At 72.8% G+C, this 115,343-nt stretch carries 96 protein-coding genes, 1 tRNA gene and 3 pseudogenes (2 of these 100 cut by a window edge); 36 read left to right on the plus strand and 64 right to left on the minus strand.

What is annotated here, in order from left to right; genetic code table 11:
• From ACTWM8_RS24870 to ACTWM8_RS24905, 8 genes and pseudogenes are all read right to left on the minus strand, one after another.
• Positions 1-1,461, minus strand: partial view of a sugar transferase gene (locus ACTWM8_RS24870; RefSeq protein WP_446211119.1) — the 5' portion only. It extends 24 nt beyond the left edge of the window; the window shows 1,461 of its 1,485 coding nt (coding positions 1-1,461); it begins with the start codon at positions 1,459-1,461; its stop codon lies off the left edge, out of view.
• 214 nt (positions 1,462-1,675) lie between these two features.
• On the minus strand, positions 1,676-3,415 hold the full coding sequence (locus ACTWM8_RS24875) for a substrate-binding domain-containing protein (protein WP_446211120.1): 1,740 nt from the start codon (positions 3,413-3,415) through the stop codon (positions 1,676-1,678).
• Between the two features lie 164 nt (positions 3,416-3,579).
• Positions 3,580-4,611 carry a lactonase family protein gene (locus ACTWM8_RS24880; protein WP_446211121.1) on the minus strand — a complete coding sequence of 344 codons (1,032 nt, stop codon included), beginning with the start codon at positions 4,609-4,611 and terminating at the stop codon, positions 3,580-3,582.
• A gap of 143 nt (positions 4,612-4,754) precedes the next feature.
• Entirely contained in the window at positions 4,755-5,357 is a 603-nt protein-coding gene (locus tag ACTWM8_RS24885; RefSeq protein WP_446211122.1) for a GTP-binding protein, read from the minus strand.
• A complete protein-coding gene (locus tag ACTWM8_RS24890; RefSeq protein WP_154942320.1) occupies positions 5,338-5,724 on the minus strand; it encodes a DUF742 domain-containing protein in 387 nt (128 codons plus the stop codon). The genes ACTWM8_RS24885 and ACTWM8_RS24890 overlap by 20 nt, the downstream gene beginning before the upstream one ends.
• Positions 5,714-6,136, minus strand: coding sequence for a roadblock/LC7 domain-containing protein (locus ACTWM8_RS24895; RefSeq protein ID WP_154942319.1), 423 nt, complete (start codon positions 6,134-6,136; stop codon positions 5,714-5,716). The genes ACTWM8_RS24890 and ACTWM8_RS24895 overlap by 11 nt, the downstream gene beginning before the upstream one ends.
• Entirely contained in the window at positions 6,136-8,484 is a 2,349-nt protein-coding gene (locus ACTWM8_RS24900; protein WP_446211123.1) for a sensor histidine kinase, read from the minus strand. The genes ACTWM8_RS24895 and ACTWM8_RS24900 overlap by 1 nt, the downstream gene beginning before the upstream one ends.
• Positions 8,485-8,602: 118 nt before the next feature.
• A pseudogene (locus ACTWM8_RS24905) lies at positions 8,603-8,833 on the minus strand (catalase); the annotation flags it as partial.
• A gap of 238 nt (positions 8,834-9,071) precedes the next feature.
• On the opposite strand from ACTWM8_RS24905, the gene ACTWM8_RS24910 reads away from it, so the two are divergent.
• From ACTWM8_RS24910 to ACTWM8_RS24920, 3 genes are all read left to right on the plus strand, one after another.
• The gene (locus tag ACTWM8_RS24910) at positions 9,072-9,665 is read left to right on the plus strand and encodes a hypothetical protein (protein ID WP_446211124.1); all 594 of its coding nucleotides are present in this window, start codon (positions 9,072-9,074) and stop codon (positions 9,663-9,665) included.
• A 10-nt stretch (positions 9,666-9,675) separates the two neighbouring features.
• A complete protein-coding gene (locus ACTWM8_RS24915; protein WP_446211125.1) occupies positions 9,676-10,656 on the plus strand; it encodes a hypothetical protein in 981 nt (326 codons plus the stop codon).
• Positions 10,657-10,794: 138 nt separating this feature from the next.
• Complete coding sequence (locus tag ACTWM8_RS24920) at positions 10,795-11,181, plus strand: hypothetical protein (protein WP_446211126.1); 387 nt, start codon at positions 10,795-10,797, stop codon at positions 11,179-11,181.
• A 152-nt stretch (positions 11,182-11,333) separates the two neighbouring features.
• Here the strand turns inward: ACTWM8_RS24920 and ACTWM8_RS24925 are convergent, their stop codons facing one another.
• On the minus strand, positions 11,334-13,112 hold the full coding sequence (locus tag ACTWM8_RS24925) for a glycoside hydrolase family 6 protein (RefSeq protein WP_446211127.1): 1,779 nt from the start codon (positions 13,110-13,112) through the stop codon (positions 11,334-11,336).
• 537 nt (positions 13,113-13,649) lie between these two features.
• Between ACTWM8_RS24925 and ACTWM8_RS24930 the strand changes: the two genes are divergently transcribed.
• Both ACTWM8_RS24930 and ACTWM8_RS24935 read left to right on the plus strand, forming a co-directional pair.
• Positions 13,650-14,534 carry a hypothetical protein gene (locus ACTWM8_RS24930; protein ID WP_446211128.1) on the plus strand — a complete coding sequence of 295 codons (885 nt, stop codon included), beginning with the start codon at positions 13,650-13,652 and terminating at the stop codon, positions 14,532-14,534.
• Positions 14,521-15,231 carry a class F sortase gene (locus ACTWM8_RS24935; protein WP_446211129.1) on the plus strand — a complete coding sequence of 237 codons (711 nt, stop codon included), beginning with the start codon at positions 14,521-14,523 and terminating at the stop codon, positions 15,229-15,231. Before ACTWM8_RS24930 ends, ACTWM8_RS24935 begins: the two co-directional genes overlap by 14 nt.
• Positions 15,232-15,287: 56 nt before the next feature.
• On the opposite strand, the gene ACTWM8_RS24940 is transcribed toward ACTWM8_RS24935, so the two are convergent.
• Entirely contained in the window at positions 15,288-20,336 is a 5,049-nt protein-coding gene (locus ACTWM8_RS24940; protein ID WP_446211130.1) for an NAD-glutamate dehydrogenase, read from the minus strand.
• 287 nt (positions 20,337-20,623) lie between these two features.
• Here ACTWM8_RS24940 and ACTWM8_RS24945 point away from each other — a divergent pair, with 287 nt between their 5' ends.
• On the plus strand, positions 20,624-22,582 hold the full coding sequence (locus ACTWM8_RS24945; protein ID WP_446211131.1) for a penicillin-binding transpeptidase domain-containing protein: 1,959 nt from the start codon (positions 20,624-20,626) through the stop codon (positions 22,580-22,582).
• 198 nt (positions 22,583-22,780) lie between these two features.
• On the opposite strand, the pseudogene ACTWM8_RS24950 reads toward ACTWM8_RS24945, so the two are convergent.
• The 7 genes and pseudogenes from ACTWM8_RS24950 to ACTWM8_RS24980 form a co-directional block, all read right to left on the minus strand.
• A pseudogene (locus ACTWM8_RS24950) lies at positions 22,781-23,929 on the minus strand (arginase family protein); the annotation flags it as partial.
• A gap of 66 nt (positions 23,930-23,995) precedes the next feature.
• Positions 23,996-24,922 (minus strand): tetratricopeptide repeat protein, encoded by a 927-nt coding sequence (locus ACTWM8_RS24955; RefSeq protein WP_446211132.1) that lies wholly within the window; start codon positions 24,920-24,922, stop codon positions 23,996-23,998.
• A 202-nt stretch (positions 24,923-25,124) separates the two neighbouring features.
• Positions 25,125-26,813: an acyl-CoA mutase large subunit family protein gene (locus ACTWM8_RS24960; RefSeq protein ID WP_446211133.1), complete on the minus strand. Its 1,689-nt coding sequence runs from the start codon at positions 26,811-26,813 to the stop codon at positions 25,125-25,127.
• A 95-nt stretch (positions 26,814-26,908) separates the two neighbouring features.
• Positions 26,909-27,310, minus strand: a complete 402-nt coding sequence (locus ACTWM8_RS24965; protein WP_179801570.1) for an Asp23/Gls24 family envelope stress response protein — start codon at positions 27,308-27,310, stop codon at positions 26,909-26,911.
• A gap of 84 nt (positions 27,311-27,394) precedes the next feature.
• On the minus strand, positions 27,395-27,763 hold the full coding sequence (locus tag ACTWM8_RS24970; protein WP_446211134.1) for a hypothetical protein: 369 nt from the start codon (positions 27,761-27,763) through the stop codon (positions 27,395-27,397).
• Between the two features lie 254 nt (positions 27,764-28,017).
• Positions 28,018-29,022, minus strand: a complete 1,005-nt coding sequence (gene meaB / locus ACTWM8_RS24975) for a methylmalonyl Co-A mutase-associated GTPase MeaB (RefSeq protein ID WP_446211135.1) — start codon at positions 29,020-29,022, stop codon at positions 28,018-28,020.
• Positions 29,023-29,077: 55 nt separating this feature from the next.
• On the minus strand, positions 29,078-30,277 hold the full coding sequence (locus ACTWM8_RS24980) for an acetyl-CoA C-acetyltransferase (RefSeq protein WP_446211136.1): 1,200 nt from the start codon (positions 30,275-30,277) through the stop codon (positions 29,078-29,080).
• Between the two features lie 63 nt (positions 30,278-30,340).
• On the opposite strand from ACTWM8_RS24980, the gene mce reads away from it, so the two are divergent.
• The 5 genes from mce (at position 30,341) to ACTWM8_RS25005 (ending at position 38,301) form a co-directional block, all read left to right on the plus strand.
• The gene (gene mce / locus ACTWM8_RS24985) at positions 30,341-30,817 is read left to right on the plus strand and encodes a methylmalonyl-CoA epimerase (protein WP_154942305.1); all 477 of its coding nucleotides are present in this window, start codon (positions 30,341-30,343) and stop codon (positions 30,815-30,817) included.
• A gap of 356 nt (positions 30,818-31,173) precedes the next feature.
• A complete protein-coding gene (gene ccrA, locus ACTWM8_RS24990) occupies positions 31,174-32,529 on the plus strand; it encodes a crotonyl-CoA carboxylase/reductase (RefSeq protein ID WP_446214663.1) in 1,356 nt (451 codons plus the stop codon).
• 278 nt (positions 32,530-32,807) lie between these two features.
• Entirely contained in the window at positions 32,808-34,073 is a 1,266-nt protein-coding gene (locus ACTWM8_RS24995) for a cell division protein DivIVA (RefSeq protein ID WP_377607805.1), read from the plus strand.
• A 178-nt stretch (positions 34,074-34,251) separates the two neighbouring features.
• A complete protein-coding gene (locus ACTWM8_RS25000; protein WP_446211137.1) occupies positions 34,252-36,378 on the plus strand; it encodes a hypothetical protein in 2,127 nt (708 codons plus the stop codon).
• An 861-nt stretch (positions 36,379-37,239) separates the two neighbouring features.
• Positions 37,240-38,301 (plus strand): AI-2E family transporter, encoded by a 1,062-nt coding sequence (locus ACTWM8_RS25005; protein WP_446214664.1) that lies wholly within the window; start codon positions 37,240-37,242, stop codon positions 38,299-38,301.
• A 3-nt stretch (positions 38,302-38,304) separates the two neighbouring features.
• On the opposite strand, the gene ACTWM8_RS25010 is transcribed toward ACTWM8_RS25005, so the two are convergent.
• From ACTWM8_RS25010 to ACTWM8_RS25040, 7 genes are all read right to left on the minus strand, one after another.
• Positions 38,305-39,105, minus strand: coding sequence for an alpha/beta hydrolase (locus ACTWM8_RS25010; protein ID WP_446211138.1), 801 nt, complete (start codon positions 39,103-39,105; stop codon positions 38,305-38,307).
• Between the two features lie 66 nt (positions 39,106-39,171).
• Complete coding sequence (locus tag ACTWM8_RS25015) at positions 39,172-39,498, minus strand: hypothetical protein (protein WP_446211139.1); 327 nt, start codon at positions 39,496-39,498, stop codon at positions 39,172-39,174.
• Between the two features lie 53 nt (positions 39,499-39,551).
• A complete protein-coding gene (locus tag ACTWM8_RS25020) occupies positions 39,552-40,538 on the minus strand; it encodes a hypothetical protein (RefSeq protein WP_446211140.1) in 987 nt (328 codons plus the stop codon).
• Between the two features lie 53 nt (positions 40,539-40,591).
• Complete coding sequence (locus ACTWM8_RS25025; protein ID WP_446211141.1) at positions 40,592-41,086, minus strand: SigE family RNA polymerase sigma factor; 495 nt, start codon at positions 41,084-41,086, stop codon at positions 40,592-40,594.
• Between the two features lie 41 nt (positions 41,087-41,127).
• Positions 41,128-42,918, minus strand: coding sequence for a 3-hydroxyacyl-CoA dehydrogenase family protein (locus tag ACTWM8_RS25030; RefSeq protein WP_446211142.1), 1,791 nt, complete (start codon positions 42,916-42,918; stop codon positions 41,128-41,130).
• A gap of 121 nt (positions 42,919-43,039) precedes the next feature.
• Complete coding sequence (locus tag ACTWM8_RS25035; protein WP_446211143.1) at positions 43,040-44,104, minus strand: alpha/beta fold hydrolase; 1,065 nt, start codon at positions 44,102-44,104, stop codon at positions 43,040-43,042.
• A 122-nt stretch (positions 44,105-44,226) separates the two neighbouring features.
• Positions 44,227-44,712: an FHA domain-containing protein gene (locus ACTWM8_RS25040; RefSeq protein WP_446211144.1), complete on the minus strand. Its 486-nt coding sequence runs from the start codon at positions 44,710-44,712 to the stop codon at positions 44,227-44,229.
• Between the two features lie 239 nt (positions 44,713-44,951).
• On the opposite strand from ACTWM8_RS25040, the gene ACTWM8_RS25045 reads away from it, so the two are divergent.
• The gene (locus ACTWM8_RS25045) at positions 44,952-46,451 is read left to right on the plus strand and encodes an aldehyde dehydrogenase family protein (RefSeq protein ID WP_446211145.1); all 1,500 of its coding nucleotides are present in this window, start codon (positions 44,952-44,954) and stop codon (positions 46,449-46,451) included.
• Between the two features lie 12 nt (positions 46,452-46,463).
• Here ACTWM8_RS25045 and nucS read toward each other — a convergent pair whose 3' ends face one another.
• A complete protein-coding gene (gene nucS, locus ACTWM8_RS25050; protein WP_446211146.1) occupies positions 46,464-47,123 on the minus strand; it encodes an endonuclease NucS in 660 nt (219 codons plus the stop codon).
• A 71-nt stretch (positions 47,124-47,194) separates the two neighbouring features.
• On the opposite strand from nucS, the gene ACTWM8_RS25055 reads away from it, so the two are divergent.
• On the plus strand, positions 47,195-47,812 hold the full coding sequence (locus tag ACTWM8_RS25055; protein ID WP_446214665.1) for a DUF4126 domain-containing protein: 618 nt from the start codon (positions 47,195-47,197) through the stop codon (positions 47,810-47,812).
• 196 nt (positions 47,813-48,008) lie between these two features.
• On the opposite strand, the gene ACTWM8_RS25060 is transcribed toward ACTWM8_RS25055, so the two are convergent.
• Positions 48,009-48,605 (minus strand): hypothetical protein, encoded by a 597-nt coding sequence (locus tag ACTWM8_RS25060; protein ID WP_446211147.1) that lies wholly within the window; start codon positions 48,603-48,605, stop codon positions 48,009-48,011.
• A gap of 664 nt (positions 48,606-49,269) precedes the next feature.
• A complete protein-coding gene (locus ACTWM8_RS25065) occupies positions 49,270-50,034 on the minus strand; it encodes an SDR family oxidoreductase (protein WP_446211148.1) in 765 nt (254 codons plus the stop codon).
• A 99-nt stretch (positions 50,035-50,133) separates the two neighbouring features.
• Between ACTWM8_RS25065 and ACTWM8_RS25070 the strand changes: the two genes are divergently transcribed.
• The 4 genes from ACTWM8_RS25070 to ACTWM8_RS25085 all read left to right on the plus strand — a co-directional run bounded on the left by ACTWM8_RS25070 (position 50,134) and on the right by ACTWM8_RS25085 (position 52,921).
• A complete protein-coding gene (locus ACTWM8_RS25070) occupies positions 50,134-50,988 on the plus strand; it encodes a helix-turn-helix transcriptional regulator (RefSeq protein WP_446211149.1) in 855 nt (284 codons plus the stop codon).
• A 136-nt stretch (positions 50,989-51,124) separates the two neighbouring features.
• Complete coding sequence (locus ACTWM8_RS25075; protein ID WP_446211150.1) at positions 51,125-52,048, plus strand: polysaccharide deacetylase family protein; 924 nt, start codon at positions 51,125-51,127, stop codon at positions 52,046-52,048.
• A 47-nt stretch (positions 52,049-52,095) separates the two neighbouring features.
• Positions 52,096-52,545: an Rv0361 family membrane protein gene (locus tag ACTWM8_RS25080; RefSeq protein WP_446211151.1), complete on the plus strand. Its 450-nt coding sequence runs from the start codon at positions 52,096-52,098 to the stop codon at positions 52,543-52,545.
• Between the two features lie 73 nt (positions 52,546-52,618).
• Positions 52,619-52,921, plus strand: a complete 303-nt coding sequence (locus ACTWM8_RS25085; RefSeq protein ID WP_357914764.1) for a DUF1540 domain-containing protein — start codon at positions 52,619-52,621, stop codon at positions 52,919-52,921.
• Between the two features lie 40 nt (positions 52,922-52,961).
• Here the strand turns inward: ACTWM8_RS25085 and ACTWM8_RS25090 are convergent, their stop codons facing one another.
• On the minus strand, positions 52,962-54,971 hold the full coding sequence (locus ACTWM8_RS25090) for a protein meaA (protein ID WP_446211152.1): 2,010 nt from the start codon (positions 54,969-54,971) through the stop codon (positions 52,962-52,964).
• Positions 54,972-55,122: 151 nt separating this feature from the next.
• Here ACTWM8_RS25090 and ACTWM8_RS25095 point away from each other — a divergent pair, with 151 nt between their 5' ends.
• Together ACTWM8_RS25095 and ACTWM8_RS25100 are read left to right on the plus strand one after the other, a co-directional pair.
• Entirely contained in the window at positions 55,123-55,971 is an 849-nt protein-coding gene (locus ACTWM8_RS25095; RefSeq protein WP_446211153.1) for an ABC transporter ATP-binding protein, read from the plus strand.
• Entirely contained in the window at positions 55,968-56,813 is an 846-nt protein-coding gene (locus tag ACTWM8_RS25100; RefSeq protein WP_357611539.1) for an ABC transporter permease, read from the plus strand. The genes ACTWM8_RS25095 and ACTWM8_RS25100 overlap by 4 nt, the downstream gene beginning before the upstream one ends.
• 54 nt (positions 56,814-56,867) lie before the next feature.
• Here the strand turns inward: ACTWM8_RS25100 and ACTWM8_RS25105 are convergent, their stop codons facing one another.
• Positions 56,868-57,716: a 3-hydroxyacyl-CoA dehydrogenase family protein gene (locus tag ACTWM8_RS25105; protein ID WP_446211154.1), complete on the minus strand. Its 849-nt coding sequence runs from the start codon at positions 57,714-57,716 to the stop codon at positions 56,868-56,870.
• Positions 57,717-57,809: 93 nt separating this feature from the next.
• Positions 57,810-59,252, minus strand: coding sequence for a UDP-N-acetylglucosamine 1-carboxyvinyltransferase (murA, locus tag ACTWM8_RS25110; RefSeq protein WP_446211155.1), 1,443 nt, complete (start codon positions 59,250-59,252; stop codon positions 57,810-57,812).
• Between murA and ACTWM8_RS25115 the strand changes: the two genes are divergently transcribed.
• Positions 59,251-59,823: a cob(I)yrinic acid a,c-diamide adenosyltransferase gene (locus ACTWM8_RS25115; protein ID WP_088960578.1), complete on the plus strand. Its 573-nt coding sequence runs from the start codon at positions 59,251-59,253 to the stop codon at positions 59,821-59,823. The two genes, murA and ACTWM8_RS25115, sit on opposite strands and share 2 nt — an antisense overlap.
• Positions 59,820-60,224 (plus strand): VOC family protein, encoded by a 405-nt coding sequence (locus ACTWM8_RS25120; RefSeq protein ID WP_446214666.1) that lies wholly within the window; start codon positions 59,820-59,822, stop codon positions 60,222-60,224. The genes ACTWM8_RS25115 and ACTWM8_RS25120 overlap by 4 nt, the downstream gene beginning before the upstream one ends.
• Before the next feature lie 63 nt (positions 60,225-60,287).
• Here ACTWM8_RS25120 and ACTWM8_RS25125 read toward each other — a convergent pair whose 3' ends face one another.
• The 13 genes from ACTWM8_RS25125 to ACTWM8_RS25185 all read right to left on the minus strand — a co-directional run bounded on the left by ACTWM8_RS25125 (position 60,288) and on the right by ACTWM8_RS25185 (position 71,318).
• A complete protein-coding gene (locus ACTWM8_RS25125) occupies positions 60,288-60,743 on the minus strand; it encodes a DUF2550 domain-containing protein (protein ID WP_280836003.1) in 456 nt (151 codons plus the stop codon).
• Between the two features lie 12 nt (positions 60,744-60,755).
• On the minus strand, positions 60,756-61,034 hold the full coding sequence (locus tag ACTWM8_RS25130) for a F0F1 ATP synthase subunit epsilon (protein WP_446211156.1): 279 nt from the start codon (positions 61,032-61,034) through the stop codon (positions 60,756-60,758).
• A gap of 147 nt (positions 61,035-61,181) precedes the next feature.
• On the minus strand, positions 61,182-62,282 hold the full coding sequence (locus tag ACTWM8_RS25135; RefSeq protein ID WP_446214667.1) for an LCP family protein: 1,101 nt from the start codon (positions 62,280-62,282) through the stop codon (positions 61,182-61,184).
• 259 nt (positions 62,283-62,541) lie between these two features.
• Positions 62,542-63,981 carry a F0F1 ATP synthase subunit beta gene (gene atpD, locus ACTWM8_RS25140; RefSeq protein WP_446211157.1) on the minus strand — a complete coding sequence of 480 codons (1,440 nt, stop codon included), beginning with the start codon at positions 63,979-63,981 and terminating at the stop codon, positions 62,542-62,544.
• A complete protein-coding gene (locus ACTWM8_RS25145; protein WP_446211158.1) occupies positions 63,981-64,910 on the minus strand; it encodes a F0F1 ATP synthase subunit gamma in 930 nt (309 codons plus the stop codon). The genes atpD and ACTWM8_RS25145 overlap by 1 nt, the downstream gene beginning before the upstream one ends.
• Before the next feature lie 3 nt (positions 64,911-64,913).
• Positions 64,914-66,566 (minus strand): F0F1 ATP synthase subunit alpha, encoded by a 1,653-nt coding sequence (gene atpA / locus ACTWM8_RS25150; RefSeq protein ID WP_446211159.1) that lies wholly within the window; start codon positions 66,564-66,566, stop codon positions 64,914-64,916.
• An 85-nt stretch (positions 66,567-66,651) separates the two neighbouring features.
• Positions 66,652-67,473 carry a F0F1 ATP synthase subunit delta gene (locus ACTWM8_RS25155; protein WP_446211160.1) on the minus strand — a complete coding sequence of 274 codons (822 nt, stop codon included), beginning with the start codon at positions 67,471-67,473 and terminating at the stop codon, positions 66,652-66,654.
• On the minus strand, positions 67,473-68,015 hold the full coding sequence (locus ACTWM8_RS25160; protein ID WP_446211161.1) for a F0F1 ATP synthase subunit B: 543 nt from the start codon (positions 68,013-68,015) through the stop codon (positions 67,473-67,475). Before ACTWM8_RS25160 ends, ACTWM8_RS25155 begins: the two co-directional genes overlap by 1 nt.
• Positions 68,016-68,045: 30 nt before the next feature.
• Complete coding sequence (locus ACTWM8_RS25165) at positions 68,046-68,279, minus strand: ATP synthase F0 subunit C (RefSeq protein ID WP_334490889.1); 234 nt, start codon at positions 68,277-68,279, stop codon at positions 68,046-68,048.
• A gap of 67 nt (positions 68,280-68,346) precedes the next feature.
• On the minus strand, positions 68,347-69,144 hold the full coding sequence (atpB, locus tag ACTWM8_RS25170; RefSeq protein ID WP_446211162.1) for a F0F1 ATP synthase subunit A: 798 nt from the start codon (positions 69,142-69,144) through the stop codon (positions 68,347-68,349).
• An 11-nt stretch (positions 69,145-69,155) separates the two neighbouring features.
• On the minus strand, positions 69,156-69,392 hold the full coding sequence (locus ACTWM8_RS25175) for an AtpZ/AtpI family protein (protein ID WP_302746006.1): 237 nt from the start codon (positions 69,390-69,392) through the stop codon (positions 69,156-69,158).
• Between the two features lie 212 nt (positions 69,393-69,604).
• Complete coding sequence (locus tag ACTWM8_RS25180; RefSeq protein ID WP_446211163.1) at positions 69,605-70,036, minus strand: hypothetical protein; 432 nt, start codon at positions 70,034-70,036, stop codon at positions 69,605-69,607.
• Positions 70,029-71,318, minus strand: a complete 1,290-nt coding sequence (locus ACTWM8_RS25185; protein WP_446211164.1) for a serine hydroxymethyltransferase — start codon at positions 71,316-71,318, stop codon at positions 70,029-70,031. The genes ACTWM8_RS25180 and ACTWM8_RS25185 overlap by 8 nt, the downstream gene beginning before the upstream one ends.
• Before the next feature lie 35 nt (positions 71,319-71,353).
• Here ACTWM8_RS25185 and ACTWM8_RS25190 point away from each other — a divergent pair, with 35 nt between their 5' ends.
• Complete coding sequence (locus ACTWM8_RS25190) at positions 71,354-72,820, plus strand: SDR family oxidoreductase (RefSeq protein WP_446211165.1); 1,467 nt, start codon at positions 71,354-71,356, stop codon at positions 72,818-72,820.
• A 16-nt stretch (positions 72,821-72,836) separates the two neighbouring features.
• Here ACTWM8_RS25190 and ACTWM8_RS25195 read toward each other — a convergent pair whose 3' ends face one another.
• The 4 genes from ACTWM8_RS25195 to prmC form a co-directional block, all read right to left on the minus strand.
• The gene (locus tag ACTWM8_RS25195) at positions 72,837-74,954 is read right to left on the minus strand and encodes a transglycosylase domain-containing protein (protein WP_446211166.1); all 2,118 of its coding nucleotides are present in this window, start codon (positions 74,952-74,954) and stop codon (positions 72,837-72,839) included.
• 150 nt (positions 74,955-75,104) lie between these two features.
• Positions 75,105-75,716 carry an arsenate reductase/protein-tyrosine-phosphatase family protein gene (locus ACTWM8_RS25200; protein ID WP_446211167.1) on the minus strand — a complete coding sequence of 204 codons (612 nt, stop codon included), beginning with the start codon at positions 75,714-75,716 and terminating at the stop codon, positions 75,105-75,107.
• Positions 75,717-76,361, minus strand: a complete 645-nt coding sequence (locus tag ACTWM8_RS25205) for an L-threonylcarbamoyladenylate synthase (protein WP_446214668.1) — start codon at positions 76,359-76,361, stop codon at positions 75,717-75,719.
• Complete coding sequence (prmC, locus tag ACTWM8_RS25210) at positions 76,361-77,248, minus strand: peptide chain release factor N(5)-glutamine methyltransferase (protein WP_446211168.1); 888 nt, start codon at positions 77,246-77,248, stop codon at positions 76,361-76,363. Before prmC ends, ACTWM8_RS25205 begins: the two co-directional genes overlap by 1 nt.
• 134 nt (positions 77,249-77,382) lie before the next feature.
• Here prmC and ACTWM8_RS25215 point away from each other — a divergent pair, with 134 nt between their 5' ends.
• Positions 77,383-78,933 carry a diguanylate cyclase domain-containing protein gene (locus tag ACTWM8_RS25215; protein ID WP_446211169.1) on the plus strand — a complete coding sequence of 517 codons (1,551 nt, stop codon included), beginning with the start codon at positions 77,383-77,385 and terminating at the stop codon, positions 78,931-78,933.
• A gap of 134 nt (positions 78,934-79,067) precedes the next feature.
• Here the strand turns inward: ACTWM8_RS25215 and prfA are convergent, their stop codons facing one another.
• On the minus strand, positions 79,068-80,156 hold the full coding sequence (prfA, locus tag ACTWM8_RS25220) for a peptide chain release factor 1 (RefSeq protein ID WP_446211170.1): 1,089 nt from the start codon (positions 80,154-80,156) through the stop codon (positions 79,068-79,070).
• 100 nt (positions 80,157-80,256) lie between these two features.
• Positions 80,257-80,481, minus strand: coding sequence for a 50S ribosomal protein L31 (rpmE, locus tag ACTWM8_RS25225; protein WP_446211171.1), 225 nt, complete (start codon positions 80,479-80,481; stop codon positions 80,257-80,259).
• Positions 80,482-80,755: 274 nt separating this feature from the next.
• Here rpmE and ACTWM8_RS25230 point away from each other — a divergent pair, with 274 nt between their 5' ends.
• A complete protein-coding gene (locus tag ACTWM8_RS25230; RefSeq protein WP_446211172.1) occupies positions 80,756-81,652 on the plus strand; it encodes a phosphatase domain-containing protein in 897 nt (298 codons plus the stop codon).
• A gap of 275 nt (positions 81,653-81,927) precedes the next feature.
• Here the strand turns inward: ACTWM8_RS25230 and ACTWM8_RS25235 are convergent, their stop codons facing one another.
• The 3 genes from ACTWM8_RS25235 to thrB all read right to left on the minus strand — a co-directional run bounded on the left by ACTWM8_RS25235 (position 81,928) and on the right by thrB (position 88,779).
• Entirely contained in the window at positions 81,928-85,380 is a 3,453-nt protein-coding gene (locus tag ACTWM8_RS25235) for a phosphodiester glycosidase family protein (protein WP_446211173.1), read from the minus strand.
• A 144-nt stretch (positions 85,381-85,524) separates the two neighbouring features.
• Positions 85,525-87,537, minus strand: coding sequence for a transcription termination factor Rho (rho, locus tag ACTWM8_RS25240; RefSeq protein WP_446211174.1), 2,013 nt, complete (start codon positions 87,535-87,537; stop codon positions 85,525-85,527).
• A gap of 297 nt (positions 87,538-87,834) precedes the next feature.
• Entirely contained in the window at positions 87,835-88,779 is a 945-nt protein-coding gene (gene thrB / locus ACTWM8_RS25245) for a homoserine kinase (RefSeq protein WP_446211175.1), read from the minus strand.
• Positions 88,780-88,885: 106 nt separating this feature from the next.
• On the opposite strand from thrB, the gene ACTWM8_RS25250 reads away from it, so the two are divergent.
• Entirely contained in the window at positions 88,886-89,377 is a 492-nt protein-coding gene (locus tag ACTWM8_RS25250; protein WP_446211176.1) for a hypothetical protein, read from the plus strand.
• 22 nt (positions 89,378-89,399) lie between these two features.
• Here the strand turns inward: ACTWM8_RS25250 and ACTWM8_RS25255 are convergent, their stop codons facing one another.
• From ACTWM8_RS25255 to argS, 7 genes are all read right to left on the minus strand, one after another.
• On the minus strand, positions 89,400-90,644 hold the full coding sequence (locus ACTWM8_RS25255) for an MFS transporter (protein ID WP_446211177.1): 1,245 nt from the start codon (positions 90,642-90,644) through the stop codon (positions 89,400-89,402).
• A gap of 23 nt (positions 90,645-90,667) precedes the next feature.
• Positions 90,668-91,480, minus strand: coding sequence for a polysaccharide deacetylase family protein (locus ACTWM8_RS25260; RefSeq protein WP_446211178.1), 813 nt, complete (start codon positions 91,478-91,480; stop codon positions 90,668-90,670).
• 169 nt (positions 91,481-91,649) lie between these two features.
• Positions 91,650-94,922 (minus strand): efflux RND transporter permease subunit, encoded by a 3,273-nt coding sequence (locus tag ACTWM8_RS25265; protein ID WP_446214669.1) that lies wholly within the window; start codon positions 94,920-94,922, stop codon positions 91,650-91,652.
• A gap of 197 nt (positions 94,923-95,119) precedes the next feature.
• Positions 95,120-96,169, minus strand: a complete 1,050-nt coding sequence (gene thrC, locus ACTWM8_RS25270) for a threonine synthase (protein ID WP_446211179.1) — start codon at positions 96,167-96,169, stop codon at positions 95,120-95,122.
• A gap of 106 nt (positions 96,170-96,275) precedes the next feature.
• Entirely contained in the window at positions 96,276-97,589 is a 1,314-nt protein-coding gene (locus ACTWM8_RS25275) for a homoserine dehydrogenase (protein ID WP_172894566.1), read from the minus strand.
• A gap of 8 nt (positions 97,590-97,597) precedes the next feature.
• Positions 97,598-98,983, minus strand: a complete 1,386-nt coding sequence (lysA, locus tag ACTWM8_RS25280) for a diaminopimelate decarboxylase (protein WP_446211180.1) — start codon at positions 98,981-98,983, stop codon at positions 97,598-97,600.
• A 6-nt stretch (positions 98,984-98,989) separates the two neighbouring features.
• Positions 98,990-100,654 carry an arginine--tRNA ligase gene (gene argS, locus ACTWM8_RS25285; RefSeq protein ID WP_446211181.1) on the minus strand — a complete coding sequence of 555 codons (1,665 nt, stop codon included), beginning with the start codon at positions 100,652-100,654 and terminating at the stop codon, positions 98,990-98,992.
• Positions 100,655-100,751: 97 nt separating this feature from the next.
• On the opposite strand from argS, the gene ACTWM8_RS25290 reads away from it, so the two are divergent.
• From ACTWM8_RS25290 to ACTWM8_RS25325, 8 genes are all read left to right on the plus strand, one after another.
• Positions 100,752-101,552: a DUF3105 domain-containing protein gene (locus ACTWM8_RS25290; protein WP_446211182.1), complete on the plus strand. Its 801-nt coding sequence runs from the start codon at positions 100,752-100,754 to the stop codon at positions 101,550-101,552.
• Between the two features lie 9 nt (positions 101,553-101,561).
• The gene (locus ACTWM8_RS25295; protein ID WP_446211183.1) at positions 101,562-102,230 is read left to right on the plus strand and encodes a DUF305 domain-containing protein; all 669 of its coding nucleotides are present in this window, start codon (positions 101,562-101,564) and stop codon (positions 102,228-102,230) included.
• A gap of 191 nt (positions 102,231-102,421) precedes the next feature.
• The gene (locus tag ACTWM8_RS25300; protein ID WP_446214670.1) at positions 102,422-103,117 is read left to right on the plus strand and encodes a winged helix-turn-helix domain-containing protein; all 696 of its coding nucleotides are present in this window, start codon (positions 102,422-102,424) and stop codon (positions 103,115-103,117) included.
• Positions 103,118-103,282: 165 nt separating this feature from the next.
• Positions 103,283-103,354: transfer RNA gene (locus ACTWM8_RS25305), tRNA-Arg, on the plus strand.
• A gap of 379 nt (positions 103,355-103,733) precedes the next feature.
• Positions 103,734-105,281, plus strand: a complete 1,548-nt coding sequence (gene mmsA, locus ACTWM8_RS25310) for a multiple monosaccharide ABC transporter ATP-binding protein (RefSeq protein WP_446211184.1) — start codon at positions 103,734-103,736, stop codon at positions 105,279-105,281.
• A complete protein-coding gene (gene mmsB, locus ACTWM8_RS25315; RefSeq protein WP_446211185.1) occupies positions 105,278-106,576 on the plus strand; it encodes a multiple monosaccharide ABC transporter permease in 1,299 nt (432 codons plus the stop codon). The genes mmsA and mmsB overlap by 4 nt, the downstream gene beginning before the upstream one ends.
• A gap of 49 nt (positions 106,577-106,625) precedes the next feature.
• A complete protein-coding gene (locus tag ACTWM8_RS25320; protein WP_446211186.1) occupies positions 106,626-107,726 on the plus strand; it encodes a substrate-binding domain-containing protein in 1,101 nt (366 codons plus the stop codon).
• A 117-nt stretch (positions 107,727-107,843) separates the two neighbouring features.
• Positions 107,844-109,070, plus strand: coding sequence for an ROK family protein (locus ACTWM8_RS25325; protein WP_446214671.1), 1,227 nt, complete (start codon positions 107,844-107,846; stop codon positions 109,068-109,070).
• Between the two features lie 91 nt (positions 109,071-109,161).
• Here the strand turns inward: ACTWM8_RS25325 and ACTWM8_RS25330 are convergent, their stop codons facing one another.
• From ACTWM8_RS25330 to ACTWM8_RS25340, 3 genes are all read right to left on the minus strand, one after another.
• Positions 109,162-109,809 (minus strand): class I SAM-dependent methyltransferase, encoded by a 648-nt coding sequence (locus ACTWM8_RS25330; RefSeq protein ID WP_446211187.1) that lies wholly within the window; start codon positions 109,807-109,809, stop codon positions 109,162-109,164.
• A 73-nt stretch (positions 109,810-109,882) separates the two neighbouring features.
• Complete coding sequence (gene ligD / locus ACTWM8_RS25335; protein WP_446211188.1) at positions 109,883-110,842, minus strand: non-homologous end-joining DNA ligase; 960 nt, start codon at positions 110,840-110,842, stop codon at positions 109,883-109,885.
• A 48-nt stretch (positions 110,843-110,890) separates the two neighbouring features.
• On the minus strand, positions 110,891-111,652 hold the full coding sequence (locus ACTWM8_RS25340) for an isocitrate lyase/PEP mutase family protein (RefSeq protein WP_446211189.1): 762 nt from the start codon (positions 111,650-111,652) through the stop codon (positions 110,891-110,893).
• 53 nt (positions 111,653-111,705) lie between these two features.
• Here ACTWM8_RS25340 and ACTWM8_RS25345 point away from each other — a divergent pair.
• Positions 111,706-112,473 (plus strand): annotated as a pseudogene (locus ACTWM8_RS25345) (aminotransferase-like domain-containing protein); the annotation flags it as partial.
• Between the two features lie 121 nt (positions 112,474-112,594).
• The gene (locus ACTWM8_RS25350) at positions 112,595-113,113 is read left to right on the plus strand and encodes an aminotransferase class I/II-fold pyridoxal phosphate-dependent enzyme (RefSeq protein ID WP_446211190.1); all 519 of its coding nucleotides are present in this window, start codon (positions 112,595-112,597) and stop codon (positions 113,111-113,113) included.
• Here ACTWM8_RS25350 and ACTWM8_RS25355 read toward each other — a convergent pair.
• Entirely contained in the window at positions 113,053-114,495 is a 1,443-nt protein-coding gene (locus ACTWM8_RS25355; protein WP_446211191.1) for an MFS transporter, read from the minus strand. The genes ACTWM8_RS25350 and ACTWM8_RS25355 overlap by 61 nt on opposite strands.
• A 99-nt stretch (positions 114,496-114,594) precedes the next feature.
• Here ACTWM8_RS25355 and ACTWM8_RS25360 point away from each other — a divergent pair, with 99 nt between their 5' ends.
• Positions 114,595-114,963 (plus strand): winged helix-turn-helix transcriptional regulator, encoded by a 369-nt coding sequence (locus tag ACTWM8_RS25360; protein ID WP_179801629.1) that lies wholly within the window; start codon positions 114,595-114,597, stop codon positions 114,961-114,963.
• Here the strand turns inward: ACTWM8_RS25360 and ACTWM8_RS25365 are convergent.
• Positions 114,917-115,343: the 3' end of an FAD-dependent oxidoreductase gene (locus ACTWM8_RS25365; RefSeq protein ID WP_446211192.1), read on the minus strand. The gene runs 821 nt beyond the window's last position; the window shows 427 of its 1,248 coding nt (coding positions 822-1,248); the start codon falls outside the window, past its right edge; its stop codon occupies positions 114,917-114,919. The two genes, ACTWM8_RS25360 and ACTWM8_RS25365, sit on opposite strands and share 47 nt — an antisense overlap.

A 115,343-nucleotide genomic window follows, 5' to 3' on the forward strand; every position in this document is an offset into this window, starting at 1 on the left:
CACCGCGCCGAAGGTCTTCCAGAGGATGGTGAGGTCGGCGGCGAGCGACCAGTTCTCGACGTAGTACAGGTCGAGCCGGATGCCGTCCTCCCAGCTCAGGTCGGAGCGGCCGCTGACCTGCCAGAGCCCGGTCATCCCGGGCTTGACCAGCAGCCGCCGGGCCACGTCGCCGTCGTAGCGGGCCACCTCGGAGGGCAGCGGCGGGCGGGGGCCGACCAGGCTCATCTGCCCCAGCAGCACGTTGACCAGCTGCGGCAGCTCGTCCAGGGACCACTTGCGCAGCAGCCGCCCGACCCGGGTCACCCGCGGGTCGTCGCACATCTTGAACATCAGCCCGTCGGTCTCGTTGCGCACCGCCAGCTCGTCGAGGAGGGCGTCGGCGTTGGCCACCATGGTGCGGAACTTCAGCACGCCGAACTCCCGGCCGCCCCGTCCGACCCGGGTCTGCCGGAACAGCACCAGGCCCCGGCTGTCCAGCCGGATGGCCAGCGCGACCGCCGCCCCCAGGGGCAGCAGGAGCAGCACCGCCAGCGCGGCGGCGGCCCGGTCGACGAACTCCTTGACCAGCTTGCGGGCGCCCCGGAACTCGGGCGCCTCGACGTGGATCAGCGGCAGCCCGGCGACCGGCCGGGTGTGGATGCGAGGGCCGGCCACGTCGGTGAGGGCCGGCGCGACGACCAGGTCGATGCCGGTCTCCTCCAGCTGCCAGCCGAGCCGGCGCAGCCGGGCCGCGGTCAGCTCGCCGGAGGCGGTGACGGCGACCGTGTCCGCGCCGATCGCGGCGGCCGCCTCGGGGACGCCGCGCAGCGAGCCGACCACCGGCACGTCACTGAGCCGTTGCGGCACCGGCGCGAGCAGCGCGTCCGGGATGCAGGCACCGACCACCTGATAGCCGGCGTACGGCTCGCGGCGCAGGGTGTGCACGAGTTCCAGCACGTGGGCGGTGTCGCCGACCACCAGCACCCGGCGGGACCAGCCGGCACCCCGGTACCGGGCCCGGTGCAGCCGCTTGCGCGCGGCGAACCGGTTCACCTCGAGCGCCACGGTGCCGACGGCGAACGAGATGCCCAGGAAACCCCGGGACACGTCGGCCTCGGCGATGTAGCCGACGATGGCGATGCCACCGGCGAGCCGGAGGCTGGCCGCGCTCACCCGCCGGTACTCGTCGGCGCCGTAGCCGAGCACCCGGTCGTCGTAGCAGCGCAGCATCCGCAGCGAGAGCAGCCAGGCGAGCACCAGGCCGGGGGCCACCAGCACGTACGGGATCTCGGAGCCGACCGGCACCCGGTCACCGAAGCGGGCGGCGTACCCGACCAGGACGGCGAGGGAGAGCACGGCGGTGTCGAGCACCACCAGGATCCGCACGTACGCCCGCTGGTCGGCCCGGGCGACCGGGCCGGTCGGCGGGCCGGCCGGGGCACGCGGGATCCGTGCCGGCGTGGACAGCGTCGCAGAGGTCACCCAGCCTCCCCACATCGCGCGCACCGGCTCCGGCCGACGACCGCCCCGGGCGGGACCTCGACGCCGGAGCGCACCGGACATCCTGCCTGACAATGATGCTCGCCGATTGATTCGGACGTATTGCCGTCACTTTGCCTTCCGGCCCCGACACCGGAAATGCGAACCGCCGCACCGGAAACCTCCGGCGCGGCGGTTCCCCGCACTGTCCGAAGACTCAGCGCGGCGCGTTCGGGCGCAGCGCGATCGCCTTCAGGAAGATGTCACCGATCTTGCTCGGGTCCTCGGTGACGAAGGTGCCGCCGCCGGTGACGTTGGTGATCGACTGGAGCTCGGTCTTGGAGACCTCGTTGCCGATGCCGATGATGACCACCTGCACCGGGCGCTCCGGATCGTTGAGCTGCTTGAGCTGGCTGATCAGCGAGGCCTGCGAGACGCCGTTCTTGTCGTCGTTCTTGCCGTCGGTGAAGAGCACGATCGAGTTCACCCGGCCCGGCTGCCAGTCCTGCTGCACCGTCTTGTACGCCTCCAGCACGGTGTCGTACAGGCCGGTGTTGCCGCTGGACGGGCGGATCCCGGCGAGCTTCTGCTCCAGCCGGCTGCGGTTGGTGGAGAGCGGGTTGATCGGCAGTTCCTCGCGCCAGTCCCGCGAGCCCACCAGCTCGGTGGAGAAGGTCCAGAGGCCGATCGACCAGGAGTCGTCGAACAGATTCAGGCCCCGGCTCGCCGCCGCCACGGTGACCTGCTCCCGGGTGGCGTTGCCCGCGGAGGGCACCTTCGTCTTCATCGAGCCGGAGACGTCGATGACGGCGAGCATCCGACCGGACTGGGTGGCGATGGACCAGCCGGAGACCGCACGGTCTATCGCGAAGGGGTCCAGGCCACCCACCGCGCCGACGCCTGCCGGCGGGGCGGTCGCCGGACCGCCGGCCGGGCTGGGCGCCCCCTGCGGGGCCTTGAAACCGTCACCCCAGTTGCCGTCCGGCGCCCGCAGCGACTGGGCGGCCAGCCGGTTCTTGAAACCCTGCGTGGTGAGCAGCTCGAAGAGCACCCGGGCGGCCGACTGCTTGGCCGGCTCGATGCCCGGCAGCACCGCGAACGGGTAGTCCAGCGGCATCGGCGCCGGCTCGAGGTAGAGCGCGGCCAGCGGGATCGGCGGCTTGGTGCTGTTGTACGCCATGACGTCTTCCTCGGACAGCGCGGCGGCGCCGAGCCCGCTGGCGATGGACGTCGGGTCGTTGGAGCGCGGGAAGCGGGCGAGCAGGTCCTGCCGCAGCGCGGAACGGCCGGTGGCCAGCGCACGCAGCGCCCCGGTGGTCGCCTTCGCGGTGTCGCCGCCGGAGGCGCTCGCCGCGGCGGTGAGGGAGAGCAGGCCGGAGAGGCCGGCGGCGTCCTGCGTCGGCTCGACGATCCCGGCGCGCAGGCCCTTGCCGCTGCTGACCGCGTTGAGCAGGTCGGTCCAGCCGAGCTTCTTGTCCGGCCAGCCGAAGCGGGAGGCCACCGGCTCCGGCATCGCCACCACCACCGGGCTGCGGGCGACGGAGGCGCCGTTGCCCGGCGCGAAGGCGGTCGCGCCGTTGTTCTTCAGCCGCAGCAGCCAGGTGGAGGAGTCCGGGATCCAGACGTCGGGCGTGGTCACCGTGCCGCTGGCCTGGCCGACACCCGCGAGGGTGGCGCCGTGCTTGCTGGCGACCGCGGCCGCCACGTCCACCGGTTCGGAGGCACTCACGTTCACCGCGATGCAGGTGCCGCTCACGGCCGCGCCGTCCTCGACCCACTGCGCCGAGGCCTTCTGCACCGCCGGGGCGAGTTCGGGAGCGGCGGCCACCGACAGCTGGATCTCGCCGGAGCAGGAGGGTCCGGCCAGCTGCTGGTAACCGAACCAGGTACCCCCGACCACGACGACGAGCGCAGTCGCCGCCGCAGCGGCTCCTGCTCCACGGATACTTGAACGCATGCGATGGCGGCCAGACACGCTGACCATCTTGCGTATCTCGTTCGGATAGTGCCATAACCGTTCGGCTGAAAGTTACGCAGGAGATACAGTTGATCGCACTTTCGGCACAGTGAGTAATCAGTCAGTCTCGTGCCGTTGCCACAATCCACACCGGACAGTGCCGCTCAGGGCAGGACACAGGTCGGGCTCGGCACCGGCACCGGTTCGCCGAGCGGCTCGGGAGCGCCAGAGCCGGGGTCGACCCGGAACACCCGGACCATGTCGGCCCGCTCGTCCGCCACGTAGAGGTGGGGCCCGGTCAGCACGAAGTGCCGGGGCCACTCGCCTCCCGTGTCGACCTCGGCGACCAGCCGGGGCAGCTCTGCGTCCAGCGCGAAGACCGAAACCGTGCCCACGCCCCGGTTGCCGAGGTAGAGGAAACGCCCGTCCGGCCCCACCGCGATCTCGGAGGGCTGGACGTGGCCGGTCCGCCCGCTGGCGTCCACCCGTCCCCGCTGGTGCACCGCCCCGTCCGGGGTCGACTCGTACGCGGTGACCGTCGCGTCCAGCTCGCCGGCCACCCAGCAGCGCCGCCCGTCGGGGTGGCGGGCGAGGTGACGGGGCCCGGTGCCGGCCGCGGTACGGATCCGGGGCTGGCGGGGCACCAGCCGGCCCGAGTCGGCGTCCAGGTCGTACCGGTAGATCGAGTCGGTGCCCAGGTCGACGACGAGCAGCGGCCCGGCCCCCGGGTCCGGGGAGACCATGTGGCAGTGCGCCTGCTCCTGGCGCTCCGGGTCGAGACCGTGCCCCTGGTGCACGACCAGGTCGCTGCGCTCGGCCGGCGCGCCGTCGGCGGCCAGCGGGAAGACCGCCACGCTGCCGCCGCCGTAGTTGGCCACGAAGAGGTGCCGCCCGTCGGGCGCGACCGCCAGGTGGCAGGGGTCGGCCCCGCCGGTCGGCCGGACGCCCAGCGGGGTCAGCTCGCCGTCGCCGCCCACCCGGAAGGCGCTGACCTGCCCCTCCGGCAGCTCGTTCACCGCGTAGAGGACGGGCAGGACGGGGTGCCGGACGAGGAAGGAGGGTGAATCGGTCACCGCGACGGTGCCGAGTGGGATGAGTTCCCCCGAGTCGGGATCCCGGCGGGCGGCGACGATGCCGTCTCCCCGCCCGGCGCTCGCCGCCGTGTAGCCGCCGATGTGGACGATCGTGTTCGTCACCGGTGCACCCTCCGCCGAATCTGCCGTCGATCCAACCAGAGGCTTCCCGGTCGACCCGGGCGTTAGCCCTGTTTTCCGGAAATTCCTCCGAACGCCGGCGGCGGGGGCTCCAGGCTCCACCGCCCGGCCCCGCCGCCCACGGGTCAGGAGACCGGGACCGGTTCACCCCGCTGCCGGGCGACGTGCTCGACCAGCGAGATCAACACCAGCTTGGCGGACTGCCGGTCCCGGGCGTCGCAGAGCACCACCGGCACGTCCGGATCGATGTCCAGCGCCTGGCGTACCGCCTCGATGCCGAACCGGCGGGACCCGTCGAAGCAGTTCACCCCGACCACGAACGGGATGCCCCGCTGCTCGAAGTAGTCGATCGACGGGAAGCAGTCGGCCAGTCGCCGGGTGTCGGCCAGCACCACCGCGCCGAGCGCGCCGAAGGCCAGCTCGTCCCAGAGGAACCAGAAGCGGTCCTGCCCGGGCGTGCCGAAGAGGTAGACCTGGAGGTCCTCGTTGATCGTGATCCGGCCGAAGTCCATCGCCACGGTGGTGGTCGATTTCGTCTCCACCCCGGAGATGTCGTCGGTGCCGATGCCGGCCCCGGTCAACACCTCCTCGGTCTGCAACGGGCGGACCTCGCTCAGCGCGCTGACCAACGTCGTCTTGCCCGCGCCGAACCCCCCGGCGATCAGGATCTTGAGAGCCAGCGGCAACCGGGGCCCGGAGGTGTCCCGGTCAGAGCGCACGTAGTCCACTGACCACCGCCTTGAGGATGTCGTTGTCGGGAAGGCCGGCGGCCGGGGGCTCGTGCACCGAGACCAGGCCCCGGGCGAGCAGGTCACCGAGGAGGACCCGGACCACGCCCACCGCGAGGTCCAGGTCGGCGGCGAGGTCCGCCACCGCGACGGGACGCCGGGCCAGCTCGACCAGGCGCCGGTGCTCCGGCTGGAGGCCCGGCTGGCCGGACGGGTCCGCGCCCGCGCCGGCCAGCACGAACGCGACCAGGTCGAAACCGTCGACGGCCGGGCGCACCCGGCCGCCGGTGAGGGTGTACGGACGAACCACCGGGCCGGCCGCCGCGTCCAGCCACTCGTGCTGGGCGCCCGGCGGCTCAGCCCGCATCGACGGCCCCGACCGTCGCGCGGGCGGGGGCGGTCAGATTCTCGCCGACCCGGATGACCAGCATCGCCATCTCGTACGCCACCAGGCCGATGTCCGCGTCGGCCGCGCAGACCACCGCCAGGCAGGCGCCCCGCCCGGCGGCCGTCACGAACAGGTACGCGGACTCCATCTCCACCACGGTCTGCCGCACCCCGCCGCCGGCGAGGTGCCGGCTGGCGCCCTTGGCCAGGCTGGAGAAGCCGGAGGCCAGGGCGCAGAGGTGCTCGGCGTCGGCGCGGTCCAGCTCGGCGGAGGCGCCGAGCATCAACCCGTCGGCGGAAAGCACCACGGCCTCCCGGGCGGCCGGTACCCGGTCGACCAGCTCGTCGAGCAACCAGCCGAGGTCGACGTTCTGCCTCGTCGTGTCCACCACTAGGCGTCCCTCTCAGTCGCGGTCGGGGAATCGGGGTTCGCCGCCGTCGCACCCGGCGGCGGGGACGGCGCGGGATCCCCGCCCCGCCCCTCGGTACGGCCCCCGGTCGGGGCGGGTACGGCGCCGTCGGGTCGCCCCGGCGGCACGGAGCGGATCGCGCCGTCGCGCCGGCCCCGGGCAGTCCCAGCCTGGAGCGCGGACATCTGTCGGCGTACCTCCTCGGGGCTGCGGGCGGCCGGGGCCTCGGCGACCTGCGGGCGGGGGCGGGCGACCGGCCCGCGCCGGCGGACCCGACGGGGCAGGCCGTCGCCGTCGGGGGCGGCCTCCACCGAGGAGATGCGGGCCGGGGCGAACGGCAGCACGGTCTGCTCGGCCCGGTCCCGCCCGGCGCGGCCGGCGCGGGGCCGGGTGGCCAGCCGGGTGACCACCGAGGCCGGTCGCCCGGTATTGACCGGCGCGGCCGGCGGCTCGTCGGTGACCAGGTCGGACGGGACGAGGACGACGGCGGTCACCCCGCCGGGAGCCTCGGAGCGCAGGGTGACCCGGACGCCGTGCCGGGCGGCGAGCCGGGACACCACGAACAGGCCGAGCCGGGCGCTGTCGGCCGGGTCGAACTCGGGCGGCTGGGCGAGCCGGCGGTTGGCGTTCTCCACCGCCTGCGGAGTCATGCCCAGGCCGTGGTCGGTGATCTCCACGACGTAGCCCCGGGGCACCTGCTGGCCGGAGACCTCGACCCGGGTCTCCGGCGGGGAGTAGGCGGTGGCGTTCTCGATCAGCTCGGCGAGCAGGTGGATGACGTCCGCGACGGCCCGGCCGACCACCCCGGCCGGCTGCACCGCCCCGATGTCCACCCGGTCGTACGCCTCGACCTCGGAGACCGCGCCGCGCACCACGTCCAGCACGGCCACCGGCTGCCGCCAGCCCCGCCCCGGGGCCGCGCCGGCCAGGATCACCAGGTCCTCGGCGTGCCGGCGCAGCCGGGTGGCCAGGTGGTCGACCCGGAACAGCTCGGCCAGCTCGTCCGGGTCCTCGGTACGCCGTTCCATCCGGTCGAGCACCGCCAGCTGGCGGTGCACCAGGCCCTGGCTGCGCCGGGCGAGGTTCAGGAACACCTCGTTGAGGCCGCGGCGCAGGGTGACCTCGTCGACCGCCGCCCGGACGGCGGTCCGCCGGACCTCGTTGAAGGCGCGCCCGACCTCGCCGATCTCGTCGGCGCCGTAATCCAGCGGCGGCGCCTCCCGGGCCACGTCCACCTGCTCGCCCCGGCGCAGCCGGGCCACCACGTCGGGCAGCCGCCGCTCGGCCATCTCCAGCGCGGCGCTGCGCACGCCGGTCAACCGGCGGGCCAGCGTCCGCCCGACCCGGACCGCGACCAGCAGCGACACCACGATCGCGGCCAGGCCGAGCAGCCCGGCCAGGGCGAGCCGGACCAGGATGCCGACGGCCACCGGCACGGATCGCTCGGCCAGCCCGTCGGCCTGGCTCAGCTCGAAGTCGCGCAACGCCTGCTGGACGGCGTCGTGGCTGGCCTGCCAGCTGCGGGCGTCGACCGGCGGCGGGGCGGCCGGGTCCGCCCGCAGCAGCCCCTCCTGGAGGGTGCGCAGCTGGACGAAGGCCGGGTCCTCGGTCAGCCGCTGGTACGCGCTGCGGGCCTCCGGCGGCAGGTCGGCCACGGCCGTGTCGACCAGGAACCGCTCGTTGCCGATGGTCTGGGTCAGGAGCAGGTGCTCGCCGTCGGCGAAGCGTCCACCGGCGAGCGCGCCGGCCACCAGCGCGTCGGCCTGGCCGAGCAGGTCGCGGGAGCGGCCGAGCGCGGTGAGCGCCAGCGCCTCCCGGTTGAGCTGCGGGTCGGGTAGGGCGGCCATCGCCGAGAAGGCCTGGAAGGCGAAGGAGATCATGCCGCTGTAGAGCCCGACGGCGCCGGCCCGGTCCACCTGCCGGCGGTCGATGAAGCCGCGCCCGGCCGGCAGGGCGTCGAGGGCGGCGACCAGCTTGTCGAGCCGGGCGTCGAGCAGGTCGTCGGCCGCGTCGCGCAGCTTGTCCCCGCCGACCCGGTTCCGCAGCTCGGCGATCGCCGCGTCGGTGCGGCGGCGCTGGTCGGCCAGGGCCGGCAGGGCCGCCGAGCCGGCGAGCTGCACCACCGAGAGCCGGCGTTCGCGTTGCAGCTCGGTGACCACCACCTCGCCGGGGCGGCCCAGGTCGTACAGGAGGGTCCGCGCGGCGAGCAGATCCAGCGCCGGGCCGAAGGTCAGCGTGGTGGCGAAGATCCAGAGCGCCAGCAGGGCGGCCACCGGGGTGACGACCAGGGCGGTCAGCTTGGCGCGGATCGGCCAGTCGCGGGTGTCCATGAGTCCTCGCCCGAAGGGGTGGCAGCGGTGGCGCCGGCACCGGCCGGGCAGCGTCCCGGCCGGTGCCGGGCACCGGCTCGGGCGCCTTGGGCAGGATACGTAATCCCGGGCCGTAGCACTACCGTCCGTCTCGCCCGTCACTACCAATCCGGTGTGGACCATCCCTCGAGGACACCTGACCCGGGACGACGCCCCGCCGGTGATCCGGCTGGAGGTGGTTCGGGCCGACCCGGTAGCGCTGGGTGTCCGAGTAGGAGAACGTCCGGCCGACCAGCATCTTGTCGTCGGAGAAGTCGATGCCGTCGACCAGCGCGCCGGCGCCGAAGGCGATCTGCTCGTTCTCGTTGTGGTGGCCGGTGATGTTGCGGTTGAGCGTGCCGTGCAGCCCGGCCGGCCGGAGGCGTTCGGCGTCGGAGTGGACCGGCATCATCCCACCCGAGCGCACCTTCTGGAATGAGTCAAGTTTTCGGGACGGCTCACCCTGTGGGCCTGGCCATGCTCGGGTGGGGGAATCGGCCAGGAAAGTGCGCGGGATCGGGATTGGCAGCCAGCACGCGGAGGGAATACCAGGTGGCGAAGGAGGAGCCATGTCGCCCACGCAGGTAATCGTTGTGGTTCTCGTCGTGCTGGTGGTCGTGGCGCTGATCGCCGCGGCCGTCGTGGCCGGCCGGCGGCGCGCGCTCAAGCGCCGCTTCGGCCCCGAGTACGACCGGGTCGTCGCGGAGCAGGACAGCCGCGGCGCCGCCGAACGGGAGCTGCGCGACCGGGAACGCCGGCACGCGGAGCTCGAACTCATCCCGCTGGACCCCGAGTCCCGGGCCCGGTACGCCGCCGCCTGGGAGGAGCTCCAGGTCCGCTTCGTCGACTCCCCCGGCGAGACCGTCGGCGACGCCGACGAGCTGGTCAGCCGGCTGATCGCCGAGCGCGGCTACCCCACCGGGGACTTCTCGGACCAGATCGCCCATCTCTCCGTCGACCACGCCCGCACCCTCACCCACTACCGGGACGCGCACGAGATCCGGGTACGCAACGAGCGCGGTGAGGCCAGCACCGAGGAACTCCGTCAGGCCGTCGTGCACTACCGCGCCCTCTTCGCCGACCTGCTCGGCGACGAGCCGGTCGGGCACCGACCGCCGGAGCAGCGTCGCCCGGACAGCCCGCACGACGTCACCAGCCACTGAGGAGCCGACGATGCGCCAGGAAGAGCAGCAGGGCAGCACCGACCACCCGGAGGCGGTCCGCTCCGCCCCGGTGCCAATCCCCCCTCCGGACGCCGCAACCCGGACACCCCGGGACGACCGGGACGGCCGGGCCGACATTCCCGACGACGTGCTGGACGACCGGGGCACCTTCGACGACCCGCGGGCGGCCGCCGACCGGCGCGCCGACGACCCCGACGACACCCGCCCGTACGACGTGCGTGACCTCGACCGCGACGACGCCGACGGCGACGGACGGCCGGAGTTCCACGAGCCGGCCCCGCTGCCGACCACCTTCGGCGCGACCTCCGTGGGCGACGCGGTCGCCGCGTCGGCGCTGGCCAGCGGCCGTCCCGAGGACGAGCGGGACGCCCGGGGCGAGGACACCGTGGCGCCGGGTGACGGCGCGCCCGGGCGGACCGAGCCGTTCGACGACGAGCGGGCCGACCCGACCGCCGCCGACCGGATCCACGATCGCCAGCGGTGGGAGGCCGAGCACACCCCGGGCGGGGTACGCCCGGACGGCGACGCGCCGGCGGAGGGCGCGGCCGGGTACGGCAGCGCCGAGCCGACCATGGTCGACCCGGACGCCGAGGCGCCCGAGGGTGGCGCGGCGGCCGCGGCCGGCGTCGGCGCGACCGGTGCCGCCGGTGCGGCCGGGGTGGCCGAGGCCGCCCGACCGTCCGGAGCGAACGTCCCGACGCACGCGGCGACGCTCTTCGAGGTGGACGCGGCACAGGCCTTCCGGGACCGCTGGCGGGAGGTCCAGCTCCGCTTCGTGGACGACCCCCGCGCGGCGGTCGGCGAGGCCCAGTCGCTGGTCGAGGAGGCGATCCAGGCCCTCTCGGACGCGCTCGCCACGCAGAGGGAGAAGCTCGGCGGCTGGCAGACGGCCGGCTCGGCGGACACCGAGCAGCTGCGGGTGGCCGTGCGCCAGTACCGCGACTTCCTGGATCGGGTCCTCGGACGCTGAGCACCTACCGAACGCCCCGGCCGGACCACCGGCCGGGGCGTTCGCGTGCGTACCGGAAGGCGTGACCTCCGCCGGCATGGGCCGGTCCCAGCGGGGTACGCGAGATCAGGGACGCGCCCGGGACAGGAGGTCAGCACCATGACGGATCGTGACCCGAACCGCCGACCGCTGGAGGAGAGCCCGGAGGTGGCCGCCGCAGTCGACGACGAGACCACCGTGCCGCAGTTGGCCACCGGGGGCGGCGCCGACCGGGACAACCCGTCCTTCACCGAGCCCGGTGGCGGCGCGGGCGGCGGCGCGCCGACGGAGGACCTCCTCGGCGACCCGTACGCGGCCGGCACCGGCGCCACCGGGACCGGCACGGGGGCCGGCGGGGACAACATCCGCACCGGGGCCGAGCAGCCCTGGGAGCCGGAGGACCTGGTGATGGCCCGTGGGCAGGACATGACGCCGGAGAACCTCGAGCGGGCCCGCCGCGACCTGGCCGAGCACGGCCGGGCCGCGATCGAGCGGACCGTCCCCTGACCGGCACGCCGCAGCGGGCCCGCGCGCCGACCGGCGGGTACGGCGGGGGCCCCTGACCCGACCGGATCGACCGGTCGGGCCAGGGGCCCTTGGGGAACCTGCCGCGGCAGTGCCTCACTCCCGCCGCGGCGGGTGGGCCGTCCGCCCGGTGCTCAGAGCGCCGGGTAGGCGTTCTTCATGAGCTCCTGGAACTGTGCGGAGAACCAGGCGCCGGAGATCGGCGCGTTCGGCAGGGCGCCGCTGAGGCTGTTGCCGTTGCGGGCGTTGCCGGTGTAGGTCGGGTCGCACATCCGGTCGAAGCCCTTGCCCTCGTTGTTCGGGATCAGGCTGCTGGAGCCGTCCGACTCGCCCGGGGGCTTGACCCAGACGTACGCGTCGATGCCCGGCTCCGGCGCGGCCTTGGGCCGCTCGCCGAGGCCCGCCCCGGCCTGGTTGCACCAGTTGCCGGCGTGGATGCGGCGGTCGATGCGGCCACCGTTGACGTAGGTGTCCACGCTGGTCGTCGCGCCCGGGCCGGTGGGCCGGGCGGTGCCGCCCCAGCCGTTGCGGGAGGTGTCGATCAGCATGCCGATGTTGGCGTCGAAGCCGGTGGAGACCAGCTTGGCGCGGAACGCCTGGGCGAACGACAGCTCGTCGACGTACTGGTTCCAGTCGATCCACTTGGACTGGCGGACGGTCTGCCCGTTCACCGTGTCGGTGATCTTGATGTACGGCTCACGCAGCGCCGAGTAGTTCGCGGTGTTGACGATGAAGCCGTGCACGTTCTTCACCGTGCTGCCGGAGGCGGTGGCGGCCTGGTAGAGCTGGGTCGCGGTCGGGCCGAGGTTGCTGTCCCAGCCGATCCAGCCGTGGTGGGCGGCGTCGATGTAGTTGTAGACGTTGCCGATGGCGCCCAGCTTGGCCAGGGCGTACCCGACACCGTTGACGTACGCGCCGTTGGCCTTGACCGTGTCGCACATCGCGGTGCCGCCGGGCTGGCCGGAGGTGTTGGTCACCAGGTTCGGCAGCGAGTCGATCTCGATGATGTTGACGATGCGCAGGCCGGCGTACTTCGGGTCGGCCTGGATCGCCGCGATCGGGTCGATGTACTCGGCCTTGTACCGGGGCAGTTCCTCCGGACCCAGCTCACCGTTGGAGGCGAGCGCCGCGCAGTCCCGGCCGGGCAGGTTGTAGATGACGAACTGGATGTAGCCGGCCCCCTGGGCCAGTGCCCTGTCCAGGTGGTCCCGGACCCCCATCGAGCCGTTGGAGCTGCTGCCGGTGGTGCCGTTGATGGCGGCGATCCGGTCCAGCCAGACGGCGGTCGGGTTGCTCGACACCCGGCTGCCACCGGGCTCGGCGTCCGCCTTCGCCTTCCACTCCGGGTTCACGTACCCCTTGACCCCGACGTACGGGTTGTCCACCTTCTGGCCCGGCGTGGTCGGCGTCGGGGTGGGGTCCGTGGGCGTGGGGGTCGGGTTGGTGGGCGTCGGCGTCGGGTTCGTCGGCGTCGGCGTCGGGTTGCCGCCGTTGCAGACCGTCCCGTTCAGGGTGAACGAGGTCGGCTTCGGGTTGCTGCCGCTCCAGGCGCCGTTGAACCCGATGCTGGTGCTGGCGCCGGCGCCGAGGGACCCGTTCCAGGACTCGCTGGCCGCGGTGACGTTCTGGCCCGTCTGCGACCACTTCGCCGACCAGCCCTGCTGCACCTTCTGGCTGCTGTTCGGGAAGGTGAAGCCGAGGTTCCAGGAGCTGACCGGGTCACCGAGGTTCTTGATGGTGACGGTGGCGGTGAACCCGCCCGGCCAGTCGCTGGTGGTGTAGTCGACGCTGCACTGGGTCGCGGCCTGCGCCGCGGTGACCGGGATGGCCACCATCCCGCCCGCGACCAGGACGCTCGCACCGGCTAGCGCGACCGCCCGGCGCCGGCCGGACAGGTTTCTCCACAGATTCATGCCACTGAACTCCTTGGGCGAGACCGGATCCGCGTACGGCCCGGCGGAATGGCCCGGCTGGACGTCCCCGCGGGGACGGTCCTCGGCGCCAACGGGATATCTCGGGGGCGCCCGGCCCGGACGGGCGTGGTGGTGGTGACGTCGACCGGTCACGTGGACCGGTCCAGCGGCGACGCCGTCCGGTCGGACCGGTTGCCCTCGACGTCTGCCTGCACGGTGTGGCTCCCCGAACCGCGTGCAGCGATTCTTGCATGGGAGCGCTTCCATGGCAATGGCTCGATGCGGCCGGCCACGAACGGCCGAAACGGTACGGCGTGGTCCGGGTGACGCAGCCCGAGCGCCCCCGCCCGAGACGGCACGGGCCGGGCCTGGACAGCCGCGAGATCCACAAAAGCCGCTTATCACTCCAAACTCACTGATCGCCTACAAACTCCTAAACACGAATGTTTCCCCGCATAAGCCGCCAAGCGGTCTAACGTCGGTCGTAGCTCGAGGGACGTCGAGCTCAGGACAAACAGGGATGGAGTGAAGCAGGTCATGGCTAAGAAGATGCTCGGGAAGCTCGTTGCGGGTGCCGCTCTCGGCGGCGCATCCCTGCTGCTGTTCTCGCCCGGGGCGGCGAACGCGGCCAGCGCGTACACCGTCGCCAATCCGCAGGTCAGTCTTCCCGGTACCTGCTCTGGGGACCACGAGGACTGGGACCACAAGAACTGGGACCGCAAGGACTGGGACCGCAAGGACTGGGACCGCAGCGACGAGGACCGCAAGGACCACGACCGCAAGGACGAGGACCGCAAGCACGAGGACCGCAAGCACGACGACGGCAAGGACCACGACGACAAGGACAAGGACAAGGACCGCAAGCACGACGACGGCAAGCACGACGACGGCAAGGACAAGGACCAGAAGGACTGGCAGGGCAACGAGTCGTGGCAGTCGGGCCAGGGCGGCGGCATGGCCGCCGCCGACCAGCCGGGCAAGGACGAGGACCGCAAGGACGAGGACCGCAAGGACCACGACCGCAAGGACGAGGACCGCAAGCACGAGGACGGCAAGCACGAGGACGGCAAGGACGAGGACCGGAAGGACCACGACCGCAAGGACGAGGACCGGAAGGACTGGGACGGCAAGCACGAGGACGGCAAGGACGAGGACCGGAAGGACCACGACCGCAAGGACGAGGACCGGAAGGACTGGGACGGCAAGCACGAGGACGGCAAGGACGAGGACCGCAAGGACCACGACCGCAAGGACCGCGACCGGGACTGCATGCCGCGTGGCGGCGTCGACGGCGGCGACGGTGGCATGACCACCACCAGCCTGGACCGCAACCTGGCCGCCAGCGGGGTGGGCGTCATCGGTGCCGCCGCCCTGGGCGGCATGATCCTGCTGCGCCGGCGTCGGGCCGATGACCTCGGCTGACCCGACGGCGACACGGGCCGGCGGCCGTCACGGGAGACCGTGGCGCGCCGCCGGCGCGGCCGTCGTCGTCCTGCTGGCCATGGTGGGCGCCGGCATGATCGGCGCGTCGCTGCGGACCGAACCCCCGCCCCGCCCCCCTCAGCCGCGGGCCCAGGCCGCCCCGCAGACCCCCGCCGCCGAGCCGGACGTCGTAGCCGGCGAAGGCCCGATCGAGGCGGTGGAGGTGCCCCCCGCCGCGTTGTCCCGATCCGCCCCCGGCACCATCTCGATCCCGCGCATCGGGGTCGACGCCGAGATCATGACATTGGGCACCAACCCGGACGGCACCGTCCAGGTCCCCCCGCTGGACCAGGCCCAGCGCGCCGGCTGGTACTCCCCGGGGCCCAGCCCCGGCGAGGTCGGCAACGCGGTGATCGTCGGGCACGTCGACTCGGCGAAGCTCGGCCCCGCCGTCTTCTTCGAACTCGGCGCTCTCCTGCCCGGTGACACCATCACCGTCACCCGCGCCGACGGAGTCAAGGCCACCTTCGCCGTCGACGAGGTCGGGTCGTACCCGAAGGTGTCCTTTCCCACCGAGCTGGTGTACGGCCCGAACGACAAGCCCGCCCTGCGGGTGGTCACCTGCGGCGGCGAGTTCGACCAGGCCGCCGGCAGCTACCCCGACAACATCGTCGTCTTCGCGACGTTGACCGCGTGAACGCGACGCGCCTCCGGTGGGACCTGAGTCCCGCCGGAGGCGCGTCGGCGTACTGGTCAGGCGGCGGCGGAGGTCCGCACCAGGGTGCGGATCTGGCGCAGCAGCACCGACAGGGCGGCCAAGTCGGCCCGCGACTCGTCGAACTCCCCCATTGCCCGGCGGGCGCGGTGGATCGAGGTGGCGTTCGACTGCTCCCACTGGAGCACCCGCTCGTTCGAGGGCAGGTTGTCCGGGGTGGAGCCGAGAACCTCCGCGGTGAGCGCGGCCAGCGCGGCGTACAGGTCGTAGCGCAGCGCCATCCGGGCCAGCGTCTGCCAGCGGTCCTCCCGCGGCAGCAGGGAGATCTTCGACAGCAGGGAGTCCACCCGGAACAGGTCGGACAGGACGAAGTAGACCGAGGCCACCTCGCCCACGTCCCGCCCGCTGGAGGTGGCCGTCTCCACCACGTCGAGCAGGCCGAAGCTGTACATCAGGCGGGTCGCCTGCTCGGCCAGGTCGCGCGGCAGACCCCGCTCGGCCATCGAGTCGATGTGCGCCGCCAGCGACTCCCGCTCGCTGCCGTAGAAGCGCTCCTCCAGGTCCGGCAGGAGCCGGGCCACGCCGTCGCGCAACCGGGCGATCTCCGCCGGCACGTCGATCGGCGAGCGACGGTTGGTGACCAGCCACCGCACCGCCCGGTCGAGCAGCCGCCGGGTGTCCAGGTAGACGCTGGTCTGCAACTCCGGCGAGACCTTGTTGTCCAGGGCCTCCACCGCGTCCCAAACCTCGCGCAGCCCGAACACCTCACGGACCACCACGTACGCCCGGATGACGTCGGCCGCCGAGGCGGCGGTCTCCTCGACCACCCGGAAGACGAACGAGATGCCGCCCCGGTTGATCGCCTCGTTGACCAGCACCGTGGTGACGATCTCCCGGCGCAGCCGGTGCCGGCCCATCCGGTCGGCGAAGCGCTCGCGCATCGGCGTCGGGAAGTAGTTGACCAGGACCTCCGTCGCCCACTCCTCGTCGGCCAGCCCCTCGGCCAGGATCTCCTTCTCCAGCACGATCTTCACGTACGCCAGCAGCACCGCGAACTCCGGCGCGGTCAGCCCGGACTCCCCCCGGACCGCCAGCTCCTCGTCCGGCGGCAGCGCCTCCAGCGCCCGGTCCAGCGCGCCGGAACGCTCCAGCTCGTTGAGCATCCGGCGGTGCACCGGGAGCAGCGAGGCGGCCTGCGCCTGGGCGTTGTTGATCGCCCGGGCCTGGTCGTAGTTGTCCCGCAGCACCAGTTCGGCGACCTCGTCGGTCATCTCGGCGAGCAGGCCGTCCCGCTCGTCCATAATCAGCTCGCCGTCGGCGACCGCCGTGTTGAGCAGGATCTTGATGTTCACCTCGTGGTCCGAGGTGTCCACGCCGGCCGCGTTGTCGATGAAGTCGGTGTAGATCCGACCGCCGGACTGCGCGTACTCGATCCGGCCGAGCTGGGTCCAGCCCAGGTTGCCGCCCTCGCCGGCCACCCGGCAGCGCAGGCTCTTGCCGTCCACCCGGATCGCGTCGTTGGACTTGTCGCCCACCTCGGTGTTGGTCTGGCTGGACGCCTTCACGTAGGTGCCGATGCCACCGTTCCAGAACAGGTCGACCGGCGCGGTGAGGATCGCCTTCATCAGCTCCTGCGGGCTGAGCTGCGTGACGTCGTCGTCCAGCCCGATCGCCGCGCGGACCTGCGGCGTGATCGGGATCGACTTCGCGGTACGCGGGTGGACGCCGCCCCCCTCGGAGATCAGCTTCCGGTCGTAGTCCTCCCAGGACGAGCGGGGCAGTTCGAACAGCCGCTTCCGCTCGGCGTACGAGGTGGCCGCGTCCGGCGTCGGGTCGAGGAAGATGTGCCGGTGGTCGAAGGCGGCCACCAGTCGGATGTGCTCCGAGAGCAGCATCCCGTTGCCGAACACGTCGCCGGACATGTCGCCGACGCCGACCACGGTGAAGTCCTGGGTCTGGGTGTCGTGGCCCAGCTCGCGGAAGTGCCGCTTGACCGATTCCCAGGCACCCCGGGCGGTGATGCCCATCTTCTTGTGGTCGTACCCGGCGGAGCCGCCGGAGGCGAACGCGTCGCCCAGCCAGAAGTTGTGCGCCGCCGAGATCTCGTTGGCGATGTCGGAGAAGCTCGCGGTTCCCTTGTCCGCCGCCACCACCAGGTACGGGTCGTCGGCGTCGTGCCGGACCACGTCGGTCGGCGGCACGATCTCGCCGCCGACGATGTTGTCGGTGACGTCGAGCATCGCGCCGACGAACTCCTTGTAGCAGGCGACCGCCTCGTCGCGGTCCCCCGGCTTCTGCTTGAGCACGAAGCCGCCCTTGGCGCCCACCGGCACGATCACGGTGTTCTTCACCATCTGCGCCTTGACCAGGCCGAGCACCTCGGTGCGGAAGTCCTCGCGCCGGTCGGACCAGCGCAGCCCGCCCCGGGCCACCGGCCCGAACCGCAGGTGCACGCCCTCGAACCGGGGCGAGTACACGAAGATCTCGAACTTCGGCCGCGGGGCCGGCAGGTCCGGGATGGCCTGCGGGTCGAGCTTGAACGCCACGTACGACTTGGGCCGCCCGCCGACCGGCTTCTGGTAGAAGCTCGTCCGCAGGGTGGCCTGGATCAGCGTCAGGTACGACCGCAGGATCCGGTCCTGGTCCAGGCTGGCCACGTCGTCCAGGGCCGCGCCGATGGCGCCGACCAGCTCGTCGCTGCGCTGCCGGCGCTCCTCGATGCTCGCCGAGCCTGGAGCGAACCGCGCCTCGAAGAGCTCCACCAGCAGGGCGGCGATCTTCGGGTACGCGATGAAGGTCTGCTCCATGTAGTCCTGGGAGAAGACGGTTCCGGCCTGGCGCATGTACTTCGCGTACGCCCGCAGCACCACCACCTGCCGCCAGGTGAGACCGCCGCGCAGGACCAGCTCGTTGAAGCCGTCCACCTCGGCCTCGCCCCGCCAGGCGGCGGCGAAGGCGTTCTCCACGTGCGGGCGCACCTCGGCCAGCTCCTGGTGCCCCTCGGGCAGTTGCAGGCCGAAGTCGTACAGGAAGACCCGGCCGTCGACCCGGTCCACCTCGTACGGGTGCTCGTCGACCACCGCGACGCCCAGCGAGTGCAGCACCGGCAGCACGGCGGAGAGCATCATCGGCTCGCCGTACCGGTAGACCTTGAAGCGCACGTCCATGGCGTCGTCGGCGTCCCCGCCGGCCCCGCGCGGAGCGAGCTGCTTGCGGAACAGGTGCATCTCCAGCTGGCCGGGCTCCTCCAGCAGCTCCAGCTTGGCCAGGTCCTTCATCGCCTCGTACGGCGTGTGGCCGTCCTTGTAGCCCTCCGGGAAGGCGTCGGCGTACCGGCTGAACAGGTGCTTGGCCTGCTCGTCGCCGAGCTTGCGCTCCAGCACCAGCCGGTAGTCGTCGTCCCAGAGCCGGGTGGCGTCGGCCAACTCCTCGGCGAGCAGGTCGGCGTCGACCTCGCCGGGCGGGTTGGTCGGGTCGGTCCGGACGATGAAGTGCACCCGGGCCAGCATCGACTCGGTCACCCGGGTGGTGTAGTCCACCCCGACGCCGTTCAGCTCGTGCAACAGGATGTCCTGCATGCGCAGCCGGTTCTGGGTGGTGAACCGGTCCCGGGGCAGGTAGATCAGGCAGGAGATGAACCGCCCGTACGCGTCCCGGCGCAGGAAGACCCGCAGCTGCCGGCGACCGGCCATCCGCAGCACGCCGATCACGGCGTGGTACAGGTCGTCGGTCTTGATCTGGAACAGCTCGTCGCGCGGGTAGGTCTCCAGGATCTGCAGCAGATCCTTGCCGGAGTGGCTGCGCTGGCTCAGGCCGGAGCGGTCCAGCACCTCGGCGACCTTGCGTCGGACCACCGGCAGCTCACGGACGCTGGTCCGGTACGCGGCGGTGGAGAACAGGCCGAGGAAGCGCCGCTCCCCGACCACCTCGCCGGCCTCGTTGAAGATCTTGAACCCGATGTAGTCCAGGTAGGCCGAGCGGTGCACGGTCGCCCGGGAGTTCGCCTTGGTGATGATCAGCAGGCGCTTCTCCATCACCTTCTCGTGCGCCTCGGGCGTCATCGACGACAGCGCCCGGGCCTCCGGCGAGTCCGACCGCAGGATGCCCAGCCCGGTGCCGAGCACCGCCTCCAGCGCCGGTCCGTCGCCGCCGTCGCTGTCGACCAGCCGGTACTCCCGGTAGCCGAGGAAGGTGAAGTGGTCGTGGGCCAGCCAGCGCAGCAGCTCCACCGAGTCGGTGATGTCCTTCTCAGGCACGGGCGGACGGTTGTCGGAGGTCCGGGCCGAGGCCAGTTCGTCGGCCAACGCCAGGGCGCGCTGGCGCATCTTCGGCCAGTCCTCCACCGCCTCGCGCACGTCGGTGAGCACCCGCTGCAGCTCGCGGCGCAGCTTCTCCCGCTCCCCCGCGTCGCGGACCGGGTCGATCTCGATCCGCATCCAGCTCTCGACCAGGTCGCCGGCGATCGCGTCGTCCGGCTCGACGTCGGCGGAGACCTCGGTCAGCCGGCCGAGCGGCTCCCGCCGCACCACGACCAGCGGGTGCACCAGCAGGTGCACGTCGAGGTGGTGGGAGTTGAGCAGCGCGGTCACCGAGTCGACCAGGAACGGCATATCGTCGGTGACGATCTCGATGACCGTATGGTGCTGCTCGGCGTCCGGCTCGTGGATGCGCAGTTTCAGCTCGCCCGGCACTCGCTGCTGGGCCAGGTCCCGGTGCGCCCTGGCGGCGTCGAGCATCTCCTCGGCGGTGAATCCGATCAGTTCCTCGTCCGGCGCGAACCGCCAGAAACGGCCCACCAGGGTGGCCGCGTCGTGGTCGTCGCCGGCCAGCGCCACCGCCTGTGCGACCAGGCGCTCCGCGTTGGGTACCGGCTCGTCGAGCTCCGCGTCCTCCACGTCGTCACCGAGTGCTTCGGAAGGAAGCCCCAGGTCGTAGAGGGTGTCGATACTCGAACCGGTCATCCCGGTAACTCCTGTGTCGAGTCGGCCGACGCCGTCCCCGTCGGTCGCCGAATCGAAGCTGTCGTCCCGGCCGGTGTCAGCCTGCCGGAGGTCGGGTCCCGGTTTGATCGCCGGACGCCGGTCCATCGGTGCCACTCCCCTCGACCCACCGCGTTGTGGGTCACTCTGCCGCCCAGCCTAGGCCCTGCCACTCTGTCCGTTCGTCGGCGGACCACCGGCCGGACGTCCGGTTCGGGACTCTGTCCTTTCACCCGTTGCAGATGCGTGGTCGGCCGGCTGCGGAGTACCCCGACTCGCGATGTTCATCACACCGCCGTCGGGGACTTCACGCAGCGTGCGACCACGCCGGGGCGGTACGGGGAGCACGGCCGTACTAGCGTGCAGGGCAGTCCGAGATCCGGAGGTACCGCTCCATGCCCGTGTCGTACCCGCTCCGCCGTCCCCGTACGCGCATCCGGTCGGCCCTCGCGGCGCTGGCCGCCACCGTGCTGGCGGCCGGCGCGCTCACCGGGTGTTCGGACGGTGACGGACCGGAGCGGTCCGTCGACGCCTTCCTGGCCGGCTGGCGCTCCGGGGACCTCGGCGCGGTCGGGTTCATCGACCCGACCGGCGCCCGGCTGCCGGCCACCGAGGTCGCCAAGGAGATCAAGGAGCTCTCCGGCGAGCTGGCCGCCACCCCGCCCACCCTGCGCCGCTCCGGCGACGCCGAGGTCACCAAGGACATCGCCACCGCCAAGGTCCGGGTGGAGTGGGCGCTGCCGGGAAGGACCACCTGGGCGTACGACCGCCCGGTGCGGCTGCGCCAGGGCCGGGACGACCAGTGGCAGGTGATCTGGGAGCCGCAGCTGGTGCAGGAGCAGCTCGGCGAGGGCGACCGGTTGACGGTACGCCGGACCGCCAGCCCCCGGGCCGGGTTGCTGGACGCCGCCGGGCAGCCGATCGTGGCGCCCCGGCAGGTGGTCCGGGTCGGTGTGCAGCCCAGCGAGGTGACCGACGTGAAGGCGCTGGTCAAGCAGCTCGACGCCGCGTTCAAGGCGATCCGGCCGGCGCTGAACCCCCCGGTCGACCTCTCCGACCTGCCGAAACGGCTCAGCGAGGCGGATCCGGGCGCTTTCGTCGAGGTGGTGACGCTGCGGGACGAGGCGTACCGGCAGATCCGGTCGCGCATCTACGACCTGCCCGGCACCCGGTTCCCCACCGAGAAGCGGGACCTGGCCCCCACCCGGGAGTTCGCCCGGGCGCTGCTCGGCTCGGTCGACGAGGCGCAGGCCGACGACCTGGCCGCCCACCCCGACCGGTACGCCAAGGGCGACCTGGTCGGGCACGGCGGTCTCCAGGGCCGCTACGACGACCGCCTGCGCGGCACTCCCGGGCTCACCGTGCTCGTCCAGGGGCCGGCCGGTCCCGACGGCACCCCGGAGCCGACCGAGGTCTTCCGGCACGAGCCGCAGCCCGGCCAGCCGCTGAAGACCACCCTCGACGTGGCCACCCAGAACGCCGCCGACGCCGCGCTGCGTGGCGAGAAGCGCCGCTCGGCGCTGGTGGCGGTACGGATCAGCGACGGCGCGGTGCTCGCCGCGGCCAACGGGCCGGGCGCGGCCGGGGAGAACCTGGCCTTCACCGCCCAGGTGCCGCCGGGCTCCACCTTCAAGGTGGTCAGCGCCCTCGGCCTGCTGGACCGCGGTGCGGTCGGGGCCGACTCCGTGGTGGACTGCCCGAAGACGTTCAGCGTGGACGCACGTCCCTTCAAGAACTCCGACGACTTCGTCCTCGGCAAGGTGCCGTTCCGCACCGACTTCGCCAAGTCCTGCAACACCGCCTTCGCGTCCCTGGCGCCGAAGCTCGGCCCCGACGGGCTGGCCGTCACCGGCCGTACCCTCGGCCTGGAGGGCGGCTGGGACCTCGGCACGGACGCCTTCACCGGCAAGGTCTCGACCAACGGCTCGCCGGTCGAGCAGGCCGCCGCCGCGATCGGTCAGGGCACCACCGTGGTCAGCCCGCTGGCCATGGCCGGGGCCACCGCCGCGGTCGCCCGTGGGCGCTGGGAGCAGCCGAAACTGGTGCTCGACCCGGCCCCGGCCAAGCCGGCGGAGCCCGGCCCGCAGCTCAAGGCCGAGTCGGTGGAGCCGCTGAAGGCGATGATGCGCGAGGTGGTCACCGCCGGCACGGCGAAGGCGCTGGCCGATGTCCCCGGCGGCCCGGTGTACGGCAAGACCGGCACCGCCGAGTACGACAACAACCCGGCGCACACCCACGCCTGGTTCGTCGGCTGGCAGGGCGACGTCGCGTTCGCGGTCTTCGTCGAGCAGGGCGGATCGAGCACGTCCAGCGCCGTCCCGATCAGCGAGCGCTTCCTCCGCGCCCTCCGCTGACCCGCCCGACCGGCACGGGCAAGGAGAGCCGTACCGCGGGCGGCGAATCCGTCAGGCGATGCCGGCGGACGACGGCGACGGGCCGTCCTCCGCCGCCCCGTCCTCGTCGGCACGGGGCACCCGGCGGAGCAGCCCGGGCCCGACGGCCGCGGGCGGCCCGACCGGCTCGACGGCGACGGCGGGCACCGACGTCTCCACCGGCGCCGACGCGAGCCCGCCGGTCGCCGGGCCTGTCGCGGCCTCCGGCTCGTCCACCGCCGGCTCGCCGGACCCGAGCGGCGCGATGCCGACCGGGGAGCCCGGCCCCGGCCCTCCGGCCGGCCCGGCGCCGCCGTTGGGCGGGGTGGCGAGACCGGCGAGGGTCGCCGGCCCGGTGGACCGGACGCGCTGCGGCGGCGGGGCGGCCGGCAGCAGCCGGGGCGGCACCGCCTCCGGCGCCGACACCGGGGCCAGGCCGGCCACGACGGTGTTGACGATCTCGGCGGCGTACGAGCCGTCCGGGTCGTAGTCGGGGTCGAAGACGGTCAGCTCGACGCCGAGGCAGTGCGGGGTGTCCACCAGCCCGGCGAGCAGGATCTCCAGTTCGGCGAAGGCGATCCCGCCCGGGTCCGGCGCGTCCACCGCCGGCATCACCGCGGGGTCGAGCACGTCCACGTCGATGTGCACCCAGTAGCCGGCGCAGTCGGCCAGCTGCTCGTGCGCCCACTGGGCGGTGCGGGCCGCGCCCTCGGCGCGCAGCGTCGGCACCGGCCGGGTGGTGATGCCGGCGGCTTGGAGGTCGAGGCGGTACTCGTCCTGCGCGCGGATGCCGAGCACCACCACGTCGATGTCGCGGAAGTAGGGGCGCCGCCCCTCGATGGCGGCCAGGTCGGCCTGCCCGCGCCCGGTCACCAGGGCCAGGTCCTCCCCCGCCGCCGCGCCCACGTACGAGGCGTTGCCGGGGTGCCGGAAGTCGGAGTGGCCGTCGACGAAGACCAGGCCGATCCGGCCGCCGACCGCCTCGCCGAGCCGGTGCATGGCCAGCGCGGAGCCGAGCAGCACCGAGCAGTCGCCGCCGAGCACCAGCGGGAACTCGCCCCGGTCGATGATCGCGCCGATCCGGTCCGCCAGGGCCACCGAGTAGCCGGAGATCTCCCGGGCGTGGCAGACGCCGTCGCCGGGCCGCCAGTCACCCGGGTCGTACCGGGGTGGGGTGAGGCAGCCGGCGTCGCGGGCCCGTAGCCGGGCGAGCAGGTCGTGGTCGCGCAGCGCGCCGGGAGCCTTGCCGCAGCCGGGGACGGAGGTGGACGTGGGTGGGCGCAGTCCCAGGTTTGTCGGCGCGTCGAGGACGGCGATCCGGCGCATCATGGGCTCCCGTCCTCGGTGGTCGGGCGGGCCGGCCGGAACGCCGGCCCGCGCTGGCGTGCTACGAACTCAGAACAGCGCGCTGGCCAGGGCCCGCCGGGCCGAGGCGACCGCGGGGTCGTCCGGGCCGGCGATGGTGAACAGCGAGACCAGGTGCTGGCGTACCTTCTCCCGGTCGTCGCCGGCGGTCCGCCGGACCAGGCTGACCAGCCGGGCGTACGCCTGCTCGGCCAGGCCGCTGAGCACCTCGATGTCGGCGGCGAGCAGCTGGGCCTCGACGTCGTCGGGGGCGGCCTGCGCGGCGGCGACCGCCGCCTGGGGGTCGACGCCGGCGACCCGCCGGGCCACCCCGACCTGGGCCAGGCCGGCCTCCGCCGCGGCGTCCGCCGGGGACTCGGCGAGGATCTTCCGGTACGCCCGCTCGGCGGCGTCCAGGTCGCCGCTCATCAGGGCGTCGTCGGCCTCGTCGAGGCGCGGGTCCTCCGGCTCGGCCACGGCCACGCCGCCGGCCTTGAGCACCGCCGAGATCCACTGGCGCAGCTGCGCCTCCGGCACGACGCCGGGGAACGCGTCGATCGGCCGGCCGCCGACCACCGCGTAGACGGTCGGGATCGCCTGAATCTGGAACATCTGGGCGATCCGGGGGTTCTCCTGGACGTCGACCCGGGCCAGCACCCACGCACCGGCGCCCTCCGTGGCCAGCTGCTCCAACACCGGCGCGAACTCGTCGCTCTCCGGGTAGCCGGCCGCGCCGAAGAAGACGACGACGGGCGTGGTCAGCGAACGCTCGAGCACCTCGGACTGGAGGGTCGCCTCAGTCACGTCGATCACGGCGAGGCCGCCGCCACCGGTGGCGGGGCCGCCCGGGAGCCCGGCGGACGGGCCGGCCTGGGTCGGTGTGCTGGGGCGGGTGTTGGCCGGTGCGGTGCCGCGCAGCGCGCTGAGGTCGACCGCGCCGCGGGTGAAGATCGACGAGGTGATCCGTGGGTCGCTCATGGTTATCTAGTCTCGCACGTGTCCTGCGGAACTCAGATCAACCGCGACGGCGACAGTTGCAACTCTCACCCCTGCTCACCGCCCACCCGGCCACTGCCGCGACCGCCCTCCGCGACCGCGCCCCGCACGGGTGGCCGTTCGCACCTTTCGGGGTGCTTCCGGGCCACCGGCGAGACACCGGTCGCGGAGGGCGGGTGCGGGGTCAGAAGCGGGCGGGTTCGCGGTAGACGCCCCACTCGGCGCGCAGCGCGTCGCAGATCTCGCCGAGGGTCGCCTCGGCGCGGACGGCGTCCAGCATGGCCGGGATCATGTTCTCGCCGGTACGGCCGACCTCGACCATCCGGGCGACGGCGGCGGTGACGGCGGCGTCGTCCCGGGCGGCCTTGCGCTCGGCCAGCACCCGACGCTGCTCCAGCTCCACCTCGTGCGAGATGCGCAGGATCTCCAGCTCCTTGGCGACCGTGCCGGTGTGGCAGTTGACGCCGACGATCCGCTTGTCGCCCTTCTCCAGCGCCTGCTGGTAGACGAAGGCGGACTCGGCGATGTGGCCGGTGAACCAGCCGTCCTCGATGCCGCGCAGGATGCCGGAGGTCATCGGGCCGATCTGGTGCGGGCCCTCGCCGCCGAGCTGCCGGATCCGGGCGAAGATCTCCTCCGCCTCGGCCTCGATCTTGTCGGTGAGCGCCTCGACGTACCAGGAGCCGCCGAGCGGGTCGGCGACGTTGACCACGCCGGTCTCCTCCATCAGCACCTGCTGGGTACGCAGGGCGATCTCGGCGGACTCGTCGGTGGGCAGGGCCAGGGTCTCGTCGAGGGCGTTGGTGTGCAGCGAGTTGGTCCCGCCGAGCACCGCGGCGAGCGCCTCCACGGCGGTGCGTACCACGTTGTTGACCGGCTGCTGCGCGGTCAGCGACACCCCGGCGGTCTGGGTGTGGAACCGCAGCCAGAGCGCCTTCTCGCTGGTCGCGCCGTAGACGTCGCGCAGCCAGCGGGCCCAGATCCGGCGGGCGGCGCGGAACTTGGCGATCTCCTCGAAGAAGTCGACGTGCGAGTCGAAGAAGAAGCTCAGGCCCGGGGCGAAGACGTTGACGTCCAGCCCGCGGCTCAGCCCCAGCTCGACGTAGCCGAACCCGTCGGCCAGGGTGTACGCGAGCTCCTGCGCGGCGGTCGAGCCGGCCTCGCGGATGTGGTAGCCGGAGACCGAGAGCGGCTTGTACCGCGGGATCTCCCGGGCGCAGTACTCCATCAGGTCGCCGATCAGGCGCAGGTGCGGCTCGGGGTCGAAGAGCCACTCCTTCTGCGCGATGTACTCCTTGAAGATGTCCGTCTGCAGCGTGCCGTCCAGCTTGGACAGGTCGGCACCCTGCCGCTCGGCGGCGACCAGGTACATGCAGAAGACCGGCACGGCCGGGCCGGAGATGGTCATCGAGGTGGTGACGCCGGCCAGGTCGATGCCGTCGAAGAGCGCCTCCATGTCGGTGGCGGTGTCGATGGCGACGCCGCAGTGGCCGACCTCGCCGAGCGACTGCGGGTCGTCGGAGTCGCGCCCCATCAGGGTCGGCATGTCGAAGGCGACCGAGAGCCCGCCGCCGCCGGCGCCGAGGATCATCTTGTAGCGCTCGTTGGTCTGCTGGGCGTTGCCGAACCCGGCGAACTGCCGGATCGTCCAGGTGCGCCCCCGGTAGCCGGTCGGGTAGAGCCCCCGGGTGTACGGGAACTCGCCCGGCCAGCCGATCCGGTCGAAGCCCGGGTACGCGGTGCCCTCCGGCGGGCCGTAGACCGGGTCGACGGTCATCCCGGACAGCGTGGTGAAGTCGGCGTCCCGCTTTCGCGCGGCGTCGTAGCGGGCCTGCCAGCGTGCCCGTCCGGCTGCGATCTCGTCGGCGTTCATCCGCGGGGCTCCTCCTCGAGTCCTCGACTGAACACCGAGTGTAGAACGGAGTCCTGAACGATCGCTAAGGAAGTCCGTACCGGTCGGTAACCTGATCAGGCCGGGGCGTCGAGCGCGACGTCGTCCACCCGGATGTTGATCTCGTCGGCGCGCAGCCCGTACGCCTCGACCGCCGCCGTCACCGCGACCCGCACGGCGTCGGTCACCTGCGGCACCGGGTGCCCGGCGGAGATCACCAGCACCAGGTTGACCACGGCCCCGCCGTCGGTCACGTGCGCCGAGCAGCCCCGCCGCGCGTCGCCGACCTGGTCCAGGCCGACCCGGTCGAGCACGGCGTTGAAGAACCGGGCGACGTCGCCACCGAGCTCGGCCACCCCGGGCACGGACCGGGCGGCGGCCACCGCGATCTTCTCCACCACCTCGTCGGAGACCTGCGTCGTCCCGCCCGCCACCGCGTCCGGAGTCACCGACAGCTCCTGCGTCGCCTCGTCAGCCATGGTCTCCCCACACCGTCGTCCGTGCCCCACGGTTGCCATGGAGCGGTGCGAGCGTACTAGGCGGGCGGGTCCGCAGTGGAGCCGTCAGCCCTGAGCCCGGCCCGCGGCGATCCGGCGCAGCGCGTCGGGGGTGGCCAGTTCGCCACGCAGCTCGGGGCGCGCCTGGTAGAAGGTGAGCGCGTCGAGGACCAGGACCGGGTCGTTGGCCAGCCAGTACTCCCGCACCACCAGGAAGGGGAAGAAGCGCAGCTCCCCCGTGTCGAACCGCCCGGTGTGCCGGCGTACGACGGTGTCGTCCGACAGGGCCGCCCGGACCACGATCGACGGGGTGCCGAGCCGCACCGTCCCGACCGCCTGGACGTCGCGCCACGGCACCCGGTGGATGTGGGCGAGACCGCGATGCGTGATCCCGGCCGGCGACAGGGTCAGTCCGCCGGGGGCCAGCCGCAGCACGGTCAGCAGGTACCACCCGAGCAGCAGCGCCAGCGCCGCGAACCCGACCGCGAGGACCCACCCGAGGACGCCGCCCTCGCGAGCACGGCGTGTACCGACGGGCCGCGACCGGACCGACCCTCCGTCTCCGGCCGCACCGGCCCCTGACCCGCGTCCATCCCGTACCCCCGGAGTCACCACCGATCGCGCTCGGTCGATGATGACTGTGCCCACGGGGCGGGTCCGTCAACCGCCGGACGGGGCGGCCGGACGGGTCAGGAGCCGAGCTGGGCCAGCAGCTCGTCCGCGGCGGCGTACGGGTCGAGCGCACCCTCGGCCACCTTGGCGGCGAGCGTCGACAGCTCCGTACCGTCGCGCAGTGAACCGATCCGGGCGCGCAGCGCGCCGAGCGCGATCGCCTCGATCTCGGCGGCGGCCCGCGTCTCCCGGCGGCGGCGCAGCTCGTCGTGCTGCTCCAGCCAGCCGCGGTGCTTGTCGATGGCGGCGGCGATGTCGTCGATCCCCTCGCCCCGCGCGGCGATCGCCCGGACCACCTGCGGACGCCACTCGCCGGGCCCGCGCTCACCGAGGGCGATCATGCCCTGGATGTCGCGGACCGTCGCGTCGGCGCCGTCCCGGTCGGCCTTGTTGACCACGAAGACGTCGGCGATCTCCAGGATGCCGGCCTTGACCGCCTGGATCGCGTCGCCCATGCCGGGGGCCAGCAGGACCAGGGTGGTGTCGGCGAGCGAGGCCACCTCGACCTCGGCCTGGCCGACCCCGACGGTCTCCACCAGCACCACGTCGCAGCCGGCGCCCTCCAGCACCCGCACCGCCTGCGGCGTGGCCGCGGACAGCCCGCCGAGGTGGCCCCGGCTGGACATCGAGCGGATGTAGACCCCCGGGTCGGTGGCATGGTCCTGCATCCGGACCCGGTCGCCCAGGATCGCGCCGCCGGTGAACGGGCTGGACGGGTCGATCGCCAGCACACCGACCCGGTGACCGCGCGCCCGCAGCGCGCGCACCAGCTCGTTGGTGGTGGTCGACTTGCCCACCCCGGGCGAGCCGGTCAGGCCCACCACCTGGGCCTGACCGGCGTACGGCGCGAGGGCCGCCGCCACCTGCGGCAGCACCTCGTCGCCGGACTCGACCAGGGTGATCAGCCGGGCCACCGCGCGGGGGTCACCCGCGCGGGCCCGCTCCACCAGCATCGGTACGTCCCGGCTGCGGCGCACCGGTCCGGTGGCCGTCGCCGGGGCGTGATCGACGGCGTCGCTCACTGTGGTCCCTTTGTTCACGGCTGCGAAGCTCGCAGCACCGACTCGCTCCGCGCGCTCACTGCTGGCTCTCGGCCCCAGCCGGCACGTGGATGATCAGCGCGTCACCCTGACCGCCACCGCCGCAGAGCGCGGCTGCGCCGGTGCCGCCGCCCCGGCGCTTGAGCTCCAGCGCGAGGGTGAGCACCAGCCGGGCACCGGACATGCCGATCGGGTGGCCCAGCGCGATCGCGCCGCCGTTGACGTTGACCTTGTCCGAGCTGATCCCGAGGTCGCGGGCCGACTGGATGCCGACCTGGGCGAACGCCTCGTTGATCTCGATCAGGTCCAGGTCGGCGACGCTCAGCCCGCCCTTCTTGAGGGCGTGCTGGATGGCGTTGGACGGCTGCGAGTGCAGCGAGTTGTCCGGCCCCGCGACGTTGCCGTGCGCGCCGATCTCGGCCAGCCAGGTCAGCCCCAGCTCCTTGGCCTTGGCCTTGCTCATCACGACCACGGCGGCGGCGCCGTCGGAGATCGGCGAGGAGCTGCCCGCGGTGATGGTGCCGTCCCTGGTGAACGCCGGGCGCAGCTTCGCCAGCGACTCGGCCGTGGTGTCGGGACGGATGCCCTCGTCCTCGCTGATCACCAGCGGCTCGCCCCTGCGCTGCGGGATGACCACCGGGGTGATCTCGTCGGCGAAGTGGCCGTTCTTCTGCGCGGCGGCGGCCCGCTGGTGGCTGGTCGCGGCGAACGCGTCCTGCTCCTCGCGGGTGATGCCGTGCCGCACGCCGTGCTTCTCGGTGGACTCGCCCATCGCGCAGCAGTCCCAGGCGTCGGTCAGCCCGTCGAGCGCCATGTGGTCCTTGATCGTGACGTCGCCGTACTTGTAGCCGGAGCGCTGGCCGAGCAGCAGGTGCGGGGCGTTGGTCATCGACTCCATGCCGCCGGCCACCACGATGTCGAACTCACCGGCCCGGATGAGCTGGTCGGCCAGGGCGATCGCGTCCAGGCCGGAGAGGCAGACCTTGTTGATGGTCAGCGCCGGCACGGACATCGGGATGCCGGCCTCGACCGCCGCCTGCCGAGCCGGGATCTGCCCCGCGCCGGCCTGGAGCACCTGCCCCATGATCACGTACTGCACCTGGTCCGGAGCGACGCCGGCGCGCTCCAACGCCGCCTTGATCGCGACGCCGCCCAGCTTCGTCGCCGGGAGATCCTTGAGGTTGCCCAGCAGGCGCCCCATGGGGGTCCGCGCGCCGCTGATGATCACCGAAGCCATTGCCTGCCTCCGAGGGGGGTGCCGACCTGTACGCCTTAACGATTGTTCGGTCAGACTAGCGCCATGGCTGAGAACTCCCCCGTCGAGCCCGCTGCCGACTATGTCACAGACATCGGCCTGCGCCGCATCGACCACGTCGGGGTCGCGGTCGCCGACCTCGACGCCGCGATCGACTTCTACCAGCGCACCTTCGGCATGCGCTGCGTGCACGTCGAGACCAACACCGAGCAGGGCGTACGCGAGGCGATGCTGGCCGTCGGCCCGACCACCGAGGGCGGCTGCGTGCAGCTGCTCGCCCCGCTGACCCCGGAGTCGACCATCGCGAAGTTCCTGGACCGCAACGGGCCGGGCGTGCAGCAGGTGGCGTACACGGTGGCCGACATCGACGCCGCCTGTGCCGCGCTGCGCGAGCGGGGCGTACGGCTGCTCTACGAGAAGCCGAAGCGCGGCACCGCCGACTCCCGGATCAACTTCGTGCACCCCAAGGACGCCGGCGGCGTCCTGGTCGAGCTGGTCGAGCCGGCCGCCGACGCCCACTGACCGTCGCCCGCCCACTCGCCCGTCCCGCCGTTCGCGGCGTGTCGCGGTGTCCCCGTCGCCGGACACCGCGACATGCCGCGAACGGTGCCGGCGGACCCGCCGGCCGGCCCCGGGAACGGGGCGGAGCGCGGGGGTGCGCGGTACGGGTGCGGCGTGGACACCTCCACGCATCGGTCAATGCAGTTTTTCACACAGGACTTCCGGCCCTAGCTACCGTTCAGTAACGTCCCGGCCCAACAAGGAGCGCGACCGGTGGCCGGATGTGTCGATTGCCGACATGGCGGTCGGTCGCACCGGCGCCGACGATGGCAGCACCCCTGCCCCCCGGCGTGGGTGCGGACGAACGGGAGGTCACCGTGCAGGACATCCTCGAAGCGATCATGGCGGCGGAAGGCTCCGACCGACCGGAGCGCGAACTCGCCGGTCTCGCCGGACTGCCGGTACCGGAGACCTACCGCGGCATGGTCGTCCGGGCCGAGGACACCCGGATGTTCGACGGGATGGCCACCCGCGACAAGGACCCGCGCAAGGCCCTGCACCTGCAGGAGGTGCCCACCCCGGAGCTCGGCCCGGGCGAGGCCCTGGTCGCGGTGATGGCCAGCGCCATCAACTACAACACGGTCTGGACCAGCATCTTCGAGCCGCTGCCGACCTTCAAGTTCCTCCAGCGCTACGGCCGGCTCTCCGAGCTGACCCGCCGGCACGACCTGCCGTACCACGTGGTGGGTTCGGACGCGGCGGGCGTGGTGCTGCGCACCGGTCCCGGCGTGACCAAGTGGAAGGCCGGCGACGAGGTCGTCGCGCACTGCCTCTCGGTGGAGCTGGAGGACGCGGCCGGCCACGACGACACCATGCTCGACCCGCAGCAGCGGATCTGGGGCTTCGAGACCAACTTCGGCGGCCTGGCCGAACTGTGCGTGGTCAAGGCCAACCAGCTGATGCCCAAGCCGCGCCACCTCAGCTGGGAGGAGGCGGCCAGCCCGGGGCTGGTCAACTCGACCGCGTACCGGCAGCTGGTCTCGCACCACGGCGCCAACATGAAGCAGGGCGACGTGGTGCTGATCTGGGGCGCCTCCGGCGGCCTGGGCGGCTACGCCACCCAGATGGCGCTCAACGGCGGCGCGATCCCGGTCTGCGTGGTCTCCTCGCCGGAGAAGGCCGAGCTGTGCCGGTCCATGGGGGCCGAGCTGGTCATCGACCGCTCCGCGGAGGGCTTCCGGTTCTGGAAGGACGAGCACACCCAGGACCAGGACGAGTGGCGCCGCCTCGGCGAGCGGATCCGCGAGCTGACCGGCGGCGACGACCCGGACATCGTCTTCGAGCACCCCGGCCGGGAGACCTTCGGCGCCAGCGTCTACGTGGCCAAGAAGGGCGGCACCATCGTCACCTGCGCCTCCACCAGCGGCTACCAGCACCAGTACGACAACCGCTACCTGTGGATGCACCTCAAGCGGATCGTCGGCAGCCACTTCGCCAACTACCGTGAGGCGTGGGAGGCCAACCGGCTGGTCGCGCTCGGCAAGATCCACCCGACGGTGTCGAGGACCTACCCGCTGGAGCAGACCGGCCAGGCCGCGTACGAGGTGCACCGCAACGCCCACCAGGGCAAGGTCGGCGTGCGCTGCCTCGCCCCCACCGACGGGCTGGGCGTCCGGGACACCGAGCTGCGGTCCCGGCACGAGGACGCGATCAACCGGTTCCGCGGCCACTGAGCCGTCCGGGTGATGCCGGCATGCCCATTGCGGTGAGGCGGCCATTGCCTTTCCACATGGGCGTCGGACCCCATTCGAGTGACGACGGACAAAGGGCCGCGGGCATCCCCCGCGGCCCTTTTCCCGTTCACCGCCGGTGACGTCGGCCTGCCTGCAACCTGCCAAGATCGCCTATTGGTCCGATGTCTGCCGAGTGCGGAAGTTGACCATGTAATGAGGACACGAAAGCTCGGGACCGCTCTTGCGAACGACCCCGGGGGGTCTGCGAGTATGTCCCAATGCCCCAGCAGCAGTCCCCTCTCGCGTTCTTCGATAACGCGAACTCGCAGCCAGATTTCACCGTCGGCCTGCGCGGATACAACACCCACCAGGTCGATGACTTCATCGGCCGGATGACCGCCGCGCTGACCCAGTCCGAGCAGGCCCGCGCCGAGGCCGAGCAGCGGATGAACGACGCCCAGCGTCGGCTCCGCCAGGCCGAGCAGCGCCAGAGCGCGCTCGAGCAGAAGCTCACCGACACCAACAAGCAGCTCGAGGAGAACAGCCGGCCGACCCTCTCCGGCCTGGGCACTCGCGTCGAGCAGATCCTGCGGTTGGCCGAGGAGCAGGCCAACGACCACCGCAACGAGGCCAAGCGCGAGTCGGAGGGCATCCTCTCCGCGGCCCGCCTGGAGGCCCGCGAGATCACCGACAAGGCGCGCGCCGAGGCGGCGGCGATGAAGGCCACCGCCGAGCGGGAGGCCGGCAACGTCCGCACCACCGCCGAGCGCGAGGCCGCCGAGGTCCGCGTGCAGGCCCGCCGCGAGGCCGACACCCTGCGCGCCGACGCCGACCGGGAGACCAAGCAGCTGCGTACGGTCACCGCGCACGAGGTGGCCGAGCTCAAGTCCACGGTCGAGCGGGAGGTCGCCACCCTGCGCGCCACCGCCGAGCGGGAGATCACCCAGCAGCGGGCCAAGGCCGCGCGCGAGGCCGAGGAGAAGCGGGCCGAGGCGACCAAGCTGCTCACCGACGCCCGCGACAAGCGGGACAAGGACCTCCAGGCCCTGGAGCTGCAGCTCGCCGAGCGTCGCGAGAAGGCCGAGCGCCAGGAGTCCGAGCGGCACGCCGCGCAGGTCGCGCAGACCCAGAAGCTGGTCGGCGAGGCCGAGCAGCGGGCCCACGCCGCCCAGGAGCGCGCCAAGGAGATCGAGCAGCGCGCCGAGGCCCGCCGGGTGGAGTCGGAGCGCACCGCCAACGAGACCGTCGACAAGGCCAAGGCGCTCGCCGACAAGACCCTCAACGAGGCCAAGGCCGAGGCGAAGCGGCTGCTCACCGAGGCGCGCACCGAGGCCGAGCTGACCACCCAGGCGGCCCGCCGCGAGGTCGAGGACCTCACCCGCCAGAAGGACGCCGTCACGTCGCAGCTCGGCCAGATGCTCTCCGGCCTGGCCGGCATCGTGCCGGGTGTGCCGGCGCAGCAGCCGGCCGCCGCGCCGGCGAAGCCGGAGGCCGCCAAGGCCGCCGGCACCGAGCAGCGGGCGACCGCGGAGACGGCCAGCTGACCCACCGCACCGTCGGGGCATGAGTTCACGGCGCGGGGTGACACCGGGTGACCGGTGGCACCCCGCGCCGTATGCGTTTCCCAACTCCTGATACGGCCGGTACGTCCGACGTGAAGTAGGTCGCAACAGGGGCGTCCGTATCGCCCCAGCAGGACCCAATGCGTGTGAGGATGGGGGCATGTCGCACGGCGAGGAACTGTTCGCTCTCGGCGGGGACGTGACCACGGAGCCCAGCTTCGAGTCCGCCCTGCGGGGGTACGAGAAACGACAGGTCGACCGGTACGTCGCTCGTGCGGAGCACGAGATCGCGACCCTGACGGCCGAGCGGGAACAGGCGTACACCCAGATCCACAAGCTGGCCGGGCAGGTCGAGCATCTCCAGCGGGACCTGGCCCAGGTGCGCAAGCAGATTGGCGTGGTGGACCGCGCCTCGTTCAAGCACCTGGGGCCCCGAGTCGAGCAGATCCTCGCCCTCGCCGAGGAGCAGGCGGACGCCATCCTGAGCGCCGCCAGCGAGGAGATCGAGGCCCGTCGCGCCGCCGCCGAGCACATCATCGACGAGGCCCGCGAGCAGGCCGCCAAGGCGCTCAAGGACTTCGAGATCGCGTTGGCGGCACGGCGCGCCGAGGAGGAGCGGCACACCGCCGCCCGCAAGGCCGAGGCGGCGACCGCGCTCAAGAGCGCCAAGGAGGACGCGGCCCGGCTGCGGGCCACGGCCCAGGACGAGTCGAATCGGCTGCGCGCCACCGCCCAGGACGAGTCGACCCGGCAGCGCACCGCCGCCCAGGAGGCGCTGACGAAGGCGCAGCAGGAGGCCACCCAGCTCCGCGACACGGCCAAGGAGATCCACAGCCGGGCCCAGCAGGAGGCCACCAAGCTGCGCGAGACGGCCAAAGAGGCGCTGGCGAAGGCGCAGCAGGAGGCCACCGAGCTGCGCGAGGCGGCCAAGGAGGTGCACGCGAAGGCCCAGCAGGAGGCCAAGCGGCTCACCGAGTCGGCGGCCGAGGCCGGGCGGGCCACCCACGCCAAGGCCCTCCAGGAGGCGAAGCGGATCACCGACGACGCCGAGGAGGCCGCTAAGGGCACCCGGGGCCGGGCCCGGCAGGAGGCACACCGGCTGACCACGGAGGCCGCCGAGACGGCCAAGCGCAGCCGCGCCGAGACCGAGGCGTACGTGCAGCGGATGCGCAGCGAGACCGAGGCGTACGTGCAGCACGCCCGCGCTCAGACGCAGCAGGAGCTGGGCGCCTGGCGGGCGGGCGTGGAGAAGGAGGTCAACGGCCGGCGGGAGGCCGCCGACCGGGAACTGGCCCAGCGTCGCGCCGCCATCGAGCAGGAGTACGCCAAGCGCCGCGACGAGCTGGAGAAGAAGTACACCAGCCGGCACGAGGAGCTGGAGAAGCAGCACAAGACCCGCCACGACCAGCTGGAGCGGGAATGGACGGCGCGCCGCGACGAGATCGAGCAGGGCGCCGCCGAGGTCCGTCGGTCCGCCGAGGTCGACGCGCTCACCATGCGCCGCCGGGCCGAGGAGGAGGCCACCACGCTGCTCCAGCGGGCCGAGACGGAGTCGGCCGACAAGCGCCGCAAGGCCGACGAGCACGTCGCGGCGTCCCGCCGGCAGTTCGAGGAGTACGCCGCCACCACCCAGCAGCACCTGGCCACCACCCAGCAGCACCTGGCCGCGACGCAGCAGGAGGCGGCCGCGGGCCGGCAGCAGCTCGCCCAGGTGATGCTGGAGATCGCGCAGGCCCAGCAGCAGCTCGCCGACCTGCGCCAGGAGACCTGGCAGGCGCGGCAGGAATCCGACGAGCTCCAGCGGCAGATCACCGAGTCCCAGCTCCGGAAGGTCACCGGGACGGCGGCCGTACCGACGACGGGCGGTGCCGCTCCGGCGCTCGCCAGCGTCACCTCGACCGACGGCGCGAAGCCCACCGGCGACGGCGCGAAGCCCAAGGCCGACGCCGTGAAGGCCATCGCCGACAGTGCGAAAGTCACCGGCGACGGCGCGAAGCCCGCGCCGGACACGGACGGAGCCAGGCCGAACGCCGAGCCGGTCGCCGGCACGGACGGGACGAAGCCCAAGGCACACCCGGTGGCCGAGGCGGTGACCACCGTGGACGGCGGCACGGCCAGCGCCGGTGTCGACGGGGAGCCGACCGTGGCCGCGGTGCCCGGCACGGCGGGCCGCGAGGCCACCCCGACCAAGATCACCAGCACCGGCGAGAACGGCAAGCGGCCGACCAAGCCGACCACCGACGAGCGCGGCGCCAAGCCGAGCAAGGTCACCGCCGAGTCGGAGTGACCGGGGCCGTTCCGGCGGCGGCGAGCGCCGGAACGGCTGCCCGGGTGAGCTGGGCCAGGACTCGCCCGGCCCCGCACGGTGATCCGGCCGTCCGCGTCGCCACCGGGCCGGACCGATCGCCCTTCGCCGCCGAGGTCCTGAGCCTGTCCCGGGTCCTGAAGCGCCTCGACGCGGCCCACGACGGTCTCGACCCCCCCTGCGGTCCCGACCCCCCTGCGGTCCCGATCCCGCCAGCGTCGTGGCGACCCGGACCCGACGACACCCCTCCGCCACACGCTTTGCTCTGCTGCGGTCCCGGCAACAGCGGAGCGCTCCCAGTGTTGCCGGATGGGCAGCAGAGCAAAGGAGCTGAAGGGACCGTCGGGGTGCCCGGCGCGGTGCGACCCTTCAGGTGGAATGACGAACCAGCGGTCGGCAAGCAGCCGGCCCGGGCGGTCCGCCCGGGCGGAAGGCCGTCCAGCCGAGGCCCGGTCGGCGGGGCACGGCTGGTCCGACAGGCCTGGAGAGCGGCCGGACATTGCGGACGGGGCTGGCTCGGGCACCTGCCCGCCACTACCCTCCGGGCAGGGGGCTGGCCCGGGGCTCGGGCCAGGGACGGTCCGACAGGTTCCGGCGTACCGCCGGGACACGAACCGGGGAGGTCGGGTGGGACAGGACGAACCGGTGGAGGGCGAATTTCGGGACGACGCCGGCACCCGACCCACCACGCCCGGTGGGAGACGCACCCAGCGCGACGGAGAGCACCCGTCGACCGACGCCGACCCGACGGAATTCGAGCCCACCGGGGAGCGGACCGCGACCGGCGCGCACGCGACCACGTCGACCGACGCCGCCTCGACGGAATTCGAGCCGGCCGCTCCGGTGGCGACCCCCTCGGGGCGCTACGGCCAGCCGGGGCGGCCGCTGCGGCGGAGCAGCTTCCTGGTCGGCTTCACCGGGGCGCTCGGCGTGCTGCTGGCGTACACGCTCTATCTCGGCGTCCGCAACGCCGGCGGCATCCTCGTCCTGGTGGTCATCGCGCTCTTCCTGGCGATCGGGCTCAACCCGGCGGTGGTCCGGTTGCGCTCCTGGGGAGTGCCGCACGGTCTCGCGGTGGCGACGGTGGTGCTCACCCTGGTGCTGCTGATCGCCGGCGGCCTGGTGGCGATCGTGCCGCCGGTGGTGACGCAGACCGGGGAGTTCGTCAACCAGATCCCCAGCTACGTCGAGGAGTTGCGGCGCAACCACACGGTCAACGACCTGGTGGAACGGTACGGCGTGATGGAGCGCGTGCGGTCGGCGGCGAACGCCGACACCGTGGGCCGGGCGCTCGGCGGTGTGCTCGGCGGCGCCCAGCTCATCTTCGGCACCCTGCTCCGGGCGCTCACCGTGCTGGTGCTGACCATCTACTTCCTGGCCTACTTCGACAAGCTGCGCGCCCTGGCGTACGCGCTGGTCCCCCGCTCGCGGCGGCAGCGGGTCAGCCTGATCGGCGACGCGATCCTGACCAAGGTCGGGGCGTACATGGTGGGCGCGCTGAGCATCGCCGTGCTGGCCGGTGTGAGCACCTTCGTCTTCGCGCTGGTCGTCGGGCTGCCGTACCCGTTCGCGCTGGCCGTGGTCGTCGCCGTGACCGATCTGATCCCGCAGATCGGCGCCACCCTCGGCGCGGTGATCGTCGCCCTGGTCGGGTTCGCCACCGGGCTGCCGACCGGGATCGCCTGCGCGGCCTTCTTCCTGATCTACCAGCAGGTGGAGAACTACCTGATCTACCCGAAGGTGATGCGGCGGTCGGTGGAGGTCAACGAGGTGGCCGCCCTGCTCGCCGCGCTGCTGGGGGTGGCGCTGATCGGCGTGGTCGGCGCGCTGATCGCCATCCCGACGGTGGCGGCGCTCCAGCTCATCCTGCGCGAGGTGGTGCTGCCCCGGCAGGAGGCCCGCTGACCCTCAGTCCCGCACCGGCCCCGGGACGGGCGTGTCGGCGAAGGAGGCCACCGTGCGGTCGGCGTACGCGCTGACGTCGCCGGTCTCCATCGGGCCGTCCCAGGTGGTGGGCAGCGGCAGCGGCACCGCCGGGTTGACCCGCCGGACGATCTCGTCCAGCACCGTCTCGGCGTCGCCCACCCAGAGGTGCTTCGCGCCGGGCACCCCGACCACCTCGGCCTGCGGCACCGCCGCGAAGCGCTCCCGCGCCTCGTCCGGCCGCAGGTAGTCGTCGAACTCGGGCACCAGCGCGGTAAGCGGGGTGCCCGCCTCGGCCCACACCGCGAGATCCGCCGGCTCGGAGAAGCGCAGCGGCGGGGAGAGCAGGATGGCACCGGCCACCGCCGGGTCGCAGCCGTGCTTCAGGGCCAGGTCGGTGCCGAACGACCAGCCCACCAGCCAGATGTTCGGCAGCTCGTGAAACTCGGCGTACTCGATCGCGGCGGCGACGTCGAAGCGCTCCCCCACCGCTGCGTCGAAGGCGCCCTCGCTGGTGCCGCGGACGCTGCTGGTGCCCCGGGTGTTGAACCGGAGCACGGCCAGGTCGGCCAGGGCCGGCAGCCGCCAGGCCGCCTTGCGGAAGACGTGGCTGTCCATCATCCCGCCGTGGGTGGGCAGCGGGTGCAGGCAGACCAGGGTGGCCACCGGCTCCCGGTCGACCGGCCGGGCCAGCTCACCGACCAGGCGCAGGCCGTCGGCGGTGTGCAGCTCGATGTCCTCCCGGTGGCCGGGCAGGATCGACGAGGCGCGGATCGGTGTGCTCACCGCTCAAGTCTGGCGCGACTTCACCGCCGCCGCCCGCCCGGGCGGAAACAGGGTGATCCAGATCGCTCAGCCGTACTTCGGCGCGCTGCGCCCGCGCTGGATCGCCGGGCCGCGCCGGTCGCGGGCCCGCCAGCAGCCGCTGTGCCAGTGCCGGCGGTCGGTGAGGTCACCCGTCCCGTCCGCCGGCCAGGCCACCAGGTGCGCCACCCCGGGGCGGATCTCCTGGTCACAACCGGGGCAGCGGTACGTCTTGGTGGACGCCCCGCCGCCGATCCCGCGTACCTGCCACTCGCCGTCGCGCCACTGCTGCACCGTCTCCACGCCCTGGCGGACCCGGGCGGAGTCCAGGTGTCCGGCGTCCTCGCGGCGGGGACGGTTGCGACGGGGGCTCACGTCGTCAAGGTTACGGCGCGGCCGGCGGGTTGAGCCCGCCGGCCGGGCCGACGTCAACGCCAGGTCTCCGGTCGGGCGAGGTCGCCGGCCAACCGCACACCGGCGAGCGCCGTCGCCGCCTCCTCCTCGCTGAATCCCGATGCCGGCCACCCGAAGGTGGCGGTCAGATGCGCCTTCGGGATGCCCAGCAGCTCCACCTGGGGAAGAGTGGGATTGCGGAAGAGCGCCCTGCCCCCGACCACTCGGTTTCCCTCGGTCCGGCCCCGTTCGATGCCCTCGTTGTACTGAAGGCTCACCGACATCGACTGTTCGGAGCCGCGGACGACGGTCAACGAGCTGTTCAGCCGTCCCGGGAAGCCAGTGACGTCCACCCGACAGCTGGCCACGGCCGCACCGGGAGGCAGGGTTGTCAGCTGGATCGGAGCGGTGCACCGCCGGGGCTCATCCCAACGCAGTGCGTCTGCCGCGACCAGCAGCTCGGCCTGCGGGCCGTCGATCACCACGGCTCGGGCGTACAGGCCGCGGGAAGGCTGCCAGTGGCGCACCCGGACCTGCCGACTGCCGTCGGCAACCGTGACCGTCCGACCGTCGAACGCCGCCTCGGTGGCCAATTCGCGCAGCCCAACCTCCAGCCCCTCCATCGGCCGCTCGGACAGCGCCGAGGACGAGCGGGCCAGATCGACGCTGACCGTCCGGCCGCTGCCGACGTCGATCCGAACCGACTCCACACCTTCTGCCACCGCCCAGCCCAGGTAGCGCCCGCGGGCCGGATCGACGCCGAAGTGCAGCACCTTCGGATCTGCCCCGACCAGGTCGGGCCGGGTGGCAGCTCCGGCGATCCCGTCGACGCGGGGCGGCGCGACCACCAGCCTGGCCGGCGCGGCGGCCGGCGGGGGCGAGCCGGACTCCGGCGGGCCGGCCGCCACACCGACACTCAGCACGGCGGTCAGGCCCAACGCCGCGCCGGCCGCCATCCGCCGCCGGCGTCGACGGGTCTGCCCGCCGGCAACGGCCCGCGCGGTCAGCAGACGGGTGTCCACCGCCCCCTCGGCACGGTCCCGAAGCGCGCTAACGATTGCCTGATCGAGGTCGGTCACGGCCGGCTCCCGTTGGTCGTGGGAACGCCGTAGCGCCCCCGCAGTTGGGTGAGCGCCCGCATCGCGTGGGTGCGGACGGTGACCGGCGAGCAGTTCAGGATCTGGGCGATCGTCCCGTCGTCGAGATCCTCGTAGTAGCGCAGCACCAGCACCGCCCGCTGGCGGTCGGGCAGCGCGAGGATCATCCGCCACAGCTCGTCCCGCTCGGCCGCCTCGCCGCCGAGGTCGCCACGGTGGGGCCGATCGGCGAACTCCGCGGTGGCCAGCTCGCGGCTGGAGCGCCGACGCCACCAGGACGTGTTGGCGTTGACCAGCATCCGCCGCACGTAGACGTCCGGGTGGTCGGCGCGGGCGATCCTGCGCCAGTGCACGTAGGCACGCGCCAGCACGTCCTGGGTGAGGTCCTCGGCGCGGTGCTCGTCACCGGTCAGCAGCCGGGCCAGGCGGACGAGCGCCGGGCCGCGGCTGCTGACGTACTCCTCGAAGGTCACACCCTCAAGACGCCGTCACGGGCGCGGCGTGTTGACCGGGGTCAGCGACGGGTGTGGTCGCGGAAGCCCCGGCCGCTCTTGCGACCCAGGTAACCGGCGGTGACCAGGTGCTCCAGCAGCGGCGCGGGGGCGAAGCCCGGCTCGCGCAGCTCCAGGTAGAGCTCCCGCTGGATGGCCAGCGAGACGTCCAGCCCGACCACGTCGAGCAGCTCGAACGGGCCCATCGGGTAGCCGCAGCCGAGCTTCATCGCGTAGTCGATGTCGTCGGCGGTGGAGTAGCTGGCCTCCAGCATCTTCACCGCGTCGTTCAGGTACGGGAAGAGCAGCGCGTTGACGATGAACCCCGAGCGGTCACCGCAGACCACACCGGTCTTGCCCAGCGTCGCGCAGACCGCCTTGGCGGTGGCGGTGGTCTCCGTCGAGGTGCGGATGGTCTGCACCACCTCGATCAGCGGCATGATCGGCGCCGGGTTGAAGAAGTGCAGCCCCACCACGTCGGCCGGGCGCTGGGTGGCCATCGCCACGTCGATCACCGGCAGCGAGGAGGTGGTGGTGGCGAGCACGACGCCCGGCTTGCAGATCTCGTCGAGGCTGGCGAAGAGGGCCTTCTTGACGCTCAGCTCCTCGACCACGGCCTCGACCACCAGGTCGACGTCGGCCAGGTGCTCCAGCGTGGCGGACCAGTTGATCCGGCCCAGCGCCGCATCCCGGTCGGCCTCGCTGAGCTTGCCGCGCACCACGCCCTTGTTGAGCGAGGTCTTGACGGACTCGAAGACCTTGGCGGACTTCTCCGCGCCCCGGGTGACCGAGACGACCTCGTAGCCGGCCTTGGCGAAGACCTCGATGATGCCGGTGGCCATCGTCCCGGAGCCGACCACGCCGACCTTGGTGATCCCCCGGGCGCCGTCGGCGAGTGCCGACTCCGACGCCACGGGCGTCTGCTCGTCGGGTACGACCACCGGGGAGCCCGGCCGCTCGTAGGTGTAGAAGCCCCGGCCGGACTTGCGGCCGAGCAGACCCGCGGTCACCATCTGCTTGATCAGCGGCACCGGGGCGTGCCGGCGGTCGCGACCGCCCCGCCGGTACATGGTGTCCAGGATCTCGTACGCGGTGTCCAGGCCGATCAAATCCATCAGCGCGAGCGGGCCCATCGGCAGGCCGCAGCCGAGCTTCATGGCGGCGTCGATGTCCTCGCGAGTGGCGTACCGCGCCTCGAACATGCTGACGGCGTGGTTGAGGTAGCCGAAGAGCAGCGCGTTGGCGATGAAGCCGGCCCGGTCGTTGATGGTGACGTCGACCTTGCCGAGCCGCTCGCAGAGCGCCTCGACGTCGGCGACCACGTCGGCGGAGGTGACCACCGTGCGGACCACCTCGACCAGCTTCATCACCGGGGCGGGGTTGAAGAAGTGGATGCCGATCACCTGGTTGGGCCGGGTGGTGGCGACCGAGATCTCGGTGACGCTCAGCGACGAGGTGTTGGTGGCCAGGATGGCCTCGGGCTTGCAGACCCGGTCCAGCTCGGCGAAGATCCGCTGCTTCAGGTCGAGGTGCTCGGGGACGGCCTCGATCACCAGGTCCACCGAGTGCAGCGCGTCCAGCCCGACCTGGAAGTTCACCCGGGACAGCAGGGCGTCCCGGTCGGCCTCGGCGAGCTTGCCCTTGGCGACGGCCCGGTCGGTGGAGCCGGTGAGGGTGACCCGGCCGCGCTCCAGGGCGGCGGCGGAGATCTCCACCGCGACGACCTCGATGCCGTTGCGGGCGAACACCTCGACGATGCCGGCACCCATGGTGCCCAGACCCACCACACCCACACTGGTGAACTCGCGCGCCACGACCGGCCTCCCCTGGTTTGCTCCGCACCCCGCCGACTTGAACGGCGACTAAGGTTATGCGCCGGAGTCTGCCACGCGACGCTGCGTTGTCGAGACGCCGTGGGATATTTCACGCACCGGGTCAGTTCGTCGCCGGCACCCCCGTCAGCGCCAGCAGCTCGGCCACGAACTCGGCCGGCCGTTCCACGTGCGGGCTGTGCCCGCAGCCGGGAAGCACCACCTCCCGGTACGTGCCGCCGGCCGCGGCGTACCGCTCCAGCACCGCCCGGGTCTGCCCGACCATCGGCTGCGGCGGGCACGCCTGCTCCCCCGGCCAACCCGGCACCATCCCCAACGACCCCAGGTACGCCAGGTCGAACAGCGAGGTGTCCGAGACGATCACGTCGGCGTCGCCGCGTAGCCAGGCGACGGGCGGCTTGACCTCGACGGCGACCAGCTCGTCGGCGAGCCGGAAGTGGGCCGGGGCGAGCGCGTTGAGCACACCGCGCGAACCGGGCGCGGTGCCGGGCCAGTGCGGCGAGGTGCCGGCCGTGCCGGGGTAGTTGTCCTCGCCGGTGGCGGTGGAGAGCAGGCTGTCCAGCAGCAGTTCCTCGTCCTCGCCGAGCGCGGCCGGGTCGGCGACGTAGGTCGTCCGCAGCACGCTGCGCGGGCTGGTCGGGGCGTCCGCCCTCCGGTCGCCGGCGGCGAGCCTGGCCACGAAGTCCGGGTTCACCGAGCCGGCACCGGTGCCGGCGAAGTCGGGCGTGGTCGGGGTGCCGTCGAGGTCGCGGGTGCCACCGAAGCCGTACGGCGACACCGGGGCTTCCAGCAGCAGGGCCGCCACCCGGTCCGGGTGGTCGACCAGCAGCCGCATCGCCACCCCGCCGCCGAGGGAGTGCCCGACCACCACCGGGCGCGCGCCGGCGGCGAAGAGACCCGGCTCGTCGAGCAGGGCGGCCACGTCGTCGGCGAAGTCGGCCAGCCCCCGGGTCGCGTCCACCGGGGCGGTCTCGGTGTCGCCGTACCCGCGCAGGTCGGGCGCGACCACCCGGAGCGTCGCGGGCAGCCGGCGGACCAGCGGTTCCCAGAACGCCGAGGAAGAGCCGTTGCCGTGCACCAGCAGCACCGGCACGCCGTCCGGCGGTCCGGCCACCCGTACCCGCTGGGTGATGCCGTTGGCCGGCACGGTCCGCTGCTCGATCTCCATCCGCGGCATGCTGCCACGGCAGCGTCCCCCGGTCCATGGGCCGGCCGCCCACTATCCGGCGCGGCCGGATGTGCCGCCCCCGCACGACGACCGGGGTCCGGAGGTCAGGACGCGGCGGCAGGTCAGGTGGCGCCTTCGGTCCCGGCCGCCGATCCGACCGGCTCGCCGCCGACGGCCCGGGCGTCGGTCTGCGCGGTGGCGGGGGCGGCCAACGGCAACGGCAGGGTCGGTCGGTGGTCCCGGCGGACCGGGCCCCCGCCGGCGAAGCGCAGCCCCACCGGGTCGGTGGTGGCCAGGCCCGGGTCGAAGAAGCGCAGTTCGGTACGGCCGAGCCGGACCACGTCACCGTCGCAGAGCTGCTCCGGGCCGGTGATCCGCCGGTCGTTGAGCCACGTGCCGTTGGCGGAGCCCAGGTCCACCAGGACGGCCCCGGCGTCGGTCAGCCGCACCTCGGCGTGCCGCCGGCTCAGGTGCGGGTCGGTCACCACGATGTCGGCGGTCGGCGCGCGGCCGATCACCTGCGGCCGTGGGCTCAGCCGGAAGCTGGCCCCGCGCATCGCCCCGCCCGCCACCGTCAGCAGCGGTATCAGTTCCGGACGATCCTCCATGGACTGTCAGCTCCCCACCCACTGTCGCCCCCGCGTCAGCGTGCCAGTTCCCCCCGCCCACCTCACCACCCGCGCGGACACCTCCGCGACCCCGGCCGGACAACTACCGCTAACCGATTCGGGCGGCGGCGACACGGGTCCACGTCGCCGGCGGCACGCGGTACGGCCGATCCGGGGCGGGCCGCCGGGGACCCCGGTCACCCCTACCGGTGGGTAATCTCCGGGTCTAGACTTCCGCCATGACGGCTGTGCATGTCCCCGGCACCCCGGTCATCGAGGGCGATCGGCTGGTCTCGACGAGCCCCGCGACGGGCGCCGAAGCCGGCCGCTTCCCCGTGGCCACCCCCGACGACGTCGCCCGCGCGGTCGAGCGGGCCCGGGCCGCCGGCGAGTGGTGGGCCGGTCTGGGCTTCACCGGGCGCCGGGAGCGGCTGCTGCGCTGGCGCGGCCTGCTCGCCCGGCGGATCGAGGAGCTGGCGGAGCTGGTCCACGTCGAGGGCGGCAAGCCGGTCGCCGACGCCATCGTCGAGATCCTCACCGCGATCGAGCACATCGACTGGGCCGCCCGCAACGCCCGCCGGGTGCTGGGGCCGCGCCGGGTCCGCTCGCGGCTGATCCTGGCCGAGTTCTCCGGCCACCTCGAATACCAGCCGTACGGGGTGGTCGGGGTGATCGGCCCGTGGAACTACCCGGTCTTCACCCCGATCGGCTCCACCGCGTACGCCCTCGCCGCCGGCAACGCCGTCGTGCTCAAGCCCAGCGAGTACACCCCGGCCGTCGGGCAGTGGCTGGTGGACGCCTTCGCCGAGGTGGTGCCGGAGCAGCCGGTGCTGACCGCGGTGCACGGTCTCGGCGACGTCGGCGCGGCGCTGTGCCGCTCGGGCGTGGGCAAGCTGGCCTTCACCGGCTCGACCGCCACCGCCAAGAAGGTGATGGCGGCCTGCGCCGAGTCGCTGACCCCGGTGCTGCTGGAGGCCGGCGGCAAGGACGCGATGATCGTGGACGCCGACGCCGACCTGGACGCCGCCGCCGAGGCGTGCGTCTGGGGCGCGCTGACCAACGCGGGCCAGACCTGCATCGGCATCGAGCGGGTCTACGCCGTCGATCCGGTCTACGACGCCTTCGTCGACAAGGTGGTCGCCCGCGCCGGCCGGCTGACCGTGGGCCCGGAGGGCGCCGACATCGGCCCGATCACCATGCCCAGCCAGCTCGACGTGATCCGGCGGCACATCGACGACGCCGTCGCGGCCGGTGGTCGCGCCGTGCTCGGCGGGCCGGGCGCGGTCCAGCCGCCGTACGTGCACCCGACGGTGCTGGTCGACGTACCCGAGACCTCGGCCGCCGTCCGCGAGGAGACCTTCGGCCCGACGCTGACGATCAGCCGGGTGAGCGACGCCGACGAGGCCGTACGCCGGGCCAACGCGCTGTCGTACGGCCTGGGGGGTTCGGTCTTCGGTCGCAAGCGCGCGGTGGCGATCGCCCGGCGGCTGCGCTCGGGCATGGCCTCGGTCAACTCGGCGCTCACCTTCGCCGGCATGTCCACGCTGCCGTTCGGCGGGGTGGGTGACTCCGGCTTCGGGCGGATCCACGGCGAGGACGGGCTGCGCGAGTTCGGCCGGGCCAAGTCGATCACCAAGCGCCGGGCCCGGTCGCTGCTGCCGTCGATGACCTTCGAGCGGACCCCCGCCGACGTGGCGCGCCTGGTCAAGGCCGCCAAGGTGATGTACGGCCGACGCTGAGCGGGCAGCGGGTCAGAAGAGGGTCAGCTCGTCGCGCTCGATGCCGCGCAGCTTGTCGTAGTCGACCACCACGCACCGGATCCCCCGGTCGGTGGCGAGCACCCGGGCCTGCGGCTTGATCTCCTGCGCGGCGAAGACGCCGGAGACCGGGGCGAGCAGCGGGTCGCGGTTCATCAGCTCCAGGTAGCGGGTGAGCTGCTCCACGCCGTCGATCTCGCCGCGCCGCTTCACCTCGACGGCCACCGCGCCGGACTTGGCGTCCCGGCAGAGCAGGTCGACCGGGCCGATGGCGGTCATGTACTCGCGCCGGACCAGAGTGAAGCCCTCACCGAGGGTCTCCGGGTTGGCGGCGAGCAGCTCCTGCAGGTGCGCCTCGACGCCGTCCTTACGCAGGCCCGGGTCGACCCCCAGCTCGTACGAGGTGTCCTGGAAGATCTCCTCCAGGGTGATCCGCAGCTCCTCGCCGGCCTTGTTGACCACCCGCCAGACGCCCGGGGCCTCCTCGAGCCGGCAGGGCGGGCTCATCCAGTTCAGCGGCTTGTACGCCCGGTCGTCGGCGTGGATCGACACGGAGCCGTCCGCCTTGACCATCAGCAACCGCGTGGCCAGCGGCAGGTGAGCCGAGAGCCGTCCGACATAGTCCACCGAGCACTTCGCAATCACCAGCCGCACCCGACGAGGGTAGCCGAGGACCGGACCATCGCCACCGAGCGGCACTGGCGTGCCGGTGCGATGCTGAGATGGTGTTCGAAGTTCTCACGGGTACCGGCCTGGCCGCATCGGCCGGCCTGAACGCCTACATCCCCCTGATCATCATGGGACTGCTGGCCCGTTACACCGACCTGATCGAGCTGCCGAGCGGCTGGCAGTGGCTGGGCAACGGCTGGGTCGTGCTGATCCTGGCGGTGCTGCTCGCCGTCGAGGTCGTCGCCGACAAGGTGCCGGTGGTCGACCACGTCAACGACCTCGTGCAGACCGTCGTCCGCCCGACCGCCGGCGGCCTGGCGTTCGGCGCCGGCGCCAGTTCGGAGACCGTGACGGTCAGCGACCCCGGGAGCTTCTTCTCGTCCCACCAGTGGGTGCCGGTGGTGACCGGTGTCGTCATCGCGCTCGGCGTGCACCTGCTGAAGTCGGCCGCCCGGCCGGTCGTCAACGCCACCACCGCGGGCTTCGGCGCGCCTGTGGCCAGCACCGCCGAGGACGCGACCAGCGTGGTCATGTCCCTGGTGGCGATCGTCCTGCCGGTGCTGGTGCTGGCCTTCCTGCTGGGGCTGATGGCCTTCCTCTTCTGGTTCCTGCGACGCCGCTCCGACCGCCGCCGGGAACGCCAGGCGGCCCGCGCCGCCGGCTTCCGCGTCTGACCCCGGGTACGCCCACACCCCGCCCATCCCTTCACCGCGCGCTGGGCCGCGTCCCGCCTTCGGGGCGATCTTGGACAGTTGTCGTTTCGAGGGGACGGTAGGTGTCCAAGATTCGGTCGGACGGGAGCCGGGGCGGATACGCCGCTGGCCGGCACCCCGTTCGGGGGTGCCGGCCAGCGTTGATCGTTCGGGTGGGTCAGCTGTTCCAGTGCTTGGCGACCAGGTCGGCGGCCTGCTGCTCCCACTGGGCGTAGTGGTCCGGGTAGGCCGACACCTGCACGGTCTGCGCGGCCTCGGTCAGCGGCATGTCCTTCCACCCGTCGACCTGCTTCAGACCCTTCAGGAACGCCATCGTGGAGTACTCGGGGTCGGTGATCTGCTCGACCGTGCCCCAACCCGAGGACGGACGCTGCTGGAACAGGCCCTGCGAGTCGTAGTCGTTGCGCTCACCCAGGTGACCCAGGTTCTCCAGCTTCGACTCCTGCAGGCTGGTCGCGATCGCGACGACGGCGGCCCGCTCGTCCATGCCCGACTTCTTCGTCGCCGCGATGATCGCCTTGACGTTCTTCGTCTGCTCGTCGCCCACGTCGATGCGGGACTGCTTGCCCTGCACACCGTGCGGGATCAGCTTGCTCTTGTCCACACCCGGCTTGTCGGCCTGCACCACAGCAACAGCCTTGGCGTCCACCGCCGGGGCGGCGTGAGCCTCGGTGACCGGGCCGGCGAAAACGCCACCGGCGAAAGCCAGACCAGCAATACCCAGAACGCTCTTCCGCAGAATGGTGGTGTTCATGAGGGTGGCTCCATTCGGGGGTTGGCACCCAGGCTCGATGGGGGTCGAGCGGGCACAAGCACCACGACGGCGCTCAAAAGATCAAGGGAAAGTCTTCGCCCCGGCAGGCTTCACGAGCGGGGGGCTCGGCGCCGGGTCCATGTGTAACGACCGGCGGCCCGCCATCATTCCGGGGCCCGCATCCCGGGCGGCCCACGTGATGGGGCCAGGCCAGCGGGGTGCTGCTGCGATCGTCCAGGTGATGTAACGACACCGGCCCGGCCACCATTCCGCCGCCAGGGTGCCGCCGGTCACGGGACGACCCGACACTGGCTGGCCCAGACCCGGACATCCGGGCAGGCCTAGCGGACCCGGTAACCGGACATCCGGCACCGCGATGCTAAACCGGAGCTTGACACCCGGGCAGGCCGAGCCGGGTCGGAACCGGACATCCGGGCATGCCGATCCGGCCGGAACCGGACAGTCGTGCCGACCAGGGGCGCGGTACGCAGGTCCCCTCGGCGCGGGGCCAACGCAGGAAGTCGGCCACCCACGTGCGCCACACCCGGGGCTCGGCCCGAAGGCCGAGGAAGCCCTGCTCCCGGCCCTCGGGTCCCGCTTCAACCCGCAGCTATCGAAGTCGCGGTGAGCAGGCCAGGACCGGGAGAGGAACGCCCCGCCGACGCTACTTCCCGTGCGGGTCGGCGGCGTTCAGCGTCTCGACCACCTTGTCGTAGTCGCCGCGCGCCTCGCCGTACCGGAGGAACTTGACCCGCTCGACCTGGATCTCCTTCGCCTCGGGCTGCGCCTCCAGCAGCCCGACCACCTCCGCCACGAACTCGTCCAGCGGCACCGCGAACTCGCTGTGCTCCTGCCCGGGCAGCAGCGAGGTACGCACGGCCGGCGGTTCGAGCTCCACGATCTTCACGGTCGTGTCGGCGAGCTGCAGCCGAATCGACTCGCTGAGCATGTGGATCGCGGCCTTGGACGCGTTGTAGCTCGGGGTGACCTTCAGCGGCGCGAACGCGAGGCCCGACGAAACTGTCATGATCGTGGCATCCGGCTGCGCCCGCAGGTGCTCGATGAACGCGGCGACGAGCCGGATCGGGCCGAGCACGTTGGTGTTCACCACAGCCTCGGCGGAGGCGAGGAACGTCTCGGGCTGGTGCCAGTCCTCGACGCGCATGATGCCGGCCATGGTGACGAGGACGTTGAGGTCCGGGTGCCTCGCCAGCACCTCCCGCGCGGCCGACGCGATGCTCGCCGGGTCCGCCGTGTCGATCGTGACCGTGTCGATGCCGGGGTGCTCGGCGGCGATCTGCTTCAGCAGATCGGTGCGGCGGCCGCCGACGATGACGGTGTTGCCCCTGGCCTGCAGTTCGAGGGCGAGGGCGAGGCCGATCCCGCTCGTGGAGCCGGGAATGAAGACGGTGTTTCCGGAGATGTTCATGCACCCACCTTCGCCGGTCCGCCGGGGTGGATGAAGAGAGCGCTCATCAGGGGATCGGCAATCCCTGGTTCGTCCCGGCGGCAGGCGGATACTCGGATCATGGACCGTGCAGCCCTGGCCGACTTCCTCCGCCGCCGCCGGGAGGCGCTGCAGCCCGGGGACGTCGGGCTGGCAGCCGGCGCGCGGCGGCGGGCGCCGGGCCTGCGGCGCGAGGAGGTGGCCGCCCTGGCCGCCATGTCGACCGACTACTACACCCGGCTGGAGCAGCAGCGCGGCCCGCAGCCGAGCCCGCAGATGCTCGCCGCGCTGGCCCGGGCGCTACGGCTGACGACCGGCGAGCGCGACTACCTGTTCCGGGTGGCGGGGCACAACGCCCCGGCGCGGGTGACGACGGCGACGCACGTCGCCCCGGCGCTGCTGCGCGTGCTGGACCGGCTCGACGACACCCCGGCGCTCATCCTGTCCAACCTCGGCGAGATCCTCGTGCAGAACCGGATGGCCGAAGCCCTGTTCGGGGACCGGTCGGGCCACACGGGCCTCGCCCGCAGCGAGATCTACCGGTGGTTCACCGACCCGGCCGAGCGGCTGCGCTACCCGGAGGACGACCGCCCCCGGCAGAGCCGCGCCCAGGTCGCCAACCTGCGCGCCGCGTACGGGTCGATGGGCCCGCGGTCGCGCGCCCGTGAGCTGGTGCGGGCGCTGCAGAAGGCGAGCCCGGAGTTCGCCGAGCTGTGGGAGCGGCACGAGGTCGCGCAGCGCTTCGCCGACCACAAGACGCTCATCCACCCCGAACTCGGCGCGATCGAGCTGGACTGCCAGGTCCTGTTCACCGAGGACCAGTCCCAGGCGCTGCTCGTGCTCACCGCGCCACCGCGCAGCGAGGGCGACGAGAAGCTGCGGCTGCTCGCCGTGCTGGGGCACGAGCGCTTCCCCGCCGACACCACACCTGGTTAGCCCCACCGCACACCACGCGGCCGGTGGCCGGGCCGAAGCGCGGGTGCGGGCGGCAGATCCCCCGCCGACCGGCCGCCAGGCGGAAGGGGCCGTTCGGGGGCCACCACGACACCGCACCCACTGCCATGATCACCCGGTGCTCGCGAAGAACTCCCGCGTCCTGCTCACCGCCGCCACCCTCGCCCTGGCCGCCATCGTCGCGCTCGTCGTCGGTCCCGCGCCCCACCGGACCCCGGTACGGGCCGCCGTGCTGAAGGCGCCGGCCGGCCACGGACCGGCCACGGTGGGCGGGACCGCCGTACCGCCGGCTCCCGGGCAGAGCGGGCAGCCCGGGAGCGGTAGGCGGCCCGGGGAGGACTTCGGGCTGCCCGGGGCGACGCCGCCGGGCACCCTGCCGCCGGTGGTCGACCACGGTCCGCGTACCGGACGCAAGGTGGCCCTCACCTTCGACGCCGACATGACCGACACCATGCGCCGGCAGCTGCGCGGGCCGCACCCGCCGTCGTACGCGAACCTGGCGATCGTCGAGCTGCTGGAGCGCGAGCAGGTGCCGGCCACCTTCTTCCTCACCGGCAAGTGGGTCGAGGACTACCCGGAGCTGACCCGTCGGCTCGCCGCCAACCCGCGCTTCGAGCTGGCCAACCACACCTACGGGCACGCGGCGTTCACCCCGCGCTGCTACCACCTGACGCCGCTGCCCCGGCGGGAGATGACCCGGGACGTGGCGCGGACCTTCGAGGTGATCGGCCGGTACGGCGGCCGGCAGACCCGCTACTTCCGCTTCCCCGGCCTCTGCCACGACCGGGCAGCGCTGGCCGAGCTGGCTCCGCTCGGACTGACCGTGGTGGACGGTGACGTGGTCAGCGGCGATCCGTTCGCCACCGCCTGGCAGCCGATCGTCCGGGCGGTGCTGAGCCAGGTCCGGCCCGGTTCGGTGATCATCCTGCACGTCACCGAGGCGAACGCGGCGATGACCGACGAGGCGCTGCCCCGCATCCTGGCCGGGCTGGCCGAGCGAGGTCTGGAACCGGCCCCGCTCTCCGAGGTGCTCGGCAGGTGAGCCGGAGCGCGGGCGGCAAGTTTGCGCGACCCGCCTAACCTGCGGCCATGACGTACCAGCCGATCCCGGTGCCCCCGCGTGACAACCGCCGTACCCTGCGGATCGTCCTGATCGTGGTGGGCGCGGTGCTGGCGGTCTGCTGCCTCGGCGGCGCGGTCGGCGGCTTCTTCGTCTACGGCGCGGCGAAGGAGGCGGTCGGGCCGGTCCGGGAGACCACCACGAGCTACCTGGACGCCATCCGGAGCGGCGACCACCAGCGGGCGTACGGCCTGCTCTGCCGCGAGGAGCGGGAGCGGACGTCGCTGGCCGAGTTCCGCCGGCGGTGGGAGGCCGAGCCGCGCCTGGTCGACTACGACGTCGCGGGGCTGACCGTCAACAACACCAACGGCCGGGTCCGGGGCACCGCCACCGTGCGGCTGACGACGGAGACCGGCGGCGCGAGCACCCAGGTGTTGACGCTGGTCAAGGAGGGCGGGGCCTGGCGCCTGTGCGGGTGACGGTCCCGCCGAACTCCGCGCCGAAGTCGGGCAAATGCCTACCATCGGTACAGGAGTCGAGAGGGAGGCCGTCATGACCACATCGATCGAGATGCCCCGGGTGCAGGAGTGCACCGTGGCGTCGTGCGCCTACAACCGCACCAACGACTGCCACGCCTTCGCCATCACCGTCGGCAGCAGCGACCACGCCCACTGCCACACCTTCGTCGAGATGCCGGTGCGGGGCGGAATCGAGCAGCTCATCGCGCAGGTGGGTGCGTGCAGCCGGTCGGACTGCCGGCACAACTCGGAGCTGGAGTGCCACGCCCCGGCGATCACCGTCGCCCCGGACCAGGACATGGCCGACTGCGTGACGTACCAGCCGCTGACCGTGTGAGCCCGCGCGACCGGGCGGTCGCGCGGGCGATGGGCCGCGGTCAGGCGGTGAGGCCGTTGGCCTGGCGGATCACGCCGACCAGTTCGTCGATGATCCCGGTCAGGGCGAAGTCCTTCGGGGTGAAGACCCGGGCGACCCCGGCGGCGCGCAGCGCCTCGGCGTCCCCGGCGGGGATGATGCCGCCGACGACCACCGGCAGGTCACCCCGTCCGGCCGCGCGCAGCCCGTCCAGCACCGCCGGCACGGCCGCCAGGTGCGAGCCGGAGAGCACCGAGAGCCCGACCAGGTCCACGTCCTCCTCGACGGCGGCGGCGACAACCTGCCCGGCGGTCAGCCGGATGCCCTGGTAGACCACCTCGAAGCCGGCGTCCCGGGCGCGTACCGCGATCTGCTCGGCGCCGTTGGAATGCCCGTCCAGGCCCGGCTTGCCGACCAGCAGCCGCAGCCGCCCGCTGCCCAGCTCCCGGGCGGTGGCGGCGACCCGTTCCCGGACCGCGACGAGGGTGGCGTCCCCGCCGACCCCGGCCGCGCCGGTCAGCCCGGTCGGCGCGCGGTACTCGCCGAAGACCTGGCGCAGCGCGCCGGCCCACTCGCCGGTGGTCACCCCGGCCCGCACGCACTCCAGCGTCGCCGGCATCAGGTTCGTCGTGGTCGCGGCGTCCGCCCGCAGCCGGGCCAGTGCCGCGTCGACGGCCGCCACGTCCCGGTCGGCCCGCCATTCGCGTACGGAGGCGGTGGCGGCCGCCTCGACCGCCGGGTCGACCTGCTCGACGGCCTCGGCGCCGGCCGCGGTCAGCGGGGAGGGCTCGGTCTCGGTGTACCGGTTGACGCCCACCACCACGTCGGCGCCGGACTCCATCCGGCGGCGCCGGTCGGCCAGCGAGGCGACCAGCGCGCTCTTGAGGTAGCCGCTCTCCACGGCGGCCACCACGCCGCCCATCTCCAGCACCTTCTCCAGCTCGACGCGGGCGCCGGTGACGATCTCGTCGACCAGCGCGGTCATCACGTGCGAGCCCTCGAAGAGGTCCGGGTACTCCAGCAGGTCCGACTCGTACGCCAGCACCTGCTGCATCCGCAACGACCACTGCTGGTCCCAGGGCCGGGGCAGGCCGAGCGCCTCGTTCCAGGCGGGCAGCTGCACCGCGCGGGCCCGGGCGTCCCGGGAGAACGTGACGCCGAGCATCTCCAGCACGATGCGCTGGATGTTGTTCTCCGGCTGCGCCTCGGTCAGGCCGAGCGAGTTGACCTGCACGCCGTAGCGGAAGCGGCGCTGCTTGGGGTTCTCCACGCCGTAGCGCTCACGGGTGATCTCGTCCCAGAGCGCGCCGAAGGCGCGCATCTTGGCGATCTCCTCGACGAAGCGCACCCCGGCGTTGACGAAGAACGAGATCCGCTGGACCACGTCGCCCATCCGCTCGGCGGGCACCTGGCCGGAGTCGCGAACCGCGTCGAGCACGGCGACGGCGGTGGCCAGCGCGAAGCCGACCTCCTGCACCGGCGTCGCGCCGGCCTCCTGGAGGTGGTACGAGCAGATGTTCGTCGGGTTCCAGCGTGGCATCTCGCGCAGCGTGTACGCGATGACGTCGGCGGTCAGCCGCAGCGACGCCGCCGGCGGGAAGATGTACGTCCCCCGGGAGAGGTACTCCTTGATGATGTCGTTCTGCGTCGTCCCCGCGCAGCGGGACAGCTCCGCGCCCTGCTCCGCGCCGACCGTGCCGTAGAGGGCGAGCAGCCACATCGCCGGCGCGTTGATGGTCATCGAGGTGTTCATCTCGGCGAGCGGGATGCCGTCGAAGAGCGCCCGCATGTCGCCCAGGTGGGCCACCGGCACTCCGACCCGGCCCACCTCACCGGCGGCCAGCTCGTGGTCCGGGTCGTACCCGGTCTGGGTCGGCAGGTCGAAGGCGACCGACAGACCGGTCTGGCCCTTGGCCAGGTTGCGCCGGAAGAGCGCGTTGGTGGCCGCGGCGGAGGAGTGCCCGGCGTACGTGCGCATCACCCAGGGGCGGTCGCGCTCGGGCAGCCGGCCGGAGAGTGCCTTCTCGTCCATGGCCGGAGTTTAAGTTACCGTTCAGTAAAACGGGCTGTGGAAAACCACACAGGTCCATGGAGCGGACCACCGGGCACGGCCGACGCGACATGGCCGACACCACCACACCCCGGGCGGCCGGGACGGCGTCCCAGGTCGCACACTGGACGTCATGGATGACGAGCTCGCGATCTCCGTACGGGGACTGCGCAAGGCGTACGGCGACACCGTCGCGGTGGCGGGGGTCGACCTCGACGTCCGGCGCGGCGAGGTGTTCGCCCTGCTCGGCCCGAACGGCGCGGGCAAGACCACCACCGTGGAGATCCTGGAGGGCTACCGGCAGCGCGACGCCGGCGAGGTGTCGGTGCTGGGCAGCGACCCGGCCCATGCGGACCCGCACTGGCGGTCCCGGGTCGGCATCGTGCTCCAGGGCACCGGCGAGTTCGACGAGCTGACCGTGGCCGAGGTGGTCCGGCACTTCTCCGGCTTCTATCCCGACGCCGACGACCCGGACAAGGTCGTCGAGCGGGTCGGCCTGGCCGGCAAGGCGAAGGCCCGCACGCACACCCTCTCCGGTGGCCAGAAGCGCCGACTCGACGTGGCGCTGGGCATCATCGGCCGCCCCGAGCTGCTCTTCCTCGACGAGCCGACCACCGGCTTCGACCCGGAGGCCCGGCGGGAGTTCTGGGAGCTGATCCGGGACCTGGCGGCGGCCGGCACCACCATCGTGCTGACCACCCACTACCTGGACGAGGCCGAGTCGCTCGCCGACCGGGTCGGGGTGATCGCAGGCGGCCGGCTGGTCGAGGTGGCCCCGCCGAACCGGCTGGGCAACCGGCAGGAGGCCCTGGCGACCGTTTCCTGGCGTACCCCGGACGGGACGCCGCAGACCGCGCAGAGCGCGGCGCCGACGGCGCTGGTGGCCGAGCTGGCCGCGCGCTTCGGCGGCGAGATCCCCGGCCTGACCGTGACCCGGCCGACCCTGGAAGACGTCTACCTGCGGATGATCGGACAGTCATGACGACCACGACGAAGCCGGCGGCCCCGGTCGCCGCCACCGGTGGCCGGCGGGTGGGGCCCGGTGCCCTCGCGCTGCGGCAGGGCCGGCTGGAGATCACCCAGTTCCTGCGCAGCCGGGAGTCCGTCGTCTTCACGATGGGCTTCCCGATCATCATGATCCTGATCTTCGCGGCGATCTTCGACGGCACCATCGGCGGCGGGGTGAAGTTCACCCAGTACTTCATCACCGGCATGATCGCGACCGGGCTGATGACCGTGAGCTTCCAGAACCTGGGCATCTGGATCCCCATCGAGCGGGACCGGGGGGTGCTCAAGCGCTACCGGGGCACGCCGATGCCGAAGTGGGTCTGGTTCGCCGGCAAGGTGATCATGGTGGTGGCGATCGGCGTCGCGGAGACCGCGCTGCTGCTGGCCGTCGCCGTGACGCTGTTCGACCTCGACCTGCCCGGCACCGCCGCGAAGTGGTTCACCTTCGGTTGGGTCTCCGTGCTCGGGGTGACCGCCTGCACCCTGTGCGGCATCGCCATCTCCTCGCTGGCCCGCACCGCACGCAGCGGGTCCGCCGTGGTCACGCCGGTCGCCCTGGTGCTCCAGTTCATCTCCGGGGTGTTCTTCGTCTTCACCGAGCTGCCCACCTGGATGCAGCAGGTCGCGGCGCTCTTCCCGCTCAAGTGGATGTGCCAGGGGCTGCGGGCGGTCTTCCTGCCGGAGAGCTTCGGCGCCCAGGAGCCGGGCGGCTCCTTCGAACTGGGCCGGGTCGCCCTGGTGCTCGCCGCGTGGTGCGTCGTCGGCCTGGTGCTCTGCCTGACCACCTTCCGCTGGACCACCAAGCGCGACGGCTGACGACGGGAAAGGGGGCGGGCGCACCGGCACCCGCCCCTTTTTTCGTGCCCGGACTCAGTACGTGTAGAAGCCCTTGCCGGTCTTGCGGCCCAGGTCGCCGGCGGTGACCATGCGCTGGAGCAGTTCCGGCGGGAAGAACTTCTCGTCGGCGGTGTCGGTGTAGATGTTCTTCGAGGCGTGCAGCAGCACGTCCACGCCGGTCAGGTCGGTGGTGGCCAGCGGACCCATGGCGTGGCCGAACCCGAGCTTGCAGGCGGTGTCCAGGTCCTCGGCCGACACCACGCCCGACTCGACCAGCTTGACCGCCTCGACGACCAGCGCCGCGATCAGCCGGGTGGTGACGAAACCGGCGATGTCCCGGTTGACCACGACGACCGTCTTGCCGATCCCCTCGGCGAACGCCTTCACCGTCGCCATGGTCTCGTCGCTGGTCTTGTAGCCCCGGACCAGCTCGCAGAGCTTCATCATCGGCACCGGCGAGAAGAAGTGGGTGCCGACGACCGCCTCCGGCCGCTGCGTCACCGACGCGATCTGGGTGACCGGGATGGCCGAGGTGTTGGTGGCCAGCACCGCGTCGGCCTTGCAGATCTTGTCCAGCGCGCGGAACACCTCGTGCTTGATCTCCAGCCGCTCGAAGACCGCCTCGACCACGATGTCCGCGTCGGCGACCGACTCCAGGTCGGTGGTGGGGGTGATCCGGCCCAGCGTCGCCTCGACCTCGGACGCGTCGATCCGGCCCTTCTCGGCGAACTTCTCCAGCGACTTCCGGATGCCGTCGACGCCCCGCCCGGTGGCCGCGTCGTCCAGGTCGCGCAGCGTCACCTGCCAGCCCGCCTGCGCCGCCACCTGGGCGATGCCCGAACCCATCAGCCCGGCACCGACGACCGCGAGTCGACCCGCCATCTACTTCTCCCTCGCTGCGAATGAGTGTCTGTCTGCACCCTAGTCGGCGAGCCTGAACGACGGCTAAGGCCCCGGCCGCGGCGGCGGGACCGGTCAGATGGTGAGGTCCGGGGCCTCCGGCGCGGTCCCCCGCTCCACCCGCACACCGAGCGCCCGCAGGTCGGCCACGAAGTCCGGATAGCCCCGGTCGACGTGGTACACGTGGGAGACCTCGGTGACCCCCTCGGCGCAGAGCCCCGCGATGATCAGACCCGCGCCGGCCCGGATGTCGGTGGCGCGTACCGGGGCGCCGGAGAGGCGGTCGCGACCGCGCACCACCGCGTGGTGGCCGTCGGTCTTGATGTCCGCCCCCAGCCGCATCATCTCGTTGGCGAACATGAACCGGCCGTCGAAGATGTTCTCGGTGATCAGGGAGGCGCCGTCACTCACCGCGGCCAGGCCGATCGCCATCGGCAGCAGGTCGGTGGCGAAGCCCGGGTACGGCAGGGTGACCACGTCGACCGCGGCGGGCCGGTCGTCGACGCGTACCCGGAAGGCGTCGCCGCGGGTCTCCACCAGCGCGCCCGCCGAGACCAGCTTGTCCAGCGCGACCTCCAGGTAGGCCGGGTCCACGCCGGTGACGGTGACGTCCCCCCGGGTCATCGCGGCGCCGAACGCCCAGGTGCCGGCGACGATCCGGTCCCCCACCGTGGCGTGCCGCACCGGGTGCAGCTCGGGCACCCCGACGATCCGCAGGGTGGAGGTGCCCGCGCCGGAGATCCGCGCGCCCATCTGGTTGGCCATCGTGCAGATGTCGACGATCTCCGGCTCCCGGGCCGCGTTGTCGATCACCGTCACGCCGCGGGCCAGCACCGCCGCCATCACCAGGTTCTCGGTCGCCCCCACGCTGGGGAAGTCCAGCACGATCTCCGCGCCGTGCAGGCCATTGGGAGCCGAGGCGATGACGAAGCCGTGCTCACCGGAGATGTCGGCGCCCATCCGGGTCAGCCCGGAGATGTGCATGTCCAGCCCCCGCGAGCCGATCGCGTCCCCGCCCGGGTGGGCCACCCGGACGTGCCCGCGCCGGGCCAGCAGCGGGCCCAGCACGCAGATCGACGCGCGCAACCGGCGGACGAGGTCGTAGTCGGCCTCCGCGCCGGGCCGCTCCGGGACGTCGATGACGACCGACCGGGACCGGGCGGCCCCGCCGCGGGCGACCATCGGGTCGACCGGATCGTCCGCCTCGAACCGCACGCCGCAGCCGAGCCGGCGCAGCACCTCCCCCATGATCGCGATGTCGGTGATCCGGGGGACGTTGGTGATCACGCTGCGCCCCGGGGCGAGCAGCGCGGCGGCCATCAGCTTGAGCGCGGAGTTCTTGGCGCCGACCACGTGCACCGTGCCGGCCAGCCGGGCGTCGCCGCCGACCCGGATGACGTCGACGTCGTTGACCGCCTGGTCGACGGCGTCACCGGCCCCCGCTCCGCCCGGCCAGCCGCAGGCAGGGTCCGGCCGTGCCGGGATCGTCAGGTCCGGTATCCGTAGGCTGTGCGTCATGGCCGTCCACCTCACGCGCATCTACACCAAGGCCGGCGACGCCGGCATGACCAGGCTGAGCAACAACGAGCAGGTGCCGAAGACCGATCCGCGGATCGCCGCGTACGCGGATGTCGACGAGTGCAACGCCGCGATCGGCGTGGCCCTCGCCCTGGGGCAGCTCGACGAGGAGCTCCGGGCGGTGCTGGGGTCGATCCAGAACGACATGTTCGACGTCGGCGCCGACCTGGCCACCCCGGTCGAGCCGGATCCGGCGTACCCGCCGCTGCGGGTCACCGAGGAGTACGTGGAGCGCCTCGAGGGCTGGTGCGACGAATACAACGCACGCCTGAGCAAGCTCGACTCCTTCATCCTCCCCGGCGGCACCGCTGGCGCGGCGCTGCTGCACGTCGCACGGACGGTCGCCCGGCGCGCCGAACGGGCCGCCTGGGCACTGGTCGCGCACGACCCGGATCGCACCAGCTCCCTTCCGGCAAAGTATCTCAACCGCCTCTCCGATCTGCTGTTCATCCTGTCAAGAACGGCAAATCCGAACGGAGATGTGCTATGGGTGCCGGGCGGTAAGCGCTGAGCGCCGGCGCGCTGCACCACGTCGAGGTCTGGGTGCCCGACCTCGACGCCGCCAAGGCCAGCTGGGGCTGGTTGCTGGGCGAGTTGGGCTGGACGCCGTACCAGGACTGGCCCGCCGGCCGGTCCTGGCGGCTCGGCCCGACGTACCTGGTGCTGGAGGAGTCCCCCGCGCTGTCGGGGCGGGCGCACGACCGGCTCGCCCCCGGGCTCAACCACCTCGCGTTCCACGCCGGTCCGCCCGCCGCGGTGGACCGGCTGGTCGCGGCCGCGCCCGCGCACGGCTGGACGCTGCTCTTCCCGGACCGCCACCCGCACGCCGGCGGCCCGAACACCTACGCCGCCTACCTCACCGACACCCACGGCTACGAGGTGGAACTGGTCGCCTCCGACCAAACCCGGTAACGGCACAAGGTAAGAAGCGTCTGACGGTGCCGGATACGTGAGGTGTTTCCGGGAACCGGGAGATCAGGCCGCGGGCCAGTCCTGGGAGGCCATACGCGGCGAGGCCGCCCCGGGCGGGGCGGCCTCCAACCAGCTGAGGAATCCGGTGACGGTGGAACGCGCCATGGCGATCTCGACCGGAGCGTGGTGACTGGTACACCGGAGGATCACCCAGTCGGCGGGCATCGAGAGGCGCTCCTGGCCCTCGGGCAGGCGCCGTCGCTCCACCACCAGCTCCTTGCGGGAGAGCACCCGCTTGGGTCGCAGGGCGAAGCTGAACATCCGGTACCACCGGAGCTCGTCGCCGACGAAGCGGCCGAAGCCGGGCGACCAGCCCCGGCCGTCGAGCACCGTGGTGACCCGGACGCCGAGCCGGATGATGCCTCCGCTACGGGTGACCAGGGCCCGCCGGATGAAGAGGATCAGGATCGCGGCGACCACCACCGCAAAGCCGATTCCGATCCCTTCCACGATCTCCATCGGCGGGTCGGCTCAGCGCGCGGGGGTGGCCGGGGAGGCGCTCTCGGCGAGGACGGTGACGCCCTCACCGGTCACCGACAGGAAGCCGCCGGCGATGTCGTACGCGACCTGCTGGCCGCCGGCCTGCTTGATGCGGACCTGGCTGGGCTCCGCCAGCTGGCCGAGCAGGGGCGCGTGCCCCGGCAGCACACCCAGCTCACCCTCGGTCGTCCGGGCGACGACCATCTCGGCCTCGCCGGACCAGACCTTCTCCTCGACGGCTACGAGCTCGACGTGAAGCTGCTGTGCCACGCTGTCTCCTTGCTGCGGCGGCGGAATGTCGAAAGTCTAGTCCCGCCGCCGGGAGCGCCCCAACGCGGGTGGCGAGACCTGCGCCACCCGGTGTCGTGACACGCAGAGCCGGGCCGGCGGGGAGCCGGCCCGGCGGTGGCGCGGAGGTCACTTGTTCCGGTTACGGAACTCCGGGTGTTCGAGCAGGAACGCGTCGAGCTGTTCGTTCTTCAGCGCGGTGAAGAAGTCGTCCGCGGCCGGCAGCAGGCGCTCGCCCCGGTACGCGTTGCCGGTGCCGATGCCCTCCCCCGGCAGCTTGATCAGCTCGACGTTCTCCGACCGGACGCCCTTGAGGGCGATGGCGAAGTCGACCACGCTGTTGCCCCGGCCGTTGAAGGTCAGCGACTGGCCGGCGGCCCGGATCACCCGGTCCAGCTTGATCGGGTTGGTCACCACGTCGGCGCTGAACGCCTGGTTGACCATCGCCTTGATGAACTGCTGCTGGTGGCGCTGGCGGCCGTAGTCGGCGTCCGGAACGCCGTTCTTGGGGTAGCGCTGCCGCACGTAGTCCAGCGCCTGCCAGCCGCTCAGGTGCTGGTTGCCCTTCTTGTACTCCGCCTGCGGCCCGATGTACCCCTCGCCGTACGGGTTGCCCTTGCGGTGCGTGCCGTCCGGCTCGCGGTGCTCGGACTTCACGTCCCGCTCGATGTACATGTCGACGCCGCCCATCGCGTCGACGATCTTCTGGAAGCCGGTGAAGTTGATGATCGCGCCGGCGTCGAACCGCTCGATGCCGGTCACGTTCTGCACGGTCTTGGCGAGCAGCTCGAAGCCCTGCGGGGCGCTCGGGTTCTGCCCCTGCACGACGCTGCCGTGCGACATGGCCCCGTTGAGCTTCCCGCTGCCGCCGCCGTAGCCGGCCTTGTCGAACTCCGGGATGTCGACGTAGAGGTCGCGAGGCAGCGAGAACAGGTACGCCCGGTCCATCGACGCCGGCACGTGCAGCACCATGATCGAGTCGGCCAGCGGCCGATCCTGCGGCTTGCGCGGGTCGATGCCGACCAGCAGGATGTTGAGCGGGCCCTTGACGTCGCTCTTGCGCTCCTGCGCCCCGGCCGCCTGGTCGCCGAAGAGGTCGGCCTTGCCGACGGCGCCCTCGTACCGGGCCAGCAGCGCCTCGTAGCCGACCAGCACCACGCCGCTGAGCAGCATGAGCACGGCGCCGAAGATGGTGCACGTCCTGGCCCACCGCGGCACGCCCGACCACATGGACGGCTTGCCGCCGCCCTTGCCGGCCTTACCCACGAATTTCTCCATTCGTCGACACGCCCACGACTCAATGACGGGCGGACGCAGCCGAAAAGTTGCACCGGATCGACGCCGATTGGCGGGCGTCGCGCTCGAAACGGTACCCCGCCGCCGTGGGAATCGCTCACCCGACAATCGGACACCCGGTCCGATCAGGCCCGCAACGGCCGAAGGCCACCCCGGCGAACCGGGGTGGCCTTCGTCAGTTGTGGCGGAGTTCTCAGCCCTCCGACATCAGTTCCTTCGCCTTGCGCTCCAGGTCCTCGAGACCGCCGCACATGAAGAAGGCCTGCTCGGGGAAGTGGTCGTACTCGCCCTCGCTGATCTTCTTGAACGCCTCGATGGTCTCGCTGATCGGGACCGTCGAGCCCGGCACGCCGGTGAACTGCTCGGCGGCGTAGGTGTTCTGCGACAGGAAGCGCTCGATCCGCCGGGCCCGGGCCACGGTGATCTTGTCTTCCTCGGAGAGCTCCTCGATACCGAGGATGGCGATGATGTCCTGCAGGTCCTTGTAGCGCTGCAGGATCCGCTTCACCTCGGTGGCGACCTGGAAGTGGTCGGCACCGACGAACTCCGGGGCGAGGATCCGGGACGAGGACGCCAGCGGGTCCACGGCCGGGTAGATGCCCTTGTCGGAGATCGACCGCTCCAGGTTGGTGGTGGCGTCGAGGTGGGCGAAGGTGGTGGCCGGCGCCGGGTCGGTGTAGTCGTCGGCGGGCACGTAGATCGCCTGCATCGAGGTGATGGCCTGGCCCCGGACGGAGGTGATCCGCTCCTGGAGCTCGCCCATCTCGTCGGCCAGGGTCGGCTGGTAACCCACGGCGCTCGGCATGCGGCCGAGCAGCGTGGAGACCTCGGAACCGGCCTGGGTGAAGCGGAAGATGTTGTCGATGAAGAGCAGCACCTCCTGCTTCTTCACGTCGCGGAAGTACTCGGCCATGGTCAGCGCGGAGAGCGCGACCCGCAGCCGGGTGCCCGGCGGCTCGTCCATCTGGCCGAAGACCAGCGCGGTCTTGTCGATGACGCCGGACTCGGTCATCTCGGCGATGAGGTCGTTGCCCTCACGGGTCCGCTCACCCACGCCGGCGAAGACCGACGTACCACCGAAGTTGTTCGCCACCCGGGTGATCATCTCCTGGATGAGCACCGTCTTGCCCACGCCGGCGCCGCCGAACAGTCCGATCTTGCCGCCCTTGACGTACGGGGCGAGCAGGTCGATGACCTTGATGCCGGTCTCCAGCATCTCGGTCTTCGGCTCCAGGTCCGCGAAGGCCGGAGCCTTGCGGTGGATGCCCCACCGGTCGTCCGGCTGGAGCACCTCGCCCTCGGTCAGGTTGAGGCACTCGCCGATGGCGTTGAAGACGTGGCCCTTGACCGCGTCACCGACCGGAACGCTGATCGGCGAGCCGGTGTCGCTCACCTCGGTGCCGCGGACCAGGCCGTCGGTCGGCTGCATCGAGATGGCGCGGACCATGTTGTCACCCAGGTGCTGGGCGACCTCCAGGGTCAGCGTCTTCGCGCCGCCGGAGAGCTCCACCTTCACCTGCAGGGCGTTGAACAGGGCCGGCATCGCGTCGCGCGGGAACTCGGCGTCGACGACCGGGCCGATGACCCGGACCACGCGACCCGTGGCCGTCTTGGTCTCCACTGGTGCAGTCATCACACTTCACTTCCCGACGCGGCCAGCGCGTTCGCGCCGCCGACGATCTCGCTGATCTCCTGGGTGATCCCGGCCTGGCGGGCCGAGTTCATCTCACGCGTGTACTTCTCGATCATCTCTTCGGCGTTGTCGGTGGCGCTCTTCATCGCCCGCCGCCGCGCCGCCGACTCACTCGCCGCCGACTCGATCAACGCCGCGTAGATCCGCGTGTTGATGTACTTCGGCAGCAGCGCGTCGAGCAGCGCCTCCGCCTCCGGCTCGAACTCGTACGCCGGCAGCAGACCCTCGGACCTCGGCCGGTCCTCGACCTGCATCGGCCCGATGACCTTCGCGACCGGGTTCTGGGTCATCAGCGAGTGGAACTCGGTGTAGACGATGTGCAACTCGTCGATGCCGAGCACCCCGTCCGCCCCGGCGCCGCCGTCGGCGTCGTCCGCACCGGCCGAGAACGCCTTGATCAGCGTCTCGCCCACCTCGCGGGCGTCGGCGAACGAGGGCTGCTCCGAGAAGCCGGTCCAGTTCGCCTCGATCGGCCGGTTGCGGAACCGGTAGAACGTGACGCCCTTACGCCCGATGACGTAGAGGACCGGATCCTTGCCGTCGGCCTTCAGCCGGGCGATCAGCGACTCCGCCATCCTGATCGCGTTGGAGCTGTAACCGCCGGCCAGGCCACGGTCGCTGGTGACCAGCAGGACGCCCGCCCGCCGCACACGCTCACGCGGGGTGAGCAGCGGGTGGTCGATCCGGGCGTTGGACGCCAGCGCCGTGAGCACGCCGGTGATGGCCTGGGCGTACGGCAGGGACGCCTGCACCCGGGCCTGGGACTTGGCGATCCGGCTCGTCGCCACGAGCTCCATCGCCTTGGTGATCTTCTTCATCCCCTTCGCCGAGCGGATCCGTTGGCGAAGAACGCGTACCTGGGCGGCCATGGATCAGCTCTCTACCGGGCGGTCGGTCTGGCCGTCGCGGAAGCGGGTCACCGACTCGCGGTTCTCCTCGCCCTCGAGCGGCTTGGCCGGCGCCTCGTTGATCCGCTGCTCGTCCTCCTTGCCCAGGAACATCTGCTTGAACTCGGTGATGGCCCGGTCCAGGGTGCCGATGATCTCGTCGTCCCACTTGTTGTCGGCGATCGCCGCCAGGACACCCTCGTGCTTGTGCCGCAGGTACTGGAGGAACTCGGCCTCGAAGCGACGCACCTCGCCGACCGGGATGTCGTCCAGCTTGCCCTCGGTGCCGGCCCAGACCGTGACGACCTGCTCCTGCACCGGGTACGGCGAGTAGTTCGGCTGCTTGAGCAGCTCGACCAGGCGGGAACCGCGGTCCAGCTGGGCCCGGGAGGCCCGGTCCAGGTCGGAGGCGAAGGCGGCGAACGCCTCCAGCTCGCGGTACTGGGCCAGGTTGAGCCGGAGCGAACCGGCGACCTTCTTCATCGGCTTGACCTGCGCGGCGCCACCGACCCGGGAGACCGAGGTACCGACGTTGATGGCCGGCCGGACGCCCTGGTTGAACAGGTCGGTCTCGAGGAAGATCTGGCCGTCGGTGATCGAGATGACGTTGGTCGGGATGAAGGCCGAGATGTCGTTGGCCTTCGTCTCGATGATCGGCAGACCGGTCATCGAGCCGCCACCCAGCTCGTCGGAGAGCTTCGCGCAGCGCTCCAGCAGGCGGGAGTGCAGGTAGAAGACGTCACCCGGGTACGCCTCGCGGCCCGGCGGGCGACGCAGCAGCAGCGACACGGCGCGGTACGCCTCGGCCTGCTTGCTCAGGTCGTCGAAGACGATCAGGACGTGCTTGCCGCCGTACATCCAGTGCTGCCCGATGGACGAGCCGGTGTAGGGGGCGAGGTACTTGAAGCCGGCCGGGTCGGAGGCCGGGGAGGCCACGATGGTGGTGTACTCCATCGCGCCCGCCTCCTCCAGGATGCCCTTGATCGAGGCGATCGTGGAGGCCTTCTGGCCGATGGCGACGTAGATGCAGCGGACCTGCTTCTTCGGGTCGCCGGAGCGCCAGTTGTCGCGCTGGTTGAGGATGGTGTCCAGGGCGACCGTGGTCTTGCCGGTCTTCCGGTCACCGATGATCAGCTGACGCTGGCCCCGACCGACCGGGGTCATGGCGTCGATCGCCTTGATACCGGTCTGCAGCGGCTCGTCGACGGACTGCCGGGACATCACGTTCGGGGCCTGGAGCTCCAGCTCGCGGAAGCCCTCGTTGGCGATGTCGCCGAGCCCGTCGATCGGCTGGCCGAGCGCGTCGACCACACGGCCGAGGAAGGCGTCGCCGACCGGCACGGAGAGCACCCGGCCGGTGCGCTTGACGCGCTGCCCCTCCTCCAGCTTCGCGGAGTCACCGAGAACGACGACACCGATCTCCCGGACGTCGAGGTTCAGCGCCACGCCGAGCGTGCCGTCCTCGAACTCCAGGAGCTCGTTGGTCATGGTCGAGGGCAGGCCCTCGACATGGGCGATGCCGTCGCCGGTGTCGGCGACGGTGCCGACCTCCTCGCGGGAGACGTCGGACGTGTAGGAGGAGACGTAGCGCTCCAGGGCGCCGCGGATCTCCTCCGTCGAGATGGTCAGCTCGGCCATCCTCTGCTTCCTTAAGTATCAGGGTCCCGGGATACCTAGTACCGACCGGTCCGAATGGCGTCGATCAGGGCTGCGGAGACGCTGGTCAGCGCTTCGCGAGCGCGTTGCGGGTCTCGTTGAGGCGGCGCAGGACGGTGCCGTCGTACAGGTCGGAACCGACCTGAACGCTCACCCCACCGAGCACCTCCGGGTCGACCGTCTGCTTGACGGAAACCTCTCGACCGTACATCGCGGAGAGGCGGGCACCGAGGCGTCGCTCCTCCTCGTCAGTCAACGGGGCTGCCACGGTGACGTACGCCACCTGACGGTCCCGCCGTTCGGCGGCGAGTTCGACCAGCCGGGTGAGCGATCCGGTGAAGGAACGCCCCCCGAAGCCGGCCAGCGCCACCTCGATGAGGCGGACGGTGGCCAGCTTGGCCTTGCCGGCCAGCAGCTCGCCGACCAGGACAGCCCGCTGGTCCACCGGGGCGACCGGGTTGGACAGCACCGCGGAGAGCGCGGGCTGGCCGGCGACGACCTGCCCGAAACGGAACAGCTCGTCCTCGACCTCGCCCAGGTCACCCGCGGCGTCGACGCTGGCCAGCACGGCCTCCACGCCGAGCCGCTCGGCGCCGTCGAGCAGTTGCGACGGCGCCGACCAACGGCCGGAGACCAGCGAGGCGAGCAGGTCGAGCGCGCCCTCGCTGATCTTGCCCCGCAGCATCTCGCCGAGCAGACCGGCGCGGTCCGCGCCGGACCGGGCGGGGTCCGAGAGGGCCCGCCGCAGCCGAGGCTCCCGCCGGAGCAGGCCGGCGACGGCGAGCAGGTCGTTCGCGGTGTGGGCCACCGCGACCGGGTCGGCACCGCGCGCGTACGCGTCGAGGTGCTCCGCCGCGACCTTGTACGACTCCCGGCTGGCGGCCTGCATCAGCGGGCCCCCGCGCTCTCGAGACCGCTCAGGAACCGGTCGACGGTGCCCTTGCGACGAGCCTCGTCGGCGAGCGACTCACCGACGATCTTGCTGGCCAGGTCCACCGCGATCGTGCCCACCTCGGTGCGCAGCTCGCGCACGATGGTGGCCCGCTCGGCGGTGAGCTGCTCCTTGCCCGCGGCGATGATCCGGTCGGACTCCTCCCGCGCCTTGGCGAGGATGTCCTGGCGGATGCCCTCCGCGTCGGCCCGGGCGTCGTCCCGGATCTTGGCGGCGTCGGTCCGCGCCTCGGCGAGCTGCGCCCGGTACTGCTCGAGGAGCTGGTTGGCCTCGGCCTGGGCGGCCTCGGCGCGCTTGATGCCACCCTCGATCGCGTCGACCCGCGCCTGGAACGTCTGCTCCATGCGGGGGAAGACGAACTTCATCAGCACGAAGCAGAGCAGGATGAAGGCGACGCCACCTACCACGATCTCCTGCCAGATCGGCACGATCGGGTTGTGGGTCGACTCACCACCCTCAGCGGCGGCGAAGAAGAACATGGAAGACCTCCCGGTCAAAGGGGGGCGGGATTAGAGCTGGCCCTGCCAGATGAAGCCGAAAGCGATACCCAGCAGCGCGAGCGCCTCGATGACGGCGAAGCCGATCCAGACGTACGGCAGGGTCATCCGCGACGACTCCGGCTGGCGGGCGGTCGACTGGATGTAGGCGGCGAAGACCAGGCCGACACCGATGCCCGGGCCGATGGCCGCGAGACCGTAGCCGATGGCGGCGGTGCTGCCCTCTACCGCGGCGTAGACGTCCATTAGTGGGTTCCTCCTGGTTATCACGCGTGACGGTCACGCGGGACGACAACTGTTGGTACGAAGTGGATCAGTGCTCGTCGGCGAGCGCGCCCTGCACGTAGCTGGCGGTCAGCACCGTGAAGACGTAGGCCTGCAGGACGATCACCAGGAACTCGAGGAAGGTCAGCGCGATGGTCATCGCCCAGGACAGCACCGAGACCGGGGCCAGCCAGGTGTTGGCGCTGAGCATCGCGAAGCCGCCGAGCGTGAAGACCAGCAGGAGCATGTGGCCGGCGAACATGTTCGCGAAGAGACGGACGGCCAGCGAGAACGGCCGGACGAGGAAGGTCGAGAAGAACTCGATCGGGATCAGCAGCGGCAGGATGTACCAGGGTGCCGGCGGGATCAGAGAGTTCTTGACGAACTTGCCGAAGCCGTGGTGCTTGATGCCGGCGTAGATGAACAGCACGTAGCTGATCACCGCGAGGAACGCCGGGAAGGCGATGTGCGAGTTCGGTGAGATCTGGAACAGCGGCAGGATCGCGAAGAAGTTGGTCAGCAGGATGAAGCAGAACAGCGTGGTGAAGTACGGCGCGAACCGCACCCCCGCGTGCCCGATCATGTCGACCGCGATGTTGTTCCGCACGAAGCCGTAGATCGACTCGGCGAACCACTGCTTCTTCGTCGGGACCAGCTGCGGCTTCCGGTAGCTGGCCAGGAAGAAGATGATCAGAACGCCGACCGCGATCCAGACCATCGCTGTGATCTTGGTGAACCAGTAGGAGTCGTGCGCACCCCAGGGCAGGATGCTGGGCAGGTAGAAGTCCTCCACACTGGGTGGGAATGCCGCCTGGCCCGCTGCCAGGACGTTCGCCTGTCCGAACACCGCGTCCCTTCCTAAGTAGGCGTGCCGAGTCGGCGGACGACCAGGATGATTCCCCCGGCCATGCCGAGCACGACGCCGATCCCGGTGGCGATGCCGCCGGAGTCGAGCCACTGGTCGACCAGCCAGCCGATGAAACCCCAGACGAGCATGCCCCCGATGAGGTATGAGAGCGCAGTCCAACCCTGACCGGCGCCGGTCGGAACATCGTCCGGGCCGCCGGTGGGTCGGGGGGTTTGGTCACCAGCCATGACGGGGCGAACGATATCAGCCGGGAAGACGAGGCTGTGCCTCACCCCCCGCACAACCGTCGTTGTGTGGGCGTCTGGCGGGTGCAGTCGTCTGGAGGCACGCTACTCCCCTTCCGCCACCCAGAGAATGACCGAAGGTGGACAGACGCGCGCGTCGCCCGCCAGGTGGGACGCCGCCACGAATCGACCACGCCCGGTGTGCGCCCGACCGGTCAGCCGGCGGCCTCGCGCCGGTGCACCCTGGTCAGCCACCAGATGTGCACCCCGGTCCAGACCGCCACGCCCGCCGCGATGCCGAGGCAGAGCGGGATCAGCCCGGCCCAGCCGGTCGACGCCACGGCCACCATCACGACCCCCAGCAGGGTGAACTTGGCGGCGTACAGGCCGAGTCCGAACGGGAGCACCAGCTGCGGGTTGACCGCGTCGGCCCAGGCCAGCACCACGGTGGTCAGCGTGTAGCTGGCCGCCGTCACCGCCACCCCGGCCGCCGCGCCGAGCGCCGCGTCGCCACCGCCGACCACCCCGCCCACCAGGGCGGCCACCGCACCGAGCAGCACCGAGGCGATCAGCAGCACCGGCAGGTGGCGCAGCCGCCAGCGCCGGTCCGCGGCCGCCTCCGCCGCGCGCACCCCGGGCTCAGCCACGGGGGTACGCCGGGAAGGCGGCGGCCAGCTCGGCGACCTCGCCGGCGATCCCGGCGAGCGTGTCCGCTCCCCCGGGCGCGGCCGGGTCGGTGCGTACCGCGCGGGCGATCAGCGAGGCGACCTGACGCATCTCCGGGACTCCCATGCCCTGGGTGGTGACGCTCGGCGTGCCGACCCGGATGCCGGAGGCCACCATCGGCTTCTGCGGGTCGTACGGGATCGCGTTCTTGTTCAGGGTGATGGTCGCGGCGTCGCAGCGGGCCTCGGCCGCCGCGCCGGTCACCCCGATCTCGCGCAGGTCGATCAGGGCGAGGTGGGTGTCGGTGCCGCCGGAGACCGGGCGCATCCCCTCGGCGGCCAGCCCGGCGGCGAGCGCCCGGGCGTTCTGCACCACCTGCCCGGCGTACGCCCGGAACTCGGGCTGCGCGGCCTCGCGCAGGGCGACCGCCTTGGCCGCGACGGCGTGCATCAGCGGGCCGCCCTGGGTGAACGGGAAGACCGCCTTGTCGATCCGGGCGGCCAGTGACTCCCGGCAGAGGATCATGCCGCCGCGCGGGCCGCGCAGCACCTTGTGGGTGGTGAAGCAGACGACGTCGGCGTACGGCACCGGCGAGGGGATGGCCCGACCGGCGACCAGCCCGATGAAGTGCGCGGCGTCGACCATCAGGTACGCGCCGACCTCGTCGGCGATCTCCCGGAACCGGGCGAAGTCGATCAGCCGGGGATAGGCGGTCGCGCCACAGATGATCATTTTGGGCCGGTGTGCCAGGGCGAGGTCGCGGACCTCGTCGTAGTCGATCAGCTCGGTGTCCGGCCGGACGGTGTAGCCCACCGGATGGAACCACTTGCCGGAGAAGTTCACCCGGCTGCCGTGGGTGAGGTGCCCGCCGTGCGGCAGGTCCATCGCCAGCACCGTGTCGCCGGGCTGCACCAGGGCGGCGTACGCGGCGAGGTTGGCGCTGGCCCCGGAGTGCGGCTGGAGGTTGGCGTGCTCGGCGTCGAAGAGCTCCTTCGCCCGGGCGATGCCGATCTCCTCGGCCCGGTCGACCTCGCCGCAGCCGCCGTAGTAGCGCCGACCCGGGTAGCCCTCGGCGTACTTGTTGGTCAGCGTCGAGCCGAGCGCCGCGAGCACCGCCGGGGAGGTGAGGTTCTCGCTGGCGATCAGTTGCAGGCCGCCGCGCAGCCGTTCCAGTTCGCCCAGCACCACCCCGGCGATTTCCGGGTCGACGGTACTGAGCTGCTGGAAGTCCGGCCCCCAGAAGGTGTTGCTCGCGTTCTCCACAGCGAAGGAGTCTATGGGGCCGCACACTGGAAACCGTGAGATGCCTGGTCACCGGAGCCACGGGTTACATCGGCGGACGGCTCGCCCCCCGGCTGCTCGCCGAGGGGTACGAGGTGCGCTGCCTGGCCCGCAAGGCCGGACGGCTGCGCGACGTGCCGTGGGCGGCGCGGGCCGAGGTGGTCGAGGGCGACCTGCGCCGGCCGGAGACGCTGCCCGCCGCGTTCGACGGCGTCGACGTCGCGTACTACCTGGTGCACTCGCTCGGGCAGGCCGACTTCGAGGCGGCCGACCGGGAGGCGGCGACCCACTTCGCCGCGGCGGCCGCCCGGTCCGGCGTACGCCGGATCGTCTACCTGGGCGGGCCGGAGCCGAAGCAGGACGGCGAGGTCCCCTCGCCGCACCTGCGCTCCCGGGCGGAGGTGGCGCGGATCCTGCTGGCCAGCGGCGTGCCGACGGTGGTGCTGCGGGCCGCCGTGATCATCGGGTCCGGATCGGCCTCGTTCGAGATGCTGCGCTATCTCACCGAGCGGCTGCCGGGGATGGTCACCCCGCGCTGGGTGCGCAACCGGATCCAGCCGATCGCGGTCCGCGACGTGCTGCGCTACCTGGTCGCCGGCGCGACGCTGCCGCCCGAGGTGGACCGGGCCTTCGACATCGCCGGCCCGGACGTGCTCACCTTCGAGCAGATGATGCAGCGGTACGCCCGGGTGGCCGGGCTGCGCCGCCGGGTGATCGTGCGGGTGCGGCCGCTGACGCCGTCGCTCTCCTCGTACTGGGTCGGGCTGGTCACCCCGGTGCCCAACAAGATCGCCCGGCCGCTGGTGGAGAGCCTGGTCCACGAGGCGGTCGCGGACGAGCACGACATCGCCCGGTTCGTCCCCGACCCGCCGGGCGGGTTGACCGGCTTCGACGAGGCCGTGGCGCTGGCGCTGGCCAAGGTGCGCGACGCCGAGGTGGAGACCCGCTGGTCCACCGCGAGCGGCCCGGACGCGCCGGCCGAGCCGCTGCCCAGCGACCCGAAGTGGTCCGGCGGCACGGTCTACACCGACGTCCGGACACGCGACGTGGACGCCCCGACCAGCGCGCTGTGGCGGGTGATCGAGGGGGTCGGCGGCGAGCACGGCTGGTACTCGTTCCCCCTGGCCTGGTCGGTGCGGGGCTGGCTGGACCGGCTGATCGGCGGGGTCGGGCTGCGCCGGGGCCGGCGGGACCCGCACCGGCTCCAGGTCGGCGAGGCGCTGGACTTCTGGCGGGTCGAGGAGATCGTGCCGGGCGAGCTGCTGCGGCTGCGCGCCGAGATGCGGCTGCCCGGCCGGGCCTGGCTGGAGATGCGCGCCGAGCCCGCCACCGACGGCCGCAGCCGGTACGTGCAGCGCGCCGTCTTCCTCCCCCGCGGCCTGGCCGGGCACGCGTACTGGGGCTCGGTCGCCCCCTTCCACACCATCGTCTTCGGCGGCATGGCCCGCAACATCGCCCGGGGCGCCGAGCACGCCACCCGCTGACCCGCTCCGAGGCGGGTCAGTTGCCGTCGCGGGGGCCGGTCTGGCGGTAGGTGACCGCCGAGCTGGGCGGGACGAAGTCGCGGACGGGCTGGTCCTTGAGCGCGGTGAGGAGCACCCGGCCCACCGCGTCCACCATCCGGGCCTGCACCGCCTGGCCGACCGCGTCCCGCGGGTCGTCCGGGTTCGCCGCCATCGAGGCGATCGCGAGCTGCGGGGTGACCGCGACCACCGACTCGCTCTCGTACCCCTCCGAGCTGCCGGTCTTGCCGGCCACCGGGCGGCCCAGCAGCGGCCGGAGCCGCTCCGCGGTGCCGCCGTCGCAGCGGTGGTACATGGTCTGGTCGCCGACCGGGCAGCGGGCCGCGTCCACCGCCGCCCGGGCCACGTCGGTGTCGACGACCTGCCGGCAGTCCGGGCGACCGGCGGCCACCTCGTGCCCGGCGCTGTCGGTGATCGACACCACCGGCAGCGGCGCGCACCAGGTCCCCTCGGCGGCGACCGTGGCGTAGGCGTTGGCCAGGTCGAGCGGGGTGGTCGAGGAGACCCCGAGGGTGAACGAGCCCCAGTTCCGCGCGCCGGAGCGGGCCAGCCTGGCGTCGTCCTCGGCCCGGAACCCGATGCCCAGCCGCTCCGCCATCTCCACCACCCGGTCCGCGCCGACCCGCTCGATCAGCCAGGCGAAGTAGGTGTTCACCGAGCGGCCGAAGGCGGTCCACATGGTGTGCGGCCCGTCCATCCAGTCCGGCGTGGCGTTGGCCGGGCACCAGTTGCCGCCGCAGCTGGCCCGTCCCGCGTCGACCGGGAACCGGGTGACGATCCGGGTCGGGGCGTCGAAGCGGGTGTCCAGCGGCAGCCCGGACTCCAGGGCGGCCAGCATGGTGAAGAGCTTGAAGGTCGAGCCGCCCTGGTAGCCCTCGATGCCGCCGCCACCGGCGACGAGCTGGTTGACGGTGTTCGGGTAGTTCTTCCGGCCGGCCGGGTTCTCGGCCACGCTGTAGTTCCGGTTCACCGCCATCGCCAGCACCCGGCCGGTGCCGGGCTGGACCACCGCGGTCGGCACGGCCCGCCGGTCGGTGACGGGGTAGATGTCCAGCACCTGCCGCAGGGTGGCCCGCTGCACGGCCGGGTCCAGCGACGAGACGATCCGGAAGCCACCCCGGCGCAGGGTGTCCTGCCGCTCGGCGGCGGACGACCCGAAGGCCGGCTGGGCGCTCCACCACTTGCTGAACCAGTCGCAGAAGAAGCCCCAGTCGCTCTGCTCCCCGGACACGGCGGTGCAGTCGTTCGGGGTCTCGCTGGGGCGCAGTGCCAACGGGCCGGCCTTCGCCTGCGCCGCCTCGGCCTGCGACACCTGCCCCGCGTCGACGAGCCGGTCCAGCACGTACGCCTTGCGGCGCAGCGCCGCGTCGGCGTCGCCGTTGATCGGGTCGTCGGTGTCCGGCGAGCGGACCAGACCGGCGAGCAGGGCCGCCTGGGGCAGCGTGAGGCTCGCCGGTGAGGTGGAGAAGTAGCGCTTGCTGGCGGCCGCGATGCCGTACGCCCCGGCGCCGAAGTAGGCGATGTTGAGGTAGCGCCGGAGGATCTCGTCCTTGTTCAGCTCGCGCTCCAGCGACAGGGCGTACCGCATCTCCCGCAGCTTGCGGGCGGCGCTGATCTCGGTGGCCGCGGTGCGCTGCTCCCGGGTCAGCCGGGGATCGCTGGCCAGCACGTTGCGCACGTACTGCATGGTCAGCGTGGAGGCGCCCTGCCGGGTCGTGCCGTCGCGCCGGTTGGCGGTGAAGGCCCGGACCACGCCGCGCAGGTCGACGCCCCGGTGCTGGTAGAAGCGGGTGTCCTCGGCGGCCACGATGGCCTGGCGCATCACCGGCGCCACGTTGGCCAGCGGCACCTCGACGCGGTCCTCGGTGTAGAACGAGGTGATCAGGGTGCGGCCGTCGTTGGCGTACAGGTTCGACCGCTGCGCGGTGGGTGGGGTGCGCAGGCTCGACGGCAGCTCGGAGTAGGGCGCGGAGAGCGCGCCGAAGCCCAACCCGAGCACCAGGGCGACCGGGAGGGCGGCCGCCGCCAGCACCAGCCCGGCGAGCACGCCGGCGATCACCACGGTGAACAACTTGTCGAGATGGGCCCGGATCATCAGTACTCCCCGCAGGAGCCGTCAGGACCCGTCCAGAATGACCCGCAATGCCCCTTCCGCCCTCATATTTCGCGAAACCCGGAGGAAACTCGCGAGCGGGACGCGGCGCGGAGCACCGGACACGCCGCCCGGTTCACCCGGGCGGGGGGGTCAGGGCAGCAGCGCCGCGGTGAGCGGGTGCACGGTCTCCTCGATCTCGTCGGCCACCCGGCTGAAGCACTGGTCGCCCCGGCCCCAGGGGTCGTCCAGGTCGTCGGAGTGCAGCGCCGCCGAGCCCTGCCGGGCCGCGTCGGCGGCCGCCACCAGGGCCACGCCCCGGGCGTACACCGCCTCGCCGGTGGCCTCCGCCGGCGGCAGGGCGGCGGCGTCCACCAGCCCGAGCAGCCGGCCGAATTCGCCGAGCACGAAGGTGCGGGCCGCGGCGTCGGGACGCAGCGCCACCACGTACTCCTGCTGGTCGGCGGTGGCGGTGAGGACCAGGTCGGCGGCGTCGATCAGATCCGAGCGCAGCTTGCGGGCGGCGAAGCCGTCCACCTCACCGCCGCGCGAGAGCACCTGCCGGGCCGCCGGCGGGTTCATCTCCTCGCCGGCGTGCCAGCCGCCGGTGCCAGCGCTGTGGCTGTGCAGCAGCTCGTCGGAGCGGGTCGGGTCGACGCCGAGCCGGCCCAGCCGCTCCCGGACCGCGAGCACCAGCAGTCGCTCCGCCATCGGCGAGCGGCAGATGTTGCCCATGCACACGTGCAGGACGGTGAACGGCGGCACTCAGGCCCCCCGCTCGTCGAGGATGTCCGGCGCCACGTCGCGGAGCTTGTCCAGCCCGATCGCGCCCAGCCGGAGCACCCGCGGCACCTCCCCGGTCAGGTCGACGATCGTGCTCGGCACCGGGTCCGGGCAGGGCCCGGCCTCCAGGTAGGCGCGCACCGAGTAGCCGAGCTTGTCGCGGGCCTCCTCGGCGGTCAGCGCGGCCGCCTGGCCCGCCTTGTTCGCCGAGGCCACCGCCATCGGGCCGGTCTCCCGCAGCACCTCCAGCGCCACCGGGTGCAGCGGCATCCGGACCGCCACCGTGTCGCTGGCGTCGCCCAGGTCCCAGGCCAGGCTCGGCGAGTGCTCCACCACGATGGTCAGCGCACCGGGCCAGAACGCCTCGACCAGGTCGCGCGCGGCGCGCGGCAGCGAGAAGACCAGGCCGTCCAGCGTGTGCCGGGAGCCGATCAGCACCGGCGGCGCCTGCCGGCTGCCGCCCTTGGCGTCCGCCAGGGCCTTGACCGCGTACGGGGTGAAGGCGTCCGCGCCGATCCCGTAGACCGTGTCGGTCGGCAGGACGACCAGTTCGCCGTTCTTGACCGCCTCGATGGCAGCGGCGATGCCGCGGTCCCGGTCGGCGGGCGACCGACAGTCGTAGAGCATCACGAGGAGCCAGTCTGCCACGCCGGGGCCACACCGGCGTGCGGGCCGTCCGCCCGGCGGAACGCGGTGGCGAAGCGGGACCGTCCCGCCAGGTCCCGATGCTCCGCCACGTCGACGTACCGGCCGTCGCCGGCGAGCAGCGCCGGCACCGCCGCCCCGTGCGTGTCGTCGTGCTCCACGCCCAGCCCACCGCCGGGGCACAGCAGGTCCCCGGCGCGGGCCAGCACCGGCCGGATCACGCTCAACCCGTCCGTCCCGCCGAAGACCGCCTCGTCCGGGTCGTGCCCGGCCACCTCCGGCGGTACGGCCACCGCCCGGGGCACGTACGGCGGGTTGCAGAGCAGCACGTCCACCTCGCCGACCAGCGCGGCCAGCAGCTCCGGGTCGGTGACGTCGGCGGCGACCACCTCGATCGGCCGGTCCCCGGCGGCGGCCCGCTCGGCGGCGTTGCGCCGCAGCCACTCCAGCGCGGCGGGCGACCGCTCCACGGCCACCACCCGGGCGGCCGGCACCTCCTGGGCGACCGCGAGCGCGATCGCCCCCGAACCGCTGCACAGGTCCACCACCAGCGGCGCCGGCCGGGTCCGGGCCACCTCGATCCCCCAGCCGGCGAGCAGCTCGGTCTCCGGCCGGGGCACGAAGACCCCCGGCCCGACCGCCAGCTCCAGGTGCCGGAACCCGGCCCGGCCGGTCAGGTGCTGCAACGGCTCCCGGTCGGCCCGGCGGGCGACCAGCGCCTCGAACCGTTCCCGCTGGGCGGCGGTGAAGCCGTCCGCCAGCGCCAGCCGGCCGCGAGGCACGTCCAGCACGTACGCGGCGAGCAGCTCCGCCTCGGCGCGGGCCGACTCCACCCCGGCGGCGGTCAGGGCACGGGTGGCGCGGGCCACAGCGAGCGAGGGTCGCTCGCGTTCTGTCCCTTCGGAGGGGTGGCGCGGAAGGAAGGTCACGACATAATCATGAAGCGTCGCGGGTCACGCCACGAGTGGGTGCGGCCGGACGCACACGGACAGGAGGTTCGCAGGTGGGGTGGCTCGACCGGGTCGATGACCAGGTTGACGCTCTCCGGCGTGCCCGGACCCTGCAGGAGTCGAGCCGGTCCGCCGAGGCGTGCGGCCTGCTCGAAGGGGTGCTGCGCACCACCACCGACCCGCACACCCGCGCCGACGCGCTGGTGCAGCGCCTCTGCGCCCTGATCAATCTCGGTCGGACGGCGGAGTTCACCGGGGCCATCGAAGAGGCGTCCACCGCCGTCCGCGACCTGCCCGAGCCGTACCTGCACGGGCACCTCAACGCGCTGGCCGCGCTCGCCGCGCACCACCAGGGCGCGCTGGACCGGTGCGTCACCCACCTGGTGCGCGCCGCCCGGGCACTGGGCGCGGCCGAGGAGCGGGACCGGGACACCGCCTGGGGCTGGCACGACCTGGCGATGGCCTACTCGTACCTCAGCTTCCACGGCTACGCCCTCGGCGCCATCGAGCGGGCCCGGCAGCACGGGCTGGCCGCCGGGCTCCCCGAGGAGGTCTTCGCCGCGCCGGGGATCCGGCTGCGCAACGCGGTCGCCCTGGACCACAACGGCGACAGCGACGGCTGCCTGCGGGTGCTCCGGGACATCGCCATCGACCTGAACCGGTTCGTCCGCGACGGCCGGAGCGAGCGGATCCGCCCCAGCAGCCTGGCCGCGTACGGCTACGCGGCGGCCCGCCGGGCCGCCCTGGGCGACCCGCTGGAGACCGGCACGAAGACCGACCCGGTCCGGCTGCTCGCCCACGGCGGCGACAGCGCCCGCGCCCGCGACATGCGGCAGCTCGGGCAGGTCTGCCTGGCCGTCGCCGACGGCCGGCCGATCGAGGCGATCACCCGGCTGGACACCGCGCTGGTCTCCAACGAGACGCTCGGCGCGGCCGAGCCGTCCCGGCTGCGCAGCATCGCGTACGCCCGGGCCGGCGACCACGTGGCGGCGCACCGGGCCGACCGGATGGCATTCCGGCTGGCCGCCCAGCGCAACGACCGGCTGCGCGACGTGTACATCGACGGCATCGCCGCCCGGATCGACCACGAGGAGATGCGCCGCGAGGCCGCCCGGTACGAGGGCGAGGCGCTCACCGACCCGCTCACCGGCCTGCCGAACCGGCGCCGGCTGGAGCGCTACATCGCCTCGGTGACCTCGCAGGGCGAGCGGGTGGTGATCGGCGTCTGCGACCTGGACGGGTTCAAGGCGGTCAACACCACCCACGGCCACCACTCCGGGGACCTGGTCCTGCAACGCATCGCCGGAGTGATCAACCGGGTGATGCGCCGGGGCGACTTCGTGGCCCGCTACGGCGGGGACGAGTTCGTGGTGGTGCTCTCCGAGGCCGGGATGACCGAGGCGGCCGAGGTGGCCCGGCGGATCCACGCGGCGGTGCGCACCGAGGACTGGGAGTCCCTGGTGCCCGGCACCCCGGTCGGGGTGAGCATCGGCTTCGCCGAGGTGGACGGCGCCCGCGGCGCGCTACGCGACGCGCTCGGCACCGCCTTCGAGATCGCCGACCGCGAGATGCTCCGCGCCAAAACCCGCCCCCGCGCCTCCTGACCCGCCCTCCCCGCGCCCCGCGCCCCACGCTTGAGGCCTCTTTCACGGAAAGCGTGGCTATTCGGCGTCGAATAGCCACGCTTTCTCGGAAAGTGCGTCGGTGGGCGGGTGGGGCGCCCGGTGGGGAGATCGGGTCAGCGGCGGGTCAGTTCGGTGTCGCCGGAGAGGCGGGCGGCACGGTCGGCCTCGGTGAGGGCGTCCAGGACGCCGTCCAGGTCGCCGGCGAGCGCCAGGTCGAGGTTGTACGCCGTGTAGCCGATCCGGTGGTCGGTGATCCGGTTCTGCGGGAAGTTGTAGGTGCGGATCCGCTCCGAGCGGTCCACCGTGCGCACCTGCGCCTTGCGGGCGTCCGAGGCGGCGGCGTCGGCCTGCTCCTGGGCGACGGCGAGCAGCCGGGCCCGCAGGATGCGCATCGCCTGCTCCCGGTTCTGCAGCTGGGACTTCTCGTTCTGGCAGGAGACCACCACGCCGGTCGGCAGGTGGGTGATCCGGACCGCCGAGTCGGTGGTGTTCACCGACTGGCCGCCCGGCCCGGACGAGCGGAACACGTCGATCCGCAGCTCGTTGGGGTCGACGGTGACGTCGACGTCCTCCGCCTCGGGCAGCACCAGCACGCCGGCGGCGCTGGTGTGGATGCGCCCCTGCGACTCGGTGACCGGCACGCGCTGCACCCGGTGCACGCCGCCCTCCCACTTCAGCCGCGACCAGACGCCGTTGCCGCCCTCCGGGACGCCCTTGGTCTTGATCGCCAGCGAGACGTCCTTGACCCCACCCAGGTCGGAGTCCTGCGCGTCGATCACCTCGGTGAGCCAGCCGTGCCGCTCGGCGTACCGGGTGTACATCCGCAGCAGGTCGCCGGCGAAGAGCGCGGACTCCTCGCCACCCTCGCCGGCCTTGATCTCGATGATCACGTCCTTGGCGTCGTGCGGGTCGCGCGGGATCAGCAGCTCGGCCAGGCGCTCCTCCAGTGCCGGCAGGCTCGCCGCGATCGACTCCGCCTCCGCGGCGAAGGACGGTTCCTCGGCGGCCAGCTCCCGGGCCGCGGCCAGGTCGGCGCGGGCCTGCTCCAGTTCACCGGCGGCCTTGTGCAGCGGCACCAGCTCGGCGTACCGGCGGCCCACCCGGCGGGCGGTGCCCTGGTCGGCGTGGATGGCCGGGTCGGCCAGCCGCTTCTCCAGCTCGGCGTACTCGTCGAGGAGGGAAGCCAGGCGCTCGCTGCTCATGCGGGGGATGCTCCTTCGACGGACGGACGGGCGTAACCGGGGGCGGAACGGACGAACGCCCGTGTCCGGCCGAAGCCGGACACGGGCGTCGTCGGTGGAGCTACTTGGCCTTCTTCGCCTGAACCTTGGCGTACTTCTGCTGGAACTTGGCGACCCGGCCGGCGGTGTCGAGGACGCGCTGCTTGCCGGTGTAGAACGGGTGGCAGGCGCTGCAGGTCTCGACGTGGATCGCGCCGCCCTTGGCGGTGCTGCGGGTCGAGAAGGTGTTACCGCAGGAGCAGGAGACCTCGGTGGTCACGTACTCCGGGTGGATGTTGGGCTTCATGTCGCCTCGGTCCTTTCGTCGGTGGTCGCCGGGTCGCCGCTGATCTCCCCGTCGCCTGGTGCGCGACGGACTCGGGCGTGAACCGGAACCGGTGGCCGATTGACCAGTGTGCCATGGGCGTGAGCCGACCCGGCAAGCGGGCCGCACGATCGGTCCGGCAGTGGTAACGCCCGCCTCCTGGTTCGCATTCCCGCCACCGGGGACCAGCATTCCCGCCCCCGGCGTACGGTGGGATCGTGCCCGATTCGTCCCTGACCCGAGCGGGATGGGCAGGATGCCCCGACTGATCGCCACCCGCGGGCTGCCCGCCTCCGGCAAGACCAGTTTCGCCCGTACCCTCCAACCGGCCGTCGCCCGGGTGAACCGCGACGACCTGCGCCGGATGCTGCACGGTGAGCGGCTGTTCACCCAGCGGGCCGAGTACCAGGTGACGCTCGCCCAGCGGGCCCAGGTGGAGGCGCTGCTGCGGGCCCGGATAAGCGTCTGCGTGGACGACACCAACCTGCGCTCGCGCACCCTGCGGGACTGGGCCGACCTAGCCGCCCGGTACGACGCGGACTTCGAGGTGCACGACTTCACCGACGTACCGCTGGACGAGTGCCTGCGCCGCGACGCCGCGCGGGCGGAGGCGGACCGGGTCGGCGAGTCTGCCATCCGGCGCCTGCACGAGCGCTACCTGGCCAACCGGCCGCTGCCGCTGCCGGTGCCGACGGCCCGCACCGGCCGGGCCGGCACGGTCGACGCGACCCCGGCCGGCCCGCCGGAGATCGTGCTGGTGGACATCGACGGCACGGTCGCGCTGAACGTCTCCCGCAGCCCGTACGACATGACCCGGGTGGGCGAGGACGAGCCCAACGAGGCGGTGATCGCGGCGGTCCGGGCGATGCACGCCGCCGGGTACGGGGTGATTTTCTGCTCCGGACGCGACGCCACCGCCCGTCCCGCCACCGAAGCCTGGCTGGACCGCCACGTGCGGGTGCCGTACCTCGGTCTGCACCTGCGCGCGGTGGGCGACTCCCGCAAGGACGCCGTGGTGAAGCAGGAGATCTACGAGCGTGAGGTGCGCGATCGCTACCGGGTGGCCGGGGTCTTCGACGACCGGCAGCAGGTGGTGCGGATGTGGCGGTCACTCGGGCTGACCGTCTTCCAGGTCGCCGAGGGCGACTTCTGAGCGCTCGGCGCACTGCGCCCCCCGGGCAACGCCCACCCCGCACGCTTTGCTCTGCTGCCGCCACGGCAACACCCGACGTCCGGTATCCGGACGGTCGGTGTTGCTCCGAAGGCAGCAGAGCAAAGCGGGTGGAAGGACGGTCCTCGACCAGGCTGAGACGCGCCGCCGGTCGGCCCTCGCCGAGGAACCGACGACCGGGCCGGAGCGCACCGCCGGTCGGCCCCTCGCCGCAGGGGCCGACCGGCGGGCGGGATGCCCGGCGGGCGCCGGGCCGGTCAGGCGGCGGGTGCCTCCCCAGGTGTCTCCGCCGCCGTCAGCGCGACCGTCGCCTCGGCCCGGACGCCGTTCACGGTCACCGCGAGCAGCACCTGCGCGCCGGCCCGCAGCGCGGTCAGCTGCCCGGTGGCCGGGTCGAAGCGGGCCACGTGCCAGGGCCGCACCCCGCCCGGACCTCCGATGTGGACGTTCGGTGAGGCGGACCAGTCGGCGCTGACCGGGGCCGCCACGGGGACGGCACGACCGCCCGGCTGGGTGAGCGTCGCGGTCACCGTGGCCGGCGTCCCCACCGCCACGGCGGCCGGCGCGCTCACCGCGAGCCGGTCCACGTGGGCGTGGAACTCCGCGGCGACCCAGCGCGGCCCCTCGACCAGCGGATCCCGGCGGGCCCGGTCGGCCTCGGCCGGGGTCACCGGGTCCACGCCGAACTCGGTCCAGCCGGTGAAGCCGCCGAGCTGCGGCGGCGTCGACGGGTTCTTGCCCGAGTTGCCGTTGATCACGTACGGCACGCCGTCCACCCGGTCGGCGTGGAAGGTGCCGACGTGCCCGCCGACGAACAGCGCGCCCTTGCCGGTGCGGTGCTGGAAGTCGGCCAGCCACTGCTCCAGCAGCGCCGCCTCCTTGCGGTCGCCGAGCTGGCTGGCCTTGGCAGGGCTCGGGTCGCGGGGCGGGTGGTGGTGCAGCACCACCACCGAGCCGACCGCCGGGTCGGCGGCGGCCGAGTCCAGCGCCTCGCGCAGCATCCGGACCTGGTCGAAGCCGCCGCCGCGCAGCGACCCGGTGGACGAGTTCAGCGTGACGAACCGGGTGCCCGCGTGGTCGAAGACCCGCTGGGTGTCGCCGAAGACGGCGCGGAAGTTGTCGATCGGCGCGCCCATGATCTCGTGGTTGCCCGGGACGTAGTACCAGGGCAGCTCGCCGCCCAGCTCCTCGTCCAGCAGCCGCTTCGCCAGCGCGAAGTCCGCCGGGTACGCGGTGTCCACGAAGTCACCGTTGATCACCAGGAAGTCCGGCTTCGCCGCCTTCACCTCGCGCAGCGTACGGCGGGCCTGGGCGACCAGGTCGCTGTCCGGATCGGCGGCGACGAACTGGGCGTCGGACATCACCGCGAAGCGCCAGGGCGCGCCGTCCACCGTGCCGTCGCGCAGCACCACCCGGTCGGTACGGGGCGGCTCGGCCGGCGCGTCGATGGTGGGCGGCACCTTCGCCACCAGGTCGTCGATGACCACCTCGCTGGTGTACTGCGCCGCCGGGTTGGTCTCCGCCACATAGAACCGGCGGACCCGCACCGGGTACTGCACGCCGGGCGGCACCGCGAACTCGACGTACTTCCAGCCCTTCCAGGTGACCAGCGGGCCGCGCAGCACGTGCTGGGTGTCCTGCGCGTCGTGCAGGTGCAGGCTGGGCCACTCGCCGGTGCCGTTGCCGTGGATCCACATGCCGAACGCCTGCGGCTGGCCGGGCACCGCGATCCAGGCCGGCGGGTCGGCGTACGCGGCCCGGGTGCCGGTGGACTGGCTGAAGTCGTACGTCATCCGCAGGCCGGTGCCGGTGTGCCCCGGCGCCGGGGCGACCGCGCCGCTGGCCCGGGCCTGGCTGAACCTCCAGGCGGCCGCGTCGTCGAAGCCGGCCACCGGCACGTCGGTCAGCCCGACGGTCACCGGCAGCACCGTGGCGTGCCGGCCGACGTGGACGGTGACCAGGGCGGAGCCGCTGTCGCCGAGGGCCTTGACCGACAGGTTGCCGTCGGCGGTGGGGGTGACCGCCAGCAGCGTCCGGTCGTACTCCAGGGTCAGGTCGGCCGGCTCGATCGGCGCGGTGTTGCCCTCGGCGTCGTAGCCGACCACGCCGAACAGCCCGCCGTCGCCGGCCCGGTTCAGGCCGACCCGGTCCACCGTGGAGTCGACCCGGGCCAGCGGGCCGAGCACGGTCAGGTCGAGCGTGCCCCGGGCCTCGCCGCGCCAGGCGGTGACGGTGCTGCGGCCGGTTGCGCCGGCGCGGAAGACCCCGTCGGCCACGGTGCCCTGCGCGGCCGGGTTCGCCCGCCACGTCGGCGCGCCCTGAGCCGGGCCGTACGTCTCGTCGTAGCCCGCGGCGGTGAGCCGGCGGGTCAGTCCGGGGAAGACCCGGTCGGGCCGGCCGCCCCGCACCGGCGCGACGCCCGGCGCGGCGGTCGGGTCGCTCGCCGTCTCCAGCCAGTACCCGGTGAGCCGGCCACTGCCCTCGGGGGCGTAGACCGCCAGCCCGTTGGGGACCGCGCGCTCGGTGCCGTCGGACGGGCTGTTCTCCACCTGCACGGCCGCCGCGCCGGGCTCTCGGGCCAGCAGGGTCGACGAGCCGCCCCCGTCCAGGTTGAGCGCGTGGTACGCGCCCAGCCCGGCCATCATCTCGCCCATCTCGGTCTGCGTGACGCCCCGGCTGTCCACCTGACGCCCGTCCACGGTGAGCAGGATCATCCGCCGCCCGTCGGCGGAGAAGCCGACGGCGGTGCGCGGGGCCAGGGTCGGGTCGGCGATGGTCTGCACCGCCCCGTCGCGGACCAGGACGTTGCCCCCGCCCACGGCGGCGCGCAGGTCGCCGCCCTCGGACGGCTTCGGCTTCCAGGTCAGGTCGATCGGGTCGCCCGGGCGCAGGGCGGCCAGGGCGTCCGCGCCGGCCTCCCGGCCGAGCAGCACGGTGGTCCCGGCCGGAATCGGCCCCTCGCCCGCCGTGGCGCCGACGGTGGCCACTCGGCCGTCCCGGACCGCCACCTCGGTGACCCGGGCCGCGCCCTCCACCGTCCGCCGCCGGGGGTACGACCCCCAGAGCGCGGTGAACACGCCGACGCCGTTGGCCTGCACCATGTTGTTGAACTGGGTCAGGGTGACCGGGCCGGCCGGCAGCGTCGCGGTGCCGTCGAAGTGCACCTGGACCACCCGGCCGATGCCGTCGCCGGTGATGGCGGCCGCGTTGTGGTGGCCGGCGACCGGCGACTGGATCAGTTCGCCGTCGCGGATGCCGACGCCCTGCGCGGCACCGGAGTTGTTGATGTCGAAGAAGTCGCCGTTGACCGCGGCGACGGCCCGGTCCCGGTCGACCGCGCCGCGCAACGGCTCGGCCCGGGCCACCTCCCCGGAGTTGACGTAGTCGACCGTCAGCCCGCCGCTGAGGTCGGCGGTGAGCGCGTCGGCGCGCAGCCAGCCTGCGGCGTCGTACCGGTCGAAGGAGGTGAGGTCGAGCCCCGGGGCGACCGGCCGGGTGGTCCGGGCGGTCTCCAGTCCGTCGGCGCGCGCGACGCCGGCCGGGGCGAGCGCCACCGCGGCGGCCGGGTACGACGAGGCGCGGGGCGCGTCCTCGGCGGCGGTGCCGGCGGCGGGCGACGCGGCGGACGCCGGGACGGCCCCGGCGAGCGCGAGCAGCGGCGTCAACAGCAGGACGCCGGGAAGGCGGGCGGTTCGGCTGCGGGTACGCATGGACGACAGTCAACCCGGCGATGCACAGAAGTTTCAATACCCGGGGACTGAATTGAAGGAAAATTCCAGAGTCCACTGCCCCGGGATACGGCGAAGGGCACGGCCGGTGTGGCCGTGCCCTTCGCTTGTCTCACCCGGGTGAGGTCACTCCCCCGGCGTCGACTTGGCGATCTGCATCAGGAACTCGATGTTGGTGCGGGACTGCTTGAGCCGGTCCAGCAGCAGGTCGAGCGCCGCCTGCGAGTCCAGCGAGTGCAGCACCTTGCGGAGCTTGTGGATGATGGCCAGCTCCTCCGGCGCGAGCAGGACCTCCTCCTTACGCGTGCCGGACGGGTTGATGTCGATGGCCGGGAAGGTCCGCTTGTCGGCGATCTTCCGGTCCAGCTTCAGCTCCGCGTTACCGGTGCCCTTGAACTCCTCGAAGATGACCGTGTCCGCCATGGACCCGGTCTCCACCAGCGCGGTGGCGAGGATGGTCAGCGAGCCGCCGTTCTCGATGTTGCGGGCCGCACCCAGGAAGCGCTTCGGCGGGTAGAGCGCGGTGGAGTCGATACCACCCGACATGATCCGGCCGCTGGCCGGCGCCGCCAGGTTGTACGACCGCCCGAGCCGGGTCACCGAGTCGAGCAGCACGACCACGTCGTGGCCCAGCTCGACCAGGCGCTTGGCCCGCTCGATCGCCAGCTCCGCCACCGTGGTGTGGTCCTGCGGCGGACGGTCGAACGTGGCCGCGACGACCTCGCCCTTCACCGACCGCTGCATGTCGGTGACCTCTTCGGGCCGCTCGTCCACCAGCACCACCATCAGGTGGCACTCCGGGTTGTTCCGGGTGATCGCGTTGGCGATCGCCTGGAGCACCATCGTCTTACCGGCCTTCGGCGGCGACACGATCAGCGCGCGCTGCCCCTTGCCGATCGGCATGACCAGGTCGATCACCCGGGTGGTGAGGATCTGCGGCTCGGTCTCCAGCCGCAGCCGCTCCTGCGGGTACAGCGGAGTGAGCTTGTAGAACTCGGGACGACGCTTCGCCTCGTCCGGCTCCATGCCGTTGATGGTGTCCAGCCGGACCAGCGGGTTGTACTTGTCCCGCCGCTGGTCGCTGCCACCGTCGCGAGCGGCCCGCACCGCACCGGTGATCGCGTCACCGCGGCGCAGCCCGTACTTCTTGATCTGGGACATCGAGACGTAGACGTCGTTCGGGCCGGCCAGGTAGCCGGTGGTCCGGACGAAGGCGTAGTTGTCGAGGATGTCAACGATGCCGGCCACCGGGACGAGCACGTCGTCCTCGCTGACCTGCGGCTCGCGACCGCCCTCGCGGCCGCCCTCGCGGCCACCCTCGCCGCCCTCGGCCCGCTCGCCGCGGCCACGCCGACGGTCACGGAACCGGCTGCGCCGGCCACGCCGGCCGCCGCCCTCGCCGTCCTCATCGGTGTCGTTGTCGCGCTGGGCCCGGTCGCCACCGCGGTCGTTGCGGTCGCCCCGGTCGGTGCGGTCACGCTCGGCCCGCTCACCGCGGTCGTTGCGCTCGCCGCGCTCGGCCCGGTCGCCACGGTCGGCCCGCTCGTTGCGGTCGCCGCGCTCGGCCCGCTCGCCACGCTCGGCCCGGTCACCGCGCTCAGCCCGGTCACCGCGCTCAGCACGCTCGCCGCGCTCGGCCCGGTCCCGGCCACGGCCCTCGCCGCGCTCGGCGCGCTCGCCGGTCTCGGCGGGAGCAGCCTCCTCGGTCCGCGCCTCGGCGGGACGGCCCTCGGCGGGACGGCCCTCGGCGGCGGCCCGGCCGCGCCGGGTCCGGGTACGGCCCTCGGCCTCGCCGGCGGCCGGTGCGACGGCAGCCTGCTCGGCAGCCCGCTCACCGGTCTCGCGAACCTCGGCGTGCACCTCTTCACGGGCGGGTGCGGCCGCGGCCGCAACCTCGGCCCGCGGTCGAGGGGTGCCGGCGGCGCCGCCCTGCTGCCGCTCGGTGATCGCGCTGATCAGCTCGCCCTTGCGCATGCGCGCCGTCCCGGAGATGCCGAGCGACGCGGCCAGGCTCTGCAGCTCTGGCAGCAGCATCGCCGACAGGCCGGTGCCGCTGCGTCGACGACGGGCGGGGGCAGCGGTGGTGGCATCGCCAGCGACGTTGGAAACATCCGACGTCACGTCGGTGGTGTCGCTCAATGGATTCCTTCCCTCGATAGGCCGGGACTGCCCGGAGTCGAGAAGCTCAGGTGGCCGGGCGGCCTCGGTGCACCCGCCTCGCATGGACACGTCGCGGGAGTCTGTGGCACAGCAGCTGGTCGGTTTCCCGACTCACCAGCATCGGTGAGCAGGTCTCGCCGTCTGCGGCGACCTGTGGAAACTGCGGTGCGGCGTGGGCCTTGGCAGGGGTGACGGGCTTACCGCCGAGAGCTTCGGGGGTGCGCCGACCCGCAGGGAGATCGCATGCTTCGCGGCTGTGCTAAGTCTAGAGCGTAATCAACTCTTCCGACCTGCGGCAACAGGGTCCCGCTCGGCGTGTCCCAGTCTACCCCGCGCGACCGTTGCGCCGCGCACCTCTACCGACAACCGCCAGACCTGCCAGTCTGTTCCCGCCTGGAAGCCGCTGGGCGGCTCGCCCAGCGCCAGCACCGTCGGCCCCGCCCCACTGACCACAGCCGCCACATCCGCCGCACGCAACGCGCTGACCAGGGCCGCCGTCCCCGGCATCCCGGGTGCCCGATAGTCCTGGTGCAGCCGGTCGACGGTCGCCGGCAGCAGCAACGCCGGCTCGGCGGTCAGGGCGTGCACCAGCAGCGCCGCCCGGCCGGCGTTCTGCGCGGCGTCGGCGTGCGGGACGGTCACCGGCAGCGCCGCCCGGGCGGTCGCGGTCAGCCCGCGCTCGGCCGGGACGAAGACGGTGGGCCGGATCCCCGCGGCGACGGGCAGCGACACCGCCCGCGCGCCGCCGGGCTCCGTCCAGGCCACGGTGAAGCCGCCCAGCAGGCAGGGGGCCACATTGTCCGGATGGCCCTCGATCTCGGCGGCCAGCCGGAGCACCGCGTCGTCGTCGAGCCGTTCCGGCCCGTCGGTGACCAGCGCGCGGGCCAGCAGCACCCCGGCCACGATCGCCGCCGAGGAGGAGCCCAGGCCACGGGCCTGCGGGATCCGGTTGACGCACTCCAGCGCCAGCCCCGGCGGCTGACCGCCGAGCACGTCGAAGGTGGCACGCATGGCGCGGGCCACCAGGTGCCGGTCGTCCTCCGGCAGCTCACCGGCGCCCTCGCCGGTGACCGACACCCGTACGCCGCCCGAGGTCACCTCGGCCGCGACGTCGTCGTGCAGCCCGAGGGCGAGGCCCAGCGCGTCGAAGCCCGGGCCCAGGTTGGCGCTGGTGGCGGGGACCCGGACGCGGACCGGCCCGGCGGCGAAAGTCAACGGCACCGGCTCATGCTAGGGCCCGGGACCGGCGTGGCGGGGTTCCGCCCGGACCGTGGGAACTGATCATTTTCCGCTAGCCTGGCCCGACCCACGGTCAGACGGAGGCGGCATGGAACTCTTCGGTTACTCGATCCTGCAGATCGGCGGAGAGCTGCCCACTCTGGCCGTGCTGGTGACCGGCCTGGTGCTGGCCGTGGCGCGCCGCGGTCGGCTGCCCCACCGGGCCCGGGCGCTGATGATGTCGGGCATCGCGGTGCTGCTGGTGGTCAGCCTGCTCGGTCTGGCCTGGAACGTGGCCGTGCCGCACCTGGTCGACCTCCGCTGGGACGGTGGCGGCGGGTTCGGCCAGTTTCACCTGGTCAGCCTCGCCGTCGGCGTGCTGTGGACGATCGGATATCCGATCGGGCTCGGCCTGCTCGTCGCCGCGGTGTTCGCCGGCCGGCCGGTCGCCGCGCCCGCCGTCGACTGGGCGGGCTGGACGCCGCCGGCCGGGGACGACGCGGACCACCCGGATCCCGCCCCGCAGTCGCCGGCTCCCGCCGCCACCCAGTGGGGCGGCACCGACCTCCCCGCGCCCCCGGCCACGCCCGAGCGGACCTGATCCGCCGAACGCCCTTCGGCGGTCAGGGGGCGGACGCCGGCGCCGCCTCCGTGGCCGGGTCGGACAGCGAGAGGCGACGGGTGGCGATCCGCCAGCCCACCGCGTAGACCAGCGTCACCAGGCCGCAGCCGGCGAGCACCACCCGCTCGTCGACCACGTCCACCACCGAGGCCACCACCAGCTGGCTGACCGAGATGGCCAGCGTCGCCAGCATCATGTCGGTGGCGAAGACCCGGCCGCGCAGCCGGTCCGGCACCTCGCCCTGGAGGGCGAAGTTCGACAGCACCCAGTTGCTGCCGCCGCCGAAATGGGCGACGAAGACCAGGACCAGCACCAGCGGGAACCAGCCGACCACCGAGGTGCCCAGGTAGGCGAGGCCGTACAGGGACATCGACGCGGCCAGGCCGGGCAGCAGCCAGGCCCGGTTGGTGAGCACCCGGCGCATCAGGATCGGCCCGACCAGCGCCCCCGCGCCCCGGAACGCGAAGAGCAGGCCGGCGCCGACCGGGCCGACGCCGTACACGCCGGCGAGCAGCGGGAAGACGGTCAGCACGCCGTTGCCCAGCCCGACCGCCGACTTGACCGTGACCAGGGCCAGCACCCGCGGCCGGTGCCCGATGTAGCCCAGCGCCTCCCGGATCGCCGCCCAGGTGCGCGGCGTCGGCAGGTCGGCGTCCCGGGGGGCCTGCAGGGGCCGGCGGATCAGCGCGGCCAGGCCCGCGGCCAGCGCCAGGCCGACCGCCGCCACCCAGAAGCAGGCGTACGGCCCGGCCGCGGCGCTCAGCACGCCGCCGAGCGAAGCGCCGACCACGGTCATCGTGCCCCAGGCGGAGCCGGCGACCGCGTTGCCGGCGGCCAGCTCGTCCGGGTCGAGCACGTTGGGCAGGGCGGCCTGCGCGGCCGGCGAGTAGAACGCCTTGGCCACCGCCACCGCGGCGATCGCCAGCATGGCCAGCCAGGCGGTGCCGGCGCTGCGCACGCCGAGCAGGAGCAGCACCCCGAGCAGGGCGGCGACGTTCGCCACCATCATGATCTTCTTGCGGTCGAACCGGTCGGCGATGGTCCCCGTGTACGGCAGCAGGAGCGCGACCACCCCGGTGTCCAGGGCGAGCACCAGCGCGCCCCAGACGCCGCTGCCGGTCAGCTTCGGCAGGAGCACCAGCAGCGGCACCATGACGAACCAGTCGGCGCCGAAGACCACCAGCTCGGCCAGGAAGAGGTTGCGGAAGTTCCGGTTGCGGGTGAGGACCGAGAAGGTGGGCGACACGTGCCCGAACCTTACCCGGCCGCTCACACCGCGGCGGTGCGTCGCAACAGCTGGGAGACGGTGACGAAGGTGTAGCCGCGGTCCCGCAGCCCGTCGATCATCGCGGGCAGGCCGCGCAGCGCCACCTGGCGGCGCTCGGCCCCCACGTCGTGGGCGAGCAGGATGGTGCCCGGCACGACGTCGGCCACGATGCGCCGGGCGTGCCCCGCCGGGTCGTCCGGGAACTCGCCCTCGACCATCTGCAGCGACCAGAGCACCAGGCGGTAGTCGAGGCGTACGGCGGCGTGCAGGACCGCGCCGCCGAGGTGCCCGTACGGGGGGCGGGCCACCCGGGGTGGACGGCCGGTGACGTCGGTGATGGCGTCGTGGGAGCGGCGCAGGTCGTCGTGGACCTCGGCGGCGTCCAGCCGGGCCAGGTCCCGGTGCCGCCAGCTGTGGTTGCCCACCTCGTGCCGACCCAGCCGGTCCCGGATCAGGCCGGCGTGCCGGCGGACCCGCTGGCCGACCAGGAAGAAGGTGGCCGGCACGTCGTGCTCGTCGAGGGTGTCCAGCACCATCGGCGTCCACTGTGGCAGCGGGCCGTCGTCGAAGGTCAGCGCCACGGTCCGGCTCTCGGTCGGGACATGCCAGACCACCTCCAGCGCGCCGCCGCCGACCTGCTGCCGGCGGTTGCCCACGGTGGCGCTGGCCGGCCCGCCGGCGAGCGGGAGCCGCCGGTCGGCGAGGTACGTGGTCTCGGACATCCCGACCGCACCGACCGCGGTGCCACCGGCCAGCAGGGCGCCGCCGCGCAGCACCGTCCGCCGCCCCCACCGCACACCGTCCCCGCCCGCCATGCCGCGCCCCCGCCCGTTGGTCGTCGTCCGAAGTGGATGATCGACAACCGACGATAGGGGGCCGCCGCAACGCCGGCGCAGGGCGAAGGTCACGGCGGGCTGTCGGAGGTTCGACAGCGCAGCGCCCCCGGCCGGTGGTAGGGGCCGGGGGCGCTGCGCGGGGGTCGGACTACTCCTCGGTCGGCGGCAGCGGCGAGCGCCGGCTCTTCGGCAGCCGCAGCACCTCGAACTGGTCCGTGCCGTCGAGCAGCGCGGCCGAGGGCGCCGGCCGGGCCGGCGACTCGGCGGTCGGCGTACCGGTGGCGGCGACCCCGGCCGGGACCGGCACGTCGGCCTCGTCCCCGGCGGCGGCCGGCGCGGCCGGCTCGACCGGGGCCGGGCCACCGGAGCGCCGGGCCCGGCGGGCCCGCAGCGACTCCTTGGTGCGCTCCACCATGGTGTAGAGCGTCGGCACCAGCACCAGGGTCAGCAGCGTCGAGGTGAGCAGACCGCCGATCACCACCACGGCCAGCGGCTGGGAGATGAAGCCACCCTCGCCGGTCAGCCCGAGGGCCATCGGCAGCAGCGCGAAGATGGTGGCGACCGCGGTCATCAGGATCGGACGCAGCCGCCGCCGGCCGCCCTCGACCACCGCCTCGGTCACGCCCATCCCCTGCTGCGCCCGGTACTGGTTCACCAGGTCCAGCAGCACGATCGCGTTGGTCACCACGATGCCGACCAGCATCAGCACGCCGATCAGCGCCGGCACGCCGAGCGGGGTGCCGGTGACCAGCAGCAGGCCGATCGCGCCGGTCGAGGCGAACGGGATCGAGATCAGCAGGATCAGCGCCTGGGTGATGCTGCGGAAGGTCGCCACCATGATCAGGAAGACGATCGCGATCGCGGCCAGCACCGCCAGGCCCAGGTCGCCGAAGGCGTCCTCCTGCTCCGCGCTCGCGCCACCGACGGTCACCGTCGCGCCGGGCACGTCGATGTCGGCGATCCGCTTCCGCAGCTCCTGGGTGATCGCCCCCAGGTTGGAGCCGGTGGCGGTGCCGGTGACGGACACGCTGCGCTCACCGTCGATCCGGGTGACCTGCTGCGGTCCCTCGCCCTGGGTGACGTCCGCGATGTCGTCCAGCTTGACCGGACCGACCGGCAGGGCGCGCAGCTGCTCCAGGGTCGTCGGCGGGGTGGCCGAGGTCCGCAGCACCACGTCCTGCTGACCGCCGTCCAGGGTCACCCGCCCCAGCGGGGCCCCCCGGTACGCCTGCGACACCAGCTGCCCGACCGCCGCCTCGCTCAGCCCGACCCGGGCCGCGGCGAGCCGGTCGACGGTGACGTCGACCCGGGGCACCCGCGTCGCCAGGCTGGTCGAGACGTCCTCGACGTCGGGCGTGCCGGCCATCGCCACGCGAGCCTCCTCGGCGGCCCTGGCCAACGTCTCCTGGTCGGCGGCCTGGACGACCAGCTCCAGCTGGTCACCCTGGCCCTGGCCGAAGGTGAGCTCGCCGCCCTCGGCGCCGAGGGCGTCGAACTTCTCCCGCAGGATCTCCTTCATCTCCTTGGCGTCGGTGTCGCCGTCGAGCGCCACCGACCAGCGGGCGGTGTTGTTGCCCCCGCCGCCCAGCCACGGCTGGTCGCTGCCGCCCGCGGTGACCTGGTACGTCTCGACGCCGTCGGTCCGGCCGAGCACCTCCTCGACCCGGCGGGCCGCCTGGTCGGTGGCGGCCAGTCCGGCGCCCGCCGGCAGCTCCTGGGTGATGTTCAGGGTGTCTTGGCCGGAGTCGTCCAGGAAGTTGGTCTCCAGCTTCTGCGCCAGGCCGAACGTGCCGAGCAGCACCAGCAGCCCCACCGCGACGGTGATCCAGCGCGTCCCGCGGGTGCGGGTGGCGAACCCGATCGTCGGCAGGTACGCCCGCTGCAACGGGCTGCGCAGCTCCTTCTCCTCGGCGGCCCGGCGCACCTCGGCGTCGTCCGCCCCGGCCCGGCGCGGCTTCAGGAACCAGTACGCCAGCACCGGGATCACGGTCAGCGAGACCAGCAGCGAGGCGAGCAGGGCCACCGTCACGGTGATCGCGAACGGCGCGAAGAGCTGCCCGACGAAGCCGCCCACCAGCGCGATCGGGGCGAACACCGCGACCGTGGTGAGGGTCGACGCGGTCACTGCGCCGGCCACCTCGCGGACCGCGGCGACGATCGCGTCCCGCTTGGGTTCGCCGTACTCCAGGTGGCGTTTGATGTTCTCCAGCACCACGATCGAGTCGTCGACCACCCGGCCGACGGCGATGGTGAGCGCGCCGAGGGTGAGCAGGTTGAGCGAGTAGTCGCCGACCCAGAGCGCGAGCAGCGCCACCACCACCGACAGCGGGATGGAGACCGCGGTGACCAGGGTGGAACGCACCGACAGCAGGAAGACCAGGATCACCACCACGGCCATCAGCAGGCCGAGCAGGCCCTCGGTGGTCAGGCTCTCGATCGACTTCTCGACGAACGGCGCCTGGTCGAAGACGACGGTCAGCTCGGCGCCGGAGGCGGAGCGCAGGGCGTCGAGCCGGTCCCGGATCTCGTGCGAGATGCGCACGGCGTTGCCGTCCGGGGCGGCGATCACCTGGACGCCGAGGCTCTCGATGCCGTTGGTGCGGGTGATCGCGGTGGCCGGAGCGAGCTGCTGCTGCACGGCGGCCACGTCACCGAGGCGGACCGGCGGCGCCTTGGGCACGCTCGGGGTGAGCACGATGCCGCGCAGCTCGTCCAGGGTGGTGATCGGGGCGCCGACCTGCACCGGGAGCGCCCGGGTGCCGTCGGTGACCGCGCCGGCCGGCACGGAGATGCCGTTGGTCTTCAGCGCCGTCCCGATGGCGGTCGGGGCCAGCTTCGCGGCGGCGAACTTCGCCGGGTCCGGCGTGATCGTCACGACCTGGTCGCGGGTGCCGGTCACCTCGACGGTACGGACGCCGTCGATCCCCTCCAGCTCTCCTACGACGGTGCTGCGCAGCTTCTCCGCCAGCGCCCGCTCGTCGCCGCCCCCGCTGGCGGCGAGCACCACCGCGGGCAGGTCGTCGGTGCTCCCGGTGAGGACCTGCGGGTCCACCTCCGCCGGGAGCTGCGCGTCGATCCGGCCCAGCGCCGTCTGCATCTTGTTGGCCGCGTCGTCGACGTCGGTGCCGAACTCGAACTGCACCGAGACGGTCGCCGAGCCCTCCCGCGAGGTGGAGGTGACCTTCTCCAGCCCGGGCAGGCCCTGGAGGCTGTTCTCGATCGGCTCGGTGACCTGGGACTCGACGATCTCCGGCCCGGCGCCGGGGTAGACCGCCACGACGAAGGCGCCGGGGAACTCCAGCGACGGCAGCAGCTGCTGCTTGAGCGAGGGGACGGCGAACGCCCCGAACGCCGCGGTCACCACCGCGATCAGGGCGACCAGTCCGCGGTTGGCGAGGCTGGATCTGGCGAGCAGCGACATCAGCGGACTCACTCCTGCAGGAGGTCGACGGGGTGACCAAAGTGTGCCCGATTCACTTTCCCCCACCCCCACCGGCCCACCGCCGCCCCGCCCTCCCCCGCACCGCTCGTCGATCATGAAGTGGTTGCCACCGGAAAGCGCTCACCAGGGCGACAACTTTATGATCGACACGCGGCCCGGCCGGCGGGCCGGAGGGGTCAGGCGAGGTCGAGGGAGCGGGCGGCGGCGAGGGCGTCGTTGGCGATGGTGAGCGGGGCGGGGGCGGTGGAGATGGCCCACTCCGGGTCCTTGAGGCCGTGGCCGGTAACCGTGCAGACGACCGTGGAACCGGGCGGGACCCGGCCCGCCGCGGCCTGCTGGAGCAGGCCGGCCACGCTGGCCGCGCTGCCCAGCTCGACGAAGACGCCCACCTCCCGGGCGAGCAGCCGGTACGCCGACAGGATCTCCCGGTCGCTGACCGCCGCGATCAGGCCCTGCGAGGCGTCCCGGGCGTCGACCGCCTTCGTCCAGCTCGCCGGGTTGCCGATCCGGATGGCGGTGGCGATCGTGGACGGCTCGTGCACCACCTGGCCGGTCACGATCGGCGCGGCGCCGGCGGCCTGGAAGCCGTACATCTTCGGGGCGCGGGTGGCGTTGCCGGCGGCCAGGTCCTCGCCGTAGCCCATCCAGTACGCGGAGATGTTGCCGGCGTTGCCGACCGGCAGGCAGTGGATGTCGGGGGCGTCGCCGAGCGCCTCGACGATCTCGAAGGCGGCGGTCTTCTGGCCGTGCAGCCGGTCCGGGTTGACCGAGTTGACCAGCGCCACCGGGAAGTCCTGGGCGAGCTTCGCGGCCAGCGACAGGCAGTCGTCGAAGTTGCCCTGGACCTGGAGCAGCTTCGCCCCGTGCACCAGCGCCTGGGCGAGCTTGCCCAGCGCGATCTTGCCCTGCGGCACCAGCACGGCGCAGGTGATCCCGGCCCGGGCCGCGTACGCCGCGGCGGAGGCGCTGGTGTTGCCGGTGGAGGCGCAGATGATCACCTTGTCGCCCGCCTCGACCGCCTTGGACACCGCGACGGTCATGCCGCGGTCCTTGAACGAGCCGGTCGGGTTGGCCCCCTCGACCTTCAGGTGCACGTCACAGCCGAGCCGGGCGGAGAGCACCGGCGCGGGCAGCAGCGGGGTGTTCCCCTCGTGCAGGGTGACGACGGGAGTGGCGTCGGTGACCGGCAGCCGGTCCCGGTACGTCTCGATCAGACCGCGCCACATGTCGCTCTCCTCGCCTCGCCCCGTTCCGTCGGGGGTGTCTCAAGCCTGGACCAGCCGACCGGGGCGACGACCGGCGCACCCGCCGCCACCCACCAGACGGGACGCCCTACTGCCCGCCCTCCACCCGCAGCACGCTGGTCACCGATCCGACGATGTCCAGCCCGCGCAGCTCGCGTACGGTCGCGGCGAGCGCCGCGTCCGGCGCGACGTGGGTGACGATGACCAGCTCCGCGTCGGAGCCCCGACCGGCCGGCCCGCCGCCCGCCGGGCCCTGCCGCACGGTGGCGATGGAGACCTCGTGCCGGGCGAACACCCCGGCCACCGCCTCCAGCACACCCGGACGGTCGGCCACGTCGAGGCTGATGTGGTAGCGGGTCAGCGCCTCCCCCATCGGCCGCACCGCCAGGTCGGCGTACGCGGACTCGCTGGCCGCCCGCGCCCCGGCGAGCCGGTTGCGGGCCACCGCCACCACGTCCCCGAGGACGGCGCTGGCGGTCGGCGCGCCACCGGCGCCCCGGCCGTAGAACATCAGCTGCCCGGCCGCCTCGGCCTCGACGAAGACCGCGTTGAACGCATCGCCGACGCTGGCCAGCGGGTGGGTCAGCGGGATCATCGCCGGGTGCACCCGCACGCTGACCGTCTCCCGGCCCGCGGCGTCGGCGCCCCGGGCCGCGATGCAGAGCAGCTTGATCGTGCAGCCCATCGCCCGGGCACTGGCCACGTCCGCGGCGGTCACCTCGGTGATCCCCTCGCGGTGCACGTCGGCGGCGGTGACCCGGGTGTGGAACGCCAGCGAGGCGAGGATGGCGGCCTTGGCGGCGGCGTCGAAGCCCTCCACGTCGGCGGTCGGGTCCGCCTCGGCGTACCCGAGCTCGGTGGCCTCCTCCAGCGCCTCGGCGAAGCCAGCGCCGGTGGCGTCCATCGCGGAGAGGATGAAGTTGGTGGTGCCGTTGACGATGCCGGTGACCCGGTTGATCCGGTCCCCGTGCAGCGAGTCGCGCAGCGGGCGCAGCAGCGGGATCGCCCCGGCCACCGAGGCCTCGTAGTAGAGGTCGGCGCCGCCCTCGGCGGCCGCGTCGTGCAGGGCCGCGCCGTCCTCGGCGAGCAGCGCCTTGTTGGCGGTGACCACGCTCTTGCCGGCCCGCAGCGCCTCGACCAGCCAGCCGCGCGCTGGCTCGATGCCGCCGACCACCTCGACCACCACGTCCACGTCGTCGCGCTTGATCAGCCCGAGCGGGTCGGTGGTGAACAGCGCCGGGTCGACCGGCAGGTCACCGCGGTCGCGCCCGACCCGGCGTACGGCGATGCCGGCGATCTCCAGCGGGGCGCCGATCCGGGCGGCGAGGTCGGCCGACTGCTCGTGCAGCAACCGGACCACCTCGCTGCCCACGGTCCCGCAGCCGAGCAGCGCCAAACGCACAGGTGACGTCATCCCACATCCAAAGCGAGCAGGTCCTCTTCGGTTTCCCGTCGGACGATCAGCCGGGCCCGGCCGTCCCGCACCGCGACCACCGGGGGGCGGGGCACGTGGTTGTAGTTGCTGGCCATGCTGCGGCAGTACGCGCCCGTGCCGGGCACCGCGACAAGATCTCCGGGCTGCACGTCGGCGGGCAGGAATTCATCCTTCACCACGATGTCCCCGGACTCACAGTGCTTTCCCACCACGCGGGCGAGCATCGGCTCGGCCACCGACGCCCGGTTCGCCATGGTGGCCGAGTACGAGGCGTCGTAGAGCGCGGTGCGGATGTTGTCGCTCATCCCGCCGTCGACGCTGACGTAGGTGCGGATCCCGTCGACGTCCTTGACCGTGCCGACCTCGTACAGGGTGAAGACCGCCGGGCCGACGATCGCCCGGCCGGGCTCGATCGACAGGTGCGGCACGGCCAGCCGCTCCGCCGCGCACTCCCCGTCGACGATCTTGCGCAGCCGCTTGGCCAGGTCCTGCGGCGAGGCCGGGTCGTCCTGGGTGGTGTACGCGATGCCGAAGCCGCCGCCGAGGTCCAGCTCGGGCAGCTCCACGCCGCGGGCGTCGCGGATCTGCGCCTGCAGGGCGAGCACCCGGCGGGCGGAAACCTCGAAGCCGCTGGCGTCGAAGATCTGCGACCCGATGTGCGAGTGCAGGCCGCGCAGGTCGAGCACGCCCTCGTCGAGCACCTTGAAGGCGGCCGCCGCGGCCGCCCCGCCGGCGAGCGAGAAGCCGAACTTCTGGTCCTCGTGCGCGGTGGCGATGAACTCGTGGGTGTGCGCCTCGACGCCGACGGTGACCCGGATCAGCACGCCGGGGCGTACCCCGCGCTCGCGGGCCAGCGCGGTGAGCCGGTCGATCTCCGTGAACGAGTCGAGGATGATCCGACCCACCCCGGCGTCCAGCGCCCGGGTCAGCTCGGCCACGGACTTGTTGTTGCCGTGGAAGCCCATCCGCTCCGGCGGCATCCCCGCCGACAGCGCGGTGGCCAGCTCGCCGCCGGTGCAGACGTCGAGGTGCAGGCCCTCCTCGGCGATCATGCGGACCACGGCCCGGCAGAGGAACGCCTTGCCCGCGTAGTAGACGTCGACGTCCGGAAAGGCGGCGCGGAAGTCGCGGCAGCGCGAGCGCAGGTCGTCCTCGTCGAGGACGTACAGCGGGGTGCCGTACTCGGCCGCGATGTCGCGGACGCCCAGGCCGGCGACGGCGAGCGCGCCGTCGCCGGCGCGCGTCACGTTGCGCGGCCACAGCTGCGGCACCAGGGCGTTGACGTCGGCCGGGGTACGCAGCCACGCCGGCTCCCGGCTGCCGATGTCGCCGTGCAGGGCACCGGCCTCATGCGCGCGCACGAATGCTCACATCCTCTCCGGAGCGGTGACGCCGAGCAGGTGCAGGCCGTTGGCGATGACCACCCGCGTCGCGTCGTTGAGCCAGAGCCGGGCCCGGTGCAGGTCGGTGACCTCCTCGTCGCCGCGCGGCAGGATCCGGCAGTTGTCGTAGAACCGGTGGTACGCCCCGGCCAGCTCCTCCAGGTAGCGGGCCACCCGGTGCGGTCCCCGCAGCTCGGCGGCGGTGGCCACCACGGCGGGGAACTCGGCGAGCGCCTTGAGCAGCTCGTTCTCCTTCTCGTGCCCGAGCAGGTCGGCCCGGAAGTCGGCGGCGTCGCCGCGGGTCAGCCCGACCTCGGCGGCGTTGCGCCCGACGCTGGCCGTCCGGGCGGCGACGTACTGCACGTAGTAGACCGGGTTGTCGCGGGTGGCCCGGGTCCACAGCTCGACGTCGATGTCGATCGGGGAGTCGCTGGAGTAGCGGGCCAGTGCGTACCGGGAGGCGTCCACGCCGATCGCGTCGACCAGGTCCTCCAGGGTGACCACGGTGCCGGCCCGCTTGCTCATCCGCACCGGCGCGCCCTCGCGGACCAGGTTGACCAGCTGGCCGATAAGGATCTCCAGGTTGCGGTCCGGGTCGTCGCCGAAGCAGGCCGCCATTGCCTTCATCCGGCCGATGTAGCCGTGGTGGTCGGCGCCCAGCATGATCACGACCCGCTCGAAGCCGCGCTCGCGCTTGTCCAGGTAGTAGGCGCAGTCGGCGGCGAAGTACGTCCACTCGCCGTTGGACTTGCGCAGCACCCGGTCCTTGTCGTCGCCGAAGTCGGTGGTGCGCAGCCAGGTCGCGCCGTCGGCCTCGAAGAGGTGACCCTGCTCGCGCAGCCGCTCCAGGGCGAGGTCCAGCTCGCCCCGGTCGTGCAGGTCCTTCTCGTTGAAGTAGGTGTCGAACTCCACCCCGAAGGCGCGCAGCGAGGACTTGATCTCGGCGAACATCAGCGCGACGCCCTCGACCCGGAAGGCCTCCTGGGCGGCGGCGTCGTCCAGCTCCAGCACGTCCGGCCGGACGGCGCGGACCTGCTCGGCGATCTCGGCGATGTACGCGCCGCCGTACCCGTCCTCGGGGGCCGGCTCGCCCTTCGCGGCGGCGAGCAGCGACCGGGCGAACCGGTCGATCTGGGAGCCGGCGTCGTTGAAGTAGTACTCGGTGCCCACGTCGGCGCCGGTGGCGCGGAGCAGCCGGCTCAGCGCGTCGCCGACGGCCGCCCAGCGGACGCCACCGATGTGCACCGGGCCGGTGGGGTTGGCCGAGACGAACTCGAGGTTGATCTTCTGGCCGGCGAGGGCGTCGCTGCGGCCGTACTCCGCGCCGGCCTCGACGATCGACCGGGCGAGCTGGCCCGCCGCGGCGGCGTCGAGCCGGATGTTGAGGAAGCCGGGGCCGGCGATCTCCACGGACTTGACCCCCGGGGCGCGGCCGAGCTGGTCGGCCAGCGCGGCGGCCAGCTCCCGCGGCGGAACCCCCACCTTCTTGCTCAGCTGCAGCGCCAGCGTCGAGGCGTAGTCGCCGTGCTCCGGATTGCGCGGTCGCTCCACCGCCGTCCGCTCCGGGAGCGCGGCGGGGTCCAGGCCCCGCTCGGTGAAGACGGCGTGGGCTGCGGAGAGGACGACCTCGGCGAGTTCTGCGGGAGTCACCGAACCATGCTAACGGGGGTAGACTCGGTCACTCGGCGGCGACCCTGCGCGTCACCCTGCCCGCCAACTCCCTGACCGACCGACCTGACGAGGCACCATGAGCATCAGCACCCCGGGCGGCCCGGAGCGCCGTCCGACCGTGGTCAGCACCGGCAAGAAGCCGGCGGCTGGCCGGCCCGCGTCCGGCGCCAAGCCCGGGGCCGGCAAGTCGGCGGGCTCCCCCCGCCAGACCTCGGGTGGCAAGGGCCCCCGCAAGCCGGTCGCGCCGGTCAAGGTGAGCCAGGGCCGGTCCTGGGGCCCGATCGCGCTCTTCGTGGCCGTCGGCGTGCTCGCCGCGGCGATCATCGGGTACGGCGCGTACGCGGCCTTCCAGGGCTCCAAGCCGTGGGAGAAGCGGGCCGCCGACATCGACGGCATCGTCGACTTCCGCAAGAAGGACGCCAAGCTCGTCCAGGGCGGCCAGCACCAGCAGGGCCCGATCAAGTACGACGTCAACCCGCCGGTCGCCGGCCCGCACAACGCGGCCTGGCAGAACTGCATGGGTGACGTCTACGACGCCCCGATCGCCAGCGAGCACGCGGTGCACAGCATGGAGCACGGCGCGGTCTGGATCACGTACCGCTCCGACCTGCCGGCCGACCAGGTGGCGACGCTGAAGAGCAAGGTCCAGGGCAAGGAGAAGCTGATGCTCAGCCCGTTCGACGGGCTGGACAAGCCGATCTCGCTGCAGGCCTGGGGCTACCAGCTCAAGGTCGACAACGCCGACGACGGCCGGATCGATGACTTCATCAAGACGCTGCGCGTCAACGCCTCGGTCGAGGGCCCGAACGCCAACTGCGGCCAGGGCATCACGGCCACCGGCACCACCCCGCGCGACCCGCAGCCCGCCCAGCAGTAAGGAACGGCCATGACCGCTCCCGTGACGACGGACAGCGCACCCGACGAGGCCCCGGTCACCGACGACGGTGGCCGGCGGTCCGCGCGCCGCTACGGCCTCCTCGCGCTGACCGCCGCCGTCGTGGTCGGTCTCCTCCTGGGGTACGCCGGCGGCCTGCTGACGCCGAGCCTCACCCGACCGGGTGACAGCTCGGCCGAGGCGGGCTTCGCCCGGGACATGACCAGCCACCACGCCCAGGCGGTGGAGATGGGGCTGATCGCCTTCCAGAAGGGCAGCGACCCGGAGGTACGCCAGATCGGCGGCGATATCGCCACCGGTCAGCAGGGCGAGATCGGCACCATGCAGACCTGGCTGCGGTCGTGGGGGCTGGACCCGACCGGCTCGGAGCCGGCGATGGCCTGGATGCCGGACGGCCGGGACAGCCTCCGGGACGGGCTGATGCCCGGCATGGCGACGCCGCAGGAGATGGCGCAGCTGCGCGCGGCGCAGGGACACGACCTCGACGTGCTCTTCCTGCGCATGATGATCAAGCACCACCTGGGTGGGATCCACATGATCCAGGGCATCCTCGACCACGGCGGGGATGACGACGTGCTCAAGGTCGCGCAGACCATGAAGAACACCCAGCAGACGGACCTGGTCAACCTCCAGAACGCCCTCAAGCGCCTGGGTGGCTGAGCCCGGCACCCGGCTCGACGGAGGCCCGCGTACCGCCCCGGCGGACGCGGGCCTCTGTCCGTTCCGATCGGTACGGGCTGTCCCTTTACAACCTTTTGGCAGCCTTTGGTTGCTCCGACCGATTCCGGTCGTTGGAGACTTTTCTCCCCACATATCGTGACCAGTTGCGATTCGGGCTCGTTGCGCAGGACGTGGGGGTTGCACTGAGAGACGCGCGGCGTTCGGTCACCAGCTGGTGCCGGCGCCACACCATCGGCGGTGACGGAGCGGTGGCAGCCGTCCGTCGCGGACACCGGCAGGGCGAGCCCGGAACGCTCAGCCGCGAACAGGAACTCGAACTGATCGACAGCCTGCGGGGCGTCCACCCCGACGAGTTCGGGCTGGACGAGGAGCTGTGGACGCGACAGAGCCTGACCACGCTGATCCAACGCCAGTTCGACCTGGCGATGGACGCCGGCGACGTCGGGGCGTACCTGCGGGCCTGGGGGTTGGGTCCGCGGGAGCCGCGGGAGCGGGCCTGCGGGCTCTGCGTCGGCGCGGTCGAGCGCTGGGTGCGCAGCGAGTACCCGGCGATCACCCGGGCCGCCCAGGAGCACTCCGCGGAGGTCTACTGGATCGGCCGGGTACGCCTGCGCGGCACCATGCCGGCCGCGGACGTGATCTCCGCGGTGTCGTCCCGGGGCCGGGTCCGGTTCATGGTGACCACGCCCGGCGTGGACGCGCCGCTCCCCCGCGACTTCGTGCTGCGACTCAGCGGCGCCGAGGAGCGCACCGTGCACCTGATCGTGGACGGCTCGTGGCCCAAGAACGAGTGGCCCCGACGCCTCCCCCGACGCATCGTCCTGCACCCCCTCCCCAGCTGCGGCCGCACCCTCGCCGCCGCCTGACCCACCCCGCCCTTTTCGCGTTGATCATGAAGTTGTTGTCGGCGGGCACGCGGCGTGTCGGGACAACAACTTCATGATCAACGCGGGATTCGCGGGACGCGGAGGAGGCACCGGGTGCCGATTCGGTGTTCGGGATGGGGTTTGGTACTCTTCTCGGGTCGCTGAGCCCCCGTAGCTCAGGGGATAGAGCACCGCCCTCCGGAGGCGGGGGCGCAGGTTCGAATCCTGCCGGGGGCACACAACATCGCAGGAGCGGGCTCCGCGACAAGACGAACGAGGATTCCCCGGCGGGTACGCCGGGGAATTTTTCGTTTCCGGATCGGCACGCACCCGCAAGGTCATGGACCCGGTGACCCGGAGTCGGGGTGGACCGGCCCGGGCGGGAGAGCGGCGCCACAGCTGCCGATGTCTACCGCGTCACCCGGCGGCCGAGGAACCAGACAGCCCTGCCAGCCGGGGCATGGACCGGACTCCATATTGCCGGATTGTTACAACTCCCGTGCATCGGAAACTTGCGGATCGCCTTCGCGCGTGAATAAGTTGTGGTACGCAACAAAACCTCGTGAAGCCCGACCCAGCGAGAGGCATCCATGATGTTGGCGAGGTGCAGCAAGTCATGAGCGACGCGCCCATCCTCCTGGAGATGCGCTCCATCACCAAGGAGTTCCCGGGAGTCAAAGCTCTTTCCGACGTCAACCTCATGGTGCGCGCCGGTGAGATCCACGCCATCTGCGGCGAGAACGGCGCGGGCAAGTCGACGCTGATGAAGGTGCTCAGCGGCGTCTACCCGTACGGCACGTACGACGGCGACATCGTCTACCAGGGCGCCGAGACCCGCTTCTCCGACATTCGGGCGAGCGAGGCCGCCGGCATCGTGATCATCCACCAGGAGCTCGCGCTCATCCCGCACATGTCGATCACCGAGAACATCTTCCTCGGCAACGAGCCGCGCAAGCGGGGTGCGATCGACTGGAAGGCCGCGAACCGGATGGCCCTGGACCTGATGGCCCGGGTCGGTCTCCAGGAGGACCCGGACACCCTGATCAAGGACATCGGCGTCGGCAAGCAGCAGCTGGTGGAGATCGCCAAGGCGTTCGCCAAGGACGTCAAGCTGCTCATCCTGGACGAGCCCACCGCCGCGCTCAACGAGGCGGACTCGCGCCACCTGCTGGACCTGCTGCGCGGCTTCCGCGCACGGGGCATCACCTCGATCATGATCTCGCACAAGCTGAACGAGATCGAGGCGATCGCCGACCAGATCACCATCCTGCGCGACGGCCGGACGGTGGAGACCCTGGACGTCCAGGCGGGCGCGGTCGACGAGGACCGGATCGTGCGGGGCATGGTCGGCCGCGAGCTGAGCAGCCGCTTCCCGGACCACACGCCCAAGATCGGCGAGGTCTTCTTCGAGGTCCGCGACTGGAACGTCCGGCACCCGATCTCGGCCGAGCGCCAGGTCTGCAAGAACGAGAGCTTCGTCGTACGCCGCGGCGAGATCGTCGGCTTCGCCGGCCTGATGGGCGCGGGCCGCACCGAGCTGGCGATGAGCGTCTTCGGCCGCTCCTACGGGGTGTACGAGTCGGGCACGATCATCAAGGACGGCAAGGAGATCGTGCTGAAGTCGGTTGCGGACGCGATCGCCCACGGGCTCGCGTACGTCAGCGAGGACCGCAAGGCGATCGGCCTCAACCTGCTCGACGACATCAAGGCGTCGACGGTGGCCGCCAAGCTGTCCAAGATCTCCAAGCGCGGCGTCCTGGACGAGGTCGCGGAGTACCAGGCGGCCGAGTCGTACCGCCGGGAGCTGCGAACCAAGGCTCCGTCGGTCGACGAGAGCGTCTCCAAGCTCTCCGGCGGCAACCAGCAGAAGGTCGTCCTGGCGAAGTGGATGTTCACCGACCCCGACCTGCTGATCCTCGACGAGCCGACGCGCGGCATCGACGTGGGCGCCAAGTACGAGATTTACGGCATCATCCAGCGGCTCGCCGACCAGGGGAAGGGCGTCGTCGTCATCTCCTCGGAACTGCCTGAGCTGATCGGGCTCTGCGACCGCATCTACACCGTGTTCGAAGGAACCATCACCGGCGAGATCGCCCGTGAGGATGCGGACCCGGAGACCCTCATGAAGCAGATGACCTCTACGAAGAAGATGCAGACACGATGAGCCGATTGAAGGACCTGCAGAAGAACCTCTTCGGAGGCACCACTTCCAACGCCCGCCAGTTCGGGATGATCTTCACCCTGGTGGCGATCGTCGTCCTGTTCCAGATCTGGACGGACGGGCTGACCCTGCGGTCGGACAACCTGATCGCGCTGTTCCAGCAGAACTCGTACATCCTCATCCTGGCCATCGGCATGCTGATGGTGATCGTCGCCGGGCACATCGACCTCTCGGTCGGCTCGGTCGCTGCCATCACCGGCATCCTGGTGGCCAAGTCGATGGCGGAGTGGTCGCTGCCCTGGCCGGTCGCCATCCTCTACGGTCTCGCCATCGGCGCGATCATCGGCGCCTGGCAGGGCTTCTGGGTCGCCTACATCGGGGTGCCGGCGTTCATCGTCACCCTGGCGGGCATGCTGCTTTTCCGGGGCGGCAACCAGTTCATCGGCGACGCGAACACCATCCCGGTGCCGGAGGGCTTCCGGGTGATCGGCTCGGGCTTCCTGCCCGAGGTCGGCCCGAGCACGGGCTACAACAACCTGACCCTGCTGCTCGGCCTGGCCGCCTGCGTGGCCGTGGTGTGGCGGGAGCTGAAGTCCCGCAAGACCCGCCGGGAGATGGACGCCGACCCGGCACCGATGTGGATCTCGGTCCTTCGGATGGCCGTCATGGTCGGTGTGATCGTCTTCGCCTCGCTGCGCTTCGCCAGCGGTCGCGTCGGCACCAGCTTCCCGGTCTCCGGCATCATCCTGGTGGCGCTGGTCCTGGCGTACTCCTTCTACACCCGCAACACCGCCGGCGGCCGGCACATCTACGCGGTCGGCGGCAACTCGCGGGCGGCGGAGCTCTCCGGCGTCAAGCTCAAGCGGGTCAACTTCTTCGTCATGATGAACATGTCGGTCCTGGCCGCGCTGGCCGGCATGATCTTCGTGGCCCGTTCGGCGGCCTCCGGTCCGCAGGACGGCAACGGCTGGGAGCTGGACGCGATCGCCGCGGTCTTCATCGGCGGCGCGGCCGTCGCCGGCGGCATCGGCACCATCAGTGGCTCGATCGTCGGCGGTCTGGTCATGGCCGTGCTCAACAACGGCCTGCAGCTGAAGGGCGTCGGCAGCGACCAGGTCCAGATCATCAAGGGGCTGGTCCTGCTGCTGGCCGTCGCGCTCGACGTCTACAACAAGAAGCAGGGACGTTTCTCGATCATCGGCAGCCTCACCCGCTCGTTCCGCCGAGACACGCCCAGCACGCCCTCGTCCCCGTCGGAAGCGGAGCGCGAGCCCGCCAAGACCGCGGTGTCCGGCTGACGGCCACCGACCTCTCCCCTATCACCACAGAAGAAGGGCACTACTCCCCATGCGCAATCTCCTTGCCAAGACGGTGGCGATCGGCGCCATCGCGACGCTGGCCCTGACCGGCTGCGGCTCCGGCCGTGACGGTGAGTCCGGCGGCTCCGGCGCCCCGGCCAAGGGCTTCGCGGCCGACTCCCTGATCGGTGTCGCCCTGCCGTCGAAGACCTCGGAGAACTGGGTCCTCGCCGGTGACCTGTTCACCAACGGCCTGAAGGAGGCCGGCTTCAAGAGCGACGTGCAGTACGCCGGCGCGTCGACCACCGTTGCCGACCAGCAGGCCCAGATCACCGCCATGGTGACCAAGGGTGCCAAGGTCATCGTCATCGGCGCGACCGACGCCGCGCAGCTGTCGACCCAGGTCGCCGCGGCGCACCAGGCCGGCGCGAAGGTCATCGCGTACGACCGCCTGATCACCAACACCCCGGACCTCGACTACTACGTCGCGTTCGACAACTTCAAGGTCGGCCAGCTCCAGGGCCAGGCCCTGCTGGACGGCATGAAGGCCAAGAAGCCGAACGGCCCGTACAACATCGAGCTCTTCTCCGGCTCCCCGGACGACAACAACGCCGGTGTCTTCTTCAACGGCGCGATGAGCGTGCTCAAGCCGGAGATCGACAAGGGCAACGTCGTCGTCGCCTCGAAGCAGACCGACGTCAAGCAGACCGCCATCCAGGGCTGGAAGGCCGAGGGTGCGCAGGCCCGCATGGACCAGCTGCTGACCTCGACCTACGGCAACAAGGAGCTGGACGGCGTCCTCTCCCCGAACGACACGCTGGGCCGCGCGATCATCACCTCGATCAAGGGTGCCGGCAAGCCGATCCCGGTCGTGACCGGTCAGGACTCCGAGGTCGAGTCGGTCAAGTCGATCATGGCTGGCGAGCAGTACATGACGATCAACAAGGACACCCGGAACCTGGTCAAGCAGACCATCGCGATGGTGAAGTCCCTCCAGGCCGGTGACAAGCCGGAGATCAACGACACCAAGTCGTACAACAACGGCAGCAAGGTCGTCGACACGTACCTGCTCCCGCCGGTCGCCGTGACCAAGGCGAACGCGGCCGAGGCGTACGCGAACGACCCGAAGCTGTCGCCGCTCACCAAGTAAGCACCTTCAGGGTAGTCACGACGTCGGGTCCCGGAAGTCCGTTTCCGGGACCCTTCGTTGTACTCCCCGGCAGATACCCACAACCGACCGGGAGGCGGCCTGACCGTGGCGACACCCATGCGGTCCGGGCCACCCCGGCAGGGCCGCAACCCGGAACTCCTGCCGGCCTCGGCGCCCGGCGCCAGCCAGGAGGAGATCCGCCGGCAGAACCTCGGCGCCGTGCTGCGCTACGTCCACGTGCACGGCCCGACCTCCCGCGCCGAGCTGACCAGTCGGCTCCGGCTCAACCGGAGCACCATCGGCGCGCTCGCCGCCGACCTCGCCGCCGCCGGCCTGGTGACCGAGGAGGCGCCCACCACCGCCCGCCGCGCCGGCCGCCCCTCGCTGGTGGTCAGCCCCCGCTCCGACCGCGTCTACGCGCACGCGCTGAGCATCGAGGCGGACCGGCTGCGCGCCGCCCGCGTCGGCCTCGGCGGCCGCATCCTGGACCTGCGCGAGGCCGACCGTCCGTCCGGAATGACCGCCCCCGACGCCGTCGCCCCGCTGGCCGACTTCGTCCGCGACATGGAACGCGCCGTCCCCGGTGACGCGCTGCTGGCCGGCGGCGCGGTCGCCGTGGTCGACACGACCCGCGACGCCGACGGCCGGATCCGGATCGGCGGCGCCGACGAGACGCTGCACGCCGCGCTCAGCGCGGAGTTCGCGGCCGGCCCCCGATTCGTCACCGGCGACCTGGCCGACATCGCCGCCCTCGCCGAGCACGTCCGGGGCGTGGCGGCGGGGGTCAACGACGTCGTCTACCTGCACGGTGACCTGGGCGTCAGCGCCGGCATCATCAGCGGCGGCCGGCTGGTGCTCGGCCACCGCGGGCGCAGCGGCAAGGTCGGCCACATGGTGGTCAACCCGGACGGCCTGCCCTGCGGGTGCGGCTCACGCGGCTGCTGGGAGACCGAGATCGGCGAGGCGGCGCTGCTGCGGCACGCCGGCCGCGAGCCGGGCGGCCCGGACGCGGTCGCCGAGGTGCTGCGCGCGGCGGCGGCCGGGGAGCAGCCGGCGGTGGCGGCCGTGGAGCGGGTCGCCGACTGGCTCGGCTTCGGCGTGGCCAACCTGGTCAACGTGGTCAACCCGAACACCGTGGTGTTCGGCGGCTCGCTGCGCGAGCTCTACCTCGCCGGCGCGGGCACGGTCCGCCGCCGCCTGGACACGATGGTCCTGCCGCCCTGCCGCGAGATCGTGCACCTGCGCGCGGCGGCGCTCGGCCGCGACGCCGCCCTGATCGGCGCCGCCGAACTGGCCTTCGACACACTCCTGGCGGACCCGCTGCACGCCGGCGCCGCCGGCTAGAGCCGGCGCCGGGGCCAGGCTGGTCGGCACCGGCGTCGACGTCGTTCGCCGCCAACGCGGGGCCGTCCGGTCGGGCCGTCGCCGGTCGCGGCTAGGTGTCGGAGGCGCGGACCGTCCGGAGCAGGAAGCCGGGCAGCGAGAGCTCCCGGCCGCCGGTCTCCGCGGCCACGTCGATCTCATCGATCTCCGTGTCGACCCACTGCGGCTCGGCGAAGCCCGCCCGCAGCAACTCCTCGGTCACGCCCCAGCCGTGGCCCGCCGCGAGGGAGACCGCCAGTACGAAGACGGTCGCGCCCGGCGCGGCGAGGCTCGGCAGCAGCGCGAGGTATGCGTCCACCGCGCCGCCGCCGCGCCGGTGGAGACTGTGCAGCAGACCGGAGTCGAACACCGAGTCGAACGGCGCCGAGGGCAACGACAGCTCCGTGGCGTCCTGCACCTCGAAGTGCACCGTCAGGCCCTCGCCGGCGGCCTTGGCGCGGGCCATGTCGATCGCCACGCGCGAGATGTCGACCGCCGTCACCTGGTAGCCGCGGCGGGCGAGGGCGATCGCGAGGTCACCGGGGCCGCAGCCGATGTCGAGCACCTTCGGGCCCTGCACCCCGCGGTCGAGCACCGCCGCGAGGGCCGGCTGCGGACCGCCGATGTCCCAGGGCGGCCCGCCCGAGTCGGCGGTGTCGCGGTAGAGCGCGTCGTAGTCGTGGGGCCCGTAGCCGTCAACCTCGGCGTCGTGTGCGGTCACCGCGAACCCCCTGGACAACTCGTTCGCCGGCCGAAGCTCGACCAGCACCGTCCTACCGTCGGCATGACGCGGGTCAGCCGGCCGCCCGCCGGGCCCGGGCTCGGCGTTTCCCCTCGTGCATGGCCTGCACCCGGGCGACCGGGATGGTCCGCCCCTCGGCGACCAGCTCGGCCGGGAGCCGCTGCGGGGCGGGCAACGCGTCGGCCCACGGGTCCCGGTCGGCCACCAGCGCCGGCACCGTCCGCACCGTGAAGTCGGCCGGGGTGACCCCGTCGAGGTCGTCCCAGGCCACCGGGAAGGAGACCGGCAGGCCGGGCCGGACCCGCGGGCTGTACGCGGCCACCACGGTCGCCCCGCCGGCCCGGGTCGCGTCGACGAAGACCCGGCCGCCCCGGTCCTCCCGGATGAAGGCTGTGGTGGCCAGGGCCGGGTCGAGCCGTTCGGCGTGCACGGCGAGGGCCCGGGTGGCGGCGGCCGCCTCCTCGGCGGTCGTCGTCGGGTCGACCGGTACGAAGACGTGCACGCCCTTCGCCCCGCTGGTCTTGAGCGCCCCGGTTAGGCCGATGTCGTCGAGCGCCCGCCGCACCAGCGCGGCGGCCCGGACCACCAGCCCGAACGGCTCCCCCTCCGGCGGGTCGAGGTCGAGCACCAGGTAGGTCGGGTGCTCGGGATGCGCCACCGTGCTCAGCGTCGGGTGGTACTCGATCGCCCGCTGGTTGGCGAACCAGAGCAGGGTGCGCCGGTCGTCGCAGAGCGCGTAGGACACCTGCCGGTGGGACGCCTCCGCCCAGACGGCGGTGCGGCGCACCCAGTCCGGCGTGTACTTGGGCAGGTTCTTCTGCATGAACGGGTCCTGCCCGCGCAGCAGCCGGATCACCGAGAGCGGTCGGTCGCGCAGGCCGGGCAGGATGCGCTCGCGCACGGCGTCCAGGTAGTCGACCAGGTCCCGCTTGGTGACGTCACCGCCGGCGAGCAGCGGTTGGTCCAGGTTGGTCAGCCCGACCCCGTCCCGGGTCTCCTCCGCCCCGCTCATCAGCCCACCTTCCCGGCTGCGCCTTCCGGCCGCAAGCCGACGCGGCGGTCAGCCCGCGAACGGGTCGCCGCCGCCGCGCAGCGCGTCGAGCATCCCGGCGGCCCGGGCCCGGGCCGCGTCGTACACCCCGGAGCCGAGACTGATCCGGGCCACGCCGAGGCGGGCCAGCTCCCCGACCCCGGGCGTGCCGGGGCGCAGCAGCACGTTCACCGGCCCGTCGACCGCCGCGACGAAGCGCCCGACCAGCTCCGGGTCGGCCAGCAGGATCGGGTAGACGCAGTCGGCGCCGGCGGCGCGGTAGCGACCGGCCCGGCGGACCGCCTCGTCGAACGCCCGGGCCGGATCGCCGGCGGCGCGCAGGAAGACGTCCACCCGGGCGTTGACCACCAGGTCCGGCCCGGCCGCCGCGCGGACGGCGGCGAGCAGGTCGGCCTGCTGGTCCACCTCGCACAGCCGTCCGGTACCCGGTTCGGAGTCCTCCAGGTTGAGTCCGGCCGCCCCGGTGGCGAGCAGCCGCTCGACCAGTTCGGCCGGCGGCAGGCCGTACCCCCGCTCCAGGTCGGCGGTGACCGGCACCTCGACGGCCCGGACGACCCGGGCCACCGCGGCGAGCATCTCGGCCACCGGGGTGGCCTCGCCGTCGGTGTGGCCGAGCGATTCCGCCACGGCGGCGCTGCTGGTGGCGACGGCGGGGAAGCCGGCGGCGGCGACGGCGCGGGCGGAGCCGGCGTCCCAGGCGTTCGGCAGGATCAGCGGGTCGCCGGGGCGGTGCAGGGCGCGCAGCGCGGCGGCGGAACGGGTCGACGTCATGGGTCGATTCTCGGCCGGCGGGTGGCCCACCTCTAAGCTCCAATCCCGTGCCGATGGACTGGGCCGGTTTCGGCGTCGACCTGCACCTGGAGCTGGACGCCAGCGGCGGCCGGCGGGCCGGGCTGGAACGCGCGCTGCGCGCGGCCATCCGGGACGGCCGGCTGCCGCCGTCGACGCGGCTGCCCGCGACCCGGGCGCTCGCCGCCGAGCTGGGCCTCGCCCGGGGCACGGTCAGCGCCGCGTACGACCAGCTGGTCGCCGAGGGCTGGCTGGTGGCCCGGGTCGGCTCCGGAACCGAGGTGAGCCCGCTGCGGCAGGCCGGGCCGCCGGCCGCCACGCCGACGCCCGGTCCCGCCGCCCCCCGGTACGACCTGCGGCCGGGCAGCCCGGACGTGGGCGCCTTCCCGGTCACCGCCTGGCTGCGGGCCACCCGCCGGGCGCTGGCCGTCGCCCCGGCGAGCGCGTACGGCTACGGCGATCCGCGCGGGCGGGCCGAGCTGCGCGCCGCGCTCGCCGGCTACCTGGGCCGGGCCCGCGGCGTGCTGGCCGACCCCGAGCGGATCGTCGTGACCAGCGGGTACGTCCAGGCGCTGGTACTGCTGACCACGGTGCTGCGGGAGGCCGGCGCGCCGACGGTGGCGATGGAGGACCCGGGGCTGCCCTTCCACCGCGAGGTGGTGCGCCGCCAGGGCGGCCGGGTGCTCCCGCTGCCGGTGGACGACGGCGGGGCCCGTACCGACCTGCTCGGCGTCGGGGAGCTGGCCGAGGTGGCGGCGGCGGTGGTCACCCCGGCCCACCAGTACCCGACCGGGGTGACGCTGCGCCCGGACCGCCGGCACGCGCTGACCGGCTGGGCCCGGGACGCCGCCGCCCTGGTGGTCGAGGACGACTACGACGGCGAGTTCCCGCTACGACCGGCAGCCGGTCGGCGCGGTGCAGGGCATGGCCCCGGAGCAGGTCGCCTACGTCGGCACCGCGGCGAAGACCCTCGGCCCGGCGTTGCGGCTGGCCTGGCTGGTGCTGCCGGCCCGGCTGGTCGAGCCGGTGGTGGAGGCCAAGCGCCACCTGGACGTGCAGACCGAGGTGGTCGGGCAGCTCGCGCTCGCCGACCTGATCACCAGCCACGGGTACGACCGCCAGGTGCGCACCGTCCGCCGCCGCTACCGGCAGCGGCGTGACCTGCTGCTGGAGCGGCTGGCCGGGTGGGTGGCCGTCGGCGGGGTCGCCGCCGGGCTGCACGCCACCGTCGCGCTGCCGCCGGGCGGACCGAGCGAGGCGGAGGTGCTGGCCGCCGCAGCCGCCCGGGGGCTGGCACTGACCGGGCTGGACGCCCACCGGCACCGCCCCGGGGCAGGCCCACCCGGGCTGGTCGTCGGGTACGCCACCTCGCCCGCGCACCGCTACCCGGCCGCGCTGGACGAGCTGGCCACGGTGCTGCGTACCGTCTCCCCCCGGCCCTGACCCCGGCGCAGCGCCACCAGGGCGACCAGCAGCGCGGCGGTGACCAGAGCGGCCGCGGCGGCGAACGCGACGCGGTAGCCGGCGGCGAGGGCGTCGGACCCGGCCCGGCCGGCGGCGCCCAGCACGTCGGTGCGGTGGGCGGCCAGGGTGGCCAGCGCGGCCAACCCGAGCGCGCCGCCGACCTGCTGGGTGGTGTTGGCCAGCCCGGAGGCGAGGCCGGCGTCGGCCGGGTCCGCGCCCGCCATGGCGAGGGTGGTGACCGCCGGCAGGGTCAGCCCGCCGGCCAGGCCGAAGACGAGGATCGCCGGGAGCACGTCCGTCGCGTAGTCGCCGTCCACCGGCAGCCGGGCCAGCAGCAGGAACCCGGGTACGGCGAGCGCCAGCCCGGTGAGCAGCACCGCCCGGCCGCCGAACCGGGCGATCAGCCGCCCGGCGAGGCCGAGCGAGACCACGGCGATCACCACCGGGGTGGGCAGGAAGGCCAGCCCGGTGGCGGCCGGTGCCAGGCCCAGCACGAGCTGGAGTTCCAGGGCCAGCAGGAACTGGAAGCCGAAGAACGCGGCGATGGTGAGGAACTGGACCAGGTTCGCGGCGACCAGGTCCGGCGTGCGCAGCACCCGGGGCGGCAGCAGCGGGGTGGCGGCGACCGCCTGCCGGAGGGCGAACGCGCCGAGCAGCGCCCCGGCCAGCAGCGCGGCGGCGAGGGTGCGCGGGGACGTCCAGCCGTGCTCGCCGGCGCCGACGATGGTCACCACGGTGGCCATCAGGCCGGCGGTGACCAGCGCCGCGCCGGGCAGGTCGAGGCCGGCCCGCAGCCCGATGCCCCGATCGGCCGGCACCCACCGCGTGGCGCCGCCCACGATGAGCAGGCCGATCGGCAGGTTGATCAGGAAGATCGCCGGCCAACCGGCCAGCTCGGTGAGGAACCCGCCGGCCAGCAGGCCGAGCGAGGCGCCGGCCGCGCCGGTGAAGCTGAACACCGCGATGGCCCGGGCCCGCTCGGCGGGCGCGGGGAAGAGCCCGACGACCATGCCGAGGCCGACCGCGGTGGTGAGCGCCCCACCGGCGCCCTGGAGGAACCGGGCGACGACCAGGGTGGTCGGGTCGCCGGCCAGCGCGCAGGCCACCGAGGCGAGGGTGAACAGGGCGACCCCGGCGAGGAACACCCGCCGGCGGCCGGCCAGGTCGCCGAGCCGCCCGGCGAGCAGCAGCAGCCCGCCGAACGCGACCAGGTAGGCGTTGACCACCCAGGGCAGGTCGGCGGCGGCGAAGCCGAGATCGCGCTGGATGGCGGGCAGGGCCACCGCGACGATGCTCCCGTCCAGGATGATCATCAGGCTGCCGGCGCAGAGCACGAGCAGCGCCGCCCATCGGTTCGTCATCGACGTCCTCCTTGGTGCATGGTTTGTTACCAAGGCCATCGTCTGTGACCATCAAACCGAGCGGAAGGAGGCACTTTGGTGTCCCAGGGGAACAGCTGTGTGTCCATCGGACGCGCCCAGGCCCGCGCCTGCACCGTCCGCGAGGCGCTGGACCGGGTCGGTGGCAAGTGGAGCATCGGCATCCTGGTGGCGGCCGCCAAGGGGCCGGTCCGCTTCACCGAACTGGAACGGCAGGTGGAGGGGATCAGCCGGCGGATGCTGACCCTCACCCTGCGCAACCTGGAACGGGACGGCCTGCTGCACCGGCGGGTGTACCCGACCGTGCCGCCGAAGGTGGAGTACACCGCCACCCCGATGGCCCTGGAGCTCTACGAGTCGCTGGTGGCGCTCACCGACTGGGCCGAACGGCACCGCGGGGCGATCAGCGAGGCGCGGGCCGCGTACGACCGGGAGCACGCGGCGCAGTGACTCCGGCGGCGACCGGTGCGTCCCACTCGACGTGGTGGTCGTACAGCCAGGCGAGGGAGGCGCCGCCGGTCGTCGCCATCCGCCGGGCGTACAGGGGCAGGGCGACGTCCCGCACCAGCCGGGCGACCGGACCGGCGGCCTTGGTGCCGCTGTTCCGCCGCCCCTGCGCCACCACCCGCTCGACCCGCTCCCGGCGCAGCCGCTCGTACGTGGCGAACGCGGCCGGCACGTCGGGCAGATCGCGCAGGCACCGGGCCAGCGTCACCGCGTCCTCGAACGCCATCGCCGCGCCCTGCCCGGAGGAGGGGGCGGCGGTGTGCGCCGCGTCGCCGATGACGATCATCCGGTCGCGGTGCCAGACGGGCAGCGACGGCAGGTCG

It is taken from the genome of Micromonospora sp. IBSANI012 (genome assembly GCF_052814045.1).

Bases quoted from the DNA above. Each gene is read 5' to 3' on its own strand.
- ACTWM8_RS24875 (WP_446211120.1), bottom strand. From the start codon at position 3,415: ATGCGTTCAAGTATCCGTGGAGCAGGAGCCGCTGCGGCGGCGACTGCG.
- ACTWM8_RS24890 (WP_154942320.1), bottom strand. From the start codon at position 5,724: ATGCGGGCTGAGCCGCCGGGCGCCCAGCACGAGTGGCTGGACGCGGCG.
- ACTWM8_RS24900 (WP_446211123.1), bottom strand. From the start codon at position 8,484: ATGGACACCCGCGACTGGCCGATCCGCGCCAAGCTGACCGCCCTGGTC.
- ACTWM8_RS24910 (WP_446211124.1), top strand. From the start codon at position 9,072: ATGTCGCCCACGCAGGTAATCGTTGTGGTTCTCGTCGTGCTGGTGGTC.
- ACTWM8_RS24915 (WP_446211125.1), top strand. From the start codon at position 9,676: ATGCGCCAGGAAGAGCAGCAGGGCAGCACCGACCACCCGGAGGCGGTC.
- ACTWM8_RS24920 (WP_446211126.1), top strand. From the start codon at position 10,795: ATGACGGATCGTGACCCGAACCGCCGACCGCTGGAGGAGAGCCCGGAG.
- ACTWM8_RS24925 (WP_446211127.1), bottom strand. From the start codon at position 13,112: ATGAATCTGTGGAGAAACCTGTCCGGCCGGCGCCGGGCGGTCGCGCTA.
- ACTWM8_RS24930 (WP_446211128.1), top strand. From the start codon at position 13,650: ATGGCTAAGAAGATGCTCGGGAAGCTCGTTGCGGGTGCCGCTCTCGGC.
- ACTWM8_RS24935 (WP_446211129.1), top strand. From the start codon at position 14,521: ATGACCTCGGCTGACCCGACGGCGACACGGGCCGGCGGCCGTCACGGG.
- ACTWM8_RS24940 (WP_446211130.1), bottom strand. From the start codon at position 20,336: ATGGACCGGCGTCCGGCGATCAAACCGGGACCCGACCTCCGGCAGGCT.
- ACTWM8_RS24945 (WP_446211131.1), top strand. From the start codon at position 20,624: ATGCCCGTGTCGTACCCGCTCCGCCGTCCCCGTACGCGCATCCGGTCG.
- ACTWM8_RS24955 (WP_446211132.1), bottom strand. From the start codon at position 24,922: ATGAGCGACCCACGGATCACCTCGTCGATCTTCACCCGCGGCGCGGTC.
- ACTWM8_RS24960 (WP_446211133.1), bottom strand. From the start codon at position 26,813: ATGAACGCCGACGAGATCGCAGCCGGACGGGCACGCTGGCAGGCCCGC.
- ACTWM8_RS24965 (WP_179801570.1), bottom strand. From the start codon at position 27,310: ATGGCTGACGAGGCGACGCAGGAGCTGTCGGTGACTCCGGACGCGGTG.
- ACTWM8_RS24980 (WP_446211136.1), bottom strand. From the start codon at position 30,277: ATGGCTTCGGTGATCATCAGCGGCGCGCGGACCCCCATGGGGCGCCTG.
- mce (WP_154942305.1), top strand. From the start codon at position 30,341: ATGGCTGAGAACTCCCCCGTCGAGCCCGCTGCCGACTATGTCACAGAC.
- ACTWM8_RS24995 (WP_377607805.1), top strand. From the start codon at position 32,808: ATGCCCCAGCAGCAGTCCCCTCTCGCGTTCTTCGATAACGCGAACTCG.
- ACTWM8_RS25000 (WP_446211137.1), top strand. From the start codon at position 34,252: ATGTCGCACGGCGAGGAACTGTTCGCTCTCGGCGGGGACGTGACCACG.
- ACTWM8_RS25035 (WP_446211143.1), bottom strand. From the start codon at position 44,104: ATGGAGATCGAGCAGCGGACCGTGCCGGCCAACGGCATCACCCAGCGG.
- ACTWM8_RS25040 (WP_446211144.1), bottom strand. From the start codon at position 44,712: ATGGAGGATCGTCCGGAACTGATACCGCTGCTGACGGTGGCGGGCGGG.
- ACTWM8_RS25045 (WP_446211145.1), top strand. From the start codon at position 44,952: ATGACGGCTGTGCATGTCCCCGGCACCCCGGTCATCGAGGGCGATCGG.
- ACTWM8_RS25060 (WP_446211147.1), bottom strand. From the start codon at position 48,605: ATGAACACCACCATTCTGCGGAAGAGCGTTCTGGGTATTGCTGGTCTG.
- ACTWM8_RS25065 (WP_446211148.1), bottom strand. From the start codon at position 50,034: ATGAACATCTCCGGAAACACCGTCTTCATTCCCGGCTCCACGAGCGGG.
- ACTWM8_RS25070 (WP_446211149.1), top strand. From the start codon at position 50,134: ATGGACCGTGCAGCCCTGGCCGACTTCCTCCGCCGCCGCCGGGAGGCG.
- ACTWM8_RS25080 (WP_446211151.1), top strand. From the start codon at position 52,096: ATGACGTACCAGCCGATCCCGGTGCCCCCGCGTGACAACCGCCGTACC.
- ACTWM8_RS25085 (WP_357914764.1), top strand. From the start codon at position 52,619: ATGACCACATCGATCGAGATGCCCCGGGTGCAGGAGTGCACCGTGGCG.
- ACTWM8_RS25090 (WP_446211152.1), bottom strand. From the start codon at position 54,971: ATGGACGAGAAGGCACTCTCCGGCCGGCTGCCCGAGCGCGACCGCCCC.
- ACTWM8_RS25095 (WP_446211153.1), top strand. From the start codon at position 55,123: ATGGATGACGAGCTCGCGATCTCCGTACGGGGACTGCGCAAGGCGTAC.
- ACTWM8_RS25100 (WP_357611539.1), top strand. From the start codon at position 55,968: ATGACGACCACGACGAAGCCGGCGGCCCCGGTCGCCGCCACCGGTGGC.
- ACTWM8_RS25105 (WP_446211154.1), bottom strand. From the start codon at position 57,716: ATGGCGGGTCGACTCGCGGTCGTCGGTGCCGGGCTGATGGGTTCGGGC.
- ACTWM8_RS25115 (WP_088960578.1), top strand. From the start codon at position 59,251: ATGGCCGTCCACCTCACGCGCATCTACACCAAGGCCGGCGACGCCGGC.
- murA (WP_446211155.1), bottom strand. From the start codon at position 59,252: ATGACGCACAGCCTACGGATACCGGACCTGACGATCCCGGCACGGCCG.
- ACTWM8_RS25125 (WP_280836003.1), bottom strand. From the start codon at position 60,743: ATGGAGATCGTGGAAGGGATCGGAATCGGCTTTGCGGTGGTGGTCGCC.
- ACTWM8_RS25135 (WP_446214667.1), bottom strand. From the start codon at position 62,282: ATGTGGTCGGGCGTGCCGCGGTGGGCCAGGACGTGCACCATCTTCGGC.
- atpD (WP_446211157.1), bottom strand. From the start codon at position 63,981: ATGACTGCACCAGTGGAGACCAAGACGGCCACGGGTCGCGTGGTCCGG.
- ACTWM8_RS25145 (WP_446211158.1), bottom strand. From the start codon at position 64,910: ATGGCCGCCCAGGTACGCGTTCTTCGCCAACGGATCCGCTCGGCGAAG.
- atpA (WP_446211159.1), bottom strand. From the start codon at position 66,566: ATGGCCGAGCTGACCATCTCGACGGAGGAGATCCGCGGCGCCCTGGAG.
- ACTWM8_RS25155 (WP_446211160.1), bottom strand. From the start codon at position 67,473: ATGCAGGCCGCCAGCCGGGAGTCGTACAAGGTCGCGGCGGAGCACCTC.
- ACTWM8_RS25160 (WP_446211161.1), bottom strand. From the start codon at position 68,015: ATGTTCTTCTTCGCCGCCGCTGAGGGTGGTGAGTCGACCCACAACCCG.
- ACTWM8_RS25165 (WP_334490889.1), bottom strand. From the start codon at position 68,279: ATGGACGTCTACGCCGCGGTAGAGGGCAGCACCGCCGCCATCGGCTAC.
- ACTWM8_RS25175 (WP_302746006.1), bottom strand. From the start codon at position 69,392: ATGGCTGGTGACCAAACCCCCCGACCCACCGGCGGCCCGGACGATGTT.
- ACTWM8_RS25195 (WP_446211166.1), bottom strand. From the start codon at position 74,954: ATGATCCGGGCCCATCTCGACAAGTTGTTCACCGTGGTGATCGCCGGC.
- ACTWM8_RS25205 (WP_446214668.1), bottom strand. From the start codon at position 76,361: ATGCTCTACGACTGTCGGTCGCCCGCCGACCGGGACCGCGGCATCGCC.
- prfA (WP_446211170.1), bottom strand. From the start codon at position 80,156: ATGAGCAGCGAGCGCCTGGCTTCCCTCCTCGACGAGTACGCCGAGCTG.
- rpmE (WP_446211171.1), bottom strand. From the start codon at position 80,481: ATGAAGCCCAACATCCACCCGGAGTACGTGACCACCGAGGTCTCCTGC.
- ACTWM8_RS25230 (WP_446211172.1), top strand. From the start codon at position 80,756: ATGCCCCGACTGATCGCCACCCGCGGGCTGCCCGCCTCCGGCAAGACC.
- ACTWM8_RS25235 (WP_446211173.1), bottom strand. From the start codon at position 85,380: ATGCGTACCCGCAGCCGAACCGCCCGCCTTCCCGGCGTCCTGCTGTTG.
- ACTWM8_RS25250 (WP_446211176.1), top strand. From the start codon at position 88,886: ATGGAACTCTTCGGTTACTCGATCCTGCAGATCGGCGGAGAGCTGCCC.
- ACTWM8_RS25260 (WP_446211178.1), bottom strand. From the start codon at position 91,480: ATGGCGGGCGGGGACGGTGTGCGGTGGGGGCGGCGGACGGTGCTGCGC.
- ACTWM8_RS25265 (WP_446214669.1), bottom strand. From the start codon at position 94,922: ATGTCGCTGCTCGCCAGATCCAGCCTCGCCAACCGCGGACTGGTCGCC.
- thrC (WP_446211179.1), bottom strand. From the start codon at position 96,169: ATGTGGCGCGGTCTGATCGAGACGTACCGGGACCGGCTGCCGGTCACC.
- ACTWM8_RS25290 (WP_446211182.1), top strand. From the start codon at position 100,752: ATGAGCATCAGCACCCCGGGCGGCCCGGAGCGCCGTCCGACCGTGGTC.
- ACTWM8_RS25295 (WP_446211183.1), top strand. From the start codon at position 101,562: ATGACCGCTCCCGTGACGACGGACAGCGCACCCGACGAGGCCCCGGTC.
- mmsA (WP_446211184.1), top strand. From the start codon at position 103,734: ATGAGCGACGCGCCCATCCTCCTGGAGATGCGCTCCATCACCAAGGAG.
- mmsB (WP_446211185.1), top strand. From the start codon at position 105,278: ATGAGCCGATTGAAGGACCTGCAGAAGAACCTCTTCGGAGGCACCACT.
- ACTWM8_RS25320 (WP_446211186.1), top strand. From the start codon at position 106,626: ATGCGCAATCTCCTTGCCAAGACGGTGGCGATCGGCGCCATCGCGACG.
- ACTWM8_RS25325 (WP_446214671.1), top strand. From the start codon at position 107,844: ATGCGGTCCGGGCCACCCCGGCAGGGCCGCAACCCGGAACTCCTGCCG.
- ligD (WP_446211188.1), bottom strand. From the start codon at position 110,842: ATGAGCGGGGCGGAGGAGACCCGGGACGGGGTCGGGCTGACCAACCTG.
- ACTWM8_RS25340 (WP_446211189.1), bottom strand. From the start codon at position 111,652: ATGACGTCGACCCGTTCCGCCGCCGCGCTGCGCGCCCTGCACCGCCCC.
- ACTWM8_RS25350 (WP_446211190.1), top strand. From the start codon at position 112,595: ATGGCCCCGGAGCAGGTCGCCTACGTCGGCACCGCGGCGAAGACCCTC.
- ACTWM8_RS25355 (WP_446211191.1), bottom strand. From the start codon at position 114,495: ATGACGAACCGATGGGCGGCGCTGCTCGTGCTCTGCGCCGGCAGCCTG.